General features: G+C 66.8%; 98 protein-coding genes (1 of these 98 running past the window's edge). 52 read left to right on the top strand and 46 right to left on the bottom strand.

Annotation, left to right across the window (positions count from 1 at the left end; translation table 11 throughout):
- Window positions 1–90: 90 nt before the first annotated feature.
- Complete coding sequence (locus tag WC815_13145; GenBank protein MFA5909717.1) at window positions 91–555, top strand: cytochrome c-type biogenesis protein CcmH; 465 nt, start codon at window positions 91–93, stop codon at window positions 553–555.
- A 23-nt stretch (window positions 556–578) separates the two neighbouring features.
- On the opposite strand, the gene WC815_13150 is transcribed toward WC815_13145, so the two are convergent.
- A complete protein-coding gene (locus WC815_13150; GenBank protein ID MFA5909718.1) occupies window positions 579–1,265 on the bottom strand; it encodes a methyltransferase domain-containing protein in 687 nt (228 codons plus the stop codon).
- Window positions 1,266–1,549: 284 nt separating this feature from the next.
- Between WC815_13150 and WC815_13155 the strand changes: the two genes are divergently transcribed.
- Together WC815_13155 and WC815_13160 are read left to right on the top strand one after the other, a co-directional pair.
- Window positions 1,550–2,185, top strand: coding sequence for a hypothetical protein (locus tag WC815_13155; protein MFA5909719.1), 636 nt, complete (start codon window positions 1,550–1,552; stop codon window positions 2,183–2,185).
- Window positions 2,186–2,226: 41 nt separating this feature from the next.
- Window positions 2,227–2,766 carry a DsrE family protein gene (locus tag WC815_13160; protein MFA5909720.1) on the top strand — a complete coding sequence of 180 codons (540 nt, stop codon included), beginning with the start codon at window positions 2,227–2,229 and terminating at the stop codon, window positions 2,764–2,766.
- A gap of 47 nt (window positions 2,767–2,813) precedes the next feature.
- Here WC815_13160 and WC815_13165 read toward each other — a convergent pair whose 3' ends face one another.
- From WC815_13165 to WC815_13175, 3 genes are read right to left on the bottom strand one after another with little or no spacing between them, the layout of a single operon-like run.
- Entirely contained in the window at window positions 2,814–4,757 is a 1,944-nt protein-coding gene (locus WC815_13165; protein MFA5909721.1) for a CocE/NonD family hydrolase, read from the bottom strand.
- Window positions 4,758–4,777: 20 nt separating this feature from the next.
- A complete protein-coding gene (locus WC815_13170) occupies window positions 4,778–5,089 on the bottom strand; it encodes a hypothetical protein (GenBank protein ID MFA5909722.1) in 312 nt (103 codons plus the stop codon).
- Window positions 5,086–5,889 (bottom strand): glutamate--tRNA ligase family protein, encoded by an 804-nt coding sequence (locus WC815_13175; GenBank protein ID MFA5909723.1) that lies wholly within the window; start codon window positions 5,887–5,889, stop codon window positions 5,086–5,088. Before WC815_13175 ends, WC815_13170 begins: the two co-directional genes overlap by 4 nt.
- Before the next feature lie 105 nt (window positions 5,890–5,994).
- Between WC815_13175 and WC815_13180 the strand changes: the two genes are divergently transcribed.
- From WC815_13180 to WC815_13205, 6 genes are all read left to right on the top strand, one after another.
- Window positions 5,995–7,917 (top strand): histidine kinase, encoded by a 1,923-nt coding sequence (locus WC815_13180; GenBank protein MFA5909724.1) that lies wholly within the window; start codon window positions 5,995–5,997, stop codon window positions 7,915–7,917.
- Entirely contained in the window at window positions 7,914–9,014 is a 1,101-nt protein-coding gene (locus WC815_13185; GenBank protein MFA5909725.1) for a SpoIIE family protein phosphatase, read from the top strand. Before WC815_13180 ends, WC815_13185 begins: the two co-directional genes overlap by 4 nt.
- Window positions 9,011–9,748 (top strand): response regulator, encoded by a 738-nt coding sequence (locus WC815_13190; protein ID MFA5909726.1) that lies wholly within the window; start codon window positions 9,011–9,013, stop codon window positions 9,746–9,748. The genes WC815_13185 and WC815_13190 overlap by 4 nt, the downstream gene beginning before the upstream one ends.
- Window positions 9,749–9,827: 79 nt before the next feature.
- The gene (locus WC815_13195; GenBank protein MFA5909727.1) at window positions 9,828–11,960 is read left to right on the top strand and encodes an ATPase, T2SS/T4P/T4SS family; all 2,133 of its coding nucleotides are present in this window, start codon (window positions 9,828–9,830) and stop codon (window positions 11,958–11,960) included.
- A gap of 18 nt (window positions 11,961–11,978) precedes the next feature.
- Window positions 11,979–13,148, top strand: coding sequence for a sulfite oxidase (locus WC815_13200; GenBank protein ID MFA5909728.1), 1,170 nt, complete (start codon window positions 11,979–11,981; stop codon window positions 13,146–13,148).
- A 10-nt stretch (window positions 13,149–13,158) separates the two neighbouring features.
- The gene (locus tag WC815_13205; protein MFA5909729.1) at window positions 13,159–13,674 is read left to right on the top strand and encodes a hypothetical protein; all 516 of its coding nucleotides are present in this window, start codon (window positions 13,159–13,161) and stop codon (window positions 13,672–13,674) included.
- A 945-nt stretch (window positions 13,675–14,619) separates the two neighbouring features.
- Here WC815_13205 and WC815_13210 read toward each other — a convergent pair.
- Both WC815_13210 and WC815_13215 read right to left on the bottom strand, forming a co-directional pair.
- Window positions 14,620–16,302 carry a hypothetical protein gene (locus tag WC815_13210; GenBank protein MFA5909730.1) on the bottom strand — a complete coding sequence of 561 codons (1,683 nt, stop codon included), beginning with the start codon at window positions 16,300–16,302 and terminating at the stop codon, window positions 14,620–14,622.
- An 88-nt stretch (window positions 16,303–16,390) separates the two neighbouring features.
- On the bottom strand, window positions 16,391–18,484 hold the full coding sequence (locus tag WC815_13215) for a tetratricopeptide repeat protein (protein MFA5909731.1): 2,094 nt from the start codon (window positions 18,482–18,484) through the stop codon (window positions 16,391–16,393).
- A gap of 146 nt (window positions 18,485–18,630) precedes the next feature.
- Here WC815_13215 and WC815_13220 point away from each other — a divergent pair, with 146 nt between their 5' ends.
- The 8 genes from WC815_13220 to WC815_13255 all read left to right on the top strand — a co-directional run bounded on the left by WC815_13220 (window position 18,631) and on the right by WC815_13255 (window position 32,860).
- Window positions 18,631–21,573 (top strand): TonB-dependent receptor, encoded by a 2,943-nt coding sequence (locus WC815_13220; GenBank protein ID MFA5909732.1) that lies wholly within the window; start codon window positions 18,631–18,633, stop codon window positions 21,571–21,573.
- 105 nt (window positions 21,574–21,678) lie between these two features.
- Window positions 21,679–23,481 carry a L,D-transpeptidase family protein gene (locus WC815_13225; GenBank protein MFA5909733.1) on the top strand — a complete coding sequence of 601 codons (1,803 nt, stop codon included), beginning with the start codon at window positions 21,679–21,681 and terminating at the stop codon, window positions 23,479–23,481.
- A gap of 63 nt (window positions 23,482–23,544) precedes the next feature.
- Window positions 23,545–24,621 carry a hypothetical protein gene (locus tag WC815_13230; GenBank protein ID MFA5909734.1) on the top strand — a complete coding sequence of 359 codons (1,077 nt, stop codon included), beginning with the start codon at window positions 23,545–23,547 and terminating at the stop codon, window positions 24,619–24,621.
- A gap of 35 nt (window positions 24,622–24,656) precedes the next feature.
- On the top strand, window positions 24,657–26,090 hold the full coding sequence (locus WC815_13235) for an aldehyde dehydrogenase family protein (protein ID MFA5909735.1): 1,434 nt from the start codon (window positions 24,657–24,659) through the stop codon (window positions 26,088–26,090).
- A gap of 33 nt (window positions 26,091–26,123) precedes the next feature.
- Window positions 26,124–27,416: a glycosyltransferase family 4 protein gene (locus WC815_13240; protein ID MFA5909736.1), complete on the top strand. Its 1,293-nt coding sequence runs from the start codon at window positions 26,124–26,126 to the stop codon at window positions 27,414–27,416.
- Window positions 27,417–27,449: 33 nt separating this feature from the next.
- Window positions 27,450–28,112 carry an ABC transporter ATP-binding protein gene (locus tag WC815_13245; GenBank protein ID MFA5909737.1) on the top strand — a complete coding sequence of 221 codons (663 nt, stop codon included), beginning with the start codon at window positions 27,450–27,452 and terminating at the stop codon, window positions 28,110–28,112.
- 2 nt (window positions 28,113–28,114) lie between these two features.
- Window positions 28,115–31,501 (top strand): FtsX-like permease family protein, encoded by a 3,387-nt coding sequence (locus tag WC815_13250; protein ID MFA5909738.1) that lies wholly within the window; start codon window positions 28,115–28,117, stop codon window positions 31,499–31,501.
- 99 nt (window positions 31,502–31,600) lie between these two features.
- Window positions 31,601–32,860 carry a PQQ-binding-like beta-propeller repeat protein gene (locus tag WC815_13255; GenBank protein ID MFA5909739.1) on the top strand — a complete coding sequence of 420 codons (1,260 nt, stop codon included), beginning with the start codon at window positions 31,601–31,603 and terminating at the stop codon, window positions 32,858–32,860.
- 130 nt (window positions 32,861–32,990) lie between these two features.
- On the opposite strand, the gene WC815_13260 is transcribed toward WC815_13255, so the two are convergent.
- Together WC815_13260 and WC815_13265 are read right to left on the bottom strand one after the other, a co-directional pair.
- Window positions 32,991–33,440 (bottom strand): hypothetical protein, encoded by a 450-nt coding sequence (locus WC815_13260; GenBank protein ID MFA5909740.1) that lies wholly within the window; start codon window positions 33,438–33,440, stop codon window positions 32,991–32,993.
- Between the two features lie 98 nt (window positions 33,441–33,538).
- Window positions 33,539–36,640 (bottom strand): TonB-dependent receptor, encoded by a 3,102-nt coding sequence (locus WC815_13265; GenBank protein ID MFA5909741.1) that lies wholly within the window; start codon window positions 36,638–36,640, stop codon window positions 33,539–33,541.
- A gap of 81 nt (window positions 36,641–36,721) precedes the next feature.
- Here WC815_13265 and WC815_13270 point away from each other — a divergent pair, with 81 nt between their 5' ends.
- Together WC815_13270 and WC815_13275 are read left to right on the top strand one after the other, a co-directional pair.
- Window positions 36,722–38,050 carry an MFS transporter gene (locus tag WC815_13270; protein ID MFA5909742.1) on the top strand — a complete coding sequence of 443 codons (1,329 nt, stop codon included), beginning with the start codon at window positions 36,722–36,724 and terminating at the stop codon, window positions 38,048–38,050.
- A gap of 19 nt (window positions 38,051–38,069) precedes the next feature.
- A complete protein-coding gene (locus WC815_13275) occupies window positions 38,070–39,398 on the top strand; it encodes a PQQ-binding-like beta-propeller repeat protein (GenBank protein MFA5909743.1) in 1,329 nt (442 codons plus the stop codon).
- A gap of 12 nt (window positions 39,399–39,410) precedes the next feature.
- Here WC815_13275 and WC815_13280 read toward each other — a convergent pair whose 3' ends face one another.
- From WC815_13280 to WC815_13295, 4 genes are all read right to left on the bottom strand, one after another.
- Complete coding sequence (locus WC815_13280; protein ID MFA5909744.1) at window positions 39,411–39,674, bottom strand: hypothetical protein; 264 nt, start codon at window positions 39,672–39,674, stop codon at window positions 39,411–39,413.
- A 205-nt stretch (window positions 39,675–39,879) separates the two neighbouring features.
- Window positions 39,880–40,461: a hypothetical protein gene (locus WC815_13285; protein MFA5909745.1), complete on the bottom strand. Its 582-nt coding sequence runs from the start codon at window positions 40,459–40,461 to the stop codon at window positions 39,880–39,882.
- Window positions 40,455–40,754 carry a hypothetical protein gene (locus WC815_13290; protein MFA5909746.1) on the bottom strand — a complete coding sequence of 100 codons (300 nt, stop codon included), beginning with the start codon at window positions 40,752–40,754 and terminating at the stop codon, window positions 40,455–40,457. Before WC815_13290 ends, WC815_13285 begins: the two co-directional genes overlap by 7 nt.
- 46 nt (window positions 40,755–40,800) lie before the next feature.
- Complete coding sequence (locus tag WC815_13295; GenBank protein ID MFA5909747.1) at window positions 40,801–41,961, bottom strand: acyltransferase family protein; 1,161 nt, start codon at window positions 41,959–41,961, stop codon at window positions 40,801–40,803.
- 63 nt (window positions 41,962–42,024) lie between these two features.
- On the opposite strand from WC815_13295, the gene WC815_13300 reads away from it, so the two are divergent.
- The 5 genes from WC815_13300 (at window position 42,025) to WC815_13320 (ending at window position 49,918) form a co-directional block, all read left to right on the top strand.
- Complete coding sequence (locus tag WC815_13300; protein ID MFA5909748.1) at window positions 42,025–43,449, top strand: amidohydrolase family protein; 1,425 nt, start codon at window positions 42,025–42,027, stop codon at window positions 43,447–43,449.
- A gap of 83 nt (window positions 43,450–43,532) precedes the next feature.
- Entirely contained in the window at window positions 43,533–44,426 is an 894-nt protein-coding gene (locus tag WC815_13305) for a prenyltransferase/squalene oxidase repeat-containing protein (GenBank protein MFA5909749.1), read from the top strand.
- 17 nt (window positions 44,427–44,443) lie between these two features.
- Complete coding sequence (locus WC815_13310) at window positions 44,444–45,985, top strand: multicopper oxidase domain-containing protein (GenBank protein ID MFA5909750.1); 1,542 nt, start codon at window positions 44,444–44,446, stop codon at window positions 45,983–45,985.
- A gap of 14 nt (window positions 45,986–45,999) precedes the next feature.
- A complete protein-coding gene (locus WC815_13315) occupies window positions 46,000–47,790 on the top strand; it encodes an alpha/beta hydrolase-fold protein (protein MFA5909751.1) in 1,791 nt (596 codons plus the stop codon).
- Window positions 47,791–47,950: 160 nt separating this feature from the next.
- Window positions 47,951–49,918 carry a kelch repeat-containing protein gene (locus WC815_13320; protein MFA5909752.1) on the top strand — a complete coding sequence of 656 codons (1,968 nt, stop codon included), beginning with the start codon at window positions 47,951–47,953 and terminating at the stop codon, window positions 49,916–49,918.
- A 13-nt stretch (window positions 49,919–49,931) separates the two neighbouring features.
- Here the strand turns inward: WC815_13320 and WC815_13325 are convergent, their stop codons facing one another.
- On the bottom strand, window positions 49,932–50,162 hold the full coding sequence (locus WC815_13325) for a hypothetical protein (GenBank protein ID MFA5909753.1): 231 nt from the start codon (window positions 50,160–50,162) through the stop codon (window positions 49,932–49,934).
- 209 nt (window positions 50,163–50,371) lie between these two features.
- Between WC815_13325 and WC815_13330 the strand changes: the two genes are divergently transcribed.
- The 5 genes from WC815_13330 (at window position 50,372) to WC815_13350 (ending at window position 55,469) form a co-directional block, all read left to right on the top strand.
- On the top strand, window positions 50,372–50,851 hold the full coding sequence (locus WC815_13330) for a glycine zipper 2TM domain-containing protein (protein MFA5909754.1): 480 nt from the start codon (window positions 50,372–50,374) through the stop codon (window positions 50,849–50,851).
- 115 nt (window positions 50,852–50,966) lie between these two features.
- The gene (locus WC815_13335; protein MFA5909755.1) at window positions 50,967–51,515 is read left to right on the top strand and encodes a protein kinase; all 549 of its coding nucleotides are present in this window, start codon (window positions 50,967–50,969) and stop codon (window positions 51,513–51,515) included.
- A gap of 99 nt (window positions 51,516–51,614) precedes the next feature.
- Window positions 51,615–52,772, top strand: coding sequence for a hypothetical protein (locus WC815_13340; GenBank protein MFA5909756.1), 1,158 nt, complete (start codon window positions 51,615–51,617; stop codon window positions 52,770–52,772).
- A gap of 145 nt (window positions 52,773–52,917) precedes the next feature.
- Window positions 52,918–54,834 carry a M28 family metallopeptidase gene (locus tag WC815_13345; protein MFA5909757.1) on the top strand — a complete coding sequence of 639 codons (1,917 nt, stop codon included), beginning with the start codon at window positions 52,918–52,920 and terminating at the stop codon, window positions 54,832–54,834.
- Between the two features lie 131 nt (window positions 54,835–54,965).
- Window positions 54,966–55,469, top strand: a complete 504-nt coding sequence (locus WC815_13350; protein MFA5909758.1) for a helix-turn-helix transcriptional regulator — start codon at window positions 54,966–54,968, stop codon at window positions 55,467–55,469.
- Window positions 55,470–55,529: 60 nt separating this feature from the next.
- Here the strand turns inward: WC815_13350 and WC815_13355 are convergent, their stop codons facing one another.
- On the bottom strand, window positions 55,530–55,904 hold the full coding sequence (locus WC815_13355) for a DUF1801 domain-containing protein (GenBank protein ID MFA5909759.1): 375 nt from the start codon (window positions 55,902–55,904) through the stop codon (window positions 55,530–55,532).
- Window positions 55,905–55,929: 25 nt separating this feature from the next.
- Complete coding sequence (locus WC815_13360) at window positions 55,930–56,130, bottom strand: helix-turn-helix transcriptional regulator (GenBank protein ID MFA5909760.1); 201 nt, start codon at window positions 56,128–56,130, stop codon at window positions 55,930–55,932.
- Window positions 56,131–56,341: 211 nt separating this feature from the next.
- Between WC815_13360 and WC815_13365 the strand changes: the two genes are divergently transcribed.
- A complete protein-coding gene (locus WC815_13365; protein ID MFA5909761.1) occupies window positions 56,342–57,325 on the top strand; it encodes an IS1595 family transposase in 984 nt (327 codons plus the stop codon).
- A 196-nt stretch (window positions 57,326–57,521) separates the two neighbouring features.
- Here WC815_13365 and WC815_13370 read toward each other — a convergent pair whose 3' ends face one another.
- Window positions 57,522–58,271 carry a hypothetical protein gene (locus WC815_13370; GenBank protein ID MFA5909762.1) on the bottom strand — a complete coding sequence of 250 codons (750 nt, stop codon included), beginning with the start codon at window positions 58,269–58,271 and terminating at the stop codon, window positions 57,522–57,524.
- Window positions 58,272–58,340: 69 nt separating this feature from the next.
- On the opposite strand from WC815_13370, the gene WC815_13375 reads away from it, so the two are divergent.
- From WC815_13375 to WC815_13395, 5 genes are all read left to right on the top strand, one after another.
- Complete coding sequence (locus tag WC815_13375; protein ID MFA5909763.1) at window positions 58,341–59,054, top strand: hypothetical protein; 714 nt, start codon at window positions 58,341–58,343, stop codon at window positions 59,052–59,054.
- 185 nt (window positions 59,055–59,239) lie between these two features.
- On the top strand, window positions 59,240–59,485 hold the full coding sequence (locus WC815_13380) for a hypothetical protein (protein MFA5909764.1): 246 nt from the start codon (window positions 59,240–59,242) through the stop codon (window positions 59,483–59,485).
- The gene (locus tag WC815_13385) at window positions 59,482–59,913 is read left to right on the top strand and encodes a TA system VapC family ribonuclease toxin (protein ID MFA5909765.1); all 432 of its coding nucleotides are present in this window, start codon (window positions 59,482–59,484) and stop codon (window positions 59,911–59,913) included. Before WC815_13380 ends, WC815_13385 begins: the two co-directional genes overlap by 4 nt.
- A 58-nt stretch (window positions 59,914–59,971) precedes the next feature.
- Window positions 59,972–60,757: a carboxypeptidase regulatory-like domain-containing protein gene (locus WC815_13390; GenBank protein MFA5909766.1), complete on the top strand. Its 786-nt coding sequence runs from the start codon at window positions 59,972–59,974 to the stop codon at window positions 60,755–60,757.
- Window positions 60,758–60,855: 98 nt separating this feature from the next.
- On the top strand, window positions 60,856–62,568 hold the full coding sequence (locus WC815_13395; protein MFA5909767.1) for a glutamine--tRNA ligase/YqeY domain fusion protein: 1,713 nt from the start codon (window positions 60,856–60,858) through the stop codon (window positions 62,566–62,568).
- Window positions 62,569–62,624: 56 nt separating this feature from the next.
- Here WC815_13395 and WC815_13400 read toward each other — a convergent pair whose 3' ends face one another.
- Complete coding sequence (locus WC815_13400) at window positions 62,625–63,362, bottom strand: hypothetical protein (protein MFA5909768.1); 738 nt, start codon at window positions 63,360–63,362, stop codon at window positions 62,625–62,627.
- A gap of 7 nt (window positions 63,363–63,369) precedes the next feature.
- Window positions 63,370–63,966: a Uma2 family endonuclease gene (locus WC815_13405; GenBank protein ID MFA5909769.1), complete on the bottom strand. Its 597-nt coding sequence runs from the start codon at window positions 63,964–63,966 to the stop codon at window positions 63,370–63,372.
- A 173-nt stretch (window positions 63,967–64,139) separates the two neighbouring features.
- On the opposite strand from WC815_13405, the gene WC815_13410 reads away from it, so the two are divergent.
- Entirely contained in the window at window positions 64,140–64,601 is a 462-nt protein-coding gene (locus WC815_13410) for a GNAT family N-acetyltransferase (protein MFA5909770.1), read from the top strand.
- A gap of 4 nt (window positions 64,602–64,605) precedes the next feature.
- On the opposite strand, the gene ybaK is transcribed toward WC815_13410, so the two are convergent.
- Window positions 64,606–65,073, bottom strand: a complete 468-nt coding sequence (ybaK, locus tag WC815_13415) for a Cys-tRNA(Pro) deacylase (GenBank protein ID MFA5909771.1) — start codon at window positions 65,071–65,073, stop codon at window positions 64,606–64,608.
- 73 nt (window positions 65,074–65,146) lie between these two features.
- A complete protein-coding gene (locus WC815_13420; protein MFA5909772.1) occupies window positions 65,147–67,603 on the bottom strand; it encodes an ABC transporter permease in 2,457 nt (818 codons plus the stop codon).
- A 130-nt stretch (window positions 67,604–67,733) separates the two neighbouring features.
- On the opposite strand from WC815_13420, the gene WC815_13425 reads away from it, so the two are divergent.
- The gene (locus tag WC815_13425) at window positions 67,734–68,264 is read left to right on the top strand and encodes a transposase (GenBank protein MFA5909773.1); all 531 of its coding nucleotides are present in this window, start codon (window positions 67,734–67,736) and stop codon (window positions 68,262–68,264) included.
- Window positions 68,265–68,459: 195 nt separating this feature from the next.
- On the top strand, window positions 68,460–69,728 hold the full coding sequence (locus tag WC815_13430; protein ID MFA5909774.1) for a pyridoxal phosphate-dependent aminotransferase: 1,269 nt from the start codon (window positions 68,460–68,462) through the stop codon (window positions 69,726–69,728).
- A 5-nt stretch (window positions 69,729–69,733) separates the two neighbouring features.
- On the opposite strand, the gene WC815_13435 is transcribed toward WC815_13430, so the two are convergent.
- Both WC815_13435 and WC815_13440 read right to left on the bottom strand, forming a co-directional pair.
- Window positions 69,734–70,660 carry a hypothetical protein gene (locus WC815_13435; GenBank protein MFA5909775.1) on the bottom strand — a complete coding sequence of 309 codons (927 nt, stop codon included), beginning with the start codon at window positions 70,658–70,660 and terminating at the stop codon, window positions 69,734–69,736.
- Window positions 70,661–70,675: 15 nt separating this feature from the next.
- On the bottom strand, window positions 70,676–71,119 hold the full coding sequence (locus WC815_13440) for a hypothetical protein (protein ID MFA5909776.1): 444 nt from the start codon (window positions 71,117–71,119) through the stop codon (window positions 70,676–70,678).
- 86 nt (window positions 71,120–71,205) lie between these two features.
- Here WC815_13440 and WC815_13445 point away from each other — a divergent pair, with 86 nt between their 5' ends.
- Both WC815_13445 and WC815_13450 read left to right on the top strand, forming a co-directional pair.
- Window positions 71,206–73,776, top strand: a complete 2,571-nt coding sequence (locus WC815_13445; GenBank protein ID MFA5909777.1) for a M1 family aminopeptidase — start codon at window positions 71,206–71,208, stop codon at window positions 73,774–73,776.
- A gap of 11 nt (window positions 73,777–73,787) precedes the next feature.
- Window positions 73,788–75,008, top strand: coding sequence for an amidohydrolase family protein (locus tag WC815_13450; protein ID MFA5909778.1), 1,221 nt, complete (start codon window positions 73,788–73,790; stop codon window positions 75,006–75,008).
- Between the two features lie 524 nt (window positions 75,009–75,532).
- Here WC815_13450 and WC815_13455 read toward each other — a convergent pair.
- Together WC815_13455 and WC815_13460 are read right to left on the bottom strand one after the other, a co-directional pair.
- On the bottom strand, window positions 75,533–75,922 hold the full coding sequence (locus WC815_13455; protein ID MFA5909779.1) for a hypothetical protein: 390 nt from the start codon (window positions 75,920–75,922) through the stop codon (window positions 75,533–75,535).
- A gap of 17 nt (window positions 75,923–75,939) precedes the next feature.
- A complete protein-coding gene (locus WC815_13460; GenBank protein MFA5909780.1) occupies window positions 75,940–76,872 on the bottom strand; it encodes a LysR substrate-binding domain-containing protein in 933 nt (310 codons plus the stop codon).
- A 132-nt stretch (window positions 76,873–77,004) separates the two neighbouring features.
- Between WC815_13460 and katG the strand changes: the two genes are divergently transcribed.
- Window positions 77,005–79,185 (top strand): catalase/peroxidase HPI, encoded by a 2,181-nt coding sequence (gene katG, locus WC815_13465; protein ID MFA5909781.1) that lies wholly within the window; start codon window positions 77,005–77,007, stop codon window positions 79,183–79,185.
- 46 nt (window positions 79,186–79,231) lie between these two features.
- Window positions 79,232–80,413: an FAD-binding oxidoreductase gene (locus tag WC815_13470; GenBank protein ID MFA5909782.1), complete on the top strand. Its 1,182-nt coding sequence runs from the start codon at window positions 79,232–79,234 to the stop codon at window positions 80,411–80,413.
- 272 nt (window positions 80,414–80,685) lie between these two features.
- Here the strand turns inward: WC815_13470 and WC815_13475 are convergent, their stop codons facing one another.
- The 5 genes from WC815_13475 to WC815_13495 are packed head-to-tail and all read right to left on the bottom strand — an operon-like array spanning window position 80,686 to window position 88,209.
- On the bottom strand, window positions 80,686–82,257 hold the full coding sequence (locus tag WC815_13475; protein MFA5909783.1) for a M28 family metallopeptidase: 1,572 nt from the start codon (window positions 82,255–82,257) through the stop codon (window positions 80,686–80,688).
- 51 nt (window positions 82,258–82,308) lie between these two features.
- Window positions 82,309–83,133: a class I SAM-dependent methyltransferase gene (locus tag WC815_13480; protein MFA5909784.1), complete on the bottom strand. Its 825-nt coding sequence runs from the start codon at window positions 83,131–83,133 to the stop codon at window positions 82,309–82,311.
- Between the two features lie 3 nt (window positions 83,134–83,136).
- Window positions 83,137–84,405: an amidohydrolase family protein gene (locus WC815_13485; protein MFA5909785.1), complete on the bottom strand. Its 1,269-nt coding sequence runs from the start codon at window positions 84,403–84,405 to the stop codon at window positions 83,137–83,139.
- Window positions 84,406–84,451: 46 nt separating this feature from the next.
- Entirely contained in the window at window positions 84,452–85,357 is a 906-nt protein-coding gene (locus WC815_13490; GenBank protein ID MFA5909786.1) for a DUF1028 domain-containing protein, read from the bottom strand.
- 17 nt (window positions 85,358–85,374) lie between these two features.
- On the bottom strand, window positions 85,375–88,209 hold the full coding sequence (locus WC815_13495; protein MFA5909787.1) for a TonB-dependent receptor: 2,835 nt from the start codon (window positions 88,207–88,209) through the stop codon (window positions 85,375–85,377).
- Window positions 88,210–88,357: 148 nt separating this feature from the next.
- Here WC815_13495 and WC815_13500 point away from each other — a divergent pair, with 148 nt between their 5' ends.
- Entirely contained in the window at window positions 88,358–89,587 is a 1,230-nt protein-coding gene (locus WC815_13500) for a cytosine permease (protein MFA5909788.1), read from the top strand.
- Here the strand turns inward: WC815_13500 and WC815_13505 are convergent.
- Complete coding sequence (locus WC815_13505) at window positions 89,565–90,668, bottom strand: hypothetical protein (protein ID MFA5909789.1); 1,104 nt, start codon at window positions 90,666–90,668, stop codon at window positions 89,565–89,567. The genes WC815_13500 and WC815_13505 overlap by 23 nt on opposite strands.
- A gap of 72 nt (window positions 90,669–90,740) precedes the next feature.
- On the opposite strand from WC815_13505, the gene WC815_13510 reads away from it, so the two are divergent.
- From WC815_13510 to WC815_13520, 3 genes are all read left to right on the top strand, one after another.
- The gene (locus WC815_13510) at window positions 90,741–91,328 is read left to right on the top strand and encodes a UbiX family flavin prenyltransferase (protein MFA5909790.1); all 588 of its coding nucleotides are present in this window, start codon (window positions 90,741–90,743) and stop codon (window positions 91,326–91,328) included.
- A gap of 54 nt (window positions 91,329–91,382) precedes the next feature.
- Window positions 91,383–94,595: a hypothetical protein gene (locus WC815_13515; GenBank protein MFA5909791.1), complete on the top strand. Its 3,213-nt coding sequence runs from the start codon at window positions 91,383–91,385 to the stop codon at window positions 94,593–94,595.
- Between the two features lie 91 nt (window positions 94,596–94,686).
- Entirely contained in the window at window positions 94,687–95,331 is a 645-nt protein-coding gene (locus tag WC815_13520) for a hypothetical protein (protein MFA5909792.1), read from the top strand.
- Between the two features lie 388 nt (window positions 95,332–95,719).
- On the opposite strand, the gene WC815_13525 is transcribed toward WC815_13520, so the two are convergent.
- The 8 genes from WC815_13525 to WC815_13560 all read right to left on the bottom strand — a co-directional run bounded on the left by WC815_13525 (window position 95,720) and on the right by WC815_13560 (window position 104,243).
- The gene (locus tag WC815_13525) at window positions 95,720–96,244 is read right to left on the bottom strand and encodes a hypothetical protein (GenBank protein MFA5909793.1); all 525 of its coding nucleotides are present in this window, start codon (window positions 96,242–96,244) and stop codon (window positions 95,720–95,722) included.
- Window positions 96,245–96,312: 68 nt separating this feature from the next.
- A complete protein-coding gene (locus WC815_13530) occupies window positions 96,313–98,670 on the bottom strand; it encodes a molybdopterin-dependent oxidoreductase (protein MFA5909794.1) in 2,358 nt (785 codons plus the stop codon).
- On the bottom strand, window positions 98,667–100,310 hold the full coding sequence (locus WC815_13535; protein MFA5909795.1) for a multiheme c-type cytochrome: 1,644 nt from the start codon (window positions 100,308–100,310) through the stop codon (window positions 98,667–98,669). The genes WC815_13530 and WC815_13535 overlap by 4 nt, the downstream gene beginning before the upstream one ends.
- A 12-nt stretch (window positions 100,311–100,322) precedes the next feature.
- Window positions 100,323–101,372, bottom strand: coding sequence for a cytochrome bc complex cytochrome b subunit (locus WC815_13540; protein MFA5909796.1), 1,050 nt, complete (start codon window positions 101,370–101,372; stop codon window positions 100,323–100,325).
- Window positions 101,369–101,992, bottom strand: coding sequence for a Rieske (2Fe-2S) protein (locus WC815_13545; GenBank protein MFA5909797.1), 624 nt, complete (start codon window positions 101,990–101,992; stop codon window positions 101,369–101,371). The genes WC815_13540 and WC815_13545 overlap by 4 nt, the downstream gene beginning before the upstream one ends.
- 8 nt (window positions 101,993–102,000) lie before the next feature.
- The gene (locus tag WC815_13550) at window positions 102,001–103,620 is read right to left on the bottom strand and encodes a cbb3-type cytochrome c oxidase subunit I (protein MFA5909798.1); all 1,620 of its coding nucleotides are present in this window, start codon (window positions 103,618–103,620) and stop codon (window positions 102,001–102,003) included.
- Window positions 103,617–104,093, bottom strand: a complete 477-nt coding sequence (locus WC815_13555; GenBank protein ID MFA5909799.1) for a cytochrome c oxidase subunit II — start codon at window positions 104,091–104,093, stop codon at window positions 103,617–103,619. The genes WC815_13550 and WC815_13555 overlap by 4 nt, the downstream gene beginning before the upstream one ends.
- A 12-nt stretch (window positions 104,094–104,105) precedes the next feature.
- Complete coding sequence (locus tag WC815_13560) at window positions 104,106–104,243, bottom strand: hypothetical protein (GenBank protein ID MFA5909800.1); 138 nt, start codon at window positions 104,241–104,243, stop codon at window positions 104,106–104,108.
- Window positions 104,244–104,385: 142 nt separating this feature from the next.
- Here WC815_13560 and WC815_13565 point away from each other — a divergent pair, with 142 nt between their 5' ends.
- Both WC815_13565 and WC815_13570 read left to right on the top strand, forming a co-directional pair.
- Window positions 104,386–104,970: a Uma2 family endonuclease gene (locus tag WC815_13565; protein ID MFA5909801.1), complete on the top strand. Its 585-nt coding sequence runs from the start codon at window positions 104,386–104,388 to the stop codon at window positions 104,968–104,970.
- A 20-nt stretch (window positions 104,971–104,990) separates the two neighbouring features.
- Window positions 104,991–106,364 carry a pyridoxal-phosphate dependent enzyme gene (locus tag WC815_13570; GenBank protein ID MFA5909802.1) on the top strand — a complete coding sequence of 458 codons (1,374 nt, stop codon included), beginning with the start codon at window positions 104,991–104,993 and terminating at the stop codon, window positions 106,362–106,364.
- A 3-nt stretch (window positions 106,365–106,367) separates the two neighbouring features.
- Here WC815_13570 and WC815_13575 read toward each other — a convergent pair whose 3' ends face one another.
- Window positions 106,368–107,606, bottom strand: a complete 1,239-nt coding sequence (locus WC815_13575) for an MFS transporter (protein ID MFA5909803.1) — start codon at window positions 107,604–107,606, stop codon at window positions 106,368–106,370.
- Window positions 107,607–107,635: 29 nt separating this feature from the next.
- Between WC815_13575 and WC815_13580 the strand changes: the two genes are divergently transcribed.
- The 4 genes from WC815_13580 to WC815_13595 are packed head-to-tail and all read left to right on the top strand — an operon-like array spanning window position 107,636 to window position 110,840.
- Complete coding sequence (locus WC815_13580) at window positions 107,636–108,076, top strand: hypothetical protein (protein ID MFA5909804.1); 441 nt, start codon at window positions 107,636–107,638, stop codon at window positions 108,074–108,076.
- Window positions 108,073–109,077, top strand: coding sequence for an acetamidase/formamidase family protein (locus WC815_13585; GenBank protein MFA5909805.1), 1,005 nt, complete (start codon window positions 108,073–108,075; stop codon window positions 109,075–109,077). The genes WC815_13580 and WC815_13585 overlap by 4 nt, the downstream gene beginning before the upstream one ends.
- Window positions 109,078–109,087: 10 nt before the next feature.
- The gene (locus WC815_13590) at window positions 109,088–109,699 is read left to right on the top strand and encodes a phosphatase PAP2 family protein (protein MFA5909806.1); all 612 of its coding nucleotides are present in this window, start codon (window positions 109,088–109,090) and stop codon (window positions 109,697–109,699) included.
- 4 nt (window positions 109,700–109,703) lie between these two features.
- Window positions 109,704–110,840: a HupE/UreJ family protein gene (locus WC815_13595; protein ID MFA5909807.1), complete on the top strand. Its 1,137-nt coding sequence runs from the start codon at window positions 109,704–109,706 to the stop codon at window positions 110,838–110,840.
- Between the two features lie 260 nt (window positions 110,841–111,100).
- Here the strand turns inward: WC815_13595 and WC815_13600 are convergent, their stop codons facing one another.
- The 7 genes from WC815_13600 to WC815_13630 all read right to left on the bottom strand — a co-directional run.
- On the bottom strand, window positions 111,101–112,018 hold the full coding sequence (locus WC815_13600) for a 2-dehydropantoate 2-reductase (GenBank protein MFA5909808.1): 918 nt from the start codon (window positions 112,016–112,018) through the stop codon (window positions 111,101–111,103).
- Window positions 112,015–112,320: a cupin domain-containing protein gene (locus tag WC815_13605; GenBank protein MFA5909809.1), complete on the bottom strand. Its 306-nt coding sequence runs from the start codon at window positions 112,318–112,320 to the stop codon at window positions 112,015–112,017. The genes WC815_13600 and WC815_13605 overlap by 4 nt, the downstream gene beginning before the upstream one ends.
- 1 nt (window position 112,321) lies before the next feature.
- Complete coding sequence (locus WC815_13610; protein MFA5909810.1) at window positions 112,322–112,840, bottom strand: ferritin; 519 nt, start codon at window positions 112,838–112,840, stop codon at window positions 112,322–112,324.
- A 20-nt stretch (window positions 112,841–112,860) separates the two neighbouring features.
- Window positions 112,861–113,286, bottom strand: a complete 426-nt coding sequence (locus tag WC815_13615) for a hypothetical protein (protein ID MFA5909811.1) — start codon at window positions 113,284–113,286, stop codon at window positions 112,861–112,863.
- Complete coding sequence (locus WC815_13620; protein ID MFA5909812.1) at window positions 113,283–113,462, bottom strand: hypothetical protein; 180 nt, start codon at window positions 113,460–113,462, stop codon at window positions 113,283–113,285. The genes WC815_13615 and WC815_13620 overlap by 4 nt, the downstream gene beginning before the upstream one ends.
- 27 nt (window positions 113,463–113,489) lie before the next feature.
- Window positions 113,490–114,494, bottom strand: coding sequence for a lytic murein transglycosylase (locus WC815_13625; GenBank protein MFA5909813.1), 1,005 nt, complete (start codon window positions 114,492–114,494; stop codon window positions 113,490–113,492).
- A gap of 81 nt (window positions 114,495–114,575) precedes the next feature.
- Window positions 114,576–115,343, bottom strand: the 3' portion of a protein-coding gene (locus WC815_13630; GenBank protein ID MFA5909814.1) for an SDR family oxidoreductase. The gene runs 21 nt beyond the window's last position; 768 of the gene's 789 nt are visible here — the last part of the coding sequence; the start codon falls outside the window, past its right edge; it ends in the stop codon at window positions 114,576–114,578.

The raw sequence follows: 115,343 nt of genomic DNA on the forward strand, positions 1-115,343 counted from the left end.
TAGGGCCGCACTTTAGTGCGGCCGTCTGATGAGGTTGGTTCGTCGAGCAAGAAGGTCGCTTCGACGCGCGAATCGTGAGACGATCGATTCATGGGCAGGCACACCTTCGCTCTCCTCGCCGTCCTCCTCCTGGGTGGTTCCGCGGCGCTCGCGCAAACACCGCCGAACGTCGATGCGGCCGCCGATCAGGTCTTCAACCGGGTCATGAGTCCGTACTGCCCGGGCCGGGTGCTGGCCACCTGCCCGTCGGGCGCCGCGGAAGTGCTGCGGCAGGAAGTGCGGCGCGACCTCGAAGCGGGCAAGTCGCCGGAGACCATCGAAGCGGGCCTGTATCAGCGCTTCGGCGAGTCCATCCGCGGCCTGCCGCGCACCGACGGCATCGGGCTGCTCGCCTGGGTGTTTCCCGCCGCCGTGTTCACGCTGACCGGGATTTGGCTGGTGGTGTGGCTGCGCCGGCCGCACCGGGGGGACGAGGCGAGCGGCGACCTGAAGGCGCCGGCGGCATCACCGGCCATCCTCGAACGCCTCGAAGACGAACTCGCCGACCTGTCGTAGCGCCGCGTCACCGGACGCGCGCGCTAGCGGAAGACCAGGAAGTGCTGGCGCGGCAGGAAGCCGTGCTTCGCCTCCAGGCGGAAGCCCGCCTGCTTCATCTCGGCCTCGATCTGCTCGGCGGTGAACCGGAATTCCACCGGCGGCCCCTCGGGTGCGTCCTTGCGGAAATCGACAATCGCCACACGGCCGGCCGCGGTCAACGACTTCCTCAGGTCGCGGAAGTAGGCCGGGCGATTGGGAATGTGATGGTAGGTGTCAACGATCAGCACCACGTCAACCGGCTTCGGCAGGTTCGGCCCGGCGGCGCCCGCCAGCACGGGCACGACGTTCATCAGGTGCTCCGACGTCGCCCGCGCCTTGAGGTGTTCCACCATGGCGGGTTCGATGTCCACGGCGTAGACCGTGAGGTCCGCCGCGACCTTGGCCAGCCGCATGCTGAAATAGCCGGTGCCGGCGCCAATGTCGGCCACCGCCATGCCGCCCTTCAACGCCAGCGCGTCGATCACCTTCGACGGCATTTGCCACGCATCGCGCGCCGGATCGTCGAACGACTTGGCAAACTTCGACGGGTCATCGAAACGATGCTGCATGTGATCGGGCTTCGCGCCGGGCGGCTGCTGGGCCTTGATCACGCCCGCGGTCGCGCACGCCATCACGAGAGCCGTCACCGTGTACTTCGTCACCATCGCCAGTTCCTTTCGATCGCGCAACCGCATGAACCGGGCGCACGTCCCGCACCTGGTCCCGAGGCCCGCCCGATGGCCAATGATCCTCCCGGCCGCCCGCGGCGTCCAGCCCGAAACGACACCCCAGGCACAAGGTCATCAACCTCGATCCCTTCGACCTGAACTGAGTGTGACGCGCGCGGCCGACCGCGTATGACATTCGGGGAAGACGAGCGGGCACCCGAGCGCTTACAATCGCCTCCGGCCGTTCACGCGAGCCGTCGCTCGCCGGCGCCGTCCATCGGCGCGACGGCCACTAGGGTGGACCAATGACGTCAACGAAGCGAAATCGCCGCGCCCTCATTGCCGGCCTCGGCCTGGCGGCCACGAGCGTCACGTTCGGAGCGCGCGGCGCCCGGGCGCAAGGCGCCCCGCCGCCCTTCACGCCAGCCCGCCATGAGCAGGATGCGTGGATGTCGGCCATGCCCGGCAAGCACCGCGTGGTGCTCGACATCGTCAGCCCGGAGGGCATTCCCGACGGCATCCGCTTCGCCGGCAATCTGTTCACCGGCAACAAGTCGGCATACGGCATCGAGGAGTCGGAGATGGCCATGATCGTGGTGCTGCGCCACTCCGCCACGGCCTACGGCTACTCGGACGCGATTTGGTCCAAGTACGGCAAGTCGCTCGACGCCAAGGCGACGCCGCCGCCGACGGCGAACCCCTACAACTCCGGCGAGCGCATGCAACTGGCCGGGCTCGCCAAGCGCGGCGTGCAGTTCATCGTCTGCGGCACGGCCAGCCGCGGCCTCGCCGGCCGCATCGCCGGCCAGGGTGGCAATGCCGACGCCGTACTGAAAGAAATGTCGGCGAACCTCATTCCCAACGCGCGCATCGTGTCGGCCGGCGTGGTCGGCGTGACGCACGCGCAGGAGCACGGGTTCACGTTCTTGTACGTCGGATAGGCAAGGACGAGGCGCGAACACTCACTTCAGGAGAACCGACCATGATCAAGACCCTGCTGGCCCTGTCCTTCGGCGTGGCGCTCGTCACCAACGCCGCCGTCGCGCACGCGCAGACATTACCCGTGCCCGGTGTGGAGGCGGCGCGTGATGTTCCCGGTGCCAAGGAGTTGCCGAATCCGGCCATCGTCCACAAGGTGGTGTTCGACATGGCCACGGCCGGCCCGAAGCCCACGGAGGTGCACCCGATGTTGGAGGCGGTGGCGCGCTACGTGAACACGCTCGCGAAGACCGGCGTGCCGGCCGCCAACCGCAAGGTGGCGGTGGTGTTCCACCAGGGCGCCACCGACTACGTCATGGCCAATGAGGCGTACAAGGCACGGCACGACGGCCAGGACAACCCGAACCTCAGCATGATGCAGGCGCTCAAGAAGGCCGGCGTGGACTTCCGCGTCTGCGGCCAGGCCACGCTGGGCCGCAAGATCGAGGCCAAGGAGATCATGCCGGAAGTGCAGCGCGACCTGTGGGCGCTCACGACCATCATCGCCCTGCAGCAGCAGGGCTACGTGCTCATCAAGCCCTGACCGCCGGCGGCTCGCTCTTCGCCGATTGGCTCCACCCGCCTATCCCGTCAGGGCTTGACCGGCACGATTGGCAGCTCGATGAAGCTCGCCGCGCCAGGCGCGTGATAGATGCGCTGCGTGGCCTTGACGTAGTCGCCGGGCTTCGCGAAGAAGATGTTCGGCACGAAGGTCTGCGGATTGCGGTCGTAGAGCGGGAACCAGCTCGATTGCACCTGCACCAGGATGCGGTGCCCGGGCTGGAACACGTGGTTCGCGGTCGGCAGGATGAAGCGGTACGGGAGCGCCGTGTTGGGCGCGATCGCCGTCGGCGTCGCGAAGCTCTCGCGGTAGCGGCCGCGAAAGATGTCCATCGACACCGGCAACTGGTAGCCGCCCATCTCGGGCTGGCTGGGCATTTCGTCCGGGTAGACGTCGATGAGCTTCACCACCCAGTCGCTGTCGCTCCCGCTCGTGGAGGCCACCAGGTTCACGAGTGGCACGCCGCTGATTCGCACCGGGTCGGTGAGCACGGGCGTCACGTAGCTCACGACATCCGTGCGATCGGCCACGGTGCGCTGGTCGGTCAGCAGCCACCGCTGCCAGAGCGCGCCATTCGAGAACTGCACGGGGCGCGGCAGGTAGGGCACGGGCTTGGACGGGTCCGACACGTACTCGTCGAAGCTCCCGGCGGCACCGGTCGCGCCGGCAGCGGGCGCGGTGAACGACAGCCCCTGGCCGGCCGTGAAGTACAACGGCTGTGACGTGGCCGCGCAATCCTTGGCGCACGACAACGGCCAACGCGGCAAGCGATCCCAGTGGTTATCCCCCGTGTTGTAGATGAATACCGGCGGCGTGTCGGCCTTGGGCGCGCCTGGCTTCAGGTACTGGTCGAAGAACGGCTTCAGCACGTCGCGGCGGAACTGCAGTGCCGTATCGCCCTCGAACTTCAGCGGCCCGAGCGACGCCCCCTCGTAGTTCACACCGCTGTGGCGCCACGGTCCCATCACCAGGTAGTTCAGGTCGTTGCGCGTGTCCTTCGACTCAATGGCCTGGTAGGTCTGAATCGCGCCCCACATGTCTTCCTGGTCCCAGATGCCCTGAATCCACATCGTCGGCACGGTCATGGGCTGCTTCGCCATGATCTTGTCGAGCGCCTGTTCCTGCCAGAAGTGATCGTAGGCGGGATGCTCCGACACCTTGCGCCACATGGGCAGCTGTTCGAGACCCGCGGCGCGGGCGTAGTCGCCCGCGGAGCCGGCGCGCCGGAAGGTCTCGTAGTCGTCGGTGCCGGGCCGGATGATGGTGCTGCCGCCGCCGCGCGCGGTGGTCTGGCCGCTGAAGAAGTCGAAGTTGGTCTGGCGGAAGGCGCCGAAGTGGAACCAGTCGTCGCCCATCCAGCCGTCGACCATCGGGCTCATCGGGGCGGCGACCTTGAGCGCCGGGTGAGGATTGACGAGCGCCATCACCACGGTGAAGCCCTCGTAGGAGCTGCCGAGCATGCCGACGCGGCCGTTGCCTTCGGGCACGTTCTTCACCAGCCACTCGATGGTGTCGTAGGCATCGGTCGAGTGGTCGGTGTTGGTCGGGTTGAGCGGACCGCGCAGGGGCCGCGTCATCAAGTAGTCGCCTTCCGACTCGTACTTCCCGCGCACGTCCTGGAACACACGGATGTAGCCGTCGGCCACGAACACTTCATCGCCCTGCGGCAGCGTGCCGAGCATCGTCGCTGACGGGGAGCGCGTCGCGCGGCCGGCCGCGTTGTAGGGCGTGCGCGTCATGATGATCGGCGCGTTCTTCGCGCCCCTGGGCACGACGATCACGGTGTAAAGCTTCACGCCGTCGCGCATGGGGATCATCGCCACGCGCTTCTCATAGTCGAAGCCGGTGGTCGGCCGCGTGAACGTGGCGGGGATGTCCGGCAGCGTGATGGGCGTCTGCGCCCAGGCCGCGGGCGAGACGACAAGGAGCAGGGCGGCCGCCAGGCCAGACCGAAGGTATGTCGAGGTCAACATCGGTCCAGTGTAGCGGCCTTTCAGCTGGTCGTCGGGGCCGTGTACTGGACTTCTTTGGCCTTGAGCGGCTCGGCGCCGTCGCCGGCGTTCACGACAATGCGCAGCCCCACCTTGAGGTCGGCCTGCGAGCCCTTCTGCTTGCCGCGCTTGAACGAGGTGGTCGGGGTGACCTCGAACGTCGCGGCCTTGCCCTCGGTGGTCTTCATCGACACCTTGTTGCCGTCAATGGCGGTGATGGTGCCCATCAACTTGTGTTCGTGACCGGGGTGCGCGAACGCGGCGGCGGGAACCAGCAGGGCCAGGACGAGGGCGACGAGGACGATGCGCTTCATTCCGGTAGGGTAACAGATCTCCGCGCCAGGTCGAGGACGGCCTCCGCCGACCACCCGGCCGCCCGCAGGTCGCGGACGCCAGTGGCACCGTCGGATTTGCTGAGCTTTTCGGTGGCCGACTTCATGACCAGGGCGTGATGGGCAAACCGCGGCATCACGCCACGGCCGAGCAGGCGCGCCAGGCGAATCTGCCGGCCCGTGGACGGCAACAGGTCCACGCCGCGAATGACGTCGGTGATCTTCTGCAAGTGATCGTCCACGGTGACCGCGAACTGGTAGGTCCAGTTGCCCAGCCGATCGCGCACCAGCAGGTCGCCGCACTGCGCCGACGGGTCCTGTACCTGCGGCCCGCACATCTCGTCGAAGAAGCGCTCCACGCCCGGCGCCATCCTCACCCGCCACCCGACATCGTCTGTGAGCGGGATGTCACGATCGCGGCAGGTGTTCGGATAGCGCAGCTCCGAAGTGGACTGGTCGCCGGTCACCGCCAGTATCTCGGCGCGCGAGCAGGCACAGCCATAGACCAGTTCACGGTCGATTAGCGGTTGCAGCGCTTTGCGATACAGCCCGTCTCGTTCGCTCTGCCGGACGACAGGGCCGGAGTGGTGGAAGCCGAGCCAGGCGAGGTCCTCGAGAATGGCGGCGTCGAATTCGGGCCGGCACCGCTGGCGGTCGTGGTCCTCGATGCGGAGCAGGACCTGGCCGTCGCGATCGTGCGCGGCCGTCCAGACGTGGAGGGCGTTGACGACGTGTCCCAGGTGAAGGAAGCCGGTCGGAGCCGGCGCGAACCGTGTAATCACGCGCCACTGAAGGATACCCTGCCGCCGGTCGATGCCGCATTTGCGCCGTTCGGTCCCTGGGCACCGACCGCGGCGCCCGGGATTGGCGTATAACCCAAGAGTCGGATGATTCTCGTCAGCCTGATCTTCCTGTTCGTCTACCTGTTCGGCGCCTATGCGTATGGGGCCGCGACGGTGATTGCCGTGAGCCAGGCCACCCCGGTCTGGGGTCCCTACCGGCGCTATGCCGCCGGGATGCGGCAACGCATCGACAAGGCCAGCCTGGCGCTGTTCACGATCAGCACCATCTGGTTTATCCAGCACGCGCTCATCGAGTTCCGCAACCTGATGGGGGACGCGACGGCGGGCTGGCTCGACCTGAGCACGCTGGTCGTCGTCTATTTCTTCCCGCCGGTGATCATGCACACGGTCTACCTGGAGTCGCAGTGCGAAGGCGTCTCGCGGCCGGCGGCCGCCGCCAGGCGGCTGCTGGGCGCGATGTACGTGCTCTCGCCCGCGGTCGGGGCCTACATCATCGCGGCCATCTTCGACCTGGTGCCGCGGCCGCAGCCGCTCAACGCCTGGATCGGGATCTCGATCGGCCTGCTGTTCACGGGGGCCAGCCTCTACTCCACCGTGCTCATGCTGCGACGCCCGCGGCCCTCGCGCACACCCGATCAGCAGCGCCTGCGCACCGTGATGATCTTCCTGTTCATCGGGTTGAGCGGCACGTTCCTGGCGCTGATGATCATGCGCGAGCAGCGCCTGCTGGTCGAGATCCTCGACCGCGTGTCGCGATCCGCGCCCGTCTATTTCCTGATCGCCTCGGTCTACTTCGAGAACCGGTTCGAGTTCTACGATCTCGTGGTCAAGCGGGCGCTCCTGCTCCTGCTGAGCGTGGTCGCCCTCGGCCTGTTCCTGGCCGTGGCGTTGCCGTACCTCGAACTGCTGCCCGGCGGCGGCGCCCGGCCGTGGCTGTTTGCCGTGGCGCTCGCGCCAATCGCGATGGTCATGCCGTGGCTGCATGCGCGCCTCGAGCGCTGGCTCGACCGCATGTGGCTGGGCCGGGAGTTCACGACGGTGGAGGCGGTCAAGCACGTGCTCGCGGCCATGCAGCCGGCGACCGATGAGCAGACCCTGGTGAGTGCCACCGAGTCGAAGCTGTCCGAGATCTTCGGCGCGCGCATCGCCGTGCTGATCGGCGACCAGGCGCCGCCAGAAGGCCTGACGATCGAAGCCGAAGTCGCCATGCCCACGCCGGTGTCGGGATACGCCGTGCGGATCGCCGTGCTGCGCGTGCCGGGCATGCGCCGCATCCTCAGTGAAGACCTCGCCTTGCTGCGCTCGCTGGCCGGCGTGTTCGGGTTCATGCTCGAGAACCTGCGGCTGCAGCGCCGGCGGCAGGAGCAGGACCTGATCGCCCAGGACCTGCGCCTGCAGTCGAGCAAGTCCGAGCTCAAGGCCCTGCGCGCGCAGATCAACCCGCATTTCCTGTTCAACGCGCTGAACGCCATTGCCTCGCTGATCCACACCGACCCGGCCCGCGCCGACGAAGCCGTCGAGCAACTCGCGGAAGTGTTCCGCTACACGCTGCGACGGTCCGATTCGGAATGGGCGCCGCTCGACCAGGAGTTGACGTTCGCGCGCGCCTACCTCGACGTCGAGCAGGCGCGCTTCGGCCAGCGCCTCACCTGCACGATTGACTCGGACCACCTGCCGCCGGCGCCGCACATCCCGTCGATGCTGCTGCAGACGCTGATCGAGAACGCCGTCAAGCATGGCGTGTCGCAAACCCGCGAGCCGGGCCGCATCGAGGTGATCGTCCGCACCGTCAGCGACCGGGTCACCCTCGAGGTGCGGAACACCGGACCCGGCGCCCAGGCCTTCGGACCCGGCCCGCGCGACGGCGCGGGCTTCGGCTTGCACAGCGTGCGCGAGCGGCTCAAGGGCCATTTCGGCGACGGCGCCACCTTCGCGCTGACCCGCGACGAGAATGCGGGGGTGACGATTGCGCGCATCACCATGCCGCATGTCAGGATGGCCGCATGATCCGCGCCGTGCTCGTCGATGACGAGCCGCCCGCCCGCGTGCGCATGCGGCAGCTGCTCGAGGCGGCCGGCGGCGTCGTGGTGGTCGGCGAAGCCGGCAGCGCCGTGGACGCGCGCGACCTGATCCGCGAGACGCGGCCCGACCTGGTCTTCCTGGACGTCGAGATGCCCGAAGTGCGCGGCACCACGCTGGCCGCATCGCTGCCCGAGCCGCGGCCCTTCATCGTGTTCGCCACCGCCTTCGAAAGCTACGCCCTCGACGCCATCGCCGTGGACGCCACCGACTACCTGTTGAAGCCGGTCTCGCGGGTCAAGCTCGCCGCCACGCTCGATCGCGTCCGCGCGCGACTGGCCAGGCAATCGGATCTCGAACGCGACGTCGCCGCCGGATCGGCCGTGCAGTCGCAGATGTGGCCGGGCGCGCTGCCCGAGGTGCCGGGGTTTGACTGCGCCGCGGCGTCGCTGCCGGCCCGCGGGGTTGGCGGAGATTTCTACGACATGTTTTCGCTTCAGGATGGTGTTGGCGGGCAGTGGGCGCTGCTGCTGGGTGATGCCTCCGGCAAGGGCGTGGCTGCCGGCCTGGTGGCGTCCGCGGTGCAGGCGCGCGTGCACACCGCCGCCCGTCTCGCTCGCCTCGCGCCGGCCGCGCTGATGGCGGCCGTCGACCGCGATGTCTATGGCACCACCGACGGCGCGCGCTACGCCACCGCGATCTACGCCAGGCTCGATGCCGGCACGCGGCGGCTGACACTCGTCAACGCCGGACACCCCGCCGTGCTGGTAGTCGCCGGGACCTCCATCACCCGCCTCGACGCCTCGGGGCCGGCATTGGGATTGACCGAAGCCGGTTCGTTCGCCTCGCACGACGTCACGCTCGAGCCTGGCGCGCTGCTGGTCGCGTACACTGATGGCGTCAGCGACGCGCTCGACGAGGCCGATGAGGAATTCGGTGACGCGCGCGTGGCGACGTTGATGGCGGCCAACGGCCAGGCTCCAGCCGCGCACCTCTGCTCATGTATTCTCGACGCCGTGCGCAGGCACCGGGGCGGCCGGCAGGATCAGGACGACGTGACCGCGCTGGTGGTGAGGGCCCGATGATTCGGACGTTGCTGATCGACGATGAGCAGCCGGCGCGCGAGCGGTTGAAGCAGTTGCTTGGCGCGCATCCCGACATCGAGGTGGTGGGCGAGGCCGACGACGGCATCGACGCCGCGGAGAAGATCGCCGCGCTCGCACCGGACCTCGTCCTGCTCGACATCCAGATGCCCGGGGCCAGCGGCCTCGACGTCGCGGCCTCGCTCGGTCAGCCGCGACCCGCCGTGATCTTCTGCACGGCCTACGACCAGTACGCCGTGGACGCCTTCGAGTTGTCGGCCATCGACTACCTGCTGAAGCCGGTCAACCGGGCGCGCCTCGCCTCCGCGCTCGACCGGGTTCGCGCCGCCACTGGCATCCGCGGCCGCGATCGCGCCATCGACGCGCTGACGCAGGCCAAGGGTCTCTCGCCCACGCGCTTTCTCGCCCGCCGCGGCGCCCGCTTCCGCGTCGTGCCCGTCCAGGACGTGGTGGCGTTCACGTTCGTGGATGGCGTCACGCACGTCATGACGCCAACCGAACAGCTGTCGATGCAACCGACGCTGGCCGCGCTGGCGCGCCGGCTCGACCCGGCCACGTTCTTCCAGGTCTCGCGCGCGGCGATCATCCGCCTCGACGCGGTCCGCGAGGCCAAGCCGTTCGCCGACGGCACCGGCGAGATCACGCTGGCCAACGGGATGACGATGCTGGTGGCGCGGCGGCGCTGGCGCGCATTGCTGGAGCGGCTGGAGGGGTAAATGGGCCACTTGGCCCCTCGGGCGGGTGTCAAATTTGGGACTCCCGCCAAGGGTACGAACTTGATACGCTCACAGCATCGTGTCCACATCAAGCCGCGAGCCCTCCGGTCCTGGCGTCCCCAAGCGGCAAAGCGCCGGCGAAGCCCGCTTTCGCCAACTCCTGATCGCTCAGTCGACGCTGACCCCCCAGCAGCTTGACGTGGCAACTGGCCACGCGGAAGAGCACCACGTCCCACTGGCTGAGGCGATTGTGACTTTGGGACTGGCGCCGGAACACGCCTGTTACGCGGTGCTGGCGGAGGCGACAGGCATGCGGCTGGCCGACCTCACCACGATCACGCCGAGCCCGCTCGCGCTTCGCCTCGTCCCTGAGCGCGTGGCGAGGCGTCACGCCCTGATCCCGCTGGACGAAGACAACCGCGTCCTGACCTACGCCACCAGCTGCCCGTTCGACGTTCAGGCGGAACAGGACGTCGGATTTGCGTCGGGGCGCAAGCCAGTCGCGATGCTGGCGCTGCGATCGGAAGTGTTGGGCGCGCTCGAACGCTGGTACCCGAAACTGGGCGACATCGAGCTCCTGCTCGGGCGCGTGCGGTCGCGCCTCCCCGTCCAACTGCTCGGCCTGGCGGACGCCCAGGGCGAGACGGGCTCGCCCATCATGGATCTGTGCAACCACATCGTGGCCGGGGCGGTTGAAGTGGGCGCCAGCGACATCCACATCGAACCGTCGGCGCGGGGACTCGCCGTCCGCTACCGGCTCCGCGGCATCCTCGAGCCGATGTTCATCGTGCCCCCTGAGGCGGCCGCCGCCGTTTCCAACCGTTACAAGATCATGGCGCGGGCCGACATCTCCGTGAGACACCGGCCCCAAGACGGGGCGTTTCGGTTGTCGATCAGCGGCCGGCCCATCGATGTGCGATTCTCGACACTGCCAACCGTGACGGGAGAGAAGCTGGTGATGCGGGTGATCGACAGCCAGGCCACACCGCAGGGCCTCGATTCGCTCGGCTACGACGCCGCCAATCTCGCCCGGCTCGAGAAGGCGCTCGGCCAGCCCGACGGGCTCATCCTCATGACCGGCCCCACCGGGTCGGGCAAGTCCACCGTTCTCTACAGCGCGCTGCGTCACCTGCAGAATGGCCGCACGAACATCGTCTCGGTCGAAGATCCGGTGGAACGCCAGGTCGCCGGCGTCAACCAAATCCAGGTCAACGCCGCTGCCGGAAATACCTTCCCGTCGGTGCTGCGATCGATCCTGCGGCAGGATCCGAACGTGATCATGGTGGGCGAGATTCGCGACGCCGAGGTCGCCGAGATCGTCGGCCAGGCGGCCTATACCGGGCATCTCGTGCTCACCTCGCTCCACACCGCCGACTGCGCCTCGGCGGTGACGCGGTTGCTCAATCTCGGTCTCGAACCGTTCAAGATTGCGGAGAGCCTGAGGGCCATCGTCGCGCAACGGCTGGTGCGGAAGCTGTGTCCCGATTGCCGTCGCGTGCTTGACCAGTTCGAGGCGCGGCGGCTGGGCCGGGAGCTCGGCCTGGTGGCGGTGCCGGCGTCGGCCGGCGCCGGCTGCGATCGCTGCAAGGGCACCGGCTACACGGACCGGATTCCGGTCACGGAGGTGCTGGTGGCCGACGAAGCGATGCGCGACGCGATCGGGAAAGGCGCCACCGCCATGGAGATTCGCGCTCTCATGCACGCCGCGGGGTGTGACTCGATGCGCGAGAACGCGCTCGCTCTCGTCGCGCAGGGCGTCACCTCGATCGACGAGGTCGACCGCGTCCTGGCCACCGAAGAAGCCCCGGCCACGCCGGCGAGCAGCAAGCGGCGCGTCCTGATCACCGACGACGACCGCATTACGCGGATGTTGGTCAAGCTGCTCCTCGAGCGGGACGGCTACGAGGTGATCGAGGGCGTCGACGGCACCGAGGCGGTGGCGTTGGCGCACCGCGAACGCCCCGACCTGATCATCATCGACCTGATGATGCCGAAGATGGACGGGTATGAAGCGATTCAGAGAATCCGGCGCGATCTGTCCCTGGCCACGGTGCCGGTCATGGTGCTGACCGCCGAGGACGGCGCCGACATCGAACTCCGGGTGCTCGAGATGGGGGCCGACGACTACATGGTCAAGCCGTTCGAACCCGAGGTGCTGCTGTCCCGGGTGCGCGCCGCCTTCCGCCGCCTGGATCGTGTGGTGGCCGCGTAACCCCTTATAATCGCGGGCATGTTTTCCCGTCGCGACTTATTGTGGCGCCTGGCAATGGCCGGCGTCATGGCGCGCGTGGCGCCATCAGGCGTCGTCTTCGCACAGACTCCCAGCGCGGCGCAGCGATTCGGCAAGGAGAAGCTGCTCATCCGCTCGATGCGGCCGCCAGACTTCGAGACGCCGGTCGCCCTGCTCGATTCGTTCATCACGCCGAACGACCTGTTCTACGTGCGATCGCACCTGCCCATTCCAGCCCAGCTCGACGCGGCCACCTGGGCCTTGAAAATCGGCGGCCAGGTCAACTCGCCGCTGTCCCTCTCGATCGATGAGATCAAGAAGCTGCCCGCCGTCACCGTGACCGTGACGCTCGAGTGCGCGGGCAACGGCCGCGGCTTTTTCGAGCCCGCCGTGGCCGGCATCCAGTGGGAGAAGGGCGCGGTGAGCACCGCCAGGTTCACCGGCGCGCGCATGTCGGACGTGCTGAAGCGCGCCGGCGTGAAGACGACGGGCAGGAACGTCGAGATGCACGCCGCCGACCGGCCGCTGGGGACGATGCCGGCGTTCGTGCGGCAGGTGCCGATGGCCAAGGCCATGCACCCCGACACGCTGCTCGCCTACGACATGAACGGCCAGCCCATGCCGGCCGTGCACGGCTTCCCGCTCCGCGCCATCGTGCCCGGCTGGGAAGGCGCGTATTCGGTGAAGTGGGTCAACGCGCTGAATGTGCTCGACAAGGACTCCGGCAGCTTCTGGGTGGCGACCGCGTATCGCTATCCCAATCGCCGCGTGGCTCCCGGCGCCGCCGTGGATGCGAAAGACATGGTGCCGCTGACCGGCCTGGTGGTGAAGTCGTTGATCACCTCGCCCGCGGCCGGCGCGGCGCTCCCCGCCGGCCAGGTCGCGGTGGCCGGCTTCGCGTGGGCCGGCGAGACCAGCATCGCCAAGGTGGACATCTCGATCGACAACGGCGCGACCTGGACCGCGGCGCGGCTGGTCGGCGAACAGGCGAAGTACACCTGGCGGCGCTTCGAGCACACGTTCACGGTCAGCACTCCGCGGTCGGTGCTCATCCTTTCGCGCGCCACCGATTCCACCGGCACGTCGCAACCCGCCGTGTCGCATTGGAACCCGTCGGGCTATCTCTGGAACCAATACGATTCGGTCAGGGTGGAGATCGCAAGTGCGTAAGGTGCCTGGGGTGCCTAAGGGGTGGGTGCCATGGTGCCTCGGTGCCATGGTGCTTGGTGCCATGGTGCTTGGTGCCATGGTGCTTGGTGCGCAGGTGCTCTCGGCGCAGTCGCTGCCGGCCGGGGCGGGCGGCGACGTGGTGAGGCAACGCTGCGTGAGCTGTCACGAGAGCGACATCATCACCTCGCAGCGGCTGTCGCTGACCGGCTGGACCCGGTCGGTGGACAAGATGGTGCGCTGGGGCGCCACGGTCACGCCGGCGGAACGGGAAGTGCTGCATCCCTACCTGGCCGAGCACTTCGGCCCGACGCCGGCGGCCTCGCATGCCACCACCGAGGCCGGGGCTGCGTCCTACACGCGAGCATGCCTGGTCTGCCACGACGCCGACATCATCCAGCAGCAGAAGCTGTCGCCAACCGGCTGGACCCGTTCGGTCGAGAAGATGATGCGCTGGGGCGCCGCGGTGAGCGAGGCCGAGAAGACGCCGCTCGTGGACTACCTGTCGTCGCGGTACGGCCCAAGGTAAGGTCCGCGTGCTGATCGGTCTTGCGGCCGTCATCACGCTCTTCACCATCCTCTGGCTGTCCTCGCTCGGCCTCGTAGGGCTCGGCGCTCATGCGCCTCATAGGGCTCGCGGCCTTCGGCCGCTCGTAGGGTTCGGCGCTTCGCGCCTCATGGGGATCCCTTGCTCGGTACACCTTCCACTGGGTCGCCACTCCTATACCTGTCCAACAGGCCGTTGAGAGGGGCGGCTACTTGCCTCACCTGGAGTTCCAATGCGTCGTAGTGCGCGGGTGCGATATACCCGAGGCGACGCGCGGCGTGTAGGCCATACCCAACCTCCGCCAGTGATGCCGACGCGATACTCAGAAAGTGAAACTTCTCCTTCCGATATTGGCGTGCGTATCCTTCCACAATGTTCGCAGGAACTGAGTACGCGGCCCTCCGAAGCTGTGAAGACAGCTCGTACCTTTCCTCCCGCGGCAGGGTTTTCTGCGTCAGGCGGTGGATCTCGATGAAGAGGTCGTCAGCACGTTGCCAGGCAATCAGCGTGTGGTGTTTGAGCATGGGCGGCGTGGCAGCAATGCAGATGCCACGCTGGGGCTCGTGGGGCTCGCGGCTTCGCCGCTCGTAGGGGTCGGCGCTACGCGCCTCCTGGGGCTCGGGGCTTCGCCCCTCGTGGGGGTCGGGCCTTCAGCTCAGCCTCGAGTGGCCGTCTCACTACTCTGTTGTGTCAGAACTCGCCGCCATTCGCCGGTTGTTGCGGGTCAGGCTGCGTCACCGGACATCGTGAACAACCGAATCTGTGTCGAATCTGCGGCTGCATTCATCCGGCGGGTGACGGCAACTCAAGCGCATTCCGGAGCATTCCGGGACTAGGGTTGCGGAGCACCCCCACGAGGGCCAAAGGCCCGAGCCCTACGAGGCGCGACTTGTCCGCCGAGCCCCACGAGCGCCCTAGACGCGAGCCCTACGCACCGCGGAGCGGTGACGCTCCGCGGTGCCGATCGAGTTCGGCGGCCCTGGCGAGTGCGGACCTGACGACAGTCTGCGGGGCGCCGTGAAGCTCGAGCAGCGTGATCGCGTTCCGGGTCGTAGCCGGGCCGGGCTCCAGGCGGTATTCGAAGGTCAGGCCCTCCGGCCCGATCGAATCCGCGAAGTGGCACGCCTGATACTCGTCACGGAGGAGCTCCACGAGCTCGGCGTCGTGTGTGGCGGCCAGCACCAGGTGATTCCGGCCGCGACCCGAATCTCTGACGAGCTCCCTCAGCACGGCCTCGCCCACGGCGATCCGCTCGACGGCGTTGGTCCCTCGAAACAGTTCATCGAACAGAAACAGGTGCGGATCGGCTGACGCGCTCGCCGTAACCCTCGACAGCACTTCCTCAACCTCAACGAGGTAGTAGCTCTTGCCCTCGACCAAATCGTCTGCTCGCCCGATACAGCTCTGCACTTGGAGCACAGGCGCGCGATAGTCGGTCGCAAGACACGTGTTGATTGACTGCGCCATGACGGCCGTCACGCCGACGGTTCGCAGGAAGGTGGACTTCCCGGACATGTTCGAGCCGGTGACGAGCACACCATGTGGCGGACCCAGTTCAATAGAGTTCGGCACGGCGTCGACAACGAGCGGATGCCGGATGCCGGTCAGGATGGCGCGACTCCCCACAGGCTGAAACCGCGGGCGTGCCCACGTTTCGGTTGCAGCGCGGAAAGACGCCACGCTGATTGCCGCATCGACCTCTCCAACGGTGGCAATGACACTGAGAAGGGCACGGCTGCAGGACCGCAGTTCCCCGACCGCGAGCGACAGCGCGTTGATATCGAGCAGGAACAGGAGGTTGAGATATTCCCAGAAGCCGGCGATCAACTCGTTCGACTTTGATGGGTCACGCCCGACCCAACGGGCGATAGCGTTCAGCCTGGCGATCTTTGGCAGCTCGCGAGAAAGGGATGCGGTAATGGGTTCAGGCAGGCTCGCACGGATGATCTCAGCCGACGATACCAACGCGCTGATCTGGCGGAACGGCCCGATCATCGAACTGGTTCGCCATGCCGTCTTGGTCCTGACGAGCAGGTTGACGGCCGCGCCAGCGACGGGGATGAGAAACGCGCTGGGCCAGACCGGAATGGCGAGGAAAGCCGTGAGTACAACCCCGGCCCACACCACGAACAGGAGGTGCCAGCGTGGCCGCGTGAGCGCATCTCGCTGGGCCAACCACCACAGATCGTAGCCATCAGGATCGCGAAGGACGGCCAATGCCAGCTGAATTCGCTCGCGAGTTGCGGGATTTGCTGACATCCACTCGACAAGATGCTCGAACCCGTCGAGGTCGCCGGCATCCTGCCGGCGCAGTCGATGATAGAGGGCCTGCTGGCCGATCGTGCTTTCAGTGCGGTCGATCGACTGAAAGACCTCGTCGAGATTCAGATCGTTCCAGGTGCGGTCATCAAGTGATCGGCCGATGCCGTTCGCCAAGATGATCGACCTGTGGTACTCCGCAATCGCCTCCATCTTTCGAGGGCGATCGCTCGGTTTGCCCCAGTTGACGCGAATCGTCGACAAAAGCCGGGCACGGGCCCGTCGCGAGAACCACTCGGCGGTGACCGCGAGCAAGACGAGTGCGGCGACGGCAGCGGCAGCCGGTGGCATTGGGCCGGAGCGTAACACGCATGGGTCCAAGGAAGCAGGTGAGCGCCAAGTCCCAGGAGCGAGCGCCGCGAGCGACCCCCGAGATTGTTCATGGCGGCGTCAGCGTGAACACCTTCCCGGCTCGATAGAGGGCCATCCGCTCGCGGATGGCCTGACGCAACGCAGGCTGGTTGGCGGACGTGGCCGATTCGGCCTCGCTCGCCAGCCGCACGGCGTCCTCGAACAACCCCATCGCCGCCTGGCACCCGGCCAGCGCGTCAAGCGCCGCGGGGTCGCGCCGGCCCGTGGCCGCGACGATGCGTTCGGCCAGCCGCCGCGCCGCGGCGGGCCGCCGGGCCATGGGCTCCGGGTGGGCGGCGAGTAACCACACCACCGGCGTCAGCCGGGTCAGTAGATCCGGCTTCTGCTCGAGCGCCAGCGCGACCTGCGTCAGCGCGGCATCCGTCGCGCCATCCCCCGCGAGGACCACGGCCAGGTTGGCGCGGGCATCTGCGTTCCCGGGATCGGTGTTCACAGCGCGCTCGAACCCGGCGCGAGCATCGGCCACGCGTCCGTCCTTGAGCAGAAGCGTCGCGAGATTGTTGTGGGCGGCCGAATACGACGCATCAATCGTCAGCGCCTGCGCGTAGCGGGCCCTGGCTTCGCCGGGGCGGCCGGCCGCCTCGAGCGCGACGCCTTCATTGAACCAGGCGGCTGCGGACCCGGGCTGCAGCTTCGTGACCGCGCTGAAGTGGATCAGTGCCTTCGCCGGTTGGCCGAGCGCGAGGTACAACCCGGCGGCGTCGTTCCTCAGGTTCACATGGTTCGGTTCGCGCCGGAGGAGGACCTCGCTGCCGACGGCGTCCTCGGTCTGCATCTTGAGGTCGGCCGCCTGTCGCAGGCGGGCGCGGTCAGCGTCGGTCCGCGTCATCACCTGGACCCACAGGTCCGCCATCTCGTCGCTCGATCGCCATCCCCAGGCGGCCCGGGTCGGCGGCCGGTCCGGATTTCGCGGATTGGCCTCGGAGTTGTCGAACACGTATTCGAGCGACAGCCGCGTGCCGGCCGGCAGCCAGAACGGCGCGGCATACAGGTATCGATCCTGCCAGTTCATGTCCCACTCGGTGATACGGATTAGCGCGCGTCGCGAGCCATCAGGCAGGGTGGCCCACCCGTCCATCGAGCGCGCGCGGTAGTGCGCGTGTGGCTGCACCGCTCGCACTTCCGCGTCCACGGGCAGGACGAACGAATCGGTGACCACATGCCGCGACGCGCCGGCAGGCACATCGAGATCCTGGCGGCCCAGTCGAATCACCGTCGGCTGACGCGACGGCGGGCCATTGCCAAAGTACAAGCCAATGACCGGCGCCACCTCCTCCGCTTTTCCCGACGGCCGCAGGTGCAACTGCACGACCAGGTCAGACCCACCCTCGAGGCGCCACGACAGCGCGTCCGACAGCACCGGCGCCGCTTGACCGGGGGTCCACCCCAGGAAGTGTCCATCGGGAAAGTCGGCCGAGCGCGCGATGATGCCCTCGTAGCCCGGCAACGGGTCGGCGTCATCCAGGCGACGGGACGCGCCGGTGGCATCGACCCGGATGTTGGCATGGTGGACGGCACGACTGCCGGACCGAAACTGCAACCCCCGCACGTAGCGTGCGCCGGCGATCGGCACGGGCACCGAGAAGATCCGGAACACGTCGAGGCCATCAGCGCGCAGAGTGTAGGCCGGCAACTGCAGGACCAGGTCGGGCGCAGTGGTTCCCCAGGCGCCGGATGAATCGGCGAGCCGCAAAGCAGGCGTGGGGCCGGCGGCTTCGGCCGGCGGTGGTCCTGCGGGCGTACCGGCAGCGACCCATTGCGTGATCGTGGCGATCTCGGTGTCGCTCATCCGGCGCGTGCCCTCGAACTCGCCGAAGCCCGGCTCCGGTTTCCACGGCGGCATGAAGCGGCTCTTGATGACCGCCACAATCATCGACGCGTGACGCCGGACGTCGTCGAACGTGGCAAGGCTGAAGGGGGCATCCCCGCCTGGCGCGTGGCACGACCCGCAGCGTGCCGCGAGGATGGGGGCCACCTCGCCGCCATAGGTTATGGCGCGCGACGCCGTCTGCGCGGGCGCCTCCCGGGCTCCGCCGGACGCGCCGGCGAACGCCAGTACGGCAGCGGCGCAGGTCAGTCCCCACACATGTCGGCCCCGCATGAGTGCGGCGAGTATAGTGCGCAATCTCACCTTGACGTGCCCTTCCACCCGGCGCTATCGTCTGGCTCGTTTACACATACCGGCAATTCGCGGGATTCATTCTCTCGGGCACCAACCAGCTTCCACAGTCCGTTTCAGGAGGATCCATGCGAAAGCTCGTACTCTTGGTGGCGACCGCCGCCTTGTTCGTGGCCACCCCCGTCGCTGCCCAATCCAGCGGCATCGCCGGTGTCGTCCGGGATTCCGGCGGCGGCGTGCTGCCGGGTGTCACGGTGGAGGCGGCCAGCCCGGCGTTGATCGAGCGCGTCCGCTCCGCGATCACCGACTCGCAGGGCCGCTACAACATCATCGACCTCCGGCCTGGAACCTACTCGGTGACGTTCACCCTGCCGGGTTTTTCGACGGTCCGCCGCACCGAGATCGAGTTGCCGGCGGCATTCACGGCGAATGTGAATGTGGATCTGAAGGTGGGGGCCCTCGAAGAAACCATCACCGTGACCGGGGAGAGTCCCCTGGTTGACACCCATAACGTGGTCAAACGCCAGGTCGTGGGCCAGGACGTCATCGAGTCGATGCCGACCTCCAAGAACTGGTCCACGCTTGGCGTGATGACGGTTGGCGTGTTCAGCAACCAGAACGACGTCGGCGGGTCGGCGGGTGAGCACCAGAATCAGCTCAAGGCGCACGGCGGTTCGTTCAACGACCGCATCGTCCAGTTGGACGGCCTGATGATCGCGAACATGGCGTGCAACTACGCCTGCACCGGCCTCTCCACCAACGACGCCTCGACCCAGGAGCTCAGTTACGAGTTTGGCGCCATCTCGGCCGAAGTGGCCGGTGGCGGCGTGCGCGTCAACATCATTCCTCGCGAAGGTGGCAACCTGTTCAGCGGGTCGGCCTTCGTCAACTTCGCCAATGCCGGCCTTCAGGGCAGCAACGTGGACGACGCCTTGCGCGAACAGGGCGTGACGACGGCCGACAGCATCGAGCGGATCTACGACACGAGCTTTGCCTTCGGCGGCCCGCTGAAGAAAGACAAATTATGGTTCTGGTCGGCGCACCGTTTCTGGGGCTACGAGCAGATCCGCACCAACACCTTTTACGAGGGCAACCCGAACGACTTCGTATTCGATCCGGATCGCAGCCGGCCGGGCACCGAGACCCAGAAGAACGGCAGCCTCGACCTGCGCCTGACCTGGCAGATCAGCCCGAAGAACAAGTTGTCGGCCTACTACAACTACGCGCCGCGCAAGACCGAGCATTGGACCCTGGTGAGCAACATTCAACCGGATGCCTCGCAGCTGCAAAACCTGCCCATCAATCACTTCGAGACGCTGACCTTCCGGTCGACGATCTCTTCGCGGCTGCTGTTCGAGGCGGCCGCCGGCAACATGACCGAAATATGGACGCGCGAACCGGTGGAAGATTCGACAACGTCGAAGGGCTACCCGGTGACCGAGCAGACCACGGGCATCAACTTCCGCGCCTATTCGGCGACGTTCTCGCGCAACTACACGTCGCTGCGCTCGTATCGTTCGGCGCTGTCATACGTGACAGGCTCACATGCCTTCCGGGTCGGCTTCACGCTGCAGGAAGGCCCGGCGGTGACCGATGTCTACACCAGCCACGACACCGCGCTGACGGTGCGCAACGGTGTGCCGTTCCAGGTGACGGTCCGCACGACGCCCTACACTGCGCGCGAACGGCTGGTGGCCGACCTCGGCATTTACGCGCAGGACACGTGGACCATCAAGCGGCTGACCGCCAACCTGGGCGTACGCTGGGACTACCTGAATAACAAGGTCGAGAAACAGACCGCCGCCGGCGGCACGTGGATTGGCCCGCGGAGCTTCGACGAGCTCACCAACGTGCCGAACTACAAGGACCTCGCGCCGCGTCTGGGACTGGCCTACGACCTGTTTGGCAACGGCAAGACCGCGGTCAAGGCCACGATCAGCCGCTATGTGGTGCCGAACACGGTGGCGGTGGCTCGCTCACTCAATCCCTTCAACACCTCGGTCAACAACACCACGCGGAGCTGGACCGACGCCAACCGCGACGGCGTCCCGCAAGTCTCGGAACTGGGACCGCTGGCCAATAACGCGTTCGGCTCGGTGAACGTCGCGACGCGCTACGACCCCGACGCGATCGAGGGGTTCGGCAAGCGCCGCAACAACTGGGAATTCTCGGCGGGCGTCACCCAGGAGCTGATGTCGCGCCTGTCGGTGGACGTGTCCTACTATCGTCGGGCCCAGGGTAACTTCACGGTCACCGACAACCTGGATGTCGGTCCGACCGACTTCCAGCCGTACTGCGTGACGGCCCCACGCGACTCGCGCTTGCCCGACGGCGGCGGCCAGCAGATCTGCGGCCTCTACGACATCGTGCCCACCAAGTTCGGCGTCGCCACCAACAACCTGGTGACGCGCGTCGACAAGCTGGACGTGAAGCAGGAAGAGGTGTTCGACGGCGTCGACATGGCGTTCAACGCCAGGCTGGGAGGCGGGGTGTTCCTGAACGGCGGCATCGCGGTCGGCCGCACGCGCTTCAATCAGTGCGATGCGTTTGTCGACAACCCGGCCGAGCAGTTCGGCCTGACCGGCGCCACGTTCTCGTATTGCGACTACACGTCAGGCGTGCTCACGCAGGCGAAGGTGAACGGGTCGTACACGCTGCCCTGGCAGGACATCCAGATTGGCGGCGTGCTGCAGAACCTGCCGGGCCAGCAGATTCTGGCGCAGTGGAACATCACGCAGGCCGACGCGGCCGCCAACCTGGGACGGTCGCTCTCGGGCGGCGCCAACACCTCGCGCGTGGTGCCGCTCATCAAGCCCGGCACCATGTTCACGCCGCGGCGCACGCAGATTGACCTGCGGGTCTCCAAGCCGTTCCGAATCGGCGGCGCCAGGCGCCTGCAGATCATGGCCGACGTGTTCAACCTGACCAACTCGAACGCCTCGGTCGGTGCCACTTCGAATGCGGGTGAACCGCCCGCCTCGCTGATCACCACCTTCGGCTCGGCGTGGCTGCGCCCGCTCAACGTGCTGCAAGCGCGCTACATCAAGTTCGGCGCACAGCTGAATTTCTGATGCACGGTGCGGCGGGATGGGGCTCGAGCGCAGCCCTCGCCCGCCGCGCTCGAACCCGGCACGAGCGGTTGGCGTCAAGATTGCATTTGGAGAGGCGTCATGCCAATGCCGCTCCTATTCCCGCTCCTTCTTGTCTCGATCGTCACGTGGGCCGGCTGCGGCGATGACTCGCCCCTTGGGGCGGAACTGGAACGGTCTCAGCAAGCTCCGCTGGCCAGTGCCGAGCCAGACGCCGAGGTGGTCGCCGCCGTTGACCGGACGCTCGGGGCAGGTGAGCTCGAAGCGGTCAGATGGGGCAACCTGCGCGACGTGATCGCCGACCTCAGGGTGGTCTATGCCGACCAGGCCGACCGGCTGGTGTGGTTCGACGTGGCGACGCCGGTAGCCAAATTGGAACCCGCGCTGGCTGTAATTGCCCGCGCCGGCGACTACGGGCTCGATCCGGGGGACTACGACGCCGCCCAGCTGGCGGCCCAATGGCCGGCGATCAAGTCCAGATCGGCCTCAGCGCGCGATCGCGCGGCCTTCGACTTGACGGTGAGCATCGCCGCGGCGCGGATGATCAGAGCCGTGCATGCGGGTCGCGTCGATCCGGCCGCCATGCGCTGGAACTACGCGGCCGCGGCCAAGACCACCGACATCGCCGGATCGCTGCGGAGGGCGGCCGCCACCGACGACCTCGGCGCCGTGCTTGATTCGCTCGAGCCGCAGTTCGCCCACTACCAGCGCGCCAAGAAGAAGCTCGCCTTCTATAAGGCTACGGCGATGAAGGGTGAACCGCCGGTGGTACCCGAACTGGCGAAGGGCTCGACCAAGATCGCTCCCGGCCAGGCATGGGCGGGGGTGCCTCAACTGATCGCGCGATTGACCGCCACCGGGGATGTGTCGGCCGAATCCGCCGCGGCGGCGACGCCCGCGGCGGCGGCCGAACCACCGCCGCAAGCCGGGTCGCCGCCCGCCGTACCGGTGTATGAGGGCGCGCTGGTCGACAGCGTCAAGCGCTTCCAGGAACGCCACGGCCTTGGTGCCGACGGCGTTATCGGCGCCACGACGATCAAGGCGCTGAACGTGCCGTTGGCGAGGCGGGCCCGGCAGCTCGAACTGGCGATGGAACGCGGACGCTGGCTGCCGGATCTCAGCGACCGTCCCAATGTATTCGTCAACGTCGCGTTGTTCCGCCTGTGGGCCACCGATCCGGTGAGCGGCGAAGAGTCGCTGCGCATGAACGTCGTGGTCGGCAAGGCGCTCAACACACAGACACCGATCTTCGTTGATCAGATGGAGTACGTGGTCTTCCGGCCCTACTGGAACCCGCCGCCCAGCATCATCACTGGCGAGATCGTTCCGGCCCTGAGGAAAGACCCGTCCTACCTTAATCGCCAGAACATGGAGATTGTGGCCAGCGGTGCCGACGACGCGGCGTCGCTGCCGGCGAGCGAAGACAACATCGCCAAGGTCGCCTCCGGTCGACTGTTCGTGCGCCAGCGGCCCGGACCGTCGAACTCACTGGGCCTCGCGAAGTTCATCTTCCCCAACTCCGAGAACGTCTACATGCACGGCACTCCGGCGCGGCAGCTGTTCTCACGGACACGCCGCGACTTCAGCCACGGCTGCATCAGGCTCGAGGACCCGGCGCGCTTCGCCGAATGGGTGTTGCGCCAGGATCCGAGCTGGACCCGCGAACGCATCGACGCGGCCATGCAAGGCGACAAGACCATGCAGGTCAACCTGAAGGAGAAGCTGGCCGTGGTGGTCTTCTACGACACCGTCCACGTCAATTCTGAACAAACCGTGTTCTTCGTGGACGACATCTACGGCCACGACAAGGCCCTGGACGCGGCGCTGCAGCGCGGCTACCCGTTCCCCGTCACGCCAGCGGCCTCGACGACTTCTTCGGCGAAGCGATAGCACTTTACCGGGGCTCCCGGGGAGGGCTGCTGGCGAGCAATCGGTGAACTACAATCGCCTGATATGCCCGTCGCCGCGCCCGCACTCGCCCAGGCCCGTACCACGCTCGACGCGTGGGTGCGCGAACTGATGCAATGGCACTTCAGTCCCGAGACCGGGTGCGACTTCTGGCTCGACCGGGCGCGCAAGGCCGGTTGGGACCCGCGCAAAGAGGTCGCGTCCTATGACGACCTCGACAAGTTCGGGCCCTTCCAGGACGAGTGGCTGCGCGGCGGACCGGTGCGGCGCTGGGTGCCGAAGGCTTACCAGCACAAGCCGATCTACACGTTCGAGACCGGCGGCAGCACCGGCGTGCCGAAGTCGCGCATCAACATCGAAGACTTCCGCATCGACTACGAGCAGTTCAGCAAGACCCTTCCCGACGACAAGTTCCCGAAAGGCGCCGACTGGCTGCACATCGGCCCGAGCGGCCCGCGGCGCCTGCGCCTCGCGATTGAGCACCTGGCGCAGCACCGCGGCGGCATCTGCTTCATGGTGGATCTCGATCCGCGCTGGGTCATCAAGCTGATCAAGATGGGCGAGATGGAGATGATGGAGCTCTACAAGCGCCACGTCATCGACCAGGCGCTAACGCTGCTCAAGGCCCACGACACCATCAAGTGCCTGTTCACCACGCCGAAGCTGCTCGAGGCGCTGTGCGAGCGCATCTCGCTCAAGAAGGCCGGCATCACCGGCGTGTTCTGCGGCGGCACTGAGATGACACCGCAGTTCCATCGCTTCGCGGTGGAGGAACTGATGGAAGGCGCGCACTTCGCGCCAACCTACGGCAACACGCTGATGGGCCTGGGCCCCCACAAGCCGCCGACCAGGGACGACAACTGGGCGATCATCTACTACCCGCCGGCGCCGCGCGCGATGATCGAGGTGGTGGATCCGGACGACATCACCAAGGTCGTGGACTACGGCAAGACCGGCCGCGTCCGGCTGACCACGCTCACCAAGGAGTTCTTCATGCCGCGCTTCCTCGAGCGCGATGAGTGCGAGCGTGAGACGCCGTGCGAGCAATATCCCTGGGATGGCGTCCGCAACGTCCGGCCCTTCTCCCGCTTCCAGAAGAGTGTGGTCGAGGGGGTTTATTAACGGCACCCCATAAAGGGGTGCCCTACGAGCGACACATGCTGCATCTTCCGATCTTGCGATGGGGCACTCCATACCGGAGCGTGAACCAGGTGGTCACGCCGCACTTCCGCACGCGCGAGCCGTTGGTGTCGATGAGCCAGGCCAACGTCGGATTGATTCGCCGCGACCTGTTGCGCCAGGGCGAGGCGCGCGCGACGCTGCAGCAGATCCCCGTCGCCGACCTCGTCGCCATGGCCGGACGCGCCGCCGACCATTTCCTCAACGACCCGCTGCCGCTGGATCCCGAGAGCGGCACCATGCAGTCACCGCAGGACTACGTCGAACAGGTGTCGGCCACCACCGGCATGCCCTTCAGCAACGTGCGCCGCAACATGCTGAAAGTGCACGGCGTGCTGAGCAAGGTGACCGAGGTGCTGGCCGGGCTCACGCGCGGCCTCGATCTCAGCGTCCTGGATCAGGGCTACGGCGTGGTGAACGGACAGATGCTCAGCTTCTTCGCGCGCGGCGAGGCGATGGGCGTGGTGCTGCCCAGCAACTCCCCCGGGGTCCACTCGCTGTGGGCGCCGGCCACGGTGTTGAAGATGCCGCTGGTGCTCAAGCCCGGAAGCGCCGAGCCGTGGACGCCGCTCCGCATGATCGCCGCATGGGTGAAGGCGGGCGCGCCGGCCGGGGCGTTTGCCTACTATCCAACCGACCACGCCGGCGGCAACGAGATCCTCCGCTCCACCGGACGCGGCATGGTGTTCGGCGATGTCGCTTCCACGAAGCGATGGAAGGCCGACGGCCGCGTCGAGGTCCACGGGCCCGGTTACAGCAAGGTCGTGATCGGCCCAGACGTCGCCGACCAGTGGGAGCAATACCTCGACGTGATCGCGGAATCGATGTCCAACAACGGCGGCCGCTCCTGCGTGAACGCCTCGGGAGTGTGGGTGACGAAGCACGGCGACCGCATTGCCGACGCACTCGCCCAGCGGCTGTCACGGGTCATTCCGCGCGCGGCAGACGACCCCGAGGCGGTGCTGGCGCCGTTTGCGGACCCGGACACCGCCCGGCGGATTTCGTCGATGATCGATGCCGACATGACCGGTGAGGGCGGCACCGCCCGTGACGCGTCGGCGGCGGTCCGCGGCGCTGAGCGCGTCGTCTCGGCGCACGGCGGCACCTACCTGCTGCCCACCGTGGTCCGCTGCAACGCCGGCCATCCGCTCGCCAATCGCGAGTTCCTGTTCCCGTTCGCCAGCGTGGTGGAAGTGCCGGCGGCGGATCTGCCGGAGTGCCTCGGGCCCTCGCTCGTGGTGACCTGCATTTCGAACGATCCCGCCTTCCGCGCCCGCTTCGTCGCCTCGCCACACGTCGATCGCCTGAATTTCGGTCCGCTCTCGACCACGCAGATCGGCTGGGACCAGCCGCACGAGGGGAACCTGTTCGAGCACCTCTACGCTCGCCGCGCGATTCAACGGCTCGCGTAGCGATTGTCGAATGACTGATCCGCGGGCACACGGATGCGCATCCTCTCGCTGACCGCCGGCGCCGCGTCGATGTATTGCGGCAGCTGCCTGCGCGACAACGCGCTGGCGGCGCGGCTGATCAGGCACGGGCACGATGTCACGCTGCTGCCCTTCTACACGCCGACGCTCACCGACGAAGTGAATGTCAGCCGCCGGGAGCAGGTCTTCTTCGGCGGCATCAGCGTCTACCTGGAACAACATTCCGCCCTGTTCCGGGCAGCCCCGCGCTTCGTCGGCCGCCTGCTCGACGCGCCCGGCGTGATCAAGGCGTTCACCAGCGGATCGATCTCGGTGGACCCCAAGGAACTGGGCGCGCTGACGGTGTCAACGCTGCGGGGCGAGAAGGGCCACCAGAAGCAGGAGATCGACAAGCTGCTCGAATTCCTGCGGCACGAGCCGGCGTTCGACATCGCCAACATTCCCTACGCGCTGCTGATCAGCCTGGCCGCGCCGCTCAAGCGTCAGTTGGGGTGCCCGGTGGTGGTCACGCTCCAAGGCGAGGATCTGTTCCTGGACGCGCTGCCCGAACCCTATCGTGCGGAAGCGCTCGCGCTGGTGCGCGCGCAGGTCGCCGACGTGGATCTGTTCATCGCCGTCAGCGACTATTACGCCCGGTTCATGCAGGACTACCTTGGCATCCCCGCGCACAAGATGCGCGTGGCCAGGCTCGGGGTGAACGTGGACGACCTCACGGTGACCACGCGAACGCGGAGCGATCCGTTCACGATCGGCTACTTCGCCCGCGTTGCGCCAGAGAAGGGCCTGCACAATCTCGCCGAGGCCTATCGCATCCTTCGTCACGAGAAAGGCCTGCCCCCGTCACGCCTGGTGGCCGCCGGCTACCTGCCGCCCGAACATCGGCGGTATCTCGAGGCGGTTGGCGAAGGGCTGCGGGCCGCGGGTCTCGCCGATGAGTTCGTCTATCGCGGCACCGTCGAGCGTGCCCGAAAGGTGGAATTCTTCCACGACATCGACGTGCTGTCGGTGCCGAGCGGCTATCACGAGCCGAAGGGCCTCTACCTGCTCGAGGCCATGGCCTGCGGCGTGCCGGTGGTGCAACCCAACCACGGCGCGTTTCCCGAGCTGATCGCCCGCACCGGCGGCGGCGTGCTGGCGGCCTCCGAATCCGGGGCCGACATCGCGGAAGCGCTGTACGCTCTGTGGCACGATCCGGTTCGAGCCTCGGAGCTGGGGCGTCACGGTGCGACAGGAGTCCGGGCGCATTACACCGTGGATCACATGGCTCACGAGGTCCTGGCCGCGTACGACGCGGCCATCTGTTCTTGAACCTTCTGGTCTCCTGTTATTGACCCGAGTCACATGCTCGAAGCCGCTCACCTGTCCAAGTCGTATCCGTCGCCTGCCGGCGACCTTACCGTGCTGCGCGACGTGTCGATGTCGCTGTCGCCGGGCGACGCCGCCTGCGTGATGGGGCCGTCCGGCTCCGGCAAGAGCACGCTGCTCTACATTCTCGGCGGCCTCGAGCCGCCGACCAGCGGCACGGTTCGCCTCGACGGCAAGGACCCGTACGCGCTCAAGGCCGACGCGCTCGCCGCGTTCCGCAACCGCGAAATCGGGTTCGTCCTGCAGGACCATTGCCTGCTGCCGCAATGCACGGTGCTCGAGAACGTTCTGGTGCCGACGCTGGTGGGCGAACCCGACACCGACGCGCCGGGCCGGGCGCGAACGCTGCTCGACCAGGTGGGATTGTCGGATCGGCTCGACCATCTCCCCTCGGCGCTGTCGGGCGGCGAGAAGCAGCGGGCCGCCATTGCGCGCGCCCTGGTGCGCCAGCCGCGCCTGGTGTTGTGCGACGAGCCAACCGGCAACCTCGACGTGGAAACCGCCCACCTCGTCGCCGACCTGATCCTCCGCCTTCACGAACAACAACACACCATGCTCCTGGTGGTCACGCATAGCGAGGCGCTCGGCGCCCGGTTTTCGCGGCGGTGGTCGATGAACCGCGGCCTTCTGTCGGTGTAGCCATGCTGACCCGCGCGAGCCTGCGGTTCTATGCCGCCACGCACGCGATGGTGGTGCTCGGCGTGGCCGTGGCGGTGGCAGTGCTCGCGGGGGCGCTGCTGGTCGGCTCGTCGGTCCGCGACAGCCTCGCGCAGATCGCGCTCGGGCGCCTCGGCGCCACCGACGTCATCGTGACGTCTCCCACGTTCTTCCGCACCGCGTTGGCCGACAACCTGCTCACCAGGTCCACGCAGCCACAGCAAAGCCCGATGGGTGCGCGCCTCGACCCGTATCGCGTGCTGCGATCCGCCGCGCCCCTGGTCGTGTTCGGCGGCGCCGTCGTCCATGACGAGTCGAAGCGCACGGCGGGCCGCGTGATGGTCTACGGCATCGACGAACGCTTCGGCCGCTTCCACGGCGTCAACGGCTTCGAGGTGTCCGGCCGGGAGGCGCTGATCAGCGCGGCGCTGGCACAGGAAGTCGGCGCGAAGGCCGGCGACACCCTGACGATGAGGGTCGCGAAGCCCAGCGATATTCCGCTCTCCAGCCTGCAAGGGCGTCGTGAGACCACCGGCGAGCGGATTCGGGTCACCGTGGCGCGCGTGCTGGACGAGTCGTCTCTCGGCGAGTTCTCGCTCGCGCCCGCGCAAGGGCCGGTCTTCGCGATCTACGTCCCGATGGGCCGCCTGCAGCGGGACCTCGGTCTCGGCGACCGTGCCAACACCATCCTGCTGGCGCTGAACGGTCCGGCCGACGTCGAGCCGGCCGAGCTCGTGCGCGATCTGATCATGCCGGCGGCGGCACTTGATGACCTCGGCCTGCGGGTCCGCGCCACGGCGGCCGCTACAACCCTGGTCGAAACACGCGCCGGCCTGCTGACGGACGACCTGGTCACGTCGATCGAAGACCTCGCCGCACGCGACCACCGCACGATCGTTCCGGCACTTACCTACGTGGTGAACTCGATCCGGATCGGCGATCGCGAGATCCCCTATTCCACCGTGTCGGCGATCGACCTGGACAGCTACAACCGCCAGTCCGGCGCCGTCGGACCGGAAAAAGGGGCCGGGGATCTTTTGGAAAAAGATCCCCGGCCCCTTTTTCCAGGCCATCCGCCGGTGTGGCTAAATGAATGGGCGGCCAACGACCTCAAGGCTCGCCTCGGCGACGAGGTGACGCTCGAGTATTTCCTGTGGTCTGACGCCGACGGCCTCTCCTCGGCGAGCGCATCGTTCACGCTGGTCGGCATCACGCCCATGACCGGTATCGGCGGCGACCCGACGCTGACGCCAGACTACCCCGGCATCAGCGACGCGGCCGACATGACGTCATGGGATCCGCCGTTCCCCGTCGATCTGAAGCGCGTGCGCAAGCAGGACGAAGACTACTGGGATCGCTGGCGCGCGGCGCCGAAGGCCATCATCCCGCTGGCCGAGGGGCAGCGGCTGTGGGGATCACGCTACGGCCGCGTGTCGTCGATGCGATTGTCAGGCCGCGCCGCCATTGCGGCCCAGGGCATTCCCTCGGCTGCCTCCGGATTTACCGCGCGCGCGGTGCGCGGCGAGGCCACCGCCGCCGCGCAGGGGACCACCGACTTCGGCGAGTACTTCCTCTACTTCAGCTTCTTCCTGGTGGTGTCGGCGCTGCTGCTCGCGTACCTGTTCTTCGCCGTCGGCCTGGAGCAGCGCACACGGGAGATCGGCCTGCTGGCCGCGGTGGGCTTCGCGCCGTCCGCCATCCGGCGCGCGTTTGTCCGCGAGGGTGCGGTGCTGGCGGGCCTCGGCACCATCATCGGCATCGCGGCGGCGATCGGCTACGCCGCGCTGATCATGTACGGCTTGCGCACCTGGTGGGTTGGCGCCGTTGGCACGACCCGGCTGACACTCCACGTCGCGCCCGAATGGCTGGCCGCCGGCGCCGCCGGCGCACTCGCCGCCGGCGTGCTCGCGATCTGGATGGGCGTCCGCAAGCTGAGCCACCGCTCCGCGCGCTCCCTGTTGAAGGGCGAGGCCGACGTCACGGCGGCAGGATCGGCCACACGCGCGCGGGTGCTCGCCATCGGACTCGGCATCCTGGGCGTGATTCTCATCACCGCCGCGGCGACCGGCTGGCTCAACCCCACCGCCGGCTTCTTCGGCGCCGGCGGCGCGTGGCTGGTCGCCGGGCTGTGCGGCGCCTCCGCATGGCTGCGACGGCCGCGCCGCTCGCGTCCGCTCACGCGAGGGCTGACCGGGATGTCGCAACTGGGGTTCCGCCACGCCACGGTCCATCCCAACCGATCGGTGCTCAGCCTCGCGTTGATTGCCTTCGCGTGTTTTGTCCTGGTCAGCGTCGGCGCGTTCCGCAAGGATCCGGCCAGCGGCGCTGGCGACAAGACCTCGGGCACCGGCGGCTTCGCGTTGATGGCGGAATCGGTGGCGCCGTTGATGCACGACCCCAACACGCCGGACGGGCGCGACGGGTTGGGTCTCAACACCGGCGACCCGTTCGTGGCGGGCGCGCGCATCACGCGCTTTCGCCTGCGGCCCGGGGATGAAACCAGCTGCCTGACCCTCTACCGGCCCACCAATCCGCGCATCATCGCGCCCGAGCCCCGCTTCATCGCGGAATCACGCTTCACGTTCGCCGCCTCGATGGCGTCCACACCGGAGGAGCATGCCAACCCGTGGACGCTGCTCAACCGCACCTTCGACGATGGCGCGGTGGCGGCGGTGGCGGATCAAACGACGTTGATGTACGTGCTGCACCTGGGCATCGGCGACGACTTCGCGTTCACGCCCGAGGGACAGCCGCCGGTGCGCCTCCGCATCGTCGGCGCGCTCGCCGACAGCGTCCTGCAGTCGGAGATCATGATCGGCGAGCCCGCGTTCGTGCGTCTGTTTCCCCGCCAGGAGGGGTATCGCCTGTGGATGATCGAGACGGCTGACGGCGCGGCCGTGACGTCTCACCTGGAAGACCGGCTGTCGGACTACGGCATGGACATCAGTGACACGCTCGGGCGGTGGTCGTCGTATCACCAGGTTGAGAACACCTACCTGGCGACCTTCCAGGCCCTGGGCTCACTGGGACTGCTGCTGGGAACGGTCGGGCTGGGGGCGGTGCTCGCCCGGAACGTGCTCGAACGCCGGCGGGAGATCGGCCTGTTGAACGCGGTCGGGTTTACGCCAGGCAACATCCGCGGCATGGTGCTCTCGGAAGGCCTGGCGCTGGTGCTCGGTGGCGTGTTGCTGGGGGCGGCGTGCGCGATGGTGGCGGTCTGGCCGGCGGTGAGCGAACGCGCCCAGGCGGTGCCGGCCGGCAGCCTGTTGGGGTTGATGCTGGCGGTGGTGGCCACCGGCATCGCGTCGTCGTTGTTCGCGGTGCGGCTCGCGTCGGCGATGCCCGTGGTGCAGGCGATCAAGTCGGAGTAGACGCATGACACGGACTCGGCGATGTGGGCGCGCCCGGCCTTTTGCCGGGCGGACCATCGTGGTCAAGGACGTGAACACGCTCACCGTGTGGGGATTCTGATGGTGCGATTGATTGCGCTGACCCTGGTTCTCACGTTCGCCGGCCCGATTGCGCTCTCCGCCAACTGGCCGGCCTGGCGCGGCCCCACGCGCGACGGCGTCAGCCTCGAGCGCAACCTGCCGGTGACGTGGAGCCCGACCCACAACATCGCGTGGAAGCTGGACCTGCCGCAGTGGAGCGGCGCCACTCCGATCATCTGGGGCGACACCATCTTCCTCAACGTCGCCGAGTCGGATCTTGACCACCTCTCGCTGTGGGCGGTGTCGCGCACCAGCGGCACGGTGCGGTGGAAGAAGCACCTGAGCCGGGGCAACCACAAAGAGCGCAAGCAGAACATGTCGTCGCCGTCGCCGGTCACCGACGGCACCACGGTGTGGGCCATCACCGGCACGGGCATCCTCAAGGCCTTCGACTTCGCCGGCGCCGAGCTGTGGACCCGCGACATCCAGAAGGAGTACGGGCGCTTCGGTCTCAACTGGGGCTATGCCAATTCCCCGCTGCTGCTCGACGGCGACCTGATCGTCCCCGTGCTGCACGGCATGAAGACCAACGACCCGTCGTACCTGCTGCGCATCAACGGCAAGACCGGGGAGACGAAGTGGAAGGTCGAGCGGCCGAACCGCGCCATCCGCGAATCGCCGGATGCCTACATCACGCCGGCGCTGGTCCGCCACGGCGCCATCTCGGAGATCGTGATCAACGCCGCCGACTGCGTGACCGGCCACGACCCGGCCACGGGCACGGAGCTGTGGCGCGCCAACGGACTCAACCCGCAGAACGATCCTTCGCACCGCATCGTCGCGTCGTCCGTGGTGCACGACGACATCATCATCGCGCCCTCGCGCGAGCGGCCGGTACTGGTGCTCAAGGCCGGCGGCCGCGGCGATGTGACGACGTCGCACAAGATGTGGGAGTTCAACAACGGCCCCGACGTGCCGACCCCGGTCACCGACGGCACGCTGCTCTACGTGATCACGGATCGCGGCGTGGTTTATGCGCTGGAACTGCTGACCGGCAAGAACGTCTACGGCCCGCAGCGCCTCGAGCCGGGCACCTACAGCGCCTCACCGGTGCTGGCGGATGGCAAGATCTACATCACCAGCGAAGACGGCGTGGCCAGCGTGTTCAAGGCCGGCCCGCGGTTTGAGTTGCTGGCCGCGAACAAGATGGACGACTACACGCTGAGCTCGGTGGCGATCACAGGGGGCCAGATCTTCCTGCGCACGTCGAGCGCGCTCTGGGCCATTGGCAAGAAGTAGGGCGCCGAGGCGACCGCCGCGAGAGTCATGCTCTCGGAGAAAGCCGTTGAGATGAGCTCATAGACCGCACCGTAAGCGGTGCCGTTTTCTCCGAGAGCATGACTCTCGCGGCGGTACGCGAGTCGGCGCGTTACGGCGCGGGACGGTAGTAGAGCACCATCCCCGCGCCAGCGGCGGCCATCAGCACGCCGGCATAGAACATCGGGCTCGGCGACGTTTTCGGCGGATGCATGACCATCGTCGACAGCACGTTGATCAGCGGCGCGCCGCCGAACACCAGCGGCATCACGATGGTCGGCGAGCCGCCGGCGCGGAATGCGTAGGTGATGCACACGGCGCCCAGCGCGCCCAGGGCGCCGGCAATCGTGGCGGTCGCCGTGCCGCTGAACGTGAAGTTGCGCCACTCCCCCTGCTGCGTCAGCGCCGCGGCCGGCACCAGCACGGCAATCAGAAAGTAGGCCACGCCCACGCACAACATCGCGCGCATCGGGTTGCCCAATTCGGTCTGTCCTCGATGCAGTGACGCCCCATACAGGCCCCACGACATGGCCGCGCTCGCAGCCAACGCTATCCACGACATACTGGCTCTCCCTTCAATGCGACGAGATTGTGTCACGTACAGGCCACAGACACAGAGGCACAAAGGTCTTCTCTGTGTCTCTGTGGCCCTGTCCGTGATCAGAAACGCAAGCGGACGCCCAACTGCACTTGGCGAGCGGATGTGACGGTGTTGCGGATGCGGCCGAAGCTGCCGAGCGGGACTTCGCCATCGGCGGCGCCGGCGAACGCGGTCAGGTTCGGCACCCCGAAGTTGGCGCGGTTGAACACGTTGAACACCTCGAGACGCACCTCGAGACGGGCTGAGCCCGCGGGCAGGCCGGTCTCCTTGGTCAGCGACAGGTCCACCACGCGCAGATCGGGTCCGCGGAAGTCGCCACGACCAGTGTTGCCGAACGTGCCGGCCGGCTGCAGCGCGAATGCCTGCGGATTGAACCACTGCGCCGGATTGCCGGTGACGGCATTCCCGGCGTTGAAGCCCGGCGCGTAGCTGGGACGGTCGCGTCCGATGCCGGGGCCAAGCGACGGCTGCCACTGCGATCGCGATCGGTTGTTCTGCACGAACACGGTCAGCGGATAGCCGCTGCGGTAGGTGCCGATGGCCGACACGCGCCAGCCCCCAAGCAAGGCGCCGGCAGGCCCGGTGAGGCCGCGGCCCCACGGGATGTCCCAGGTCGCGTTCGCCACCAGGTTGTGCGTGATGTCGAAATCGGACGGCCCGCGGTTGTAGTCGGCGATGTATTCGGGGAACGCCGACGTCGTGCCATTGGTCGCATCCGAGAAGAACGTCGACGCCTGAGTGGTGTCTTGTGAGTCGGACCACGTGTACGACGTCTGGAACGACCAGCCGTTGGCGAACCGGCGCCTGACATCGACGATGAGGGCTTGGTACCAGGAGTCGCCATCCGAGGTCTTGGCCTCGATGGTGGTCCAGGCGGTGTTCTGGCGAGGCGTGCCAACCGCGAAGAACGGCCGGCCATCCGCACCGGTGGCCGGCACGGCGGTGTTGAGGTCGTTGCTGCGCAGCAGGTCGTAGCCGCGCGAGCCCGCGTAGCCCAGCGTGACCGCGATCTGGCCTGGCAGCTCGCGCTGCACGTTGGCGTTCCACACGTGAATCGACGGCGTGACCCCATCCCATTGCACCGGGCGAATCGACAGGCCCGACGCGCGCTCGAACGGCGGATTCGGGAACGTCGGGGCCTGGTACACCACGCGCGGTGTGTCAGGCGGATTGGTCACCGTGACAATCAGGTTCTGCGAACTGTTGGTCGAATAGTACAGGCCGTAGCCCGCCCTGACGGCGGTGCGCCCGTCGCCGGCCACATCCCACGACAGGCCGACGCGGGGCGACAGGTTGTTGTAGTCGGCGCCTTCGTACAGCTGTCCGACCGTCGCCGTGCGATCGGTCAGGTTGACGAGGGCCGAATCGTGGCCGCCGGCGTCGATGGGCATCGTCATGAACTCGTAGCGCAAGCCGGCCGTCACCGTCAGCCGCTCGTGCGCCCGGAACTCGTCCTGCAGGTAGCCGCCGGCCAGCCAGAACGGCCACTGGCGATCGAACCGTGCCGCGGGCGTGAGACCGATGAAGCTGGTCGCCCGATTCTCCATGAGCGCGCGCAGGTTCGCGAACGAATAGGTGCCGAGGCTGAAGGTCGGGTTCACCATGTCCTGCTGATAGTGCTCGGCAAGCGCACCGGTGCGGATCAAGTGCCGGCCGCGGGTCCACACCAGGTCAGCCGAGAGGCTGGTGACCTGCTGCAGGAACCGGACATCAACCGAGGCCTGCGTCCCAAAGCGCTGCAAGCCGCCGACGTCGATGTTGCCGATGAACGCGCGCCCCGGCACGAACGCCGGCAGCGTGGTGTTGGCCTCGACCGACTGCCCCACGCGCGTGCGGCTGTAGCCGGCGCGATACGTCGCGAGCAGGTTCGACGAGAACGCCTGCTTCAGTTCGGCAGTGAGGAACTGGTTGCGCGACACGAACGCACGCGGGAATTGCGGGTAGTCGAGCGGCAGCCGCTGGTCCGCGTCGTCCAGGGTGTAGCGGGCGAAGAACTGGCTGCCCGGTGACAGGTTGTAGTCGACGCGGCCCTGGAGGAAATCCTGGTCGATCCGCTGATCGAACTGGAAGCTGTGCAGCGCCGTGCCATCACCCAGGCTCGCGCCGTTCGGCGCCGGATAGGCGTTGAGGTACGGCGCCACCGCGGCGTTGACGCCGACGTTGAGGAACTGTCCGCGGTTGGCGGGGTCGGGCAGCAAGCCCAGGCGCGCGTTGGCGTCGGGGACGGCCGAGGTAATGGTGCGGCCGAGATTCTCGCGCAGGCCTTCGTAGCCCACGAAGTAAAACAGCTTGTCCTGCCGCACCGGTCCGCCTGCCGTCACGCCAAACTGATTGCGCCTGAACGCCGGCTTGCCGGCGACGTCGAAGTAGTTGCGCGCGTCGAGGGCGTCGTTGCGGTGGAACTCATAGGCCGTGCCGTTTAGCTGGTTACTGCCCGACTTGGTGATGACGTTGACCTGGCCGCCGCTCATGCGGCCGAACTCGGCGCCATACGCGTTGGTCTCGACACGGAACTCCTGCACCGTCTCCGTGCCGAGCGAGGTGCCGGCGGCGCTGCCGGCCGGGCCGTTGGTCATGTCGTTCAGGAGCGTGCCATCCAGCAGGTAAACGTTGGCGCGCGGGTCCTGGCCGTTCACGGTCATGCCCAGGCCGTGGGCCACCACCGAGCCGCCATCGCGATACGGATACGGCGTGACGCCCGGTTGCAGGAACGCCAGGTCGGTGTAGTTGCGGCCGTTGAGCGGCAGGTTCTCGATGGCCCGGGCATCCACCAGGTAGCTGAGCTCGCCGGTGCGGGTGTTGACGGCCGGCGCCGTGCCCGACACGCTCACGGCCTCCGTCAGCGCGCCGACCTCGAGCGAGAACTCCAGGACCACCGCCTCACCGACGGTGAGCGCGACGCCGGGCCGGACCACCGACTTGAAGCCCGCCAGCTCCGCCCGCACGTCGTAGACGCCGATCGGCAGCGCGGCCATCACGAAGCGCCCGCCGGCGTCAGTCACCGTGGCGCGTTCGACGCCGCGCTCGAGGTGACGGGCCGAAATCGTGACCCCGGGGACGACCGCCCCGCTCGCGTCGATGGCGCGGCCCGACAGGGTGCCCGAAGTCTGCCCGGCGGCGGTCAACGCCGGCGCGGCCAGGACCGTAAGAAGAAGACACACGATGCGCACGATAAGCAGCCTCCGTCTCGTATACTACGCGGCAACGCGTGGCGTGTCGCCGCTGGCCCCCAAATTAGACGCATGTCCACCACTCGTCCCAACCTGACCCCCTTGCAGTGGCTGATCTGCGGCATCGCCGCCCTCGGCTTCGCCTTCGACATCTACGAAATCCTGATGGCGCCGCTCGTGGTCGGGCCCGCCATCGGCGAGTTGACTGGCGGGCGGCCGGGCACGCCGGGCTTCAACTTCTGGGTCGGGATGTTCTTCTGGGTGCCGGCCCTCGTCGGCGGCGCCTTCGGGCTGCTCGGCGGCTACCTCACCGACCGCTTCGGCCGCCGCCGCGTGTTGGTGTGGAGCATCCTGATCTACGCCTTCTCGGCGATGGCCGCAGGGATGTCCACCAGCATCTGGATGCTGCTCTTCTTCCGCTCGACCACCTACATCGGCGTGTTCGTCGAGTTCGTCGCGGCGGTAGCGTGGATTGCGGAGATCTTTCCCGACGCGAAGCTGCGCGAAGCAGCGCTCGGCTACACGCAGGCGTTCTCGTCGATCGGCGGCATCATGGTCACGGGCGCCTACGCCATCGCGGTGACCTACGCGCAATGGTTTCCGGCCATTCACGGCAGCCACGCGCCGTGGCGCTACACGCTGATCTCCGGCGTCATCCCGGCGCTGCCCTTGATCCTGATCCGGCCCTTCCTGCCGGAATCGCCGGCCTGGCAGCTGAAGAAGGCGGCCGGCACGCTGCGACGCCCGTCGATCGCGGCGCTGTTCACGCCGGAACTGCGGCGCACGACCATCGTGACAACGCTGATGTTCGCGTTTGCGTATGGCGCGGCGTTCGGCGCCATCCAGCAGATGCCGCGCATCGTCCCCGGCCTGGAGGAAGTGCGCGTGCTGGCGCCGCCGCAACAGCAACAGACGGCGAGCCTGGTGCAGGCCTACCAGGAGTTCGGCGGGCTGGCGGGACGCTTCCTGCTCGCGTTCCTGGCGCTGCGGATCTTGTCGCGACGGAAGCTGATTCGAACGTTCCAGATTCCCGGGCTGATCATCATCCCGTTCGTGTTCTTCTATGCCGCGACCAACAGCCTCGAACTGACCAAGTGGGGCATGTTCGCCGCCGGCATCTTCACGGTTGGCCAGCTGAGTTTCTGGGGCAACTACCTGCCGCGCGTGTATCCCACGCACCTGCGTGGCACCGGTGAAGGGTTTGCCGCCAACATCGGCGGCCGCATGCTCGGCACCGGGTTTGCCCTCGTGACGACAACCATGGCGAACTACATGCCAGGCGGCGCGGCCTCAACACGGCTCGCGTATGCCGCCACGATCACCGTGACGTTCGTCTACGCGGCCGGCTTCGTCACCAGCTTCTTCCTCCCGGAACCGAAGGGCGACGAACTGCCCGAGTAGTGATGTGAGGGTGCTTAGAGTGCGTACAGTGCCTACGGTGCCAAGTCTGCTCGCCATCATGTTGCTGGCACTCGAGGCATTCACGTACGCGGAACAGTGGCCGCAGTTTCGCGGCCCTGGCGCGATGGGCGTGGCCGAGTCGCCGCGGCTGCCCGACACGTGGAGCACGACGAAGAACGTCCGCTGGAAGACGACGATTCCCGGCCATGGCTGGTCCTCCCCCATCGTCTGGGGCGATCGCATCTTCGTGACCGCGGTCGTGCCCGCCGCCGAGACCGAGGCGCCGGTGAAGGGCCTCTACTTCGGTGGCGAGCGGCCGGCGCCGAAAGTGGAACACCGGTGGATGGTCTACGCCATCGACTGGAACACCGGCCGGATTGCCTGGCAGCGCGAAGCGCGACGCGGCATGCCGGTGTCGCGGCACCTCAAGAACACCTACGCGTCTGAAACGCCGGTCACCGACGGTCAGCGGGTTTACGTGTCGTTCGGCAACGTCGGCATCTTCGCCTACGACTTCGCCGGCAACCTCGCCTGGTCGGCGCCGGTGGAGCCGCGCCCCACCCACAGCGGATGGGGAACCGCGGCGTCTCCGGTCCTGCACAACGGCCGGCTCTACATCGTCCACGACAACGAGCAACAGTCGTACATCACGGCGCTCGACGCCCGCACCGGCAAGGCGGTGTGGCGGACCGATCGCCAGGAGGCCACCGCCTGGGCCACGCCCTACGTGTGGGAGCACGCCGGCCGCACCGAGATCGTGACGTCGGCCACGGGCGCCATTCGCTCGTACGACCTCGAAGGCAAGCTGCTGTGGCAGCTCGGGCCAATGTCGAGCATCGCCATCCCAACGCCGTTTTCAAAGTTCGGGCTGCTCTACGTCACGTCGGGCTACGTCGGCGACGCCGTGCGTCCCGTGTATGCGATCAAGCCGGGCGCATCGGGCGACATCTCGCTGAAGAAGGGCGAGGCCGGCAACGCGTCGATCGCCTGGTCGTTGCCGCAGGGCGGACCGTACAATCCATCGCCCATCATCTACGGCGACTATTACTACACGCTGTTCGACCGGGGATTCTTCACTTGCCATGACGCGAAGACCGGCAAGGAGATCTACACGAAGGTCCGGCTGGATCCCACGGCCAGCGGCTTCACGGCGTCGCCGTGGGCCTACAACGGCAAGCTGTTCGCGATGAGCGAAGACGGCACGACGTATGTGATCCAGGCCGGACCGGAGTTCAAGGTGATCGGCCAGAACACACTCGACGAGTTCACGATGGCGTCACCGGCCATCGATCGGGACAGCCTGATCATCCGGACGGCGACGTCGCTCTATCGAATCGGCAACCCGTAGAACAGCCGCAGACTAGGTTCTCAATCTGTTAGTTCCGTAGTTGACGATGACCATCTGGTTGCGAGCGTCCCATGAGAAGGCTCGAGCGCCATCCCCACTCATGTTGCCGTTAAGGTCGCAGGCAAACGTCCTTCCCGCGCCCGCCACATCCACCTCGTATTGCTGCGTGGTCGTATTGCCCGTCGGATCTTTCGCGACAATCGTAAGCGTGTTCGTCCCGGTCGTCGCCGGCACCGTGCCGCGAAAGGTGTTGTTCGCATCGACGACGGCCGGCATGCCAGCCATCCCGATGTTATCGCGAGTCTACTCCGAGTTGTTTCCGCAGTGCTGCGTCATCGGTAATGTAGAACACAGGCTCCATCCGGCGGTGTTCTGCTATACCCCCTCAACTGAACTGCTCGGAAAGATGCGGCGGCTGCGACTAGACACGCCATTCGGATCTTAGGCATCCGGTTCCTTCGCGATCCCTGCGGACCCAGGCTCACGCCTGGCGGATGGCGGCTTCTGCCCGCGCGAGGAGGTCGGAGAGGCCAACCCGTTCAGCGCGATCTCGGAGGTAGCTCCGGTCCAGCGCATCACCCTGCACCAGCATGATGCCCAGCACGTCGCGCCACTGGCGGTCAGAGACCTCGTGCCCTTTGCGAAACCAGCGCAGCTTCTGCAGCAGGATGTCCTCGGGCGTGTAGGCGTAGAGATAGTGGTCGGGGTTGGCCGTCACCTGAATCCGCTGCCGCCGATTCATCTGCTCGTCGTCTAGCGGTGACCCGCCCATAACGAAGAGGTCGACCTTGATGGCGCTCGCGCGATGAAACACGTTGACGCTCGAACGCTCGCGAGCGGCTCGCGCGACCGCGTGCTCGTCGACGTCAAACTCGAGACTCAGCCCGGCGACGAGCGCCGCGACATCCGACTCCGCCAGCGCCAACGCGATATCGACATCCAGCGTCGACCGCGGCTCCCCATTCATCGAGCTTGCCAGGGATCCACCGACGAGGTAGCGAAGCCCGCACGTCTCGAGGATCCGGGCGATGCTGATCGCGACGGCAACGGGGTCGCTCAGCACGGGCCGCGGAGGTCAGACACCTGTGCGGCGTCGGGATAGACCCGCCGCGCCGCATCCACTCCGAGCAGGATGGCGGCTAATCGCAAGAAGCACTCGCGCTCTGATGCCTGCGGGTGTCGACGACGTATGCCGGCCAGGGAGAGGTTCACGACCGCGCCAGTGGTATCACTGACGAGTTTCAGCTTCTGGATCGGCGAGAGGCGCCGCCACGCGTCGACCTGGCGCTGCTCGATGTCGGCCGTGGTGTCGGCGGAGAGAATCGCCGCACGGGATGCGGGCGTTGGCTCGGGCACCGGCCCATTATACGGCGCCAGCACGAGGAACCGCTGGCCATCGGCGTCAGAACATCCGCCAGTGCGAGTCAACAGACTTGGTCTGCTTGAAGTCCCGGTAGCGCCGCGTCACCGCGTACAGCGGCCACAGGCTCGCGGCCCAGATCACGTAAACCGTCGGGTAGCCAGTGCCGTCTCGAAACCCGGCGGCGCCGACCAGTGCATAGAGCCATAGGTGGGCCAGGTAGAACGCCATCGGCGCCTGGCCGAACACCTGCAGCCACTGCCCGAGGCGTCCCGCCCGCTCCCGCACGCGATCAAATAGCGCCAGGACAAGAACGTTCACGCCCAGCGTGAGCAGCGTGAAGACCAGCGCGGGCGGGTACTTGATGAGGTTCAGGAACTCGATCCACGAGGTGTCGCGCGGAATCCGAATGTTGCCGAAGCCACCCAGGGCGCGCAGCGTGATCGCCGCGACCAGCGCGGCAAGACCGATCCACGGCAGGCTGGCAAACGCCTTCGCGCGGTCGTGTGCGATCCACCGTCCGAACACCACGCCAAGCGCCGTGATGCCGAACCAGGGAACGACCGGGTACTGCACCCAGATGTGATGGGTCAAGCCTGGAATCAGCAGCAGCCGGGTGAGGAAGCCGTGCGGGATCAACAACCCCTCCGGACCCGGCGTCAACACAGCGCTCGCGGTCAGCGCGGTCACGGCGAGGGCCGCCCACACGATCGTGCGCGCGCGGATGAACGCCGACGCCAGCACCATCGACAGGCCGAGACCGACCAGCACCGTGAAGACGAACATCGGTGGACCGTCACCTGGGATCACGGCATCGGCGCCGATCGGTGACTGGGCGCGGGATGAGATGAGCCCAATCAGCCACGCGGGGATCTCCAGAAAGAAGCTGACGAGGACGAGCAATAGGCCGCGGGTGGCCACGAAGCGCGAGATCCGTCCGGCGCTCCAGCCCTGCCTGCTGCGGGCCTCGACCAGCAGGCTGATGCCGACGCCCATCAGGAAGAAGAAGCCGGGCGCGCAGAAGTGCGTCACGAAGCGCGTGAGAAAGGCGACCGGACTGGCGTAGCGTGTCCACAGGCCGGCCCACATCTCGCCCGAATGGAAGCGGCCGATCATGAAGCTGGCGTGATCGATCGCCATCACGATCATGATCAGGCCGCGGAGACGATCGATTGACTCCAGTCGCGGCGCGGGCTCAGCCACAGGTCACTGAGCGCGGACTATACTACGGCCGGGAATGCGTCCCTCCCCGGGCAGACCGACGATATGACACAACGACTCCTGAGTGCCGCGGCGCTGGCTTCCCTGACGATCGCGGTCGTGACCGCGCAACCTGGACCCGAGCTGTCGGCCGCGGTTCGCGCCTACGTCAAGGTCGACGCACCGGTCATTGCACTCACCCACGTCCGAGTCATCGACGGCACCGGCGCCGCCCCGCGCGAGGATCAGACGCTGATCATCCGCGACGGCAACATCGCCGCCATTGGTGATGCCGCTCGCGTGCCGGTCCCGGACGGCGCGACGACAATCGACCTCACCGGCAAGAGCGTGATGCCAGGGCTGGTGATGGTCCACGAGCACCTCTATTACCCGAACGGTCCCGGCGTGTACGGCCAGTTGGGCGAGAGCTTCTCGCGTCTTTACCTGTCGGGCGGCGTCACCACCATGCGCACGGGTGGCAACGTCAACGGCTTCATGGACCTGAACATGGCCAGGCTGGTGGAGACCGGCCAGAAGCCCGGGCCCGCCATCGACGCGACCGCGCCGTACCTGAACGGGCCGAACACCTTCATCCAGATGCGGACGCTGAAGGGTCCGGAAGACGCGCGTAAGCAGGTTCAATACTGGACCGGCGAAGGCGCCACCTCGCTCAAGACCTACATGCAGATCACGCGCGGCGAGCTGGCCGCCGCCATCAACGAGGCCCATCGTCGCGGCATCAAGGTCACCGGCCACTTGTGCTCGGTGACCTACGGGGAGGCGGCCAACCTCGGCATCGACAACCTCGAGCACGGCTTCTTCGCGGCCACCGACTTCGTGACCGACAAGAAGCCGGACCTCTGCCCCGGCCAGGCCGCCGGCCAGAAGGCCATTGCCGCACTCGACGAGAACGGCGCGCCGTTCAAGGCTCTGGTCAAGACCTTGATCGACAAGAAGGTGGCGCTGACCTCAACGCTGACGGTGTTCGAGACCTTCACGCCCGGACGCCCGAAGCCGCCCGGCCTGGAAGTGCTCACGCCGCAACTGCGCGACCAGTTCGAGCAGGCCTATGCGCGCACGGCGCAGAGCCAGGACTCCATCTACAGCACGCTGTTCGCCAAGGGCATGGCCCTCGAACGCGCGTTCGCCAGGGCCGGTGGAATGCTGCTTGCCGGAACCGACCCGACCGGCGGCGGCGGGGTGATTCCCGGCTTCTCCAACCAGCGGCAGGTGGAGTTACTGGTCGATGCCGGCTTCACGCCGCTCGAGGCCATCTCGATCTCGACGCTGAACGGCGCAAAGTACCTCGGCCGCGATGCGCGCGTCGGCTCGCTGGCCCCGGGCAAGCAGGCCGACCTCGTGGTGATCGGCGGCAACCCGGCCGCGACGATTGCGGATATCCGCAAGGTCGAGACCGTCTTCAAGCAAGGCATTGGCTACGATCCCGCGAAGCTGATCGCGTCGGTCACCGGCCGCGCGGGGCTCTGGTAGCGAACTGAACAGGAGATCAGGAGATCAGAAGGAGCATTAGGTTTCTCCTGATCTTCTAAACTCCTGTTGATAGTCTATTGACGATGTCGTTTCAGGCTCCGACCGGCCCGCCTTCTCCTGTGATCACCAAGGGCGTCGCGTACCTGCGATCCGAATTGCCGAAGTCGCGGAACGCCGATGCGGTCCGCGCGATGCTCGAGGCGAGCGCGCGCGGCTACGACGTCGGCGCCTCGCTGGACGACACCCTGCTGTTCCTGAAACAGCCGTCGCAGTGGGACACGGCGCCCGGCGCAGGCGACAAGGCGCTCGCGCACGTGCAGTTCGCGAGCGCGCTCGCGGCGGCCGAACTCCGCGGCAAGGCGGCGAGCACCGATCTGATGGAAGCGGCGAAGGTGCTGATCGCCGATCAGAATGCCGACGGCTCGTGGACGCTCGACCAGCCAGGCACCGTCGCCTCGGCAGCGGCCTACGGCACGATTCTCGCCACCTGGCTGGCCCGCTCGGCGCTGATCTCCTCGGGCAAGCAGCCCGACGATTTCCCGATCGTGCAAGCGGATCGCTGGATCCGCGGCCTGGCGGCGGAGAGTGTGCTCGAGGCGTCGGCCATCCTGCTGGCGCTGGAACTCTCCGGCGACGTGATGGCCGAGAACCTCCGCCGAACTGCCCTCGGCATCGTGCGGACGGGCCAGGCGGCGGGCGGCGGCTGGGGGGCCACCGCGGATGCGGCGCCGCAGGTGTTCGATACCGCGCTCGCCGTGCTGGCGCTCAGCGCGCTCAACGTCGAGCCGCGGATCGCGCGCTCGACCTACCGCCCCGAAGAGTTGCTGGAAGCCATTGCCAAGGGCAAGGCCTATATCGAATCGCAACAGCGGCCCGATGGCAGCTGGACCGAGACGACGAGGCCCGCCGGGCCGGAGAATTCCGCCCAGCGCATCTCAACCACCGGCTGGGCGCTGCTCGCCGTGCTGGCGCGATAATCAGCCACAATGGGATCATGCGACGACGTGACGCGCTCCACCTGCTCGGCATGGCCCCATTCGCCAATCTGGCGCGGTCTCTCGAGCGGCAAGCCGCGCCGGCCAAGCCCCCCGACGTCGAAATCGTCCTGACGGCCGCCCCGGCCGAGGTCAGCCTGTTGCCTGGTGCGCCGACTCGCGTGCTGCAGTTCCGCGCGAAGCTGGTGCGAGGTCCCGCAGACACCGTGACGGCCGTGCCGGATTCGTACCTGGGGCCGGTGCTTCGCCTCAAGAAGGGCCAGCGCGTCCGCATCCACTTCGAGAACCGGACCGGCGAGTCGTCCATCGTGCACTGGCACGGGCTCGACGTGCCCGAGCGCGCCGACGGCCATCCGCGGCTGGCCGTCGAGCACGGCCGCGACTACACCCACGACTTCGAAGTCACCAATCGCGCGGGCACCTATTGGTATCACCCGCATCCGCACATGCGGACCGCGGCGCAGGTCTACCAGGGCCTCGCCGGTCTGGTGCTGGTTTCCGATCCTGAAGAGGATGCGCTGCAGTTGCCCTCGGGCGCCGGCGAGTTGCTGTGCGTGCTGCAGGACCGGCGCTTCGACGCCAAGAACCAGTTTGTCTACCTGGACGCCGGGCAGATGGGCGGCATGGGCCGGGGCCGCGGCATGATGGGCATGGGCGGCGGCATGGGCCAGATGATGGCAACCATGAACGGCTGGCTGGGCGACAGGATGCTGGTCAGCGGCCGCGTGCAGCCCGCCATCGACGTCGATCGCCGCACCTATCGCGTGCGGCTGCTGAACGGCTCGAATTCCCGCTTCTACAAGCTCGCCTGGAGCGATGAGTCGCCGATCACCGCGATCGGCAACGACGGCGGCCTGTTCGAACGGCCGCGGACGATGCGCACCCTGACCCTGGCGCCTGGCCAGCGCGCCGACGTGCTGCTCGACCTGTCGTCGCACGCCGCCGGCGCCACCGTGCAGCTGCGCAGCGTCGGCTTCCCCGCCGGGCACGCCGGCAGCGTCGGGATGATGGGCGACACGTCGCCCGTGCCGCAAGGCGCGCCGCTCACCCTGATGACGCTGCGGGTGTCGAACCGGCAGGGCCCGCGGGTCGCCGCACCGGCCCGCCTGTCTTCGCTCGACTGGCGCGCGCAGCCCGCCGCGCCCGTGCGGCGCGTGCCGCTGACCTTCATGCAGATGACGTGGCTGCTCGACGGACGCACCTTCGACATGGCCGAGGTCAGCGCCGCCGAAACGGTGAAGGCCGGGTCCACGCAGATCTGGGAGATCGAGAACCAGACCAACCCGATGGGCATGGCGATGGCGCATCCCATCCACGTGCACGGCACGCAGTTCCGCGTGCTGTCGCGCACCGGCGGTTCGGCCAACGCCCTGCGGGACGGCATCCACGATGACGGCTGGACCGACACGGTGCTGGTGTTGCCCGGCGAAACCGTGCGCGCGCAGTTAACCTTCTCGCGCCATCCGGGTCTATACCTGTATCACTGTCACATCCTCGAACACGAAGACATGGGCATGATGCGCAACCTTCGGATTACCTGATCTATGCTTCGGCCATGGGCCGACACTTCCCTGCTCTATTGTTCGCCGTCGCTATCGCCTGGGTCGGCGCGTTGACCACGTTTCCGGCAGCGCAGTCCGGCTCGCTCCGCTTCAGCGTCACGCTCCCCGCCGCCGTTGAAGCTACGGCGGGCAAGCCCGCCAGCCAGGGCGCGGTCGATGGCCGTCTGCTGGTGATGATCGCCAGGGACCCGAAGGCCGGAGAGCCGCGGTTCCAGATCAACGACGGCCCAACCGGCCAGTTGATCTTCGGGATGGACGTCAACGGCGTGAAGCCAGGTGCGTCGGTCACGCTCGATGGGTCGGCCCTTGGCTTCCCGCTGCAGAGCATCAACGACGTTCCCGCCGGCACGTATTCGGTTCAGGCGCTCATCCACAAATACGAGACGTTCAAGCGCGCCGATGGGCACACGGTGAAGCTGCCGATGGACCGTGGCGAGGGCCAGCAGTGGGCGCGCGCGCCCGGCAATCTCTACAGCACGCCGCGGTCCATCACGATTGATCCGAAGAAGAGCGGCACGGTCGCGATCACCCTCGACCAGGTGATCGCGCCGCTGCCGGCACCGGCCGACTCGAAGTACGTGAGGCACGAGCGCATCCAGAGCGAGCGCCTGACGAAGTTCTGGGGCCGGCCCATGCACCTGGGCGCGCACGTGCTCTTGCCCGAGGGCTGGGACACGCACCCCGACGCGAAGTACCCGCTGTTCATCTACCACGGCCACTTCCCCGCCGATCTCGGCAACTGGCGCGATACGCCGGCGGACCCCACGCTCAAGCCGGACTTCGCGGCGCGCTTCAACTGGCCGGGCTACAACCGCACGCAGCAGGAATACGCGTGGCAGTTCTTCAAGGAGTGGACCGGCCCCAACTTTCCGCGTGCCATCGTCATCGAGATCCAGCACGCGAACCCGTTCTACGACGACAGCTACGCGGTGAACTCCGCCAACATCGGCCCCTACGGCGATGCGATTGTCGAAGAACTCCTGCCCTACCTGGAGAAGAAGTATCGCGGTCTGGGCCAGGGCTGGTCGCGCTTCATGTATGGCGGCTCCACCGGCGGCTGGGAAGCGATCGCAGCGCAGGTGAAATATCCCGACGTGTTCAACGGCGCCTACATCGCCTGCCCGGACCCGATCGACTTCCGCGCCTACACCGTCGTCGACATCTACAAGGACAAGAACGCCTACTGGCTGGACGACCCCGCCGCGAAGGAGGGCACGTGGAAGCAGACGCCGCGCCCCGCGCATCGTAACTACCTGGGTCACGTGGACTCGATGGTGTGGGAGCAGAACCGGCTGGAAGAAGTCCTCGGCACCAAGACGCGGTCCGGCGGACAGTGGGACATCTGGGAAGCGGTCTTCTCTCCCGTCGGCCCTGACGGCTATCCGGCGAGAATCTTCGACAAGCGCACCGGCGTGATCGACAAGAAGGTTGCCGAGTACTGGCGCGAGAACTTCGACCTGGTCCACATCCTGAAGCGCGACTGGAACAAGGGCCTCGGCAAGAAGCTCGAGGGCAAGCTGAACATCTACGTCGGCGACATGGATAACTACTACTTGAACAACGCCGTCTACCTCGCGGAACAGTTCCTGGAGACGACCACGGACCCGTACTACGACGGCGAGGTGAAGTACGGCGACCGCGCCGAGCACTGCTGGAACGGCGACCCGACGCGGCCCAACGCGCTGTCGCGCCTGCGCTATCACCAGATGTACATCCCGAAAGGTGTGGAACGCATGCTGAAGACCGCGCCGGCCGGCGCCGACCTCAAGAGCTGGCGCTACTGATCCCAGGGCGGGAGACACCACGACGCTGGCCGACCCCTCGGTGGTCGCGCGGCTCAAAGAGCAGTACGAATCGCAGGAATTAGGGCTGTTTTCGCGCGAGCGCCGGGGTGCATGAACATGCACTACCCAGCGTCGAAGGTGAGCCATACAGTGTGGCTCCATGACGAGCCACTCACGCGCCCTCAAGTTCTTCCTCGCAGCCCTTATCGTCGCCGTGGCGTCGTCGGCGCTGCTGGCCTCCCCCTTCGTCGCCGCCGGCACGCTGACCGTTGACCGGATCGGCCCCACCATCACAGCGCTGGCCGACGGCAAGTACCTGGTCGCTGGCGGCGTGAGCCAGCCAGTTGGCATCCTCGCGACCGCGGAAATCTACGATCCAATCACGCAGACATCGACCCCGACCGGGTCCATGCACGAGGGCCGCATCTATCACGTTGCGGCACGCCTGGCCGATGGCCGCGTGCTGATCGCCGGCGGCGCAAACAGCACCGGTCCGCTGGCGACCGCGGAGATCTTCGACCCGGCGACCGGAATCTTCACCACCACGGCCGCGCCGATGGCCGGTCAGCGACTGGGCGCCACGGCCAACCTGCTCTTGGATGGCCGCGTGCTGGTCGCCGGCGGCAACGATGGCACACCCGATGGCAGCGCCGAACTGTTCAATCCGGCGACCGGGACGTTCGTGTCCGTCGCCAACACGATGAGTGAACTGAGGATCTTGCATTCTTCCGCGCGCCTGGCGGACGGCACGGTGCTCTTGAGCGGCGGTTTTGGGTTGGGCTACTACGGCGGCGCCGACTTGTTCGATCCCGCGACCTCGACGTTTGTGACGGTGGGGTCGATGTCGACAGCCCGGATCAATCACACCATCACGCCGTTGCCTGATGGACGGGCCGTGATCATCGGTGGCGATTCCAATGGGATGGTCGAAGGTGTCCAGTCGAGCGTGGAGGTCTTCGACCCGGCGACCAGGACTTTTGCGCTGGCCGGTGCCCTGCTGGAGGCGCGGACCGCGCACGCGGCCGCGCTGGTGGGCAATGAAATCATGGTGCTCGGCGGGGCCGGCGTCGCCGGTTCCTTGAGCAGCGTCGAGTCCTTTGCCGTGGGACGCGCATCGATTCTGCTGGGTGACATGCTCGAACCGCGCAACGGACACGCGGCCTTTGCCCTCCCCAACAATTCCATCCTCGTGATTGGTGGAGGTGGTGCCGGCGCGGCGGCCCGGACCATCGAGATCCTGCCACCTCCGCCCACCGCTGACGCTGGTCCTGACCAACTGCTCTTCACCGACGGCCTCAACCCGGCGGCTGTCACGTTGACGGGTCTCGGCAGCATTCCGGACGGCTCGCCGTTGACCTACCGATGGACGTCGAACGGCGCGTTTGTCAGCGACCAGGCCATCGCCCAGGTCCAGGTCGGATTGGGAGACATGCAATTCACGCTGACGGTCACCGATCCACGCAACGGTCGTTCGGTGTCCGACACCGTGCGAGTCGTTGCCACGCCGGCGTCACCTGGCACTGTCGGACCCGCGGGTCCGCAAGGTCCGGCGGGCGTGGCCGGTCCACAAGGGCCGGCAGGTCCGCAGGGAGCCACTGGCCCGCAGGGCCCCGCAGGTACGGCTGGACCGGCAGGTCCGGCTGGTCCGGCAGGCTCCGCTGGTCCGGCGGGCGCGCAGGGTCCCCAGGGTTTACAGGGACTGGCGGGTGCACAGGGGTTCCAAGGCCTGCAAGGTCCCGTTGGACCGATGGGACCTGCGGGAACCGGTGTCGCGTTCACCACTCAGTCGATTGCCGGTAGCGGCGTCGTGACCTTGCCCGAGGGGAGCCGCAGCGTCATCGTGATGGTGACCAACGGCGCGTCGCGCGGACGTGACGACGACAGGGACGATCAACGTCCGGGGCCGCAGGCGGTGGTGACGCTGCCGGCAGCATCGAGCGCCGACGGCCGCATGATCGTGGTGCGCCGCATGGACAACCGCGGTCGCGTCAGCGTGCGCCCGCCGAGCGGTGCGATTGTGGGCTGGCGCCAGCGCGACGCGGTGACGCTCGAGCGCCGCTTCGACCAGGTGACGCTCGTCAGCGACGGGTCGGCGTGGGTCGTCCTCGACGCCGGATCCCTGCGGTAGCGCCGGGCGGGACTTACCGGGTAGCGATTGCCAGGAGCTGGGGCGCCAACACGAAGTGTTCGGCGCCCTGGCCCTGGTTCATCACTACCGCCACGGTCACGCCGGTGTCGGGATCGTGCAGCAGCAGGCGGCGGCCCATGCCTGACCCGCCGCTGTGACCGAACTGTGTGCGGTCGAGATACTGATAACTGCGAATGCCGAGGCCGGCGCCGGTGTCACCGGGAATGTTGCCGGCCGCCGGCACGCATCCAGTGCCGAGGCGGCGCGGGCCACAATAAACGGCTCGTCCTTGGATCCGTGCACGCGCGCGTAGAACGCCGGATCTGTCCTCTCCCGGCTTCGGTTTCTTCACCCAAACAGGCCGAAATCGGCCCGGTTTCCGCATAATCGCGCGGCATCTTCTTTGCTACCTCAAGGGGCAGGTCAATCGTGACCACTTGAAAGCAGGTCCCAGTGAACCGCATCAGAACCGCAACCGTAGCCGCGCTCCTGGTCTCGTTCGTCGGCATCGTGCCGGCGCCGGCCATGGCCCAGCGCCAGGATCGCCGCGATCGTTACGAGGACCGATGGGAACGCCAGCACGACAAGCGCGAGCGCAAGGAAGAGCGCCGCGAAGCCCGGCGCGAAGCACGCGCGGATCGCTACGACTCGCAGCGCGACTACTGGGATGCCTCGCGCTATTACCAGCGCGACAATCGCGCCCGTGCGCGTCGCATGACCCGCAACGACCGCGTCTATCGCGGATCGGATAACCGTTATTACTGCAAGCGCGACGATGGCACCACGGGCCTGATCGTGGGCGGCGTCGCCGGCGGCGTGCTTGGCAACGTCATCGCTCCGGGCGGCTCGAAAATCCTCGGCACCATCATCGGCGCCGGCGCCGGTGCGCTGATCGGCCGCGCGATCGACGACGGCGACATGGACTGCCGCTAGCTCTCGACCCAGCGAGGGCGATGAGACTCTCGCGCGTGGGACTCCGGGTGGGGTGATACGCTCTGGTGCCTGCCTGGAGCGTCCGCGGCGCTAGCTGGCTTTCGGTTGCCAGCCCATGCCCAATCACCGCCCGTCGCCGTTGACCGATCACAGCGAGGAAGGCCGCGCCTTCCTGCAGGCGCGGGTCGACGTCGGCGGGGACGTCGAGGTGACCGGCGACAACACGGTGATCGGCACGCCCCAATACATGGCGCCCGAGTCGATCATGAACCCGGACTCAGCGGATGCCCGTTCCGATATCTACGCGCTGGGAGCGGTCGCGTACTACCTCTTGGCGGGCACCGATGTCTTCAACGGCAGGTCGGTGGTCGAACTGTTGAGCCAGCACCTCTCGCAGAAACCAGAGCCACTCTCGGCGAGACGAGGCATCTCGGTGCCGGCGAAGCTCGAGGCCGTCGTGATGTCGTGCCTCGACAAGGACCCCAGCGGCCGTCCGCAGACCGCCGTAGAGCTCCGCGGCCAGATCGATGCGTGCCGCATCGAGCCCTGGGACCGCGCCGCCACGCTCGCCTGGTGGCGCGAACACCCGGCGGTGGCCGAGACCGACGCGGCCATGAACCCGAGCGATGCACGCACGAATGCCGTCGACGGCATTCATCGGTAGGCAAGACACCTACTCGGCGGGGACCCGGCGGCTGGCAGTTACCCCTTGCAGCGGACTGCCGGTCTCGGCTCTACTACGGTTCCGAACCAAGGAGCTGCCATGTCACTGTCACGAGTTCTCGGGATTGCCCTCGCCGCCGGCGCCGCCTTCTTCCTGGCGTCGTGGGACACCAGCACCAACGCGCACGCCCAGGCCAGGCCGGCCGCGGCGAAGGTGGCCAACTTCATCACCGGCGAAGGGCTGCCCAACCCGACGCCGAAGGTCACCCAGAACTGGGGTGAGCTTCCGGCGGGACGGGCGTGGGGTACCACGGCCGGCATCGACATCGATCCCAAGGATGGCCAGGTGTGGGCCTACGAGCGCTGCGGCGCCGGCACGGCCGGCGGCGGGCCGGTGGATTGCGACAACAAGCCGGTCGATCCGGTGTTCAAGTTCGATCGCCACACGGGCAAGGTGCTGGCCAACATCGGCAAGGGCGTGATGGTGACGCCGCATGGCATCCACGTCGACAAGGACGGCAACGTGTGGGTGGCCGACTTCGCCAACAACAAGGAAGGCACCAAGGGCCAGCAGGTGCACAAGTTCAGTCCCAAGGGCGAGAAGCTCTTGAGCCTGGGCATTGCCGGCAAGCCGGGCAACGCCGACGGCCAGTTCGATCAACCAAACGACGTGGTGACGGGACCCGACGGGAGCATCTACGTGTCTGACGGCCACGATGCGCAAGGCATGACCACCACCGCCGCCATTGCCGAGGGGCTCAAGCGTGGCGCCACCTCACGCATCAGCAAGTTCACGCCCGACGGCAAGTTCATCAAGTCGTGGGGCAAGATCGGCGTGCTTCACGGTGAGTTCCGCACGCCGCACGCCATGGTGTTTGACGCGAAGGGCCGGCTGTGGGTGGCCGACCGCGGTAACCACCGGTTGGAGATCTTCGACCAGGACGGCAAATACCTCGAGTCGCGCTACACCTACGGCCGCATCAGCGGCTTCTTCATCAAGAACAACGTCGTCTACGCGATCGATTCGGAGTCGGGCCCGTTGAACCATCCGAACTGGCGCAACGGCGTGCGCATTGGCCCGCTCGATGAGGATCGTATTACCGGGTTCGTGGGCCCCTTCGAGCGCGAAGACCGCGTCTACCAGGGCACGGCGGGAGAGGGCATCGCGGTTGACGCGGATGGCAACATCTACGCGGCGGAAGGGCCGAACTCGATCCGCCAGGCCGGCGGCGCGTTCACCAAGTACTCCGTGAAGTAAGCGCAGCGGGAGACACGGCCGTCCACCATCCGCTGCATCGCCGGATGTCGGTCACGCCTCGGGCGAGGAATAGGGTTGACCACAGTCCCCGTTCAGACCAAGCTGGCCTCGCATCGGGGAGGACCCGGTGTTGGAGGACGACAGGATGCGCGCGTTTTTCGGATTGCGGATTGTTCTTGGCCTCGCCGTGCTGGCGCTGGTCAGCGGCTGCCAGGGTTCAAGCTCACCGCCGGCGCCGCGCGAGGCGTCACTTGATGATCCAGGCGTCCGCACCGCCCTCGATGCGATCAAAGGGGATCTGATCCGGCAGCACATGAGCACGCTGGCCGACGATGCGCTCGAGGGGCGCGGGTTGGGAACGGCTGGATACGACAAGGCCCTCGGCTACGTCGAAAGCACGCTGAAGTCCTATGGCGTCGAGCCCGCGGGCGAGAACGGCGGATTCCGGCAGCGCGTGCCACTCCGGAACAGTTCGGTGGTCGAGGACGCGAGCTTCCTGAAAGTGACGTCGCGGGCTGGTACCAAGACGCTCGCCTACGGCGTCGATTACCTGCTCGGGCCCGATCAGCTGCGCGAGCGCGTCACGATCGAAGACGCGCCCGTGGCGTTTGTCGGCTACGGCGTGAGCGCGCCAGCACTGGGCTACGACGACTACGCGGCCGCCGGCAGCCTGGCGGGCAAGGTGGTGGTGTACCTGAGCGGCGCGCCGGCCAGCTTGCCGAGTAACGAGCGCGCTTACTACTCGTCGGGAACGGTGAAGGACGCCGAGGCCGTGAAGCGCGGGGCCATTGGCACCATCAGCTTCACGTCGCCAGAGGATCCGCGCTTCCGCTGGGACGTCAGCGTCGCCACCAGCAAACAGGGCAGCTTCGCCTGGGTCGATGCGCAGGGCCAGCCGAGCCGCGGCGACGCCGCCTTGCGCGGGTCGGCATCACTGAACCATTCGGGCGCGGCGGCCCTTTTTGCCGGTGCGCCGACGCCGCTCGCGGAGGTTTTTGCCGCCGCGACGGCGAGCAAGCCGCAGGCGTTCGACCTGGCGACGCGTGTCTCGCTCGCCACGACCAGCACTCGCCGGGACATCGAAAGTGCGAACCTGGTAGGACGTGTCCGGGGGAGCGACCCCCAACTCCAGGCCGAGCACGTGGTCTACATCGCCCATGTCGATCACTTCGGGCGCGGCGTCGCGATGAAGGGCGATGACATCTACAACGGCGCCCACGACAACGCCTCCGGGGTGGCGATCGTCCTGGAGATTGCTCATGCCGCGACGGCGCTGCCGACGCGCAGCCGGCGCTCGGCGCTGTTCCTGTTCGTGACGGCCGAAGAGCGGGGCCTGCTGGGCTCCGACTATTTCGCGCGTCACCCGACCGTGCCGCGCGAATCGCTGGTGGCCGACATGACGCTCGACATGCCGTTCCTGTTCCACCCGCTGCTCGACATCGTCCCGTACGGCGCGCAGCACTCCTCGCTGATGGCACCGGTCACGCGGGCGGCGCAGCACCTGGGGATTGGGCTGGCGGAGGATCCTATCCCCGAGCAGGTGCTGTTCATCCGCAGCGACCACTTCAGCTTCGTGCGCCAGGGCATTCCGTCGCTCTTCATCAAGAGTGGATTCAAGACCGGCGACCCGGCACGGGATGGCGGGCAGATCAACGCAACGTATCGCCGCGACGTCTATCACAAGCCGAACGACGACATGACGCAGGCCTTCGACTTCGAGGCCGGCGCGGCGCACGCGCGCCTCAACTTCCTGACCGGCTGGCTCTGGCGCAGGAGACAGCGCGACCCGCGTGGAACCCTGGGGATTTCTTCGGCCAGCTGTTCGGCGGTCCGGCGCCGGCGTCATCGGCGGCGGGTCGCCAGCCACGCTGACGGGGCGGGTGCTGCGCCAGGAGGCCCACCGGTGCCGGCTCGAGACCTGCAACGTGATCAGTGGGAACGAGCACGATCACCGGGGCGGCGGCACGTGGGCCCGCTCTGGTGGGCGACCAGTGCCGCGTGCAGGACAGGCGCATCGCCCCGATTCCAGGGGTTCGCGCGACCGTATAGGAAACACACATAACGTGTAGAAATTGCTGCCGCGATTGGTGGCCATCATCGGCGATGTGGCTGTTCGCCGCCGCAACGGGTCGCAGACACCTTGGCAGCACAATTGCTCTGCAGGAGTCGTCCCCCCCAGGGACTCTCGAGCGAATGCCGTTGAACAGCGAAAGTCTATCCACTGACCCTCGACAGGAATTCTGTCTCGCGCTGAAAGCCGCGCGCGAGCGCAAAGGGCTCACGCTCGACGAGATCGCCGACACGACGAAGATCCCCGCCTTCATGTTTGCCGCCCTGGAACGGTGCGACCTGAGCCGCTGGCCCAAAGGCCTCTTCCGGCGTTCCTTTTTTCGTGACTACGTGCAGATGCTCAGCTTGCCGGTGTCCGCGGCATGCGCGGAGTTCGTCCGGCTGTTTCCCGATGATGAAGGGGTCGCCCCCACCGGGGCAACGGCGCCGGTCTCCGGTCACCAGTCCGCCACTGCCGCGATCTGGAGCCGGATTGCGGACGCGGTCACGCGCGTGTTCGAGCGGATCGGCGAGGGCACGCCTGAGCCGGCGCAAGAGCCGCGAAGGCGGCCATGGATCAGCGACGCCCGCCGCGTCGGGCCCGCGCGCGCGCGACAATTCCGCGTGCGCATCAAGCTGCCGCGGTAGGCCGCCAGGGCTTTCCGCCCAGTCCCCACGCTGACGAAGCCCGTGATGGGGCTCTTGGGGCTACGGTTTCTTCCCTGACCCGTTCAGGACCACCGCGGCCTTCACGAGCGCCCTGAACGCGCCGGCGGCGACCGTCTCACCTTCGCGAATGTCGATCGCCCTTCGCATGTTGCCTTCCAAGCTCGAGTTGAACAGGCGCGAGGGGTCCTTGAGGCTGGCGCCCTGGGCGAACGTGAGCTTCACCACGCTCTTGTAGGTCTCGCCGGTGCAGATGATGCCGTCATGCGACCAGACGGGGACCCCCACCATCCCATTCGACGGCTTCTTCCATTTTCGCTCTTCGATCATCTCGGGGTCGGCCTCCACGATCAGCGCTCGCATGCGGTCGAGCGTTTCCTCGCGCCAGTCGTTCCCTGTCGGTTTCGTCTTGCTCATGGGATCCTCGCCAGCAGGGGTTCAATCACGAGGGTTCGTCCAGGAAGAAGATCGCTTCCACCGGCTGCGCGAACAGCCGCGCCGTTTTCAGCGCCAGTGGCAGACTCGGGTCGTACTTCCCGGTCTCGATCGAGTTGATGGTCTGGCGCGACACGTCGAGGCGGCTCGCCAGGTCGGCCTGCGACCAGTTCTGCTCGGCACGCAAGACCTTGAGGCGATTCTTCATTCGTATCGCCGCTTCGCGCGCCGGAGCCCGGCGAAATAGAGCGCGTGCTTCACGTCGGACCTTGCCTGGTTGATGTGCTTGCCAAGACGCATCAAGCTCATAACGACCTCCTGTTCCAGACAGTAAAGCAAGCATGTCTATATGTCCAGCATGCTGGACACAATATACTTGACGGGGGAACATTGATAGGCTACTCTCCGTAATTATGGGTATGCCGAAGACGTTGCTCGAAGCGGTCAAGTACTTCGAATCCGCCGAAAACTGCCGGGAATACATGGTTTCCCGCCGTTGGCCCAACGGCGTCCGCTGCCCTCAGTGCGGGTCTGAGTCCGTCTACTTCGACTCGTCCCGCAACGGATGGGAGTGCAAGACCCGCCACCCGAAGCGGAAGTTCACCCTCAAGACCGGCACCATTTTCGAGGACTCGGCCCTCGGCCTGGACAAGTGGTTGCCCTGCGTCTGGATCATCGCCAACGCCAAGAACGGCGTGAGCAGCCATGAGATTGCGCGGAGCCTCGGCGTGACGCAGAAGACCGCGTGGTTCATGCTGCAGCGCATTCGGCTGGCCTTGCAGGACGACACCAAGGGCGGCGGCAAGCTCGGTGGCGAAGTCGAAGCGGACGAGACGTTCATCGGCGGCAAGTCGCGCAACATGCACGCCAGCAAGCGCAAGGCGCTGATTGCGTCCTTCCCGGCGAAGCGTGAATACCTGCACGGCCAGCCGGTGATGCCGCTTGCCAACAAGGTCGCCGTGTTCGGCATGCTGGAACGCGGTGCCGATGGCACGTCGCGGGTTCGCACGATGCCGGTCACTGGCACCAAGCGCCACCAGTTGCAGAGCAAGATTCGTGAACACGTCGAGGAAGGCTCGGCGCTCTACACCGATAGCCTCCGGTCGTACCGCAATATGAACGAGTACCAGCATGAGTTCATCGACCACGCCACCGAATACGTGCGTGGCAACGTCCACACGAACGGCATGGAGTCGTACTGGTCGCTCTTGAAGCGTGCGCTGCATGGCACCTACATTTCGGTCGAGCCGTTTCACCTGTTCCGCTACCTCGATGAGCAAGCGTTTCGTTTCAACAACCGCGTCAAGACCGACGCGCAGCGGTTCGCGCTGGCTATCGCTGGCATTGTCGGCAAGCGCCTGACGTATGCCGAGCTGATAGCAGCCGACGCGGGAACCGTCTGACCCGCGCTATTCGGCATCCTCGCGGCCCTCGGGTAACTTCGGGTTCCGTCCCGGCCGCATCGACCGCGGTTTCTCAGCCTTCTTCGCGTTCTCAGCCGCGATCCGCTTATCAACCGTCTCTTTGGAAACGGTCAACAGACGGTCAGTGAGATCGCGGAACGATTGGTATTCCTTAGTTGGCCGTGCCATGGCGCCCCTACTTTCGCTGCCTCTCCAGAACAATCTCACCGCGAGCCGTGGTCAGCCCGACATCGCTTTCTGATGAGCCTTGAAGTACATAAACGTGCATTCCCTTAGCGCGAGGGAGCTTCAGCCTCTGCGGAACGACTGGACAACGGAGCATGTCGTTGCCGCCGTCCTCGACTGGTGTTGGGTTCACCCACGGCCCCTCGATAGCTGCGGAGTTGGATGTAACGTCGAAAATACGGACCCTGGCGGCACCATACTTCCCGCAGTCTCTGGCCCACACTTCCAGCTCTGCGTAAGCATCGATACCTGCCAGTTCGTTCCAGTCGAGTCGGACTTGGTATCCGCCAAACCCTCCGCCGATTGGATGCCATGGGACATCGTTCAGGGCAATCGGCCACTGGTGGTCTGTAAGCCGAAACGTTGGTAATGGACCTGACGATGGGGTCGCGGCAGCCGGCAGCACTTGGATCGGCGGAACATTCACCGTCACTGTTGGCGGCTGTTGCGTTTGACTACGAACCTGCTCGACACCAGTTCCTAAGACGTCAATCTTGGACAGCAACTCCGCCTGTTCACGACCATTCATCCATTGCTGAGTGACAGTCAGAGCCACGCCCACAACGCCAATGGTGATAAACCCCGCCCGATACCAACGCCGCTGTCTCGGAGTCTCGATGGGGTCGACAGTCAACTTGTAGCCCCAGTAGGCGATGAGGGCCTGAAGGCCGCTACTGAGAAGGGTGAGGAGGATGTCCATGCCGGAGCCATGCTAGCGGATCTCCCCCGTCTTGTATAAAGCTTCAAGACGTCGCATAGTTCGGCTCCAATGACCCGAAGATTGATGGTTCTTTCGTGCGCGATTGCTCTTGGTGCGGCCATTTGGTTTTCACCAGGGAATCGCAATTTGAACCAATCCGAGGGCGATCAGGCCCCAGCCCAAGTAGGCAATCCGGCTTTGCGTAGCGATAGCGCGCCAGCCGCTTCCGTAATTAATCAGACAGAGCCCGAGCGCAACGCTCATGAACCACAATCCAATCTTCCGGACTGGATACTGATTGGCGTGACGCTGCTTGGCTTTGGCTTGACGTGGCGACAAATTCAGGACGCGAAGCAAGCCGTGCTCTTGACGGAACGCGCCGACGTGCTCGTCTTTGGAATCACCGCTTCGACTTACCCAGAGCGGCTGAGTCCCGAAACGGTGATGATGGTTGAATTCAAGAACTTCGGAGCAACCAGAGCAGATCAGATCAAATTCACGGCTGCGCTCAACTACGAGGGGATTGTTGGCGAGTCTGACAACTCTAAGATGCCCCCGATAGTCTTGGCTGCTGGAGATAGCCAAGGCATTAAGTTCAGGCCGTTGAGCACCTGCATGACAATCGACACCGGACGGAGAATAAACGCTGGCGAGACTCCGATGACTGTCGAGGCTACTGCGACCTACAGAGACGTATTCGGTATGCCACACAAGACGGTATGCAAGGCGACCTACGACCATCTGGCGCGGTCGTTCCAGATAACCGAAGTGAGTGCAAGCTAGCCCCACCAGCAGAAGGGCTAGCCCGAGAAGGGCTAGGAATTGAAGCAACGCGAAGCCGGACTCAAGGGGAAGGCTCCCCCATGACGTATATTGTGTCCAGCATGCTTTACCTTGATGCTGGGAACGCACGCGAGACCAGGGCGCATGCTCCACGTCCAGCCGTCTCCAATGATATGGTTACCCATATGAAGACGACCATCGAGATTTCGGAGCCGATTCTCGAGGACGCCAAGGACCTGGCGCGGCGCGAGGGGGTGACCCTGCGGCTGCTAGTGGAAGAAGGCCTGCGCGGCGTACTCGCCTCGCGTCATTCCCGCCGGCGGTTTCGGTTGAAGGACGCCGGCTTCGAGGGCCGGGGCCTGCAGGAGGGCGTCGAAGAAGGGCTCTGGGCGGACGTGCGCGACAAGGTCTACGAAGGCCGCGGCGCATGATCGCGGTCGGTACCAACCTGCTCGTCTATGCGCACCGCAAGGACTCACCGTGGCACCACGCGGCGGAGCCGCTGGTGCGTTCGCTCGCGGAAGGCACGGCGCCGTGGGCGATCCCCTGGCCATGCCTCCACGAGTTCCTCGCCATCGTGACGCATCCCCGCATCTACGCGCCGCCGACGCCGCAGCCGGCCGCCCTTGCACAAGTGGACGCCTGGCTGGCGTCACCGACACACGTCTTGTTGGCAGAAGGGCCGGGCTACTGGGCGACGCTCGCCGCCACGCTCAGGGCATCCAAGGTCAGCGGCGCGCAGGTGCACGACGCGCGCGTCGCCGCGCTGTGCGTGCACCATCGGGTATCGGAGTTGTGGTCCGCGGATCGCGACTTCTCGCGCTTCTCCGCCCTCGCCACCCGTAATCCCCTCATTTAGGGTTACTGTTTCGCGCGCACGGTACGCACCGTGCGTTTCAAGTAGTACCATCACACCCATGGTCGCCCTCCTACTGCTGACGTTGCTGCAAGCGCCCGCCACGCCGGCCCAGCCGGCTCCCGCACCGGCCGCCCAGGCGCCCAAACCCAGGCCAGCCGCCACCGGCGGCGCGACCACCAACGCCCTGTTCTTCATCACTGACCCGTCGGGCGCGTCGATTGAAGGCGTCACGGTCACCATCACCGGCCCCGTCGATCGCGAGGCCAGGAGCCCGGCCGGCGGGTTCACGCGCGTGCAGGGGATCCGCGCCGGCACCTACCGCGCCCGCTTCACCCGCGACGGCTTCATCACCTTCGAGAAGGAATTCAGCTGGCGCGCGGGAGCGGCGACGCCCGAGATCGCCGTCACGCTGAACGCGGCGCCGGCGCCTCCGCCGCCGCCACCACCGCCACCGGCGGCGCCGGCCCCGCCGCCGCCGGCAACCGGAAAGTTGCCGCCGCCGGGGTCGCCCAAGACGCTGTCGCTGCCGGACTTCATCGAGAAGAACTTCATCGGTGGCCGCGAGGCGCACAAGGAGAACATGGTCGGCTGCAGCGGCGTGGGCCAGGCCGTGCTGTGGCAGGTGCGCGAGCCGTGGGACGGCCGCCAGCACGAGTCCGCCGACGGCATGCTCTACATCATTGGCGGCGAAGGCAGCATCAAGCTCGAGGGCCGCGAGGTCCCGGTCACGGCCGGCTCGTTCGCGGTGGTCCCCCGCGGCACGACCTACGGCTTCACCCGGCGCGGCCGCAACCCGCTGATCGTGCTCGCCGTGCTCGCCGGCGCGCCCTGCGCGGTGGATTAAGGGCATGGTCCGCCTAAAGGCGGACGCTACAGCCGCAATTGCGCCTGCCCACCGTAGCTCAAAGAGCGAAGGTGGGATATTCTGATCGATTGAAAACCATGCCAGACGTGAATACAGGCGCGCCCACCGAGGCGCGCGACGCCGCCGAGTCCCGGGACTTCATCCGCGAGATCGTGGCCGCCGACGTGGCGGCCGGGAAGAACGGCGGCAAGGTCGTCACGCGGTTCCCGCCGGAACCGAACGGCTACCTCCACATTGGCCATGCCAAGGCGATTTGCCTCGATTTCGGCGTGGCCGGCGAGTTTGGCGGCTACTGCAACCTCCGCTTCGACGACACCAACCCGGTGAAGGAAGACGTCGAGTACGTGGATTCCATCAAGGCCGACGTCGAGTGGCTGGGGTTTCATTGGCACGACCGCGAATACTACGCGTCCGACTACTACGAGCAGCTCTACGGCTTCGCCGAGCACCTCATCGGGAAGGGCCTCGCCTACGTCGACTCGCTCAGCGCCGACGAGATGCGCGAGCACCGCGGCACGCTGACCGAGCCCGGCACCGACTCGCCGTTCCGCACCCGCCCTGTTGACGAGAACCTCGATCTGTTCCGGCGGATGCGCGCGGCCGAGTTTCCCGACGGCGCCCACGTGCTGCGCGCCAAGATCGACATGCGGGCGCCCAACATCACCATGCGCGACCCGGTGCTCTACCGGATCCGGCATGCCGACCATCACCGCACCGGACGCACGTGGTGCATCTACCCGATGTACGACTTCGCCCACCCGCTGTCGGATGCGATTGAAGGCATCACGCATTCGTTCTGCACCCTCGAGTACGTGGACCATCGTCCGCTCTACGACTGGGCCATCGAGCACTGCGACACGGCCAGCACGCCGCGCCAGTACGAGTTCGCCCGCCTCAACCTGAATTACACGATCATGAGCAAGCGCAAGCTGCTGCAACTGGTCGAGCAGAAGCACGTCAGCGGCTGGGACGACCCGCGCATGCCGACCATCTCGGGCCTGCGCCGCCGCGGCTTCACGCCCGAGGCCATCCGCGATTTCTGCGGACGCGTCGGCGTGGCGAAGAAGGAGAACGTGATCGACGTCGGCCTGCTCGAGCACTGCGTGCGCGAGGATCTCAATCGCCGCGCGCCGCGGGCCATGGCGGTGCTGCGCCCGCTCAAGCTGGTGCTCACCAACTACCCCGAGGGCCAGTCGGAAGAGATGGACGTCGTCAATCACCCCGACAACACCGCGCTGGGGACGCGCCGGGTGCCGTTCTCGCGCGAGATCTACATCGAGCGCGACGACTTCATGCTGGATCCGCCGAAGAAGTTCTTCCGCCTGGCGCCGGGGCGCGAGGTGCGCCTGCGCAACGCCTACCTGATCACCTGCACCCACGCGATCAAGAACGAGGCTGGCGAGGTCGTGGAACTGCGCGGCACTTACGACCCGGCCACGCGCGGCGGCGATGCGCCGGACGGGCGCAAAGTGAAGGCCACGCTGCACTGGGTGTCGGCGCAGCATGCCGCCGACGCCGAGGTGCGCCTGTACGAGCGGCTGTATGTCGTGGAAGACCCTGAGAGCGCCGCCACCAAGGCGAACGCCGAGCTGAACACGCTGCTCAATCCGGCGTCGTTGGCAGTGGTGACGGGCTGCAAGGTGGAGCCGATGCTGGGTAACGCCGAGCCAGGTGCCCGCTACCAGTTCGAGCGCCTCGGCTACTTCGCCGCGGATGCCGACAGCCGCGGTGGCGCGCCGGTGTTCAATCGCACCGTGTCGCTGAAAGACAGCTCTTCCAAGTCCTCGTAGGGCACCCCTTCAGGGGTGCCGGCCTACCCCATAAAGGGGGGCCTGCGTGCGCCGGCCTACTCCTGCCCCGCCGCGCCGACGAAGCGATCGTCGTCGTCGGCGAACAACACGTTGAAGCTGGTCAGCGATCCGTAACAGCCGGTGATGTATCCCTGGATCTTGATCTTCTGATCGTCGGGGAGGTCCGAGGCGTTGACCTGCTGCTCGAGCGTGCGCAGCCGGTTCCGCAGCATCACCACCTTGTGGAAGAACGAGTCGATCGGCCAGCTCTTCTCCTGGACGCCGGGCTTGCCTGGCTTCAACACCATCTCGCCGCCACGCCACTTCTCGGCCGGCGTCACGGGGGTCAGGCCCGTCTCTTCGCGGATGATCCGCCGAATCAGCAGTTCGAGGTCAGCGGAGTCTGAGTTGTGTGTCATGGGAGGGGCCAGTCGTTCGCGTTCGCTGATGAGAGGTAACGGATTCGGGGCGTGGGTGCGCACGTTCGCGGGACTGCCGTAGGGCCCCCCTTCCGCCTTCGCGCGAAGCGCTTCGGCGGACTCGCCGTAGCCTTGGCGGAGGCGGTTATGGGGGGCCGGCATTCGGGCCGACGCCGATGCCGTGCGCGCCGCGCCGCCGCCCAACCGCGGACCGCCGCGATAGTTGTGCTCGCTGCGGCAGAAGTCACAGGCCACGCGCAGTGGCTGAGCGTTGCCGTCCACGACGATGACCGTGTGGGTGCGATCCTCGTGGCAGGATCGGCAATGGTCCTCGACGGACTGTCCGGCGCGGTACTGGCGGTTCGGCGAGTTCATCGACAACTTAGACCGCGGGCGCAAACAGATCGTCGATCGCCAGTCTGAATCCGGGCAGGAGCGGCGTTTCGAGCACGGCCGCGTGTCCCGTATCCAGATCCATCAGGCGCGGGAACAACCCGCCGGCGCGACGCCGAAACACCGTCACGCGAAGGCCCTTCGGGTCCACGATCCAATACTCGCGGATGCCCTTTTCCTCGAATAGCTTGCGCTTGATCCCCTCATCGCGTCTGCGCGTGCTGGGCGACAGAATTTCAACCACCAGGGCAGGCGGCCCCTGGACGTTGGCCTCGGTGAGAATGTCCTGCTGATCGCCGGCTACAAACAGCAGATCCGGCTCGACGACGTCGTAGTAGGACAGCACGACATCAAGGGGCGAGAGGAACACGCGACCGAGAAGGCGACGGCCAACCAGGAAGTTTCCGATCGCCAGATAAAGGCGGCCCAGGAGTTCCTGGTGGCCAACGGTCGGCGCGGCCGTCACGTAGTGGACTCCGTCGATGAGCTCGTGCCGCTTCCCATCCTCTGGGAAGCGCAGGAAGTCGTCGTAGGTGAGACGCGCGTGGGAACGAGCAGCGGTCGGCATGGCGTCCTCTTCTCGCATGATGATGGGATTTTACACCTGCACATGCCCGTGTTGGCTGCGAACGGCGTGCCACGCGACTTTCGGCCCAAACCGCGAGACCACCACCAGCGGGATCGCAGAAACCACAGCGCGGGCCAGACAGCTGTCGCAGTTTCTACGCTACTCTCGGAGGAAGGAGCGTTCGGGTTTCAATGACCTACAGCATTCGTCCCGCCACCATCGCCGACATCCCCCACCTCATCGCCCATCGGGAGCAGATGTTCCGTGACATGGGCATTCCGGCGCAATTCGAGGGCATGGCCCAGGCGACCGCGGCGTGGCTTCACGCGGCGATCCCCTCGAAAACGTATCTCGGCTGGCTCGCCGTCTCGAGTGACGGCGCCGTCGCGGCGGGCGGCGGCCTCATCGTCATGCCCTGGCCTCCCGGGCCGGTGTCGATGGATCCGCGCTGCGGGTTCATATTCAACGTCTACACGGACCCGGCGCATCGCAAGCAGGGCCTGGCGCGGCGGCTGATGGACACTATGCACGGCTGGTGTCGCGCCGAAGGCATCGAGCGCGTCGTCCTCAACGCCAGCACGTTCGGCCGGCCGCTCTACGAGCAGATGGGCTACGTCGCCACCAACGAGCCGATGATGCGGATGCGCTTGTAGGAGCCTACTGGGAGGCGTCCACAAGCGTGGGCGACAGAGCGCGCACCAGATCCGCCGGTGCCAGCGCGATCAGAAAGCCGCGCCGTCCGCCGTTGATGTAAATGCGTTCGAGATCCGCGATCGTGCGCTCCATGTAGACCGGCATCTGCTTCCGTGTCCCGAAGGGCGAGGTGCCGCCGACGAGATAGCCGGTGTGCTTCTGCGCCACCTCGGGATCGCACGGCGTCACTGTCTTCTTTCCGATCTGTCGGGCGAGATTTTTCGTTGAGACGTCGCGGTCGCCGTGCATGAGCACGATCAGCGGTCGCTTCCCGTCGTCTTCCATCACCAGGGTCTTGATGACGACGTGTTCATCGACGCCGAGTTCGCGCGAGGACACGGCGGTGCCGCCGCGGTCTTCGTAGCGGTACGGGTGCTCGGTATACGGGACCTTGTGGGCGCGCAGGAAGTGGATCGCTGGGGTTGCGGACATCAAGAGATCTCATGATCAACAGTTCATCAACTCGAATCATCACATCACAAGATCACGAACTCACGAAATCTACCTACTCGGAACGCAACGCGATCAACGGGCTCACCCGCGTCGCCCGAAACGCCGGCAGGGCGCTGGCGAGCAACGCCACCGCGATCAACACCAGCGGCACGACCAGGAACGTGCCGGGATCGCCCGGCTGCACCTGGTAGAGCAGCGACTGCATCAGCCGCGACAGCAGGAACGCGGCGACGACGCCGACGGCAATCCCGCCGGCGGCCAGCGTGAGGCCCTGCCGGAGGATCATGGCCATCACCTGCGACCGGTTCGCGCCGATGGCGAGCCGGATGCCAATCTCCTGCGTCCGCCGCGCCACCAGGTACGACAGCACCCCGTAGATGCCGACCGCCGCCAGCGTGAGGGCCATGGCGGCGAACACCCCCATCAGGAACCCCGTCAATCGCGTGGTCGCCAGCGCCGCGCCCACCACCTCCGTCATTGGACGAATGTTGGCCACCGGAATATTCGGGTCCATGGCGCGCACTTCGCTGCGCACCGCCGCGGCCACCGACAGGGGATCGCCGGTGGTCCGCGCCACGATGAAGGCGTTGCGAACCAGGTTGCCGGCGGTGACGACGTGCCACTGGCTGTGCGGGATGAAGAATTTCTCCTTCACGATCCCGGTCACACCATTGTGCCGTTCGTCGGCGACAATGCCGACCACGGTGACCCAGGGCTTGGACATGCCGCTGCCCACGCGCAGGCGGCCGCCGATCACCTCGTTGGGGTCTTTCCAGTACGTCCTGGCCAGCGTCTCGTTCACGACCGCCACCGGTTGCGCAGCCGTGGTGTCGGTGCCGGTGAACCAGCGGCCGCGGATCAGCCGCGCGCCCATCGCCTCGAAGGCGCCGTCGGTCACGATTTGCCAGTCGCCCTTGGCGTTGCGCCCCGGGCCCTCCTGGTAGCCCTCGACATCAAGACCGTAGTCGCCAATCGAGGTGGCGAGCGGCAACGCCCGCACGGCGCCAGCGGCTTCGACGCCAGGCACGGTGCGCACGCGCTCCATTAACCGGCGATAGAAGTCGACGACCTTCTCCGGCGAGTCATAGCGTGCCGCCGGGATGGACAGGCGCATGGTCAGCATGCGATCGGGATTGAACCCGAGGTCGATGCGGGCGAGCGCCGAAAGGCTACGGATCATCAGGCCCGCGCCGATCACGAGGATCACCGCCAGGGCGACCTCGGCGACCACCAGCAGGCTGCGCAGGCGTTGCCTGGATCCGCTGGCCGTCGCCTGCTGCGTGCCTTCGCGCAGCGACTCCACCAGGTTCATGCGCAGCGTGCGGAGCGCCGGCGCCAATCCAAACACGATGGTCGTGACCACGCCGAGCACCAGCGTGAACAGCATCACGGTGAGGTCGAGGCCGACCGGTGCCAAGGGCGGCAGGCTCGTCGGATCCAGCGTGACCAGCACGCGCAGGCCGATGGCCGCCAGGCCCAGCCCCAGTGCCGCGCCGAGCACGGCGAGCACGACGCTTTCGGTGAGGAGTTGCCGGACGAGGCGGTCGGGCGCCGCGCCGATGGCCGTGCGCAGCGCCATCTCTCTCGCGCGCGCGTCGCCGCGGACCAGCAGCAGGTTGGCGACGTTGGCGCAGGAGATCAGCAGGAGAAAGCCGACCGCGCCCATCAGCAGCCACATCGCGGGGCGCACGCCGCCGCGAATCTCTTCGTCCAGCGACACCGCGAACGCCGAGAACTTCATCGCCGGCGGATAGAGTCCCTGCTCGGTGAGCCGGGTGGTGATGGCCTTCAGCTCATCGCTGGCGGTGGCCGCGGTCTGCCCCGGCGCCAGCATGCCGGCGGCGAACAGCCCGTGGCTCCCGCGGGTGAGGTTCGCCTCATCCAACTGCTGCGGCCGCCACAGCTGCGTCGGCTCGGCCGCATCGCCGGTGAAGTCGGTGGGCAGGCGGAAGCCCTCGGGCATGACCCCGATCACTTCCACCGGGACGTCGTTGATCATCATGGTGCGGCCGATGACCGATGGGTCGCCGTTATAGCGGGCCTGCCACAGCGGATAGCCGAGCACCGCGAGCTGCGGACCGTTGGGACGGTCTTCGTCCGGCGTGAACATGCGGCCGAGCATGGGCCGCGCGCCCAGCACCTCCAGCGTGTTGGCGGTGATGAAGCCCACGCCGACGCGAATCGGCTCACCGTCGCCGGTCAGGTTCTGCTGGCCGGTGCCCCAGGCCGCCACCGCCTGCAGCGTCCTGGACATGGCGCGGTAGTCCACTACTTCCTGGTCCGACAGCCACGTCTTGTCGAAGCTGACCCACCGGCTGAAGATCTGCACGCGCCGGTCCGGCTCGGAATATGGAAGCGGTGTGACCAGCACCGCCTTGACCACGCTGAAGATGGCGGAGGTGGCGCCGACCCCAAGCGCGAGGGTGATGAGGGAAGCCGCCGCAAACCCCGGACTCTTGATCAGCCCTCGCACGCCGCCGGTGATGTCTTGCCGAAGCCCGTCAATCATGCGCACACCTCTGGTTGGGGAGTTGGACGGCCCCGCCGTCCGAAGGGTTGGCGCTCCGACTGTAGGGCACGCCTTTACGGGGTGCCGCCCAGGCAGGGCACCCCTTTATGGGGTGCCGCAGATGTGCCGCATGGTGCGCGCGGCACATCGATTGCTGCTCCCTACCACCATGGCCCGTCCCAGACGCCTTGGTGGCATTTCCTACGTCGGTCCGGCCGCGTACTTCATCACGTCGTGCACGCTGGATCGCTGCAAGGCCTTCACCACCAACGATTTCTGCGACGAATGCCAGCTAGAACTTCTTGCCACGTCGCAGCGCTTTGGATTCAGCGCAACTGCATACTGCTTCATGCCGGACCATGTGCACTACCTCGTCTCGGGCACTCGTGCCGACGCGTCGCTGCCGGATTTCGTTTCGATGTGGAAGCAGCGAACGGGCTTCGCATGGCACAAGCGAACCGGCAAGCGACTTTGGCAGAAGGGCTACTACGAGCACATGCTGCGCTCTGACGAGGCCCATTTGCCCATTGCGCGCTACATCCTCGAGAACCCTGTCCGAGCCGGACTTGTCAGAGACATACGCGACTATCCGTGGCTAGGCTCGGATCGGTTCTCAATCGACGAGATCATGGCGGCGTTCGAGGCGCTCGGTCCCCGATGAGTTTCGGCCCCCCATAAATGAATCCGGCCCCCCATAAAGGGGGGCCCTACAACAGTCGCGTGTTGGTAGCAGTACAGGTAGGGCACCCCTTTAGGGGTGCCGTCTCCGTCTCCGTGTCTCCGTTCCGTCAGGGGTAGCCGTCGCCCGTCAGGGGTGCCGGCAGCCCGCGCCAACGCGAGATATGATCCGTAGTCGATGAGAACCACTGCCGCCCCGTCGCTTTCGTCCCTGGTCCGAGAACAAATCGCAAAACCCTCCCCCATCCGCCAGATCATGAAGATGGCGGAGCGCCAGAACATCCTCGCCATGGGGCTCGACCCGGCGCAGGTGATTTCGTTCGGCGGCGGCTGGGTCAATCACGAAGCCCCCGAGGAATTCCGGCAGGCCTACCAGGACGTGGTCTCCGATCCCGAGCTCTTCCACAAGAGCGGCGGCTACACCGCCACGCTCGGCGACATGGAATGCCGCGAGCAGATCGCGCGGTTCGAGGCGCATCTCTTCGGCGTGCCTCGCCTGGGCCCCGAGCACATCGCCATTGGCATGGGCAGCACGCAGCTCACGCACGACCTGTTCCGGACGCTGCTCGACCCGGGCGACACCGTCATGCTGCTCGACCCGACCTACGCCAACTACGAAGGGCAACTCGCGTTCGCGGCCTCGGGCATCAAGGTGGTCCGGTTGCGCGTGCTCGATCCGCAGACGTGGTCGTACCTGCCAGAGACCGATCCGGCCGGCGTGGCCCGCGAGTTCACGCGGTTGTTCGACCAGCACCGCCCGAAGCTCGTGCTGTTCGGCGCGCCCGACAACCCGACCAGCCAGGTCGTGCCGCAGACGCTGGCCGAGGTAATGTTGGCGAAGACCGCTGAAGCGGGCGCGTGGCTGGCGATCGACTTCGCCTACAAGTGCCAGTACTTCCAGGCACCGCCCGCGTACTACGCGTGGTCACCTGCTGATCATCCGAACGTGATTGGCATCCACTCGAACTCGAAGTGGGCGCGCGGCCTCGGCCGCCGGCTTGGCTGGATCGAGGCCAGCACCCCGGTCGTTGAAGCGATGGAGCGCGTGCAGCAGTGCAGCATCCTCTGCCCGGACACGCTGTCGCAAATGACGATGGCGCGGTACCTGAAGCAGGCGATCGCGAACGGATCGCTGCGGAAGTATGTGGACCAGGCCAACGCGATGTACAAGCACGCCGCGGCGGTCACGCTGAAGGCGGTGGACGATCACCTCAAGCGGCCGCGGCTGACGCCCTTCGGCGGGCTCTACACGGTGGTGGACATCGGCACCAACGCCGAGGCCTTCGTGCCGAAGGCGCTCCAGGCGACCGGCGTGCTCGTGGTGCCCGGCGGCGGCTTCGGCGCCTCGCTCACCAACGGCGTGCGCATCTCGTTTGGCCCGCTGGTCAGGGATACCGCGAAGATCGAGGAAGGGCTCGAACGTCTCGGCCGCTGGATGCGCGCCTAGCTCCTCTATCGGCCCACGGCACATCGTGCGGCGGGCACGGGCTTGGCCGGCGCCGCCGCCGGAGCCGCCGTGACGGTGCCGGCGAGCTGGTCGAACGCGACCTGCTGCATCGATCGGACCTCGGCGCGTGACAACCCCAACTCGAAGGCCGAACACTCGTTCTCGCCGAGCGAGCGCGGGTCGCGTCCGGTCACGCTGCCGAAAATCACCAACGCTTCCAGGTAGTAGCCGTGCGTGCTGGCGTGGTACTGGTCGTAGGTCCAGAGATTGACCTTGCCGGCGTCGATGCCGTCGTAGGGATTCGGGTCGGCCACGCCCGTCTGCATGGCGCGGGTCCAGGCCTCACCGACCGGAATGACCGCCTTCACCGCGGCCGCTCGAGCGGCCTGGTCGTAGGCGGCGCGCAGGTCGCGCGCCATGACCTCAACCGGCTGTCCGGCCCAGGTGCCCTTCACCGGATACACGTGGTCGGCGCGTGCCCAGGTAGCCATGAGGTAGATGGACACGTTCGGGTTCTTGCCGCGGAGGACGTCCGCCATCTGCTTGCTGGTGGCGACCAGCTTCGCCGGGTCGCGGGGCTTGTCGGCATCGAGCAGGCTGAAGCCGTGCATCACGACCGTATCCCATCCACGCTTGCCAATGACGTCGAGCTTGTTGGCCAGGTGGAAGTCGAGCCCGCTGCCGCCGCGCGTCTCGAGCGACACGTCGTAGTCGAGGCCGGCCTGCTGGGTGAACGACTTGAACAGCGCGGGCACGCCGCCGATGCCCTCGTGGTTGAGGTCGGTGACCGTGTCGGCGCGATAGAAGCGAACGGCCGAGCCCGAGCCGAACAGGAAGCTATTGCCGATGAACAGCACGCTGATGCCGGCCGCGGCACCCGTGCTGCCCAACGCGATGACCAAGCCGGCGACCAACGCAAGAATCGATTTCATGGGGCTCATTCTCCCTTACTTGTCGTACGGCTGGCCAATGTAACTCGCGTCGTTCTCCCACCGCAGGATTAACTGCGTGAACATGAACTGGATCATCAGCCGCTGATCCGCTAGGCGGGTGATCTGGATCTGCTGCTGGTGCTTCACGTGCCAGCCGTAGATCTCGAAAAACGCACCCGTCCCGATGTCGCAGAACTCCGGGAACTTGCCGCTGGTCCGCAGGTACTGCTCGATCCGCGACTTGACGGTGCCGACCACGCCCACCGTGAGCGAGTTGGCGACGAGCCCCTGCGAGACGAGACGGCTCAGTTCCTCCATCTGGGACTTGAGGTTCGAAAAGCCCACGACCAGGGCCTGGGATTCGGGCGTCTGCTGCTCGGCCCCGGCCGCCGCCGGCGCGGCGGCGGTGGACAACGTTCCGAGCATTCCGGCGGTCACAACTTCACGGCGGCTGATCATGGCTCCTCCTTGTGGGGCGTGCCTGTCTAGGCTCTCACAGTCAGACGCGGGAGAAACCGGCCCGGCCGCCATAGAATAGCGGCGTCATGCGAATTCTTTTGTGCCTGGTCCTACTCATGGCCCTGCCCTCTTCCATCACCGCGCAAACCGCCACGCCGGCCGCCGGGGTACCCCTGGATGTCGCCACGCGCCGCGCCGCCGTCGTCAGCGACCTGCGCTACGAGCTGTCGCTGGCCATTCCGGAGGAACTGACGGCACCGCTGACCGGCTCGAACATCATTCGTTTCTCGTTGAAGGACGCCTCCGCGCCGCTGGTCCTCGACTTCGAGACCAGCCGCCAACACGTGAAGGCGGTGGACGCCAATGGCAAGCCCGCCGCCTTCACCTACGTCAACGGCCACATCGTCTTGCCGCCGGCCGCGCTGGTCGCGGGCGCGAACATGGTCCGCATCGCCTTTGACGCGGGCGACGCGTCGCTCAATCGCAGCAAGGACTTCCTCTACACGCTGTTCGTGCCGGCCCGCGCGCGGCTGGCCCTCCCGGTGTTCGACCAGCCCGATCTCAAGGGCCGCTGGACGGTCACGCTGGAACACCCGTCGGCCTGGCAGTCGGCGGCGAACGGCGCGGAGCTGACGCGAACGGCCAACGGCGCCAGGACCAGGGTGACGTTCGCGGAGACGCAGCCGCTGCCGACCTACCTGGTGGCCTTCATCGCCGGCGATTTCAAGGTGGAGACGGCGGAACGCAACGGCCGCACCTTCCGCATGTTCCATCGCGAGACCGACGCCGCCAAGGTGGCGCGCAACCGTGAGGCGATCTTCGACCTCCACGCGCGGGCGCTGGCGTTCCTCGAGAATTACACCGCCATCCCCTACGCCTTCGGCAAGTTCGACTTCGTGGCGATCCCGGCGTTCCAGTTCGGCGGCATGGAGCACGCCGGCAAGATTCTCTACAACGCCTCGGGGTTGATGCTGGACGAGTCGGCGACGCAGAACCAGCTGCTCGGCCGCGCCTCGGTCATTTCGCACGAGACCGCGCACATGTGGTTCGGCGACCTGGTGACCATGCGCTGGTTCAACGACGTGTGGATGAAGGAAGTGTTCGCGAACTTCATGGCGGCGAAAATCGTGAACCCGTCGTTCCCCACGGTGAACCACGACCTGCGCTTCCTGCTGTCGAACTACCCCGCCGCCTATGAAGTGGATCGCACGGCCGGCGCCAATCCGATCCGCCAGGAGCTCGACAACCTGAACGAGGCCGGCAGCATGTACGGCGCCATCATCTACCAGAAGGCGCCGGTGGTGATGCGCCACCTCGAGGCGCTGCTCGGCGAAGACAACTTCCGCGACGGCCTGCGCGACTACCTCAAGCAGCATGCCTTCGCCAACGCCACCTGGTCGGACCTCATCGACCTGCTCGACGCCCGCACGCCCACCGATTTGCAGCAATGGAGCCGCGTGTGGGTGGACCAGCCGGGCCGCCCGACCATCCAGACCGAACTCGAGATCAAGGACGGCACGATCGCGCGCCTCGCCTTCCGCCAGCGCGACCCGCGGGGACGCAACCTCGCCTGGCCGCAGCTGCTGCGCGTGGCGATCGGCAACAGGACCGGACAGGAGTTGCTGGTCGTCAACCTGAATGGGCCGGTCGTGGAGGTGCCGCAAGCCGTGGGCAAGCCGGCGCCCCTTTACGTGCTCCCCAGCGCGGGCGGATGGGCCTACGGCGCGTTTGCGCTCGACCGCGCGACCCTCGACTACCTGTCCACGTCGCTGCCGGAGATGACCGACACGCTGACGCGCGGCAGCGCGTGGGTCACGCTGTGGGACGCCTTGCTCGACGGCCAGGTCCGGCCGGCCGCGTTCGTCGATCTGGCGATGCAGGCGCTGCCGCGCGAGAGCGACGAGCAGATGACCTCGCGCATCCTCGGCTATGCCTCGGCCGCGTGGTGGCGCTTCCTCCAGGCCGCGGAACTCGAAGCCCGCGCGCCGCGGTTCGAATCGCTGCTGCGCGAAGGGCTGTCGCAGGCGAAGACACCCAGCCAGAAGGCCTCCTGGTTCGGCACGCTACGCAACATCGCGCGCACGCCGGCAACGGTGGACTGGCTGCACAAGGTATGGAAGAAGGACGAGACCGTGGCCGGCCTGCCGCTGGCCGAGGCCGACTACACCTCGCTGGCACTCGAACTGGCGGTGCGGGAAGTCCCTGGCTGGCAGCAGGTACTGCAGACCCAGCTCGCGCGCATCGAGAACCCGGATCGCCGCGGCCGGTTTCAGTTCGTGATGCCGGCGTTGTCGGCCGACCCGGCCGAACGCGAGAAGTGGTTCCTGTCCCTCAAGGACGTGAGCAACCGGCGGCGCGAACCGTGGGTCCTTGAGGGACTCAACTATCTGCATCACCCGCTGCGCGCGGCGACTGCCGAGAAATACGTGCAGCCCAGCCTCGACATGCTGTGGGAGATCCAGAAGACCGGCGACATCTCCTTCCCAAAGCGCTGGCTGGACGCCACGCTCGGCGGGCATCAGTCGGCAGCCGTCGCCAACACGGTCCGTGCGTTCCTGAAGACCCTGCCGGCGAACTATCCTGACCGCCTGCGCAACATCACGCTGCAGTCGGCGGACGAGTTGTATCGCGCGGCGGAAATTACTCGAAAGCAATGATTGGGGGACCCATGCGTGCGCGTAACGTCGTCGCTTTCCTTGCGGCAGTCATCGCCGTCTTCAGCCAGGCGCCAGGGTCCACGCAGGTGCGGACCACCGTGTTCGAAGGCGCGCGCGTCATCGTCGGCGATGGCCGTCCGCCCATCGAGAACGCCACCATCGTCGTCAACGGCGACCGGTTCACGCTGGTCGGCAGCGGGTCCACGGCGAGGGTGCCCGCCGGCGCCATCCACGTGAGCCTGGCCGGCAAGACGGTGATGCCCGCCATTATCGACACGCACGTGCACACCAGCACGACGCAGCCGGAGCTGCGCGAAGACCTGAAGCGCCGGGCCAACTTTGGCGTGGGCGCGGCCCTGAGCCTCGGGCTCGACGGCACCGAGGCGCCCTTCGAACAGCGGGCGCAGACCGCGCCGGGCCTCGCCCGCTTCTACCTGGCCGGCCGGGGCATCACCGCGCCGGAGAAGGGCCGCACCGACGTGCCCTACTGGATCACCGCGGAGGATCAGGCGCGCAAGGCGGTCCAGGAGCTGGCCGCCAGGAAAGTGGACATCGTCAAGATCTGGGTGGACGATCGCAACGGCCAATACCCCAAGCTGTCACCGGCCCTCTACACCGCGGTGATCAGCGAGGCGCACAAGCACAAGCTCCGCGTGGTCGCCCACATCTTCTCGCTCGAGGATGCGAAGGGACTGCTGCGCGCCGGCATCGACGCGTTCGCGCACGGCATTCGCGATCGCGACATCGACGACGAGGTGGTGGCGCTGTTCAAGGCCCGGCCGAATGTGGTGCTGATCCCGAACATGCCGGACCGCGGCGTGGCGGTGGACTACAGCTGGCTGCGCGGCAGCATTCCCGATGGTGAGCTGCAGAAGATCCAGGCGGGCGCCACCAATCGCCCCCAGGCCCAGGAAGCGTTTGGCATCCAGGCCCGCAACCTGGCGAAGCTCGCGGCCGCCGGCGTGCGTATTGCCGTCGGCACCGACGGCAACACGCCGTGGGCGCCGCACGTGGAGATGGCCGACATGGTGGCGTCGGGGATGACGCCGGCACAGGTGATCGTCGCGGCGACGCGCAACGGCGCGACGTTCGTGCGGGTACCGAACACCGGCACAATCGAGGCCGGCCACACGGCGGACTTCATCGTGCTCGACGCCAACCCGCTGGACGACATCACCAACACCCGGCGCATCGCCGCGGTCTACCTTCGCGGAGCTGCGGTGGCGCGCTAGGAAGTGGTCCGGCTAAAGCCGGACGCTACATCAAGGGTCGGGGCGCGGAGAATTTCCCGGCGCGCGTGGGTTTTCGCAGGGTCCATCGCACGAACACATCGATTGCGGTGAATTCGAGCCGGTTTCGACTGGAGCGGCTCTTGCAGAAGAGACCCCAACGGTTCACGTTCCCGGGCCAAGCCTGGGATGGCGGCAGGCCGGAGGAGGCAACATGAGCTGCACCAAGCGCTTTTTGAACCTCGAGTGGGAACACCATCACTGGCACCCGCGGGTGGCCGCGGCAGAGACCCTGACAGCCCAGGAGCCCGATATGTGGGCTCGGACCGTGTACCGCGATTACGTGCGCTGCGACAAGCAGGATGTCTGTGAAGGGTGCGGCGCGGTCCGTCACGAGAAGAGCTGCCTCTGTGAGGTTGCGACCGCGAACAAATGCGCCGTTTACCTTCAGTGGCGTGCCGAATCGGGCCAGGCCGCGAAGTAGTTCTCAGCCGGGGGCTTGCCACGGTGAGCGAACGCCCAACGCGCTATTCTTGCGCCAAGCGCGGTCCGGCGAGCCAGCGCTCGGCCTCGACCAGGTCCTGAAACACCGACACCTGCATGGGGATGCGCTCGGCGAGCACCGACAGCATCCGCATCATCCCGTACGATGCCGCGGTGCGCGTGACGATGGCCCAGCGCCGGCCGCGCATGGGGTGGCCGTGCAGCCGGAGGTGCCAGACCAAGGCTACGAGCTGGGCGGACGTGACCGGCATCTCGAGACCGCGATGGTCGGACAGCACATCGAAGCCGCCGGCGAGCCCCACCTCCTCGATGACCCCGTCGATGGCCTTCGTCATCTCACTCAACGTCATGGTGCCGGCAACCTCTAGCCTGACAAGATGCGCCTCACGATCGACGGTTGCGGTAATGGACATACCGGGCCGACTTGATCTTATCGCGAGCCGCCTCGGTCGGGCTGGCCCAGCGCCCGCCGGAGCCCCGCGGCCACGGCCTCGAGCGGGCGCCGCAGGGCGGAGCCGCGGCGCCAGCCGAGCACGATGGTGCGGGTCGGGGCGGGGCGCTTGAACGCGCGCACCGCCAGCTGCCCGCGCCGGTTCTCCACGGCCACCGCCATCTGCGGCAGCAGCGTCACTCCGGTGCCGGCGCCGACCATCTGGACGAGCGTGGACAACCCGGTGGCGCGCAGGTCCGACTCATGCGCTCCTGTGGACCCGCACAGCGCCAGGGCCTGATCGCGGAAACAGTGGCCGTCCTCCAGCAGAAATACCGTCGCCCCGTCCAGCACCTTCGGCGACGCCGGCCGCGGGTCCCGCACCAGCGGATGCCCCGGCGCGGCCGCCAACACAAACGGATCAACGACGATGGGCACGTGGTCGAGGCCGGCGAGGCGCGCGTCGAGGGCGAGGACCGCGCCGTCAAGCCGGCCCTCCTCGATCTGCCGCAGCAGCGTCTCGGTCTTGTCTTCACTCCACACGATGTGCAGATCGGGCAGGTGTTTGCGCAGCGCCGGCGCCACCTCGGGCAACAGGTACGGACAGACGGTCGGGATGATGCCGAGCCGCAGCGTGCCCCGCAGCGGATCGCCCTGCTGCCGCGCCGTGGCCTGCAAATCCTCGACGGCCACCAGCACCTGCCGCGCCCGCGCGATCAGCGGCTTGCCCCGCTCTGTGACCCGCACGCCGCGGGGGTTGCGCTCGAACACCTGCACGCCGAGCGCGCTTTCGACCTGCGCCACCTGCGCGCTCAGCGAGGGCTGGGCGACACCGCAGGCCTCCGCGGCCCGGCGGAACCCGCCGAGATCGGCGACGGCGACAAGATATTGCAGCTGCCGCATCGAGAACGGCGCCTGGTCCCGCAGTGCCATAGCCAAAGACTATCACTATGAGAGCAACGATATCTTGGACGGCTCGGCAAGCGGCACCTATACTGGTGGTGTCCTTTTCTTCCGGCAGCAGTTCGTTGTCTCGAAGCGTCCGACCCAAAGGTAGAGATACACATGTCAACCGAAACGAAGTGCCCCATCAAACACACCGCCGGCGGCGGCAGGTCGAACCGGGACTGGTGGCCCAATCAGCTGAACCTGAAGATGCTGCACCAGCACTCGCCGCTGTCCGATCCCATGGACGAGGGCTTCAGCTACGCTGACGAGTTCAAGAGCCTCGACCTTGCGGCCGTGAAGAAGGATCTCCTGGCGCTGATGACCGACTCGCAGGACTGGTGGCCGGCGGACTTCGGCCACTACGGACCGTTCTTCATTCGCATGGCCTGGCACAGCGCCGGCACCTACCGCATCGGTGACGGCCGCGGCGGCGCCGGAGCCGGCCAGCAGCGCTTCGCGCCCCTCAACAGCTGGCCCGACAACGTCAACCTCGACAAGGCGCGCAGGTTGATCTGGCCGATCAAGCAGAAGTACGGCCGGAAGCTCTCCTGGGCCGATCTTATGATCCTGACCGGGAATGTCGCCCTCGAGTCGATGGGCTTCAAGACCTTCGGCTTCGCCGGCGGGCGCGAGGATGTCTGGGAGCCTGAAGAGGGCATCTACTGGGGCCCTGAAGGCAAGTGGCTGGCGGACGAGCGCTACAGCGGCGACCGAGATCTCGAGAATCCTCTCGCGGCGGTTCAGATGGGTCTGATTTACGTCAATCCGGAAGGCCCGAACGGCAACCCGGACCCGCTCGCGGCGGCCAGGGACATCCGCGAGACATTTGCTCGCATGGCGATGGATGACGAAGAAACCGTCGCGCTGATTGCCGGCGGTCACACCTTCGGCAAGACCCACGGCGCCGGCGATGCGGCACTGGTAGGGCCTGATCCAGAAGCGGCCGGCATCGAGGAGCAAGGCCTAGGCTGGAAGAGCAGCTTCGGCACGGGCAAAGGCGGTGACGCGATCGGCAGCGGCCTGGAGGTCATCTGGACCACGACGCCAACGAAGTGGAGCAACAACTTCTTCTGGAACCTGTTCGGCTACGACTGGGAACTGACCAAGAGCCCGGCCGGTGCGCAGCAGTGGATACCGAAACATGGTGCCGGCGCCAATTCGGTGCCGGATGCGCACGACCCGTCAAAGCGTCACGCGCCAACCATGCTGACCACTGACCTCGCCTTGCGGTTCGACCCTGCTTACGAAAAGATTTCAAGGCGCTTCCACGAAAATCCCGATCAGTTCGCCGCCGCATTTGCCCGGGCGTGGTTCAAGCTGACGCACCGCGACATGGGCCCGCGCGCTCGCTATCTCGGTCCGGAGGTCCCGGCGGAGGAACTCATCTGGCAAGACCCCATCCCCGCTGTCGATCACACGTTGATTGACGGGAAGGACATTGCCTCGCTCAAGGGCCAGATCCTGGCGGCAGGCTTGTCTGTCTCGCAACTGGTGTCGACCGCCTGGGCGTCGGCGTCCACCTTCCGTGGCTCCGACAAGCGAGGCGGGGCGAACGGCGCGCGCATTCGTCTCGCGCCGCAGAAGGATTGGGCAGTCAACCAGCCCGGCCAACTGGCGAAGGTGCTGAACACTCTCGAGGGCATCCACAACGGGTTCAACAGCGCGCAGTCTGGCGGCAAGAAGGTCTCGCTGGCCGACCTGATCGTGCTGGCCGGTTGCGCAGGTGTCGAGCAAGCGGCGAAGAACGCCGGTCACACCGTGACGGTTCCCTTCACGCCGGGACGCATGGACGCCTCGCAGGAGCAGACCGATGTCGACTCCTTCGCCGTGCTCGAACCGGCCGCCGATGGCTGCCGCAACTACCTCAAGGGCCAATACAGCGTGCCGGCCGAGGAGCTGCTGGTCGATCGGGCGCAGTTGCTGACGCTGACCGCCCCTGAGATGACGGTGCTCGTTGGCGGCATGCGCGTCTTGAACACCAACGTCGGACAGTCCCAGCACGGCGTCTTGACCAAGCGGCCGGAGGCGCTGACCAACGACTTCTTCGTCAACCTGCTTGATATGGGCACGGAGTGGAAGGCGGTATCGGACGCCAAAGACCTGTTTGAAGGGCGCGATCGCCTCACCGGCGCACTCAAGTGGACCGGCACTCGCGTCGATCTCATCTTCGGTTCACACTCCCAGCTCCGGGCCCTGGCTGAAGTCTATGGAAGTTCGGACGCGCAGGAGAAGTTCGTCCATGACTTTATCGCGGCCTGGAACAAGGTGATGAACCTTGACCGCTTCGACCTCGCGTAAGCGCTAGCTGTCGTCACGGGCGGTCTGATAGATTCAGACCGCCCTCATGAAACACACAGCAGATGCGGTGATCGTCGGCGGCGGGTGCATGGGCTGCAGCGTGGCCTGGCACCTGGCCCAGCGCGGTCTGACCAATATCGTCCTCATCGAGCGCGAGCCCCAGCTTGCCGCCGGATCCACCGGCAAGAACGCCGGCGGCGTCCGCCATCAGTTCTCGCATCCGGCGAACATCGACCTGTCGATCGAATCGATCGCGATGATGGCGCGCTTCGAAGAGGTGGTGGGGACGCCGATCGACTTCCACCAGGACGGCTATCTCTTCCTGCTGTCGAAGGCCGGCAACGTCGCCACCTTCCTCAAGAACGTCCAGCTGCAGAAGTCCCGCGGCGTGGACGTGCAGTGGCTGTCGCCGAAAGAGGCGCAGGCGCTGGCACCGGGCCTTGATGTCACCGGCGTCAAGGGCGCCACCTATTGCGCGGCCGACGGCGTCGCCGACCCCAACGGCGTGACGGTGGGCTTCGCCAAGGGCGCGCAGGCCAAGGGCGTGGAGATCATCCGCGAAACGGAAGTGACCGGGATTCGCCTGGACGGCCATCGCGTCGCCGAGGTCCAGACCTCGCGCGGCGCCATCGCCACGCCGATGGTCGTGAACGCGGCCGGGCCGTGGGCCAAGTCGATCGGGCGGATGCTCGGCGTGGACGTGCCGGTCGAGCCCGAGCGCCGCCACATCTTCATCGCCTCGCCCCCGGGGGGCGGCTCGTGGGACGACGCCGCGAACGCCGGCCGGGTGCCGAAGTCAAAGCTGCTGGTGATCGACTTCGAGAGCTCGTTCTACTTCCACCGCGAGGGCGGCGGGCTGCTGTTCGGCATGGGCGACCCGGATGAGCGGCCCGGCTTCGACATCACGGTGCGGTGGGATTTCCTGCCGAAGGTGATCGAAGTGGCGATGCAGCGCCTGCCGGCGCTCGCCGACGCCGCCGTGTCACACGCGTGGGCCGGGCTCTACGAAATGACGCCGGACCACAACCCGATCATCGGGCCGTCCACCGATGTCGACGGCTTTCAGACCATCGCCGGCTTCAGCGGCCACGGCTTCCAGCATGCGCCGGCGGCCGGGCGCATTCTGGCGGATCTGATGACCGGCCGGGATCCGAAGTTCGACCTGACTCCCTTCACGCTCGAGCGCTTCAGCAAGCGCACGACTGGCGGCGAAGGCAACGTGGTCTAGGGCCACAGAACGAAGACAGCCGCAGATTAGACGCAGATTAGACACCGGTCTTTCAGGTTAGATCGGTGTTGAATCTGTGGCTGTCTCCGTTCGTTCTGTGGCCGACCTTCAGCGACAGCGCCGGCCGCGGCCGCAGAACGAAGACAGCCGCAGATTAGACGCAGATTAGACACCGATCTTTCAGGTTAGATCGGTGTTGAATCTGCGGCTGTCTTCGTTCCGTGGCCGCATGCGAATCGGCGGCGCGCCATCCTCGCGGCGGTGATCGTGGCCTAACGCGCGAAGCGGCGGAAGAAACTGTCGCCGTTCCACTGCGGCCGGGTCGGACGATTGGCCACGGCCTGCACCACCGCCAGGTAGACCTTCCCGAAGTCTTCGGCGGCCTGGCGGTTGATTGGCTGGGCGAGGTCGTCGCTGGGCGCGTGGTATCGCTCGGTGCGCCAGCGGCGCACCATCTCGTGCTCCGGCGAGTTCTTGACGAAGCCGACCTTCAGCGATAGCGCCGGCACGCCGGTCTTGATGAAGCTGTATTGATCGCTGCGGATGAACGCGTTGCGCTCCGGTTCCGGGTCCGACAGCACCTCGAGCGCCAGCGGCCGGGCGACGCGCTTGAGGTCTTCGGCCAGGTCCGATTCTTCCAGCCCCTGCACGACCAGGCTCTTCAGCGGGAACAGCGGCAGGAACATGTCGGTGTTGAGATTCGCCACGATCCTCCCGCCCTTCACCGACGGGCGATTGGCGAAGTAGCGCGAGCCGAGCAAGCCTTTCTCCTCGGCAGTCACGGCGGCAAACACCACCGAACGCTTCAATCCGCCCGCCGCCGCGGCCGACGCCGCGGTCTCGATCAGCGTCGCGATGCCGGACGCGTTGTCCATGGCGCCGTTGTAGATCCGATCGCCGCCAATCGGCTCGCCCACTCCGACGTGATCGAGGTGCGCCGACACGACGACGAGCTCACTGCGCAGGGCCGGATCGGCGCCGCGCAGGACGCCGATCACGTTGTCGGACTCGATCGTCATGGCGTCGATCGCCACCCGCACGCGCGCGGTGGCCGGGATCACGAAGCGCGGCAGCACCTTGCCGTCGTTCGACAGCGCGAGGATTTCCTTGAAGGTATGGCCTGAACCGGTGAAGAACCGCTCGGCGCGGGCCGGATTGATGGTCACCGCGGCCTGCTGGCCCAGGGTCTCGTCCAGCGCCGGATCGGCGATCGCCACCGACGGCATGAAGCGCGAGAGCTTCGAGCGGTCCCACGGGATGTCCTGGCCCTTGGGGTTCTGGATCGCGAACACGCCGATCGCACCCGCCTTCTTCAGGTACTCCCACCGCACCGACTGGTAGTGCGCGAGCAGCGGACCCGGGATGTTCGACGGCCCGCCGGTGAGCAGCAACACGATCCTGCCTTTGAGGTCGAGGCCGGCCAGGTCGTCGTGCTTCGACTCGGGCACCTGCAGGCCGTAGCCCGCGAACACGATGGGCGCGTCAACGCTGGGCGCCGGCTCGATGCGCATCGAGAAAGTGGCTTCTTCACCGAGCTCCACATTCTCAACCGTGCCACCCGGCCGCACCAGGGCCAGGCTTGACTTCGCCTCGACGATCCGCCGCGACCGGAATCGAATCGGCTGAAAATATCCGTCGGTGCCACCAGGCTCGAGGCCGGCCTTCTTGAACTCGGCAGCGATGTACTCGGCCGCCTTGCGATGCTCAGGGCTGCCGGTATCGCGGCCATTCATCGAATCGGACGCCAGGGCCACGACGTGCGACCACCACTTGGCCGCGGGTTCCTGCGCGGCGACCGGCAGGCTGACGAGGAGCACGAGCGCGAGCGATAACAGTCGAGACATGGCGGGTCGGTCCTTTGTCTGGTGTGAATCCGTGTCTAATCCGTGGCTGTCTCAGAAGCCCTTCCCAAAGTACCGGCTCAGGCCCTTGCCGATCGGCTGATCCTTGATTCTCCGCCACGCGCGAGTGCCGGCCACCACGCCGCGCCAGGTCCTGGCGTAGCGGGTCAGTATCAGCACGTCGTGTCCGAACACGCGGGACCGTCGTTGGAGATAGGCCTCGCTGGCGGTGCTCAGGCTTGCGGCGTAGGCGGACGCCCGCTCCCGGTTGTTGGTGAAGATGAACTTGTTCCCGGCAATCGCCACCGGCACCAGCGCGGCCTCGGGACGCGCCATCCACTGGCAGGTGCCCTCCGCCACGCCGGGCCACGACGGGTTGAAGAAATCGTCCAGGATGACCAGGCCCCCATCGCACAGCGTTTGTTCCGCCAGCGCGAGATCGTTGAAGGTCGTGCCCGTGGTGTGCCCGCCATCGACCGAGAACAGCCGCACCGGACCGCCGCCGGCGTCCAGGATGCGGGCGCGATCGAGGTTGACGGAATTCCCGGCCACCAGCCTGATGCGCGACTGATCGCAGCGATGTCGCGCCAGGTTGCGGAGGAGGATCGCGCGATCGCCACGGCCCGACGTGTCGACGTTCTCGTCCTGATGCTCGAACAGGTCCCACGCCACGCTGAGCTCCGGCGGCTCCGTCAGCAGGTGCAACAGGATGAACAACCGTCCGTGGTGCACGCCGATTTCAGACACCGGGCCGCCAATCCCGTGCCGCCGTTGCGCGCTCGACAGGGTGACCACGGCATGGATGGCAGTAGGATTCAGCCAGCCGTTGACCGTCTTGTGCCCGGATTGGACGTAGCGCAGCAGGGCGTCTTCGCGCATGCGCTACTCCCTGTAAATCTTGCCGTTCCTCATGACGAACTTCACGCTGCGCAGCGCGCGGATGTTGGCGGCCGGATCGCCGGTCACGGCGATCAGGTCCGCAAGGAGCCCGGCCTTCACGCGGCCGATGCGCTCGGCCTGGCGGAAGTAGGCCGCGTTGCCCGACGTCGCCGCCACGAGCGCGGCCGCCGGTGTCATCCCCCACTCCACCATCAGCTCGAGCTCGCGCACGTTATCGCCGTGGGCATAGACGCCGACGTCGCCGCCGAAGCACATCTTCACGCCGGCGGCGAGCGCCGCCTTGAAGGTCTCGCGCTTGCGGGTGATGCGGGCCGGCTCCGGGTCGACGCCCTTCTTCCAGCCGGCGTACTGCGAGGTCGCATCCCCGGCGGCAATGGTCGGGCAATACGCCACGTTCTTCTCGACCATCAGCTTCCACACCTCGGGCGTGCCGTCATCGCCGTGCTCGATGGTCTCGACGCCGCCGAGAATGGCGCGGCGCATGCCTTCCGGGGTTGACGAATGAGCCACCACGGGCCGGCCGCTGCTGTTGGCGGCCTCGACAATGCGCTGGATCTCACCAAGGGTGAACCCAGGCCGCGCCTCGCCGTTGGGGCCCCAGCGGTAGTCCGCGTAGATCTTGATCAGATCCACGCCATGCGCGATCTGCCCGCGGGCGACGCGGACCACGCCGTCGAGCCCATCGGCCTCTTCCGCGCCCTGCGGCACGGTGACTTCCGGGGCGAAGCCCTTGGGGGCGTAGCTGCCGGTCACCACCATCGCCGGGCCGGCCACGAGCATGCGCGGACCGGGAACAATGCCTTCGTTGATCGCCTGACGCAGGCCGACATCGGCGTAGGCGGCGCCTTCGCTGCCGAGGTCGCGAACGGTGGTGACGCCGGCCATCAGCGTGGCCAGCGCGTGATTGACACCGCGCGCCACGCGCAGCGCCAGCGGCTCCCGCAGCACCTGGTCGTTCCACGTCGTCTCGTTGTAGGGATGCAGCAGCAGGTGCGAGTGACCTTCGATCAGGCCGGGCATGAGGGTCGTGCCCGGCAACGCGATGGTCCGCGCCCCGCCGGGAGCATTGGTCGAGGCAGGCGGCCCGGCGGCGATGATGCGCTCGCCGCGCACCACCACCACCCACCCGGCATGCATCGTCTCGCCGTCAAAGACGCGGTCGGGCTGGAGGACGAAGGCGGGAAGGTCGGCCTGTGCGGCGACGACGGCCGGTGAGGCCAGCAGGACGGCGGAAAGCAGGAGCGCGCGCATGGAGCGAAGTATACTGCCCGCCCGTCGGCGGGCGGGCAGCGGTGGGCTAGTTCTGCCCCTTGTAGGGTGACGGCGGCATCGCTCCCGTGCGGAGTGAGCCGGCCTTCTTCCACGCGTCGTATCGCTTGCGCAGCGTCTTCACCGGGTTGCCGCTCTCGCCTTTCACCGTGCTGTCGTCAGTGACGCTGAGGTAAGCGGAGTACTGCCCGTCATTGTGCGTCGCGCCGGCCACGTCGCCTTTCTCGGCGATCGCGATGTAGGCGACATGCGCGGTCTTGTTGTCGCACGGCACAAAATCGAGCACGCTCACGCCGCAGTTGCAGCGGTGGTCGCCACCGTTGGCATCCGCTGCCTCCATGGCGGCCATCACCCGGTCGGCCATGGTGCCCGTCGCACGCGTGAACGCCAACGCCGCCTGGTGCACCACGGCGTCACCAAGCAAAGTGTTGCCCTGCACCTGGTAATGGATGTCACCGACCCGGCCGCCAAAATACAATGACGACACCGAGTTGTTGGCGCCGTTGAATCCCGCCCGGTTGTTCTGCGGGGTGATCTGCTTGCCATCCGGGATTGCCAGGATGCCGAACTGCCGGCGCTCCATCTGGTCCTCCGGCTTGCGCCCGGCTTCATGCTGCTTGAGGAGTTCGAGAATCTTCGTGGGCGGCGTGCCCTTCTTGAGCTCGGCGTAGACCAGCATCTGGTTCTCGCGCGTGTTGTCGGCCCCGGCCTGGCAGGCCGCCACCCCGACGCCGGGGACGATCACCGCCTGCACGTCCATCAGGTCTCGCGACGGGTTGGGCTTGCGCTGGGGGAACCCCTGCTGCCGCACGCACGTCGCCGAGGCGATGATGACCTGGCCGGTCTTCGCGTCAACCGCGATCACCGACCAGGTGGCAAAGGCCGGGGCGTGAGCCGCCAGCGTGAAGACCAGAGCGAGGAGGATGCGGTTCATCTGTGGACTCATTTCCCTTAGAAGCGATAGCGGCCGCTGATGCGGAATACCCGAGCCGCGGGAATCGGGTTGGCCGAGGCGGCGTCGATACCCCCGGTTGACAGCGGCTTGTTGTAGTTCGGGCCGTTGGTGGTCACGCGCCGCAGCACCACACTGGAGTTGAACAGGTTGAACACGTCGAACATCGCCTCGAACGAGTGTCCTTGCCGGATGCCGATGCTCTTCGACAGCCGCAGGTCCGAGAGCCTGACCCAGTCGTAGCGTCCCGCGTGACCCTCAACCGTGACATCGACGAGAGCGTTGAGCGCGTTCCGCACTTGAACAACGCGGTTGAAGTACTCGCCCTGCTGGGCGGTGAAGGTCGAGGACGCCAGCATCTTCCAAGGCAGATTGACCGTGCCGCTGAGGCGGACACCTTGGTAAGTCTCAGGCAATTCCCAAGTGCCAGTCGTGCCGGCCAAGACGACTCCGTACTTAGCCTCGTTCGGATTGCGCGGCGCAATGTTCTTCAGGTCACGCCTGTCGATCTGATACGACGCCAGCAGCGACCAACCGTTGGTGTGGCTCTTGCTGAACGTGGTTTCGAACGCGGTGAAGCGGTCGTCGCCTTCGCCCGGTGCGGCGTTGGTGAACAGCGACTGCACCTGCCCGAACCTGGGGTACGACCGCGGCACCGACCACACCTGCACCGTGCCGTCGTCGGCCGTGCCGGCGACGTTATCCCGGCCGGGGTCGATTCCGGTCGCCATGTCGGTGAACGCCTCGAAGGGCAGCGCCACGTTGAGCTCCTTGCTGCCGCGATAGTCGCCCTTGCGGACCACGTTGAAGCGCACCGACATGTCGCGGCCGAAGCCGAGATCGACGCCGCCGGTGTATTCATCGAGGTACTCGCCCTTGAGGGAAGGGTCGAGGCGGCTGTCGCGGCCCTGACCGGTCACGCCCGTCAGGTTGGCCGTCACCGGCGTGTACGGAATGCTGCCGTCCCATCGGGTGTAGGTCGAGATCAGCGTCGAGGCCGGGTTCACCGAGTTCGCCACCGGCCCGGACGCCGCGTTGACGCCGGAGCCGTTGGCCGCGTAGCGGCCGTAGCTGGCCTTGATCGCGACGCGGCCCGAGCCGGTGACGTCGTAGACCATCGACAGCCGGGGTGACCAGGCGTTATAGGTCGGGAAACTCTTGTTCTCCGGATACACCCTGGCGGTGGCGAACGGTCCGGTGCCGGGGTTGCCCTGCTCGGGCAGCCACGACGAATACCGATCGAACCGGACGCCGGCGTTGAGCGTCAACCGGCGCGTCAGATTGACACTGTCATTGGCGTACCACGAGTTGTAGCGAATGCCGGCGTTGGTGTTGTTGGGATACTCGAAGACCTGCACGGAGTCGGGGCGCAAGAAGAAGTCGCTGTCGCCAGGCAGGCTCCGATAACGGTAGATCTGCTGGTTCGGGTAGCCGTAGTTCTCGACGTAGTTCGTGCTGCTGTACCCGAGCACCCCCGATTTGATTTCGTGGTTCATGTTGCCAATGGTGCGGTACCACGCCCAGGTGCCGTTCCATCCCCACCTCACCGGTTCACGTTTTAGCTCCAGGAACGCGCCGCGGGTGTGCGTGGTCGTGAGATCCGTGCGCCTGACGTCGTCGGTCCAGGCATAGTCGGGCCACCAGTAGCCGGAACGATTGAAGCTGGCGTCGAACGTCATGCTCTGGCTCATGATGCGCGTGAACTTCAGGGCCGGTCCGATCTGGGTCCAGGCGACCTGGTTCTGCGTGGCTTCCGAGGGCAGGAAGGTGCTGGCATTCCGGTACGGCTGCCACTTGCGATTGATCTGCTCGGTCAGCTCCAGCTTGTTGTTCTTGGACAACTGGTAGGTCAGCTTCAGCGTGGGGTTGTCGAGGCGCGTGAAGAACTCCACCTGCTCTTTCGTCTTCTCCGACACGAAGCCGGGAATCAACAGGCCGGAGTAGTTGTAGCCATAGGCGGCGTAGAACCACAGCTTGTCGCGCATGATCGGCCCGCCGAGGTCAAGACTGACGTCGTTGTAGCGGGTGAACTTGTTGTTGCCCGGGTCGAATCCCTGCTGACGCAGCGAAGCGGTGACGTTGTTGCCCTGGAACGCGCCGTCCTGCCAGGCCAGCAGGTAGGCGCCGCTGAACCTGTTGCTGCCCGACTTGACCACGAAGCTGAGCGTGGCGCCGGGGCTCTGGGACTCGGCGCCCTTGGCGGCACCCGACACCTGCACCTGATCGTAGGTGTTGTAGTCACCGAAGAACTGGTCCCAGACCACGCCGTCGAACTTGATCAGCTCGCCGCCGGTGCGGCCGTACGAGCGCGCGCCGGTGGTGGTGGAGCCACCGACGGTGTTGCCGCCGACGTCGAACTGCGTGGGTGAGAGGCCGGGAACCAGCCGGGCCAGGCCGCGAATGCCACGGCCGTAGGGCAGGTTCTCCATCTGCTCCTCGCTCCAGTTGACACCGACCGTCGTCGACTGCAGGTCGATGGTGGGCGTCGAGCTGGTGACGATGATCGACTCGGCCAGGGTCTCGAGCTGAAGCGGACCGTTCACCGTCGCGGTGGCGCCCGCGTTCACGGCGACGCCGTCTACGGTCAGCACGCGGAAGCTGGGCAGCTGGAACTTCACCTGGTAAGTCCCGGGCGGCAACTGACCAAAGCGGAAGGTCCCGAGCGCGTCGGTGACCGCCTGCCGCGGCCCGCCGATCATCGCCGGGCTCGAGATGCTGACGTCAACACCCGGAAGCAGTCCGCCGCTGGTGTCGAGCGCCCGCCCGGTGAGCGTACCGGTGGTTGACTGCGACGCGGCTGGCAGCGCCGCGAGCAAAATGGTGCCTGCCGTCACGACAAGTCTGAACGCTTTCAAGATCATCGCTATCCCCTCCCCGAACCTGGCGCCACCCGATCAGGCGCGCAGGATAGCAGAGAACCCGGGAGCCGCCTGCACGGTGATGACGGGCGAACACAGGCCCGATATACTGCCCGCCCCTGCCATGGACGCCGCTGACCTCTCGCCCATCCCCGATGCACAGCGCACGCAACCGGCGTTCGACCTCTTCCTGATCTTCGCGGCGGCCAACGTCGTGGCCACCACGCTGCAGACCGGCGCGGTGCTCGCGACTCGCTACGGCGACAACGACGCCATGCTGCTGGTGGTGTCGGGCGCGGTGTTCGGGTCACTGCTGGTCGCGCTACTGGCACCGGTCGGTTCGCGCTTCGGCGTGCCGTCGATGATCGCCGCACGCGCACCGCTTGGGTTCCGTGGGGCACAGGTGGTGTCAGGGCTGCTCTACCTCACCAACTTCGCCTGGATCGCCGTCAACAACACCATTGCCGCCTCGGTCTGCGCGCAGATCCTGGGCGGACCGGCGAGTGCGCGCCTCTGGGCTGCCGCGCTGGGCGTGGCCGCCACCGTGATCGTGGCGCGAGGGCCTCGCGCGGTCGGCCAGGCCGACCGCATCGCCGTGCCGCTCATGGCCATGGCCGGCGCCATGTTGACCTATGCCGCCTTCACCATGACGCCTGCCGCGGCGATCGCGAGCGCAGAGCCTGCCCCGCCGCTGCTGTGGGGCCTCGACGTGGTGCTCGGCTACCAGGTGTCGTGGCTGCTGATGTTCGCGGACTACTCGCGCTACACGCGGTCGGCGCGGGCTGGCGCCACCGCCGTGTTCGCGGGGCTGGCGGTGCCGGCACTCTGGCTCATGCCGGTCGGCTGGAACCTCGCGCGCATCGCCGGCAGCGACGATCCGGGGACCATGCTCGCGGCCGCGGGTCTTGGCTGGTGGACGGCCCTGCTGATCGCGCTGGCCACGGTATCCACCAACTTCGTGAACATCTACCTGTCGTCGCTGGCCTGGCGCACGCTGTCGCCGAAGTCCACGGGCAAGGGGTCGGTGTGGGTGATCGGATTGATCGGCACGGCGCTCGGCCTGGTTTCATCCGGCTGGCTGACGCGGTTCGCGGACCTGATGGTGCTGCTCGGGTCGGTGCTCGTCCCCGTGGGCGGCGTCTTCCTCGCCCACTTCGTGGTCTTGAGGTCGAAAGTGGACGTGGCGGCGGTCTACCAGACCGCCGTCATGCCCGCGTTCAACATCGCCGGCGTGGCGGCCTGGATACTCGGGTTCGCCGCCTACAAGCTCGCCGCGCCGATCGGCGCCACGCTGCCGGCGCTGGCCACCTCGATGATCGCCTACGTCGTGATCAGAAGATTCCAGCGCGCTTGAGCCGCGCCGTCGGGTTGAACGACGCGATGATGTCGAAGCGGTGCTTGAGAGGGATGGGGAACGAGGTGTTGAACGCCTCGCCCTGGAACCACCCCAGCGAGAACTCGGGCGTCACCGCGTAGGTGCCGATCGAGTACCAGCGCGTGCCGATTTCGTAGCGGTCGCCGTTGTACGGACCGCCAACGGGGGCATACAGACGATCGACGGACATCACGCCGGCGGTAACCTGGAGCTTCTTCCATCGCAGGTCGGCCGACGCGTTGAATCCCTTACCGGTCTGGTCTGACACGCGTTCGTAGGCCTCGAGCTTGACCAGCGTGAGCACCTTCACCGACGCCGGCATCTTGAAGTTGACGCCCTGCCGCAGGATGTCGCGGCCGGCCTCGCGGGTGTAGTCCACCGAGGCGGCGGCGCGGCTCCCGAGACTGAAACCGACCAGCGCCTGGCCGTAGTTGTATTCCGACATCCGATCAAGGCGCTTGAAGACGTTGACCTCCCGGAAGTCGCCGAAATAACCGGCCGTCGCCGACAACTGCGTGATGTGGCCCTTCGGCGGCCTCACGGTGACGCGCTCGCCGACGATGTAGGTGTCGCTGTCGTAGGTGATGTGCTCGGCCATCTCGCCGCGATTGAGGAAGAGGCCGCCGGCCTGGAACTCGAGGCCCTTCACCGGCTCGGCCGACAGGAACAGCTGCTTGACATTGAACGGATGCGCGAAATTACCGAGGCCGACGCCCGTGTTGTTCCAGCTGGATGGAAACGTCGCGCCGGTCGAGGCCAGCGCCGCCACGTGGTAGCGCCCGGCCTTGTCGAACAGGAAGCGGCCGCGCAGCTGCGTCTGCCACTGCAGCGAGCTCGAGGTCACGCGGCCGGCGCTGTTTTCGTACCAGCGGAAGCGGGACGCCAGGCTGATCTGCTGCACGTCGAGCCAGCGCCGGATGGGCGGCGCGGGCGACGCCGGCGGCTTGGCCGCCTGCTGCGTGCTGAGCCCGGCTTGAGCCGGAACATTCCCTTGGGCCCGGGCCGGCGTGGGATGGAAGCAGGCCAGCAGGGCAACGGCGACGAGTGTGTGTCTAATCACTGAAGATATAGTGCCTGAAGCCGCCCCGGCGCGGGTTACGCGAGTGTTACATTTGCTACAACGGCGTAAACAATGCAGACCACCGACACTCCTCGACGCCTGATCGTGGGCATCACCGGGGCCAGCGGCTCCATTTTCGGCGTGCGGCTGCTCGAAATGCTCCAGGGCTCCGGCATCGAGACGCATCTCGTGATGAGCCGTTGGGGCGCCCGCACGCTCGTACTGGAAACCAGCTACACGCCGGAGCAGGTGAATGCGCTCGCCAACGTCGTGCATCCGCCCACCGACCAGGGCGCGTCGATTTCGAGCGGCTCGTTCGTGACCATGGGCATGGTGATCGCACCGTGCAGCGTCCGCACCCTCGCCGCCATCGCGCATGGCCTCGGCGACCACCTCATCCACCGCGCCGCCGACGTCGTGCTCAAGGAGCGCCGCCGGCTGGTGCTCGCCGTGCGCGAGGCGCCGCTCAGCGAGATCCATCTCGAGAACATGCTCAAGCTGTCGCGCATGGGCGTGGTGATCTCGCCGCCCGTGCCGGCGTTCTACGCGAAGCCCGCGACCATCGACGAGATGGTCAACTACACCGTCATTCGCCTGCTCGATCAGCTTGGGATTCACGTGGATACAAAGCGCTGGGCCGGACTGGGCGGCAGCGAATAGTCCCGCTATACTCTTTCTCAATTACCCGTCTTCGTCCCTGCAGAGGTTGACCCCATGAAGTACTTGAAACTTGCCCGCGCGATCAGCGCCATTGCCCTGTCGGCCCTGGTCTTCTCGTCCGGCTCGACACCGAAGGTCGATGCCCAGGGCGAGCCCAATCAGCTGGTCCCGCTCAACGCCTACAAGGACCTCAAGTGGCGCAGTGTCGGCGCCACCCGCGGCGGGCGCGTCACGGCCTATTCCGGCGTGCGGCAGCAGCCCTACACCTTTTACTTCGGCGGCGTCGGCGGCGGCGTCTGGAAGACCGAGGATGCGGGCATCACGTGGGTGCCGGTGAGCGACGGGCAGATCGCAACCGGGTCGATTGGATCGATCGACGTGGCGCCCTCGAATCCCAATCACGTGTGGGTGGGCACCGGCAGCGCCGCCATCCGCTCCAACGTGATCATCGGCCGCGGCGTCTATAAGTCCACCGACGCCGGCAAGAAGTGGGAGTTCATGGGCCTGAAAGACTCCGGCCAGATCGGCGGCATCAAGGTGCACCCGTTCAACACCAATACGGTGTGGCTGGCGGCGCTCGGCTCGCCGTTCGGGCCCAACGACGAACGCGGCATCTTCAAGACCACCGATGGCGGCAAGACCTGGAAGAAGACGCTGTTCGTGAACAACGAGACCGGCGGCCGCGACCTCGAGGTGGATTGGGAGAACCCCGACATCCTCTACGCGGCGATGTACAAGGGCTTCCGCAAGGGCTGGGACATCATCAGCGGCGGACCGGCCAGCGAAGGCGGCATCTACAAGTCCAGTGACGGCGGCGAGACCTGGAAGCACATCACCAACGGCCTGCCCAAGGACCTGATCGGCAAGATCGACATCGAGATCGCCCGCAGCAACCCGCGGGTGCTCTACGCGATGGTCGAGGCGCCCGGCAACCAGGGCGGCCTCTACCGCTCGAACGACGCCGGTGAGACGTGGGCGCTGGTCAACAGCAGCCAGCGGCTGCGGGCGCGGCCGTTTTACTTCCACTACGTGAACGTCAACCCGAAGAACGAGAACGAGGTCTACGTCAACGAGCTCGGGTTCCACAAGTCCACCGACGGCGGCAAGACCTTCGCCTCGATCGAGACGCCGCACGGCGACAACCACGGCGTGTGGCTCAACCCCGACAACCCGCAGATCATGCTGCAGGTGAACGACGGCGGCGCCAACGTCACGCTCAACGGCGGCAAGAGCTGGTCGTCGATCCTCAACCAGCCGACGGCTGAGTACTACATGGTGGCGGTGGACGAGCAGTACCCCTACCGCCTCTATATGCCGCAGCAGGACAACTCCACGCTGATCATCCCGAGCATTCCGCCGGTGTCGTGGGGCTTCGAACATCCGGCCCAGGGCTGGATTCAGGCCTCGGGTTGCGAGACCGGCCAGATCTGGCCGAAGCCGGACGGCAAGGTGGTGTGGGGCGCCTGCAAGGGCGAAGTCGGCCGCTACAACACGGTGACCGGGCAGGAGAAGCATTACTGGGTCTACCCGCAGAACCGCTACGGCCACGATCCGGATGACATCAAGTTCCGCTTCCCGCGCCAGACCGTCGTCTACGTGTCGCCCCACGATTCGCGGGTGATCTACCAGGCATCGCACGTGCTGCACCGCTCGATCGACGAGGGCGTGACGTGGGACGTCATCAGCCCCGACCTCACGGCCAAGGAGCCGCAGTATCAGATCGTCTCGGGCAACCCGATCACGCGCGACGTGACCGGTGAAGAGGTCTACTCGACGATCTATTCGATGATCGAGTCGCGCCTCGAGAAGGGCGTGATCTGGGTCGGCGCCAACGACGGCCCGGTGAGCGTGACCCGCGACAACGGCAAGACCTGGAAGAACGTGACGCCGAAGGAGCTGGTCGGCGCGCGCATCCAGACCGTGGAAGATTCACCCTTCGTCAAAGGTCGCGCCTACATCGCCGCCTACCGCTTCATGCGCGAGCACGACCTCAAGCCCTACATCTATCGCACCGACAACTACGGCGAGTCGTGGACGCTGCTCACCGACGGCACCAACGGCATCCCGATCGATCACCCGACGCGCGTGGTCCGCGAGGACCCGAAGCAGGCCGGCCTGCTCTACGCCGGCACCGAGTTCGGCTTCTTCGTGTCGTTCAACGGCGGCAGAAACTGGCAGCCGCTGCAGCAGAACCTGCCGGCGACGCCGGTCACCGACATCAAGGTGCACCGTAACGATCTGGTGATCTCGACCATGGGCCGCTCGGCCTACATCATGGACAACATCACGCCGCTGCAGCAGTTGGCGGCGCTCGCCAACGCGGCGCCTGGCGCGACCGGCGGCCACGACGGCGGCGTGTTTGTAGCGTCCGGCTTTAGCCGGACCGACTTGGAACAGGCGGCGCGAGCATCCCTGCCGGCGGTGGCCCTCTTCCAGCCGCGCGAGGTCACGCGCTTCCGCAACGGCACGGCCCCGGCATCGCCGAACGAGCCGGAGTACCCGATGACCGGCGCGCAGTTCGACCTCTACTTCGCCAACGCGCCGGGCGCCGATACCAAGCTCGAGGTTCTCGATGCCAAGGGCGGTGCCCTCAAGACCTGGAATGTGCTGGCGCCGCGCAGCGCCGGTTCGGAGATCGCCGGCGGCGGTGGCGGCGGGTTCCGCTTCCGCGGCGGCAGCACGGCCGGCATCCGCGCCGAGGCGGGCATGCAGCGCATCACGTGGGATCTCCGCTACGCGGGCCCCTGGGCGCCGAACGCGCCCGAAGGCGGCCCCGGCGGACCGATGGTCCCTCCCGGCAAGTACAGCGTCCGCCTGACGGCCGGCGGCCAGGCCATCACCCGCACGTTCGACTTGAAGTCCGACCCGCGCGTGGCCGGCGACGGCGTCACCGACGGCGACATTGCCGAGCAGGTGAAGTTCCAGCTGCAGGTGCGCGACGCGGTCAGCGACGCGCGCAAGCTGCAGCAGGGCATCGAACAGGCCATGCAGAAGGCCGGCCTCAAGCCCCAGCTCAGCGCGGCGGCGCCCGGGGCGACGGTGGCCGGCACCAAGTACGAGAACGAGCTGCAGGCCCTCTACGCCAAGGTCGTCGATACGCCCGGCATCTACACGCAGGGCATGCTGATCTCGCAGCTGAACAACGTGCAGCGCATGATCACGCAGGCGGACCAGAAGGTCGGCAAGGATGCCTACGACCGCTACGCGGATCTCGTCAAGGAATTGGCCGCGCTCGAGGCGCAGCTCAAGAAGCTCGGCGGGTCGTAACATTTGGTGATTTGGTGATTTGGTGATCGCGTGATTTGGGTTCCAAATCGCAACATCACCAAATCACCAGATCGCGAGATCAGAGTTCGCAATGTGTGATTTCGGTCAGCCCCACTCGCATGCGAAGGACTTCGGCTTTCTCGTTGACGCGCCGGAGATTCGCGCGCTCGTCGATGAAACCAGGCTCCTGACCGGCCAGATCCCCGACACGGCCGCGCGCGTCGAGGCGCTGCGGCCGGCGTTCGGCAGGCTGCTCGCCGCCGATGGCTGGCTGCCGAAGGCCTACGGCGAGCCTGACCTCAAGAGCGGCATGGGCAGCGGCATCGGCCAGTACGCCCTCTATCGCGCCGAAGACGGATCGCTCTGCTTGTTCTCGCTCGTCATCCCCGCGGGCGCTGAAACGCCCATTCACGATCACCTTGCCTGGGGCCTGATCGGCGTCTATCGCGGCATGCAGTCAGAAACCGTGTATCGCCGGCTGGACGACGGGCACGACGAGTCGAAGGCGAGCCTGGAGATTGCGCGCAAGCAGACGGTGAAGCGCGGGGAGTTCTACACGCTGCTGCCGCCGCTGGACGACATCCACTACGTGAAGACCGTCTCGAGGGCTCCGTCGGTCTCGATCCACCTCTTGGCGAACGACACAGCGTGCGTCACACGTCACCGGTTCGATGCCGCGGCTGGAACGGTGACGGCGTTCAGGTCGGGATATAGCAACGCAAGGTGCACGAACTAGGATTTCGCGATTTTGTGAGTTGGAGATTTGGAGATTTGGAGATTTGGCAGTCGCGGGTCTGCAGCTCGTGTGGTCGGTTTTCCAAAACGGGAAGTGCCGCTGTGAGTTCTTCAAATCTGATCACCATCTCGACATTCCGCTCCACCGCAGATGCTCAGATAGCCAAGGGCATTCTGGATGAGGTGGGAATCGACTCCATGATTAGCGCTGACAATGCGGGCGGAATGTACCCGGCGCTCAGTGGAGCCGAGCTCCTGGTGAGATCGGAGGATGTCGACAAGGCCCGCGACGCGCTTCATCGACGCGATCGCCGGGCACACTGACCGGCTACCGCGCGAGGTCACCAAATCGCGAGATCACCAAATCACCAAATCACAAGATCACAAGATCAGTATTGCGGAACGTGACACTGGCGGCAGCGCGCTCGCTCCGGATGCGTCGTCCGGATCTCCACTCTCGACGCAGGACCCGCGTGGCAGGTCAGGCAGTTCTCCCGTAATTGCAGCGTATGCGGAATGGTCGGCGGCGCACCGGGTGTGGCGCGGCCACCCTTCCACGGCCCCTGCGGCAGGCCGCTGAACCGCGACGCCACCATCACCGCTGACGTCACTGTCGGCGCATGACACTGCCGGCAACGCCTGAACAACCCCGCCGCGGCGGCACTCCCATGGGGCGACGCCGGCGCCACGCCAATGCCCGCGATCTCGCTGCCGCCATCATCGTGACAGGTCGAGCACTCGCCAATCAGCGCGTGCGGAATCACCGGCGGCGCGCCGTCGTAGGCGCGGCCGGCGGCCCGCACCTCGATCGACCGCGCCACGGCCGCCGGGGCCGCATCCCGGCAGCCCGCCAGCAGCGTCACCGACAGCAGCGCGAGAGCACCGGCACGCAACATCTGTGTCATCTGTGTCATCTGCGGCCCTGCCAGATCTGCGTCATCTGTGTCATCTGCGGCCCTGGTAAATCCGCATCATCTGCGGCCTACGCGCGCTCGATGCGAATCGCGCATTTCTTGTAGTCCGGCTGCTTGCTGATGTTGTCCATCGCGTCGAGGGTGACCAGGTTGATCAGCTTCGCCTCGTCGAAGAACGGCACGAACACGCTGCCCCGCGGCGGACGCCCGCGGCCGTCAACCTCGACCACCAGTTCGAGGCTGCCGCGGCGACTGACAATCTTCACGCGATCGCCCTTCTTGAGGCTCATCTCTTCCGCGTCGGCGCGGTTCATCTCGAGGTAGGCCGCCGGCACCGCCTGGTGCAGCTGCGGGATGCGCCGGGTCATCGATCCGGTGTGCCAGTGCTCGAGCACGCGACCGGTGGTCAGCCAGAACGGGAACTCCTTGTCGGGCGACTCGGCCGGCGGATGGTACGGTCGCAGCCAGAACGCCGCCTTCTCGCCGTAGCCGACGGCCTTGTAGAAATGGGCGCCCGTGGCTTTCTTGACGTAGGGGTCGTAGCCGGCGGTATAGCGGTAGAACGTTTCCTTGCCGTTGACGACCGGCCACACCATGCCGCGCGTCTCGCGCAGCTGCGCGTAGCTGGCGAGGTCCTTGCCGTGGCCGAGGCCGAAGGACCGGTACTCCTCGAACATCGGCTCGTGCCAGGCGTCGGCGGGCCACGGGAACAGGTTCCCCATGCCCATCCGTTTGGCCACTTCGATGATCGCCCACGCGTCTTCGCGCGCTTCGCCCGGCGGATCGACCATCTTGTCCCAGTGCTGGGTGCGGCGCTCGGTGTTGCCGAACATGCCCTCGCGCTCGACCCACGCCGCGGCGGGCAGGATCAGGTCGGCCATGGCCGTGGTCGGCGTCGGGTAGATGTCGCTGACGACGATGAACTTGCCGTCGTTCGGCGTGCGATCGAAGCGTGAGCGGTTCGGCAGCGTGACCCAGGGATTGGTGGTCTGGATCCACATCGCCTTGATCTCGCCGCGCTTGAGGGCGCGGAACATGTCTACCGCGTGGTGCCCGGGCTTCGACGGAATGGTGCCCGGCGGCAGCTTCCAGATGTGCTCGGCCTCGGCGCGATGCGCGGGGTTGGTCACCACCATGTCGGCCGGCAACCGGTTGAAGCTGGTGCCCACCTCGCGAGCGGTGCCGCACGCGCTCGGCTGCCCGGTCAGGCTCAGCGGGTTCGCCCCCGGCCGGCAGATCTTCCCGGTGATCAAGTGCAGGTCGGTGATCAGGTTGTTCATCCAGGTGCCGCGCGTGTGCTGGTTCACGCCCATGCACCACAGGCTGACGGTGCCGCGCGGCAGGTCGCCGTAGATGGCGGCCAGGGCGTGGATCTGCTCGACCGGCACGCCGGTGATCTCGCTGACCTTCGCCGGCGTGTAGTCCCGCAGGAAGGTGGACAACTCGTCGAGCGAGCTCGGCCTGGCCTCGTCCTCGAAGGTGTAGCGCTCGGCCTGCTCGTCGAAACAGCCGTAGCCGATCTTCTTCACATCCTCGATGCCACGGCGGAACACGAGGTTCTCGTCGATGAAGGCCTTGTTGATGCGGCCCTGTGCCACCAGCAGGTGCAGGATGCCGTTGGCCAGCGCCAGGTCGGTGCCCGGTTTGAACAGCACGTGCAGGTCGGCGTAGTCGGTGGTTGGCGTCCGCCTGGTGGCGATGTCGACGATGCGGGTGGCGGGCTTGAGGCGCTTGGTCTCGAGGATGCGGCTGAAGAGCACCGGGTGCATCTCCGCCATGTTGTTGCCCCACAGCACGAAGTCGTCGCCGCGATCGAGGTCCTGGTAGCAGCCCATCGGCTCGTCGCTCTGGAACTGCGTCATGAACCCCGACACCGCGCTCGCCATGCACAACCGCGCGTTGGGCTCGAGGTTGTTGCTGCGCAGGCCGGCCTTCACCCACTTGAGCGCGGCGTAGCCATCGAACACGGTCCACTGCCCCGACCCATACATGGCCACCGCCTCGGGCCCGTGCTGCGCGAGGGCGTCCTTGAACTTGCTCGCGATCAGGTCGAGCGCCTCATCCCAGGAGATGCGGCTGAACGAGCCATCGGCGTTGCGTTTCTGCGGGTACAGAAGCCGGTCTTCGCCGTAGAGCAGGCCCGGCAGGTGATACCCCTTGACGCACAGCAGGCCGCGATTGACCGGGCTCGCCTCGTCGCCACGCACGGCGACGACCCGGCCCTGCTCGACGCCAACCATCACGCCGCAGCCCGTGCCACAGAAGCGGCACGGCGCCTTCGACCACGTCACCGACGCGCGGTCGATGGGATTGGCGTTGGCCATCAGCCGCTCCGCCTCATCGCGGTCGGCGCATGAATAGGCGGCCACGGCCGGCACGGCGACGCCGGCCATTTTCAGGAAAGTGCGCCGTTTGATTTTGGTCATCGCGTGGGTCCGTAGCGCCGCTGCATTTCCTTGGTGATCTCGTCAGCCTGCTGCTCGGCGCCCTTGAGCAGCCACTGGTGCTCGGGCCGGCGCAGGATCTCGTCGATCACGGCATCGGCGGCGCGCGCGCCCTGCGCGCGACCGCCGCGCGACGCCGCGGCGGTGATGGCGCGGGCCTCGGGAATCAGCTTCATGTAGAAGCGCTCGGCCACCTCGAACATGCCGTGCCACTGGGTGTAGTCGGGCGCCATCATCGACGCGCCCATGCGCGCGCGGCGGCCCTCGTGGTGCCAGAGGTAATACCAGGTCCATTCGATCTGCTCGTCGTACTGCGTCTTGGTGAGCAGCCCGTTCGCGGTCAGCGCCGACATGATCGCCTGGCCCGGCTTGGCGAACTTCTCGTTGAAGTTAATCACCACGTCGTCGTACTGGCGGTAGAACAGGTTGACGTAGTCCGGCGTGTGGCAGGCGGAGCACACCTGCTTCATCCGGTTGCGCTTGGCCTCCGAGGTATCGGCAATCGCGGCCCGGCGCTTCTCCGGATCGGTTTCGGTCACCACCGCGTGGTTGGCGTCGGTGTCCATGACCAGGCTCACCGTCGGCCGGTTGGTCCAGGAGATGCGCTCGCCGGGGTCGTGCGTGACCTTCATCCCGTTCCGCATGTTCGCGCCCATGTGGCACGTGGCGCAGGTCGGTGCGGCGCTGTAGTCCCGCCCCAACACCCAGGGCTTCGCGTCGAGGTTCATCAGGTCGATCTGGTCCCGGAACGCCACGCCGTGCTTCGACTCGTCGTAGATCTCCTTCTGCGGATGGTCGGGCCCGAGGTGGCACTTGCCGCAGTTCTCGGGCTGGCGCGCGCGCCGGGCCGAGAAGTCGTGACGGCTGTGGCAGGCGGCGCACGAGCCGAGCGAGCCATCGAGGTTGATGCGGCCAATCCCGGTGTTGGGCCAGCTGGTGCTGCTCAGCAGCGGCTTGCCGCTCTCGTTGCGGACGATGCGGCCGACGGCATCGAGGTTGGTGGGCTGGCCCTTGTCGTCGGGCTTGAGGTCGCGCACGGTGACCACGCCGCCGTCGTTGGCCTGGAACCCGACCAGCGACCCGTGGCACTGCTGGCACCCCGAGTTGGCGGGCGCCATGCCGTTGACCACGTTGACGGCCCTGCCCGGCGTCGGCGAGTGCGGGTTGAACGGCACGCGCGATCCCGCCACGGTTTCGGCCAGGAAGTTGTCGAGCGAGGCGAGGATGTTGCCGGCCTTCGAGTGGTGGCTCACCGCGAACTCCGCCGACTCGGTGGGATGGCAGCGCGCGCAGTCTCGCGGCGTCACGATCGTCGCGATCTGCTGGCCGTAGTGCGAGAACGCGTCGGCGTCCCTGGCCTCGGCCTTGTGGCAGTCGACGCACGCCACGCCCTTGCCGGCGTGGATCGAGCCCTTCCAGTGATCGACGATGCCGGTCGAGACCTGGGTGTGGCAGTCAACGCATTGCCTGGAGGCCGCCGGCACGCTGGCGGCGGTGCCGCCCCGGCGGCCGGACTCCTCGTGGCGCCGCCGCGACACCTCCAGCCACTGCACCGCGACCAGCGACAGCAGGAACAGGAATCCCAGGCCGCCAATCACCCAGCGTTTTTGATCGAGTGTCATGTCCAGTTATCCCTAATGCGCGACGAGTGCTTCCCACATCGTGAAGCCCATGATCGTCAAGGCACCCACTACACCTAGCCACACGCTGATATCCGCGTACTTGAACTTGCGGACCAGCCAGTCATCGATGAACGGCCACAGGAACATGACGAAGACAATCAGTCCCTGCGTGAGCACCGCGGTCATTCCCGTGAACAGCTTGAGCCAGCGGAACGCCACGTAGAAGAACCATTCCGGCTTGATCACGTCCGGCGTGACCAGCGGGTCGGCGCGCGGCCCCATGCCGACCGGCAGCAGGGTGGCCAGCGCGCTCAGCAGGATCATCAGCGTCAGGCCGATGATCATCTCGGTGTAGAAATGGCTGGGGAAGAAGTTGAAATGACGCACGGGCGCGTCGCCCTCGCCCTCGAACCTGAGCTGCGTGACACCGAGCAGCCGCACCAGGCCGATGTGCATCATCAGCACGAGGATCAGCAGCACCGGCAGCACGGCGCCGTGCAGGATGAAGAACCGCGACAGCGTGCGGTCGTTGTAGATCTCCCCGCCCAGCAGCGCCTGCTTCATGAACGGCCCGGCGATCGGCACCGTGTCGCTGATGTTGGCCGCCACCGTCGCGCCCCAATAGCTCAACTGCTCGAACACCAGGCTGTAGCCGGTGAAGCCGAGCATCAGCGTGCACACCAGCAGCGTCATGCCGATCATCCAGTTCAGCTCGCGCGGCCGGCGGTAGGCGCCGGTGAAGAAGACGCGCATCTGGTGCATCACGACCGCGGCGATCATCAACGTGGCGCCCCACTTGTGCAGGCCGCGGAGGTACCAGCCAAACGACGCGTCTTCGGTGATGTAGCGAATCGACTCGTACGCCGTCGTCGGCGCCGGCTGGTAGTAGAACGCCAGCAGGATGCCCGTGACAATCTGGATCACGAACAGGTACGCGGGCGTGCCGCCGAGCGCGAACCACCACCGCTTCAGGTGGTACGGCACCGGCTCGTTCGACATCGCGGCCACGGCCTCGAGCGAAACCGGCACCCGTTCGGCGATCCACTCTTCCCGGGTGCTCATGCCGGCGCCTCCGGCCCCGCGGGGCCGCGCCCCTTCTTCAGGCACGCCAGGCAGGGATCGTGTCCGGGCCCTTGCGGCGTCGCGAGGTGGACGATTCCAGCTTGCCGGGGGACCGATAACTGCTCCGTCGGCACGTCGATGTAGAGCAGGCCATTCTGCACGGCCAGCGAATACCGCGGCAGCGACTGACCGGCGTCGCCCGGCGGTCCGCCGGTGCCCTTGCCGGACGGATCGAAGGTGCCGCCATGGCACGGGCAATAGTAGCGATTGTTCTGCGCTTCCCAGCCTACCTGGCAACCGAGATGCGGGCAGGTGCTGGAGAGCGCCACGAAATCGCCGGCGCGGCCGGTGCTCTCGCGCCGCGTGATGTTCACCGTGCGGCCGTCGGGGGTGCGAAACAACAGGGTGCCGCCGACGGCGATGTCGTCGATGCCGGCGACGAACAGCTGCGTCATCTGCCCGGTGCGGGCGGGCAGCATGAAGCGGGCGCCGATCCACGCAAACAGACCGTAGCCGCCGACCAGGCCCGCGACCATCGTCACGGTGGAGGCAAACGTCCGGCGACCCGGCAGTTCGGGCGGGTCGACGTGAACGTGGTGAGACGCTGGTTGGTCAGCCATGGCGTGCCCTAGAAGGGAGAGAACCCCAGTGACGGAAAGCGCGCCATCGTGTGGAGATGGTAGAGGGGCGGCCCGTAGACGATGAGGATCAACACCGCCGCCACGGCCGTCCACAGGCCCAGGCGATCCCAGATCGACGGCCCGGGTTCGGGCGGCGACATCGGCTCGGCGTACTCGATGGGCGCCATCTCCCCGCGTGGCGACACCAGCATGGTCATCAGGATCGTGCCGACGTAACACATCGCCGACACGAACAGGATCACGCCGCCGATCGCCGAGAGGTTCGTGAACGGAATCCAGGACTGCGCGGCGGCGACATCCTGGTACTCGCCGGTATAGACGCGCCGCGGCATCCCCATCAACCCGACGATGTGGTTGGGAATGCTGAAGAACTGCATGCCGACGAACCACAGGTAGGGCTGCACCATCGCGACCCGCGGCCAGACGATGGCACGCCCGGTGAGGCGCGGCAGCACCCAGTAGGTGAAGCCCATGAACGTCAGCGCCACCGCGGTGCCGACAGTGAGGTGAAAGTGCCCCTGGATCCACGCGGTGTTGTGGACCATCGCGTTCATCGCGTAGGCGGCGTTGATGGCGCCGCCGAAGCCGCCCAGGGCGAACGTCACCATCGACAGGGCCACGCTCGCGAAGAACGGGTCGCGCCACGGCAACCGCGGGATCCAGCCGAACAGCCCGGTGCCGCCGCGCGCCCGGCCGGCGTTTTCGAGCGAGGCGATTACCGTGAAGGCGGTAATGAGGCTCGGGAACATGATCGCGTAGGTCGTGAAGGTGTGGACCAGCTTCCAGCCGCTGGCGATGCCGGGGTCGGTGAACTGGTGATGCAACCCGACCGGCGTCGAGAACAGGATGAACTGCACGAAGACCACGCGCGTGAGGGCGTCGCTGAACAGTTTGCCCCCCGCCACGCGCGGAATCACCGTGTACCACAGCACGTAGGCGGGCAGCAGCCAGAAGTAAGTCAAGGGATGCCCGAACCACCAGAAGTAGGTCCGCGCGATGATCGGATCGATCCGCGGGACCAGCCCGAACGACCATGGCAGGATCAGGACCAGGACTTCGACCGCCAAGCCGGTGGTGGCCAGGATCCAGATGATGACCGTGGTCATCATGCCGTGCATGGGCAGCGGCACGGGGGCGCCGGGGTTCGCCTTCCGCCAGGCGCGGAAGCTCCCGATCATCACGCCGCACCAGACCCATGACCCCACCACCAGCAGCGTGGCGCCGACGTAGAACGCGGGATGCGCAAGCAGCGGTGGATAGAAGGTGTAGAGCACGGTGCTCGTGCCCGACAGGATGGCCAGCGTCGTGATCACCGTGCCGACCAGCGCCGCCCAGAAGCCCGCCCAGGCCCAGGCCATGCCCACCACGCGCCCAAGTGTCGTCTCGGCCACCAGGTAGCCGATCGCCATGATGAAGAACGTCGTGAAGACCAGCGCCTCCAGCACGCCGTGGGCCGTGACCGACAGGTAATACATGCGGGCGGACCCAAACGGCACCTGTACGCCCGTCCGCGACACCGCCTGCATCACCGCCATCATCGCGCCCAGGGCGAAAGCGGTGATCGCCACCCAGAGGTTCGACAGCACCAGCCGCGTGGCGGGCGTCATGGCGCGCCCTCCACGATGACCTTGCCCTGCATCAAGTGGTGGGCGAGGCCGCAATACTCATTGCAGACCACGAGATACTCGCCGGGCCGCGCAAACGTGGTCGTCACTTCGCTGACGTAGCCGGGCGCGACGGTCAGGTTGACGTTGGTGCCGACAATCATGAACCCGTGCAGGACGTCGGGACTGGTGATGCGGAAGGTCACGGGCGTGCCGGCCGGCACGCGGATCACTTCGGGACGGAACACATAGAACTCCGCGCGCATCACGACCGTGACCCCGCCGTCGGGACCGACCGTCACGCCGGGGGTCGCGAACTCGCCGGCCGCGCTGAGCGTGTCGGGATTCACGGTTTCAACGTGACTGGGGGGATGCGCCGAGCCCGACACGGCGGTCAGGACGATAGCGCCGAGGAACAGCGCCAGCATGCCGGAGGCGGCCCACATCCAGTAGCGCTCGTATCGGTCAACGTGCATCGGCCACGGCCTTCAATGCGTGCCTCGCGGCACGAACAACCCGAAAAACATGAGGAGCCAGCCCAGCACTACCAGCGCCCCGAACACGGCCACGATGACCACCGTGCCCCGCGGGCCCGCATCACCTGAAGGTTCGTCGCCAGTACTCATCTGCAGCCCACGTTGTGACACACGTCCATCCACGATTCAATAGGTGATTTGTAATGCCCTCCATTGGATCGAGTACGCAATTCCTGCTCTCTTGCGCCCTGCTCTGGACGATGGCATCGTCGTCGTCATGGGAGGACGAGTCATGAGCGAACGACCCTCTGTGTTTGGGCAGTTGCCGGGTGACGGCGACATCCTGACCACCAGCGAATACCTGCAGACGGCGGAGACGCTCCGCGTGCAGGAGTTGATCTACGGCACGGTGCACCTGGCGGAATCGCCGTCGCCGCGCCACCAGGATCTGTTGCTGGAAATCGCGGTGCTGCTGCGCGTCTTCGTCGGCCAGCACCGGCTCGGCTCGATCTGGATCGCGCCGCTGGACGTCATCCTCGATCCCAGCCGCGCGCTGGTTGCCCAGCCCGACCTGTTCTTCATCTCGAACAAGCGGCGCGAGATCATCACCGACCGGATCTGGGGCGCGCCCGACCTGGTGCTGGAGGTGATGTCGCCGAATCCTCGGATCGGCGACCTGCAGCAACGCGTGGAGTGGTTCTGCGAGTACGGCGTACGCGAATGCTGGCTCGTGCACCAGCTCACGCGCGAGATCGAGGTGCTGCAACTGGCCAACGGCGGGGTCCGGTCGCGGCAGACTTATCGGGGCGTCGAGCGAATTGAATCCACGGTGCTGCCCTTCTTCGGCATTTCCCCGGAGGTGCTCACCGGCTGGTGAACCGGCTATGATGGAGAGGCGTGCCCAAGAAGCTTTATAACAACATTCTCGAGACCATCGGCGACACGCCGATGGTCCGCCTCAACCGCATTCCGAAAGGGATTGTCGCCGCCGATGTCTACGCCAAGATCGAGACGGTGAACCCCGGCAACTCGATCAAGGACCGCATGGCGGTCAAGATGATCGAAGACGCCGAGAAGGCGGGCAAGCTGAAGCCCGGCGGCACCATCATCGAAGGCACCTCCGGCAACACCGGCATGGGCCTGGCCATTGCCGCGGTCATCAAGGGCTACAAGTGCGTGTTCACCACCACCGACAAGCAGTCGAAGGAAAAGGTGGATGCGCTGCGGGCGTTCGGCGCCGAGGTGATTGTCTGCCCCACCGACGTCGATCCGGAAGACCCGCGGTCGTACTACTCGGTGTCGTCGCGGCTCGAGCGCGACACGCCCAACTCGTGGAAGGCCAACCAGTACGACAACCCGTCGAACGCGCAGGCCCACTACGAGCAGACCGGCCCCGAGATCTGGGATCAGACCGGCGGCGAGATCGATCACCTGGTGGTCGGCGTCGGCACCGGCGGCACCATTTGCGGCACCGCCAGGTTCCTGAAAGAGCAGAAGCCGTCGGTGAAGGCCTGGGGCATCGACACCTACGGGTCGGTGTTCAAGAAGTACAAGGAGACCGGCGTCTTCGACAAGAACGAGATCTACCCGTACATCACCGAAGGCATCGGCGAAGACTTCCTGCCCAAGAACGTGGACTTCAGCCTGATCGATCACTTCGAGAAGGTGACCGACCGCGACGCCGCGATCATGACCGGCCGCATCGCGCGCGAGGAAGGGATCTTCGCCGGCAACTCGGCGGGATCGGCGATGGCCGGCCTGCTGCAGCTGGCCGATCGGTTCAAGCCGGGCGAAACCGTGGTCGTGATCTTCCACGACCACGGCACGCGCTATCTCGGGAAGATGTACAACCCCGACTGGATGCGCGAAAAGGGCTTCATCGACCGCAAGGGCCTGACCGCGCGCGACCTCGTCGCCAACCGGCAGAAGGCGCCGCTGACGACCGTCGATCGCAACGACACCGTCGAGAAGGCCGCGCACATCCTGACCGAGCACGCCTACTCGCAGTTGCCCGTCACCGCGGACGGGCGCCTCGTCGGGTCGGTGAACGAGGGCTACCTGTATTCGGCGATCGTCAAGAACCCGGACGTCCTGCACGGCCGGGTGGAGACGATCATGCAGCCGGCCATTCCCTTCGCCGACATCTCGACGAGCGTGGACGCGCTGGCGGCAATGCTCACGCCGGAGAGCCCAGCGGTGCTGGTGAGGGACTTCAAGCTCGACGCGACCTACATCATCACGCGCTGGGACATCATCAAGGCGTTGGCGTAGGACCTATTCCAGCTTGCGGCCACGGGTTTCGGGGCCCAGCCAGAGCAGCACGACCACCACGACGCCGGCCGACAGGATGCAGGTGAGCATCGCCGTCCTGAGGTCGGTGCCGCCGTCCTGCAGCGCGCCGATCAAATACGGCGCGAAGGAACCAATGCCCACCCCGACGTGATACGTGAACCCGGTGCCGACGCCCCTGGCCTCGGTCGGGAACCGCTCCGACAGGTAGCCCGGCACGATGCCCCACGCCCCCGAGGCGAAGAAGCCGATCAACCAGGCGCCAAGCAGCAGCGCCCACGCGCTCGACGCAAACAGGAACATCGGCGCGGCCAGCAGGCCCAGCACGACGCCGAGCGTGGCGGCGCCGCGGCGGCCTCCCCACTTCTCTGACAGCGCGCCCAGCGCCACGGATCCAATCAACCCGCCCGCATTCAGCAGCAGCAGGAACGCCAGCGGCTGCTGCTTCAACACGCCGAGCAACGTCGGATACCAGAACGTGGTGGACTGGTACATCGACACGAAGCCGCCCATCAGCAGCGAGGTGTGAATGGTCGCCCACCGCACGTCCTTGTCGAACAGGCGCGCGAGCGAACTGCGGGTGGCCTGCCCCTGCTCCTTCATCTGGCGACGGCGCTCGACCCACACCGGGCTCTCCGGCACCCGCCACATCAGGCCGAACACGGCGATGGAGGGGATCACGCCGGCCCACAGCATGATGCGCCACGCCCACTCGGGCCGGTCGCTGATCATCGGATAGCCGAGCTGATACACCAGCGACGACAGCAGGAAGCCGAACGAGTAACCGCCCTGCAGGATCCCCGAGGCGATGCCGCGATGCCTCGCCGGCCACTGCTCGAGCGCCAGCGGCATGCCCGCCGCCCACATGCCGCCCATGCCGATGCCAAACAGCCCGCGGAACGCGAACAGCATCACGTAGCTGGTTGACAGGCCGCTGAGGAATGCAAACGCCGTGTACCACCCGATCGAGAAGAGGATGGGCCCCTTGCGTCCGTAGCGATCCGCCAGCGTGCCGGCGCCAATGCCGCCGAACACCCGAAACAGCAAGGTCACGGTGCCGAGCAGGCCGGCCAGGGCGCGGTTGACCTCGAAGCTCCGCTGGATGTCGATCAGGACGAAGGTCAGGATGGTGAAATCGAAGGCGTCGAGCGTCCACGCCGCGAAGGTGGTGAGAAACGTCTTCCACTGCTGGCGGCTGACCTCGCGATACCACGGCTGCGACATGGCCAATAGCATACGAGTAGAATGCGCGGATGATTCGCTTGATTACGTCTCTGTTTGTCGCCGTGTTCCTGCTTGACGCCGCCCCGTCGATCGCGCTCGCGCAAGCGGCCGACGGTCCGGTCTACGTGGCGTACTTCTGGCGCGCGAAGCCCGGACAGGCCGACGCCTACAACGACTACATCAAGGGCACGGCCGAGAAGATCGACGAGGACGCGCGCAAGGCCGGCGTGTTCGAAGAGGTGGTGACCGTGACGCCGTCGCAGATGGGCACCTCGGTCACCATTGCCGACTGGACGCACCTGCGCATTTTCAAGCTGAAGAACCGGGCCGCCGCCGAGGCGCTCGGCAAGGGCCTCGACGAGGCGACCCTGCGCGTCGTCCCCGATGACGCCCAGCGCAAGCGCAACAGCGAGCGCTCGGCGTCCCTGCGCGACTTCGTTCGCCAGGAAGTCTGGACGGCGCTGCGATGAAGCGCCTGCTCACGGTCGTCCTCGCAATGTCGGCGACGCTGCTGTCGGCGCAGGCGCCGCGCACGCATCGCCTCGAGGCGACACCCGCGACCGTGGCCTACGGCCACTACTGGTCCGAGACCAAACCGGTCCTGACCATCGCCTCGGGCGACATCATCGACGTGGACACGCTGCTGACCTCGGTGCCGGACCGGCTCGAGAAGGCGGGCGTCCCCGCCGCCGGCGTGCAGGCCTCGCTGCGCGCGATTGTCGAGAACGTCAAGGACCGCGGCCCGGGCGGCCACATCCTCACCGGCCCGGTCTTCGTGACCGGCGCCGGGCCGGGTGACGCGCTCGAGGTCAAGGTGCTGTCGATCGACCTGCCGATCGCCTACGGCTACAACGGCTGCGCCGGCTTCATCCGCGACAACTGCGCGCCGGGGCGCGGGCCGACGATCATCCAGATGGATCGCAAGAACATGACGGCGACGTTCCTGCCGGGCATCGTGATTCCGCTGAGGCCCTTCTTCGGCAGCATGGGCGTGGCGCCGCCGCCCGCGCAGGGCCGCGTCAGCAGCAACCCTCCGGGGATCCACGCCGGCAACCTCGACAACAAGGAACTGGTCGCCGGCACCACGCTGTGGATTCCCGTGCACGTGCCCGGCGCGCTCTTCGAGATCGGCGACGGCCACGCCGCCCAGGGCGACGGCGAAGTGGATCAGACGGCCATCGAAACCTCGCTACGCGGCAAAGTGCAGCTGACCGTCCGCAAGGGGATGACGCTGGCCTGGCCGCGGGCGGAGACCAGCACCCACTTCATCAGCATGGGCACCGACGTGGACCTGACCGCCGCCACGCGCATCGCCATCCAGGAGATGGTGGACTTTCTCGCCGCCACGAAGAAGATGGACAAGCATCAGGCCTACCAACTGACGAGCCTGGCCGGCGACGTCGCCATCACCCAACTGGTCGATGGAACGATGGGCGTCCACGTCAAGATGCCGAAGAGCATTTTCAAGTAAGGTTCAGCACATGCGATCTCCATTCATGCCCTTTGTGCTCGCCGCAATCGTCTCGCTGTTGATCGGCGTGGGCGTGGCGATGGAGCCTTACTTCGCCGGCGATGTGCGCGTCGCGCGCGCGCTGCAATCGGCGACGCCGGAGCCGGGGTGGTGGGCCACGCCCATCAGCCGCCTGGCGCCGGCGCCGGCGAAGTACTACGTCATGGCAATCGCCGCGATCCTGGCCTTTGCGCTCGCCGGGGTGCGGGGCCTGCTGCTGGCCGTGGCCTTCATCGCGCTCGAGCAGTACGGGGCCGAGTCAACCAAGGCCTGGTTCGGACGGCCGCGTCCCTCCCGCGACCTGATTGCCGTGGTCGGCACGCCGAGCGGATTCACCTTCCCTTCCACGACCATCACCTTCTTCTCGGTGACCTTCGGCCTGGTGGCGGTGATCGCCGCGCGCGTGCGCAGGAAGACGCCGCTCGCCATCGGCGCGCTCGCCGCCGGATCGGTAATGCTGCTCCTGGGCTGCCTGGCGCGGGTCGCGCTCGGCGTGCACTGGCCCAGCGACGTGGCGCTCACCGCCATTGTCTGCCTGTCCTGGATCTGGGCGGCCTCCCGCCTCGTTCTCAAGCGGGCCTGAGGCCGTGATAGCCGCCCGGGCGCTGATCGCGGCGCTCTGCCTGATGTTCGCGCGCGAGGCGCAGGCGCACGCGGCGCCGTTCAGCTACCTCGACCTCCACCTGGATGCCAGCGGCGTCACCGGCACGCTGGTCGTGCACGATCTGGACGCCGCGCACGATCTCGAGGTGGCGTCGGCCGACTCGCTGCTCGAACTCGGCGTCGCGAGCCGCTATCGGGACGCGCTGGTGGCGCTGCTCGGCCCACGCCTGAACCTGGAGTTCGATGGCCGGCCCGTCACCATCAGGTGGGGCGGCCTCGATGTCGTGCCGGATCGGCAGAGCCTGCGGCTGGCCTTCACGGTGAGCGGCGGCCGGCCGGCGCGCGTCACCATTCGCGCCTATGTGTTCCCGTACGACCCGATTCACCAGACCTTCGTCAACGTCTACGAAGACACCGCGCTCACCCACCAGGCCATCCTCGATGCCACGCGGCAATCGGCGGACTACTACTCGGGCACGGCGCAGGGCCGCCTCGCAGTAATCAGGACGTTCGTGCTGTCGGGCATCCAGCACATCCTGATTGGCCCGGACCACATCCTCTTCCTCGTCGGCCTGCTGTTGCTCGGCGGCACGTTCAAGCGGCTGGCCTTGATCGTCACGGCCTTCACGATTGGCCACAGCATCACGCTGTCGCTGGCGGCGCTCAACCTGGTGTCGCCGCCATCCCAGTTCGTGGAGCCGCTGATCGCGTTGACGATTGTCGTGGTGGGCGCCGACAACCTGCTGGTGCTGCGCCCATTCGACTCGGCGTCCTCTTCAGGACGCCTTGCTCAGGGCAAGCGGCTGGGGCCACAGGAGGCCACCGACATTCGCGCCTGGCTGGCGGCCGGGTTCGGCCTGATTCACGGTTTCGGGTTCGCCTACGTGTTGAAGGAGTTCGGCCTGCCGCAAGCGGCCCTCGGCTGGTCGCTGTTTGCGTTCAACCTCGGCGTCGAGGCCGGCCAGCTGCTGATCGTCGGCGTCGTGGCGACGGTGCTGCTCCTGGTGCGCCGGCACAGCGCCGCGGCCGCGCGCCGGGTGGCCATGGCCGGATCGATCGGGGTTATTCTTGCCGGGCTGTATTGGTTCGTGGAACGGGTATTCCTGACGGGAGGCGCGTGATGAGACGAGGAATACGGCGAGTTCAATCGCGCACGGCGCGAAGGACAACGTGCCTAAGATCTACGCTGAGCTCGGCAAATAACGGTCGCGAGCCAGGAACCGGCCCGCAGTTGGGCGATGCCCCGGCTCGATCGCAGCTTGGCGGCGGTCTCCGCGATGCCGGCGCGATCGGCGATCTCCTTGAAGCTCAGGCCGAGGAGGTGGTGCTGGCTCAACGCGTCCCGCTTCGGCGCGGGCACCGTGGCCAGGGCGGCATGGTATCAGCGGGCGCCGTTCACGAACGGCGTCAGCACCGCGGTGATGAACTGGTGGGTCGGCGCCGGCACGCCCGCTTCCTTGCCAAGGCGCACCACCGCGCCGCTCAGCCAGGGCAGTTCGAGCCGGCGGCCGCGCTCGAGGTCCTCGAGCAGCGACGACTTCGAGTTGGCCGGGAAGTTCCGAATCAGGGCGAGGGTGTCATCGACCAGCGTCGGCGGGAACACGATGCCGCGGGCGCGGCCGACGGCGATGGTCTCTTCGATCGCCGCCATCATCATCGCGAACAGGTTCGGGTCTTCGCGAATCACGCCCATCGGCGACCGGGTGACCGCGGTCATGCCGCTCCACGTCGACAGGCGCACGAACTTGATCCACAGGTCGGTCTCGACGCTCGTGCTCGCCGTGGCCTGGAAGCCGGCGCGGATGCAGGCCTCTTCAAACGCCACCAGCCGCGGCGACCGCGATCCATCCGGCTCGCCGAACACCAGCTGCTGGGCGGCGGTGTGCCGCAGGTGGCCGGGCCGGTCGAGCACGATGACGATGTAGGCGACGCCGCCGGCGACGTGATCCGCGCCGACATGTTTCGCCACCATGTCAACGGCCTCAACGCCGTTCTGGAGCGTGATCACCACGGTGCCGGGACCGATCATCGGCTTGAGGGTCGCCGCCGCCGCGTCGACGTCGTACAACTTCACCGTGAACAACACCACGTCCACCGGTCCGACGTCTTCCGGCCGATCGGTCGCCTGCACCTTGGGCAGGTGCAGCGCCCCGTTGGGACTCTCGATGTGAAGGCCGCCCTCCCGCAGCGCGGCCAGGTGCGCGCCCCTCGCGAGAAAGGTCACGTTTTCACCGGCGGCGGCGAGCCGGCCGCCGAAATAGCCGCCGACGCCGCCCGAACCAAAGATCGCGATCTTCACAGTTTCACTGCATCCAGACTGACGACGGGTTCGTCGCCGATAACGGCCGCGTTGTGCACGGTGCCGCGCGGGATCTCAATCCAGTCGCCCGCGGTCAGCACCTTCATGTGCCCGCGCACGACCAGCCGGAAACGGCCAGAGACGACGGCGTCGATCTTGTCGACGCCGTGGCGGTGGTCGGGAAACACGGTGCCTGGTTCGTACACGTACTTCGCGACGGCGTAGCCCAGCGACTCGAGCTTGGCTCGAAGCGCGGCTTCGGTAGCCGGCCCGTCAGACGTGTTCCAGCGTTGAACGGCCACCCTACGCGCCGGCGGGTGGCGCCGGCATGCCGGGCACGGTCCCGCCCGACAGTTCCTGGTCGATCATCAGCAGCCCGACGCCGGTGTTGCCGGCCAACCGGATGCGGCCGAGCACGGCCCGCGCCGCGGCTTCTTCTTCCATCTGCTCGGTCACGAACCACTGCAGCATCACCACGCCCGGCCGGTCCTTGGCCTTCTCGGCGATCGCGTAGAGCTCGTTGATCGACGCGGTGACCTCCTGCTCGTTCTTCAGGACGTGCTCGCACAGCGCTTCCGCCGACTTCCACTTCATGGGTGGTGCGGCGATCGCCGGCAGCACGACGCTCTGGTCGCGCTCCACGAGGTGATCGATGATCTTCTGCGCATGCATCAGCTCGTCGGACGACTGCTTGCGCATCCACGTCGCAAAGCCCGGCAGGTCGTGTTCCGACAGCCAGATCGACATCGCCAGGTATTCGTGCGACGCGCGGAACTCGAGCTTGAGATGCTCGTTGAGGCCCTTCAACAGATCTTTCGTCATGGTCGCTGGCTTCTCTCGCCTTATGGCGTGATCGTGAACTTCTGGGGAGCCGAGGCCACCAGCACCTGGCCGGCCTTGCGGGCGCTGACCTGCCACGTGTGCGCTTCCGGCTCCAGCGCCACGGTGGTCGGCAGCTTGGCTTCGGTGGCCGTAAGCACCGGGCTCTCCCAGACCACGCGGCCGTCGGAGTTCGCCTGGATCTTCACGACGTAGCCGTCGGCGCCGTCAACCGCCGACCACCGGAAGATGTCGATGTGGCCGCCGCTGGCGCCTTCGATTGGCTCCAGCAGCGACAGGGTCGCCGCCGGCTTCGGCGCTTCGGCCGGCGCCGCGGCCGGAGCGGGCGCCGCAACTGGTGCGGGTGCGCTGGCGGGCGCGCCGCCTCCGCAGGCCACGGTGAGGGTGATCAGGGCAACGGGGACAACGCTCGCAACGATACGTTTCATGATGATCTACGCCGCGCGAGCTCGAAGCCCACGCCTCCAAGAATGACAAACAGTCCGGTTCCGGTCATCGCCAGCGGGAGTTGACCGTTGCCTCCGAAATACACCCCCGCGATCATCGACGCGGCGGCTGCCGACATTACCGCGATCACCGCGGCAGCTGATGGTTTGTTGGCCATGTACTTGATTCTATCCAATCGGCCGCACTAGCCGCCAATGCGGTCCGCGAGCAGGCCCACGGCCAGCGCGTAGGCATGGGCGCAGTTGTAGCCAAGGAGCACGTCGTAGTTCGAATAGACCAGGTAGCTCTTCTTCCCGGCGCGCAGCAGCGATGCCGACCGATCCACCTTGGGGAGGGCGGCGCCGGTCACCGTCCTGACCCCCAGTTGCTGCCAGCGGTTCAGGGGCACCGGCACGGTGAGCTCGCGGGACGCGCGGCAGCCGCTTTGCCGCAACCCGACCGTGTCGATCAGGCGATCCGCACCGCCGGCGGGCAGCTTCACCTCGCGGCCCCACGCCTGCCGCTCGGTCCAGCCGTAGGCCTTCATGTAGCTGGCAATCGAGGCGAACACGTCTGGCAGCGCCTTCCAGATATCGCGGCGGCCGTCGCCGTCGAAGTCTTGCGCGTGGGCCAGGTAGCTCGAGGGCATGAACTGGGTCTGGCCCATCGCGCCCGCCCACGAGCCCTTCATTTCGGCGAGGCTGATGTGGCCCTGGTCGATGATCTGGAGCGCGTCCATCAGCTCGGACGTGAAGAAGGCGCCGCGACGCCCATCCCATGCCAGAGTGGCCAGCGCCTGCACGGTGGGCCGGGTGCCGGTGAACCGGCCGAAATTCGACTCCATGCCCCACACGGCGATGAGCAGCGAAGTGGGCGGGCCGTACTTCCTGCTGACTTGCGCGAGCAGCTTGCGGTGGGCCGTGGCCTGCTCGCGGGCGGTGCGCACGAAGCGGCGCGTGAGCCGGCGCTCGATGTATTGATCAACGGTCAGGACGGTTTCGGCCTGGGTGCGGTCGCGCTCGACCACCACTTCGAGCGGCTCGAGGCCGGTCAGGGCGGCCTCCACGGTCGCGGCGCTCACGCCTTTCGCGAGCGCCTGCTCTTTCAGTTGCGCGACAAACGCCGGAAACTCCGGCCGTCCTTCCGGGGGCGACGGCACGGCGGCCTGCAGTGCGAGGGCGAAGGCCAGCAACAGCTTCAGGGTCGTCACCCTCTCACTTTACTTGCGGCGGCACATCTCAAAAGAGAAAAGGGCGGCACTAAAGTGCCGCCCTCCTGGCGAGCGCTGTGGTTAGAGCGCGTTACCGGCGGCACCATCGACGGTGATGGCCTGGCCGGTGATGTAGCTGCCGGCCTGCGAGGCGAGGAACACGACCAGGTTCGCCAGCTCCTCGGGGCGGCCGAGGCGGCCGAGGGGAATGCCGGCCACCGAGGCCTTGCGAACGTCGTCCAGCGGCTTGCCGCTCTTCTGCGCGTTGGCCTGATCCAGCTCGGCGATGCGCTCGGTGTCGATGCGCCCGGGCGCAATCACGTTGACGAGAATGCCCTGCGGCGCCAACTCGCGCGACAGGGTCTTGGCAATGCCCCAGACACCGGCCCGCAACGCGTTGGAGAGCGCCAGGTTCGGGATCGGCTGCTTGATGGACGAGGAGGCAATGGTCAGCACGCGGCCGTAGCCGGCCTTCTTCATTTCCGGCGCCGCCGCCTGCACGATGCGCGTGAAGCTGAGCAGGTTCTGCTCGAACGCCTTCTGCCACTGCTCTTCGGTCATGGCCAGCGTCTCGCCGGCCGGCGGGCCGCCGGCGTTGTGGACGACGATCTCCAGGCCGCCGTACTCGGCGACGGCGGTATCAACCAGCCGCCTGGCTTCGCTGGCGCTGCTGACGTCGGCCACCAGCGCCTTCACCCTGGCGCCGGTCTCGCGGCGGATGGTGTCGGCGGCGGCCTCAATGCGCGCCTGGTCGCGGCTGCACACCACGAGGTCGCAGCCCTCGCGCGCCAGTCCCAGTGCCGAGGCGTAGCCGAGGCCGCGGCTGGCGGCCATCACGATCGCGCGCTT

Source organism: Vicinamibacterales bacterium (assembly GCA_041659285.1).
In the GTDB taxonomy this organism is placed as follows: Bacteria; Acidobacteriota; Vicinamibacteria; order Vicinamibacterales; family UBA2999; genus 12-FULL-67-14b.

What these genes read in the sequence shown, in the direction of transcription:
- WC815_13145 (MFA5909717.1), top strand. Translation starts at nt 91, where the DNA reads ATGGGCAGGCACACCTTCGCTCTCCTCGCCGTCCTCCTCCTGGGTGGT.
- WC815_13155 (MFA5909719.1), top strand. Translation starts at nt 1,550, where the DNA reads ATGACGTCAACGAAGCGAAATCGCCGCGCCCTCATTGCCGGCCTCGGC.
- WC815_13160 (MFA5909720.1), top strand. Translation starts at nt 2,227, where the DNA reads ATGATCAAGACCCTGCTGGCCCTGTCCTTCGGCGTGGCGCTCGTCACC.
- WC815_13165 (MFA5909721.1), bottom strand. Translation starts at nt 4,757, where the DNA reads ATGTTGACCTCGACATACCTTCGGTCTGGCCTGGCGGCCGCCCTGCTC.
- WC815_13170 (MFA5909722.1), bottom strand. Translation starts at nt 5,089, where the DNA reads ATGAAGCGCATCGTCCTCGTCGCCCTCGTCCTGGCCCTGCTGGTTCCC.
- WC815_13180 (MFA5909724.1), top strand. Translation starts at nt 5,995, where the DNA reads ATGATTCTCGTCAGCCTGATCTTCCTGTTCGTCTACCTGTTCGGCGCC.
- WC815_13185 (MFA5909725.1), top strand. Translation starts at nt 7,914, where the DNA reads ATGATCCGCGCCGTGCTCGTCGATGACGAGCCGCCCGCCCGCGTGCGC.
- WC815_13190 (MFA5909726.1), top strand. Translation starts at nt 9,011, where the DNA reads ATGATTCGGACGTTGCTGATCGACGATGAGCAGCCGGCGCGCGAGCGG.
- WC815_13200 (MFA5909728.1), top strand. Translation starts at nt 11,979, where the DNA reads ATGTTTTCCCGTCGCGACTTATTGTGGCGCCTGGCAATGGCCGGCGTC.
- WC815_13210 (MFA5909730.1), bottom strand. Translation starts at nt 16,302, where the DNA reads ATGCCACCGGCTGCCGCTGCCGTCGCCGCACTCGTCTTGCTCGCGGTC.
- WC815_13215 (MFA5909731.1), bottom strand. Translation starts at nt 18,484, where the DNA reads ATGCGGGGCCGACATGTGTGGGGACTGACCTGCGCCGCTGCCGTACTG.
- WC815_13220 (MFA5909732.1), top strand. Translation starts at nt 18,631, where the DNA reads ATGCGAAAGCTCGTACTCTTGGTGGCGACCGCCGCCTTGTTCGTGGCC.
- WC815_13225 (MFA5909733.1), top strand. Translation starts at nt 21,679, where the DNA reads ATGCCGCTCCTATTCCCGCTCCTTCTTGTCTCGATCGTCACGTGGGCC.
- WC815_13230 (MFA5909734.1), top strand. Translation starts at nt 23,545, where the DNA reads ATGCCCGTCGCCGCGCCCGCACTCGCCCAGGCCCGTACCACGCTCGAC.
- WC815_13235 (MFA5909735.1), top strand. Translation starts at nt 24,657, where the DNA reads ATGCTGCATCTTCCGATCTTGCGATGGGGCACTCCATACCGGAGCGTG.
- WC815_13240 (MFA5909736.1), top strand. Translation starts at nt 26,124, where the DNA reads ATGCGCATCCTCTCGCTGACCGCCGGCGCCGCGTCGATGTATTGCGGC.
- WC815_13245 (MFA5909737.1), top strand. Translation starts at nt 27,450, where the DNA reads ATGCTCGAAGCCGCTCACCTGTCCAAGTCGTATCCGTCGCCTGCCGGC.
- WC815_13250 (MFA5909738.1), top strand. Translation starts at nt 28,115, where the DNA reads ATGCTGACCCGCGCGAGCCTGCGGTTCTATGCCGCCACGCACGCGATG.
- WC815_13255 (MFA5909739.1), top strand. Translation starts at nt 31,601, where the DNA reads ATGGTGCGATTGATTGCGCTGACCCTGGTTCTCACGTTCGCCGGCCCG.
- WC815_13260 (MFA5909740.1), bottom strand. Translation starts at nt 33,440, where the DNA reads ATGTCGTGGATAGCGTTGGCTGCGAGCGCGGCCATGTCGTGGGGCCTG.
- WC815_13270 (MFA5909742.1), top strand. Translation starts at nt 36,722, where the DNA reads ATGTCCACCACTCGTCCCAACCTGACCCCCTTGCAGTGGCTGATCTGC.
- WC815_13280 (MFA5909744.1), bottom strand. Translation starts at nt 39,674, where the DNA reads ATGCCGGCCGTCGTCGATGCGAACAACACCTTTCGCGGCACGGTGCCG.
- WC815_13300 (MFA5909748.1), top strand. Translation starts at nt 42,025, where the DNA reads ATGACACAACGACTCCTGAGTGCCGCGGCGCTGGCTTCCCTGACGATC.
- WC815_13305 (MFA5909749.1), top strand. Translation starts at nt 43,533, where the DNA reads ATGTCGTTTCAGGCTCCGACCGGCCCGCCTTCTCCTGTGATCACCAAG.
- WC815_13310 (MFA5909750.1), top strand. Translation starts at nt 44,444, where the DNA reads ATGCGACGACGTGACGCGCTCCACCTGCTCGGCATGGCCCCATTCGCC.
- WC815_13315 (MFA5909751.1), top strand. Translation starts at nt 46,000, where the DNA reads ATGGGCCGACACTTCCCTGCTCTATTGTTCGCCGTCGCTATCGCCTGG.
- WC815_13320 (MFA5909752.1), top strand. Translation starts at nt 47,951, where the DNA reads ATGACGAGCCACTCACGCGCCCTCAAGTTCTTCCTCGCAGCCCTTATC.
- WC815_13335 (MFA5909755.1), top strand. Translation starts at nt 50,967, where the DNA reads ATGCCCAATCACCGCCCGTCGCCGTTGACCGATCACAGCGAGGAAGGC.
- WC815_13340 (MFA5909756.1), top strand. Translation starts at nt 51,615, where the DNA reads ATGTCACTGTCACGAGTTCTCGGGATTGCCCTCGCCGCCGGCGCCGCC.
- WC815_13345 (MFA5909757.1), top strand. Translation starts at nt 52,918, where the DNA reads ATGCGCGCGTTTTTCGGATTGCGGATTGTTCTTGGCCTCGCCGTGCTG.
- WC815_13350 (MFA5909758.1), top strand. Translation starts at nt 54,966, where the DNA reads ATGCCGTTGAACAGCGAAAGTCTATCCACTGACCCTCGACAGGAATTC.
- WC815_13355 (MFA5909759.1), bottom strand. Translation starts at nt 55,904, where the DNA reads ATGAGCAAGACGAAACCGACAGGGAACGACTGGCGCGAGGAAACGCTC.
- WC815_13360 (MFA5909760.1), bottom strand. Translation starts at nt 56,130, where the DNA reads ATGAAGAATCGCCTCAAGGTCTTGCGTGCCGAGCAGAACTGGTCGCAG.
- WC815_13365 (MFA5909761.1), top strand. Translation starts at nt 56,342, where the DNA reads ATGCCGAAGACGTTGCTCGAAGCGGTCAAGTACTTCGAATCCGCCGAA.
- WC815_13370 (MFA5909762.1), bottom strand. Translation starts at nt 58,271, where the DNA reads ATGGACATCCTCCTCACCCTTCTCAGTAGCGGCCTTCAGGCCCTCATC.
- WC815_13375 (MFA5909763.1), top strand. Translation starts at nt 58,341, where the DNA reads ATGACCCGAAGATTGATGGTTCTTTCGTGCGCGATTGCTCTTGGTGCG.
- WC815_13380 (MFA5909764.1), top strand. Translation starts at nt 59,240, where the DNA reads ATGAAGACGACCATCGAGATTTCGGAGCCGATTCTCGAGGACGCCAAG.
- WC815_13385 (MFA5909765.1), top strand. Translation starts at nt 59,482, where the DNA reads ATGATCGCGGTCGGTACCAACCTGCTCGTCTATGCGCACCGCAAGGAC.
- WC815_13390 (MFA5909766.1), top strand. Translation starts at nt 59,972, where the DNA reads ATGGTCGCCCTCCTACTGCTGACGTTGCTGCAAGCGCCCGCCACGCCG.
- WC815_13395 (MFA5909767.1), top strand. Translation starts at nt 60,856, where the DNA reads ATGCCAGACGTGAATACAGGCGCGCCCACCGAGGCGCGCGACGCCGCC.
- WC815_13400 (MFA5909768.1), bottom strand. Translation starts at nt 63,362, where the DNA reads ATGAACTCGCCGAACCGCCAGTACCGCGCCGGACAGTCCGTCGAGGAC.
- WC815_13405 (MFA5909769.1), bottom strand. Translation starts at nt 63,966, where the DNA reads ATGCGAGAAGAGGACGCCATGCCGACCGCTGCTCGTTCCCACGCGCGT.
- WC815_13410 (MFA5909770.1), top strand. Translation starts at nt 64,140, where the DNA reads ATGACCTACAGCATTCGTCCCGCCACCATCGCCGACATCCCCCACCTC.
- ybaK (MFA5909771.1), bottom strand. Translation starts at nt 65,073, where the DNA reads ATGTCCGCAACCCCAGCGATCCACTTCCTGCGCGCCCACAAGGTCCCG.
- WC815_13420 (MFA5909772.1), bottom strand. Translation starts at nt 67,603, where the DNA reads ATGATTGACGGGCTTCGGCAAGACATCACCGGCGGCGTGCGAGGGCTG.
- WC815_13425 (MFA5909773.1), top strand. Translation starts at nt 67,734, where the DNA reads ATGGTGCGCGCGGCACATCGATTGCTGCTCCCTACCACCATGGCCCGT.
- WC815_13430 (MFA5909774.1), top strand. Translation starts at nt 68,460, where the DNA reads ATGAGAACCACTGCCGCCCCGTCGCTTTCGTCCCTGGTCCGAGAACAA.
- WC815_13435 (MFA5909775.1), bottom strand. Translation starts at nt 70,660, where the DNA reads ATGAAATCGATTCTTGCGTTGGTCGCCGGCTTGGTCATCGCGTTGGGC.
- WC815_13440 (MFA5909776.1), bottom strand. Translation starts at nt 71,119, where the DNA reads ATGATCAGCCGCCGTGAAGTTGTGACCGCCGGAATGCTCGGAACGTTG.
- WC815_13445 (MFA5909777.1), top strand. Translation starts at nt 71,206, where the DNA reads ATGCGAATTCTTTTGTGCCTGGTCCTACTCATGGCCCTGCCCTCTTCC.
- WC815_13450 (MFA5909778.1), top strand. Translation starts at nt 73,788, where the DNA reads ATGCGTGCGCGTAACGTCGTCGCTTTCCTTGCGGCAGTCATCGCCGTC.
- WC815_13455 (MFA5909779.1), bottom strand. Translation starts at nt 75,922, where the DNA reads ATGTCCATTACCGCAACCGTCGATCGTGAGGCGCATCTTGTCAGGCTA.
- WC815_13460 (MFA5909780.1), bottom strand. Translation starts at nt 76,872, where the DNA reads ATGGCACTGCGGGACCAGGCGCCGTTCTCGATGCGGCAGCTGCAATAT.
- katG (MFA5909781.1), top strand. Translation starts at nt 77,005, where the DNA reads ATGTCAACCGAAACGAAGTGCCCCATCAAACACACCGCCGGCGGCGGC.
- WC815_13470 (MFA5909782.1), top strand. Translation starts at nt 79,232, where the DNA reads ATGAAACACACAGCAGATGCGGTGATCGTCGGCGGCGGGTGCATGGGC.
- WC815_13475 (MFA5909783.1), bottom strand. Translation starts at nt 82,257, where the DNA reads ATGTCTCGACTGTTATCGCTCGCGCTCGTGCTCCTCGTCAGCCTGCCG.
- WC815_13480 (MFA5909784.1), bottom strand. Translation starts at nt 83,133, where the DNA reads ATGCGCGAAGACGCCCTGCTGCGCTACGTCCAATCCGGGCACAAGACG.
- WC815_13485 (MFA5909785.1), bottom strand. Translation starts at nt 84,405, where the DNA reads ATGCGCGCGCTCCTGCTTTCCGCCGTCCTGCTGGCCTCACCGGCCGTC.
- WC815_13490 (MFA5909786.1), bottom strand. Translation starts at nt 85,357, where the DNA reads ATGAACCGCATCCTCCTCGCTCTGGTCTTCACGCTGGCGGCTCACGCC.
- WC815_13500 (MFA5909788.1), top strand. Translation starts at nt 88,358, where the DNA reads ATGGACGCCGCTGACCTCTCGCCCATCCCCGATGCACAGCGCACGCAA.
- WC815_13510 (MFA5909790.1), top strand. Translation starts at nt 90,741, where the DNA reads ATGCAGACCACCGACACTCCTCGACGCCTGATCGTGGGCATCACCGGG.
- WC815_13515 (MFA5909791.1), top strand. Translation starts at nt 91,383, where the DNA reads ATGAAGTACTTGAAACTTGCCCGCGCGATCAGCGCCATTGCCCTGTCG.
- WC815_13520 (MFA5909792.1), top strand. Translation starts at nt 94,687, where the DNA reads ATGTGTGATTTCGGTCAGCCCCACTCGCATGCGAAGGACTTCGGCTTT.
- WC815_13525 (MFA5909793.1), bottom strand. Translation starts at nt 96,244, where the DNA reads ATGACACAGATGACACAGATGTTGCGTGCCGGTGCTCTCGCGCTGCTG.
- WC815_13530 (MFA5909794.1), bottom strand. Translation starts at nt 98,670, where the DNA reads ATGACCAAAATCAAACGGCGCACTTTCCTGAAAATGGCCGGCGTCGCC.
- WC815_13535 (MFA5909795.1), bottom strand. Translation starts at nt 100,310, where the DNA reads ATGACACTCGATCAAAAACGCTGGGTGATTGGCGGCCTGGGATTCCTG.
- WC815_13540 (MFA5909796.1), bottom strand. Translation starts at nt 101,372, where the DNA reads ATGAGCACCCGGGAAGAGTGGATCGCCGAACGGGTGCCGGTTTCGCTC.
- WC815_13545 (MFA5909797.1), bottom strand. Translation starts at nt 101,992, where the DNA reads ATGGCTGACCAACCAGCGTCTCACCACGTTCACGTCGACCCGCCCGAA.
- WC815_13550 (MFA5909798.1), bottom strand. Translation starts at nt 103,620, where the DNA reads ATGACGCCCGCCACGCGGCTGGTGCTGTCGAACCTCTGGGTGGCGATC.
- WC815_13555 (MFA5909799.1), bottom strand. Translation starts at nt 104,093, where the DNA reads ATGCACGTTGACCGATACGAGCGCTACTGGATGTGGGCCGCCTCCGGC.
- WC815_13560 (MFA5909800.1), bottom strand. Translation starts at nt 104,243, where the DNA reads ATGAGTACTGGCGACGAACCTTCAGGTGATGCGGGCCCGCGGGGCACG.
- WC815_13565 (MFA5909801.1), top strand. Translation starts at nt 104,386, where the DNA reads ATGAGCGAACGACCCTCTGTGTTTGGGCAGTTGCCGGGTGACGGCGAC.
- WC815_13575 (MFA5909803.1), bottom strand. Translation starts at nt 107,606, where the DNA reads ATGTCGCAGCCGTGGTATCGCGAGGTCAGCCGCCAGCAGTGGAAGACG.
- WC815_13580 (MFA5909804.1), top strand. Translation starts at nt 107,636, where the DNA reads ATGATTCGCTTGATTACGTCTCTGTTTGTCGCCGTGTTCCTGCTTGAC.
- WC815_13585 (MFA5909805.1), top strand. Translation starts at nt 108,073, where the DNA reads ATGAAGCGCCTGCTCACGGTCGTCCTCGCAATGTCGGCGACGCTGCTG.
- WC815_13590 (MFA5909806.1), top strand. Translation starts at nt 109,088, where the DNA reads ATGCGATCTCCATTCATGCCCTTTGTGCTCGCCGCAATCGTCTCGCTG.
- WC815_13610 (MFA5909810.1), bottom strand. Translation starts at nt 112,840, where the DNA reads ATGACGAAAGATCTGTTGAAGGGCCTCAACGAGCATCTCAAGCTCGAG.
- WC815_13615 (MFA5909811.1), bottom strand. Translation starts at nt 113,286, where the DNA reads ATGAAACGTATCGTTGCGAGCGTTGTCCCCGTTGCCCTGATCACCCTC.
- WC815_13620 (MFA5909812.1), bottom strand. Translation starts at nt 113,462, where the DNA reads ATGGCCAACAAACCATCAGCTGCCGCGGTGATCGCGGTAATGTCGGCA.